The sequence below is a fragment of the Staphylococcus sp. MZ3 genome (assembly GCF_018622755.1).
In the GTDB taxonomy this organism is placed as follows: domain Bacteria; phylum Bacillota; class Bacilli; order Staphylococcales; family Staphylococcaceae; genus Staphylococcus; species Staphylococcus aureus.
The window spans coordinates 2,306,035-2,421,377 of the sequence record NZ_CP076026.1 but is presented as its reverse complement, the minus strand read 5'-3'; the positions used below and the strand labels follow the sequence as shown (position 1 = coordinate 2,421,377).

118 protein-coding genes, 3 pseudogenes and 1 riboswitch (1 of these 122 running past the window's edge) are annotated in these 115,343 nt (G+C 32.4%); of the genes and pseudogenes, 75 read left to right on the top strand and 46 right to left on the bottom strand.

Going from position 1 to position 115,343, the window contains the following annotated elements; translation table 11 throughout:
• Positions 1-955, top strand: partial view of a sucrose-specific PTS transporter subunit IIBC gene (locus KI230_RS11965; protein WP_214958276.1) — the 3' portion only. 488 nt of this gene lie to the left of the window's left edge; only the last 955 of its 1,443 coding nucleotides appear in the window; its start codon lies off the left edge, out of view; its stop codon occupies positions 953-955.
• Positions 956-1,039: 84 nt separating this feature from the next.
• Here KI230_RS11965 and KI230_RS11960 read toward each other — a convergent pair whose 3' ends face one another.
• The gene (locus KI230_RS11960) at positions 1,040-1,984 is read right to left on the bottom strand and encodes a magnesium transporter CorA family protein (RefSeq protein ID WP_000633068.1); all 945 of its coding nucleotides are present in this window, start codon (positions 1,982-1,984) and stop codon (positions 1,040-1,042) included.
• 45 nt (positions 1,985-2,029) lie between these two features.
• Positions 2,030-2,653, bottom strand: coding sequence for a TetR/AcrR family transcriptional regulator (locus KI230_RS11955; protein WP_000656771.1), 624 nt, complete (start codon positions 2,651-2,653; stop codon positions 2,030-2,032).
• A gap of 160 nt (positions 2,654-2,813) precedes the next feature.
• On the opposite strand from KI230_RS11955, the gene KI230_RS11950 reads away from it, so the two are divergent.
• The 5 genes from KI230_RS11950 (at position 2,814) to KI230_RS11930 (ending at position 6,432) form a co-directional block, all read left to right on the top strand.
• On the top strand, positions 2,814-4,091 hold the full coding sequence (locus KI230_RS11950) for a YhgE/Pip domain-containing protein (protein ID WP_001020016.1): 1,278 nt from the start codon (positions 2,814-2,816) through the stop codon (positions 4,089-4,091).
• A gap of 206 nt (positions 4,092-4,297) precedes the next feature.
• Positions 4,298-4,729 (top strand): DUF2871 domain-containing protein, encoded by a 432-nt coding sequence (locus tag KI230_RS11945; protein ID WP_001253464.1) that lies wholly within the window; start codon positions 4,298-4,300, stop codon positions 4,727-4,729.
• A 104-nt stretch (positions 4,730-4,833) separates the two neighbouring features.
• Entirely contained in the window at positions 4,834-4,950 is a 117-nt protein-coding gene (locus KI230_RS11940) for a hypothetical protein (RefSeq protein WP_001806771.1), read from the top strand.
• Positions 4,951-4,960: 10 nt separating this feature from the next.
• Positions 4,961-5,995, top strand: coding sequence for an NAD(P)/FAD-dependent oxidoreductase (locus KI230_RS11935; protein ID WP_000655972.1), 1,035 nt, complete (start codon positions 4,961-4,963; stop codon positions 5,993-5,995).
• 35 nt (positions 5,996-6,030) lie between these two features.
• A complete protein-coding gene (locus tag KI230_RS11930; RefSeq protein ID WP_000241596.1) occupies positions 6,031-6,432 on the top strand; it encodes a GNAT family N-acetyltransferase in 402 nt (133 codons plus the stop codon).
• 45 nt (positions 6,433-6,477) lie between these two features.
• On the opposite strand, the gene KI230_RS11925 is transcribed toward KI230_RS11930, so the two are convergent.
• Entirely contained in the window at positions 6,478-7,482 is a 1,005-nt protein-coding gene (locus KI230_RS11925; RefSeq protein ID WP_000573242.1) for an oxidoreductase, read from the bottom strand.
• A gap of 190 nt (positions 7,483-7,672) precedes the next feature.
• On the opposite strand from KI230_RS11925, the gene KI230_RS11920 reads away from it, so the two are divergent.
• Positions 7,673-8,188 carry a GNAT family N-acetyltransferase gene (locus KI230_RS11920; RefSeq protein WP_000907311.1) on the top strand — a complete coding sequence of 172 codons (516 nt, stop codon included), beginning with the start codon at positions 7,673-7,675 and terminating at the stop codon, positions 8,186-8,188.
• A gap of 313 nt (positions 8,189-8,501) precedes the next feature.
• A complete protein-coding gene (locus tag KI230_RS11915) occupies positions 8,502-9,131 on the top strand; it encodes a hypothetical protein (protein ID WP_000827001.1) in 630 nt (209 codons plus the stop codon).
• Between the two features lie 153 nt (positions 9,132-9,284).
• Here the strand turns inward: KI230_RS11915 and KI230_RS11910 are convergent, their stop codons facing one another.
• On the bottom strand, positions 9,285-10,958 hold the full coding sequence (locus KI230_RS11910) for a CDP-glycerol glycerophosphotransferase family protein (RefSeq protein ID WP_025175031.1): 1,674 nt from the start codon (positions 10,956-10,958) through the stop codon (positions 9,285-9,287).
• Between the two features lie 316 nt (positions 10,959-11,274).
• Here KI230_RS11910 and KI230_RS11905 point away from each other — a divergent pair, with 316 nt between their 5' ends.
• Together KI230_RS11905 and mqo are read left to right on the top strand one after the other, a co-directional pair.
• Positions 11,275-12,873 carry an L-lactate permease gene (locus tag KI230_RS11905; protein WP_000960854.1) on the top strand — a complete coding sequence of 533 codons (1,599 nt, stop codon included), beginning with the start codon at positions 11,275-11,277 and terminating at the stop codon, positions 12,871-12,873.
• A gap of 380 nt (positions 12,874-13,253) precedes the next feature.
• The gene (gene mqo / locus KI230_RS11900; protein WP_000211373.1) at positions 13,254-14,732 is read left to right on the top strand and encodes a malate dehydrogenase (quinone); all 1,479 of its coding nucleotides are present in this window, start codon (positions 13,254-13,256) and stop codon (positions 14,730-14,732) included.
• Between the two features lie 65 nt (positions 14,733-14,797).
• On the opposite strand, the gene KI230_RS11895 is transcribed toward mqo, so the two are convergent.
• From KI230_RS11895 to hssR, 4 genes are all read right to left on the bottom strand, one after another.
• On the bottom strand, positions 14,798-15,253 hold the full coding sequence (locus KI230_RS11895) for a DUF3021 domain-containing protein (protein ID WP_000793169.1): 456 nt from the start codon (positions 15,251-15,253) through the stop codon (positions 14,798-14,800).
• On the bottom strand, positions 15,250-15,693 hold the full coding sequence (locus KI230_RS11890) for a LytTR family DNA-binding domain-containing protein (protein ID WP_000977032.1): 444 nt from the start codon (positions 15,691-15,693) through the stop codon (positions 15,250-15,252). The genes KI230_RS11895 and KI230_RS11890 overlap by 4 nt, the downstream gene beginning before the upstream one ends.
• 162 nt (positions 15,694-15,855) lie before the next feature.
• Positions 15,856-17,229 carry a heme sensor histidine kinase HssS gene (gene hssS / locus KI230_RS11885; RefSeq protein ID WP_214958275.1) on the bottom strand — a complete coding sequence of 458 codons (1,374 nt, stop codon included), beginning with the start codon at positions 17,227-17,229 and terminating at the stop codon, positions 15,856-15,858.
• Positions 17,222-17,896, bottom strand: coding sequence for a DNA-binding heme response regulator HssR (hssR, locus tag KI230_RS11880; RefSeq protein WP_000249497.1), 675 nt, complete (start codon positions 17,894-17,896; stop codon positions 17,222-17,224). Before hssR ends, hssS begins: the two co-directional genes overlap by 8 nt.
• 135 nt (positions 17,897-18,031) lie before the next feature.
• On the opposite strand from hssR, the gene KI230_RS11875 reads away from it, so the two are divergent.
• Together KI230_RS11875 and KI230_RS11870 are read left to right on the top strand one after the other, a co-directional pair.
• A complete protein-coding gene (locus KI230_RS11875) occupies positions 18,032-19,087 on the top strand; it encodes an ABC transporter permease (protein WP_045176554.1) in 1,056 nt (351 codons plus the stop codon).
• Positions 19,087-19,752, top strand: a complete 666-nt coding sequence (locus tag KI230_RS11870; RefSeq protein ID WP_001229920.1) for an ABC transporter ATP-binding protein — start codon at positions 19,087-19,089, stop codon at positions 19,750-19,752. Before KI230_RS11875 ends, KI230_RS11870 begins: the two co-directional genes overlap by 1 nt.
• Before the next feature lie 186 nt (positions 19,753-19,938).
• Here KI230_RS11870 and KI230_RS11865 read toward each other — a convergent pair.
• The 3 genes and pseudogenes from KI230_RS11865 to KI230_RS11855 all read right to left on the bottom strand — a co-directional run.
• Positions 19,939-20,361: pseudogene (locus KI230_RS11865) on the bottom strand (transposase); the annotation flags it as partial.
• 458 nt (positions 20,362-20,819) lie between these two features.
• Positions 20,820-22,019, bottom strand: coding sequence for an IS110 family RNA-guided transposase (locus KI230_RS11860; RefSeq protein WP_276392259.1), 1,200 nt, complete (start codon positions 22,017-22,019; stop codon positions 20,820-20,822).
• Between the two features lie 361 nt (positions 22,020-22,380).
• Entirely contained in the window at positions 22,381-23,349 is a 969-nt protein-coding gene (locus tag KI230_RS11855) for a YdcF family protein (RefSeq protein WP_001549718.1), read from the bottom strand.
• Between the two features lie 194 nt (positions 23,350-23,543).
• Between KI230_RS11855 and tcaR the strand changes: the two genes are divergently transcribed.
• The 4 genes from tcaR (at position 23,544) to tcaB (ending at position 27,098) form a co-directional block, all read left to right on the top strand.
• Positions 23,544-23,999, top strand: coding sequence for a MarR family transcriptional regulator TcaR (gene tcaR / locus KI230_RS11850; RefSeq protein ID WP_000238542.1), 456 nt, complete (start codon positions 23,544-23,546; stop codon positions 23,997-23,999).
• 239 nt (positions 24,000-24,238) lie between these two features.
• Positions 24,239-25,621 carry a glycopeptide resistance protein TcaA gene (tcaA, locus tag KI230_RS11845; RefSeq protein WP_031585657.1) on the top strand — a complete coding sequence of 461 codons (1,383 nt, stop codon included), beginning with the start codon at positions 24,239-24,241 and terminating at the stop codon, positions 25,619-25,621.
• A gap of 30 nt (positions 25,622-25,651) precedes the next feature.
• Positions 25,652-25,780 carry a hypothetical protein gene (locus KI230_RS11840; RefSeq protein ID WP_031774919.1) on the top strand — a complete coding sequence of 43 codons (129 nt, stop codon included), beginning with the start codon at positions 25,652-25,654 and terminating at the stop codon, positions 25,778-25,780.
• Positions 25,781-25,889: 109 nt separating this feature from the next.
• Complete coding sequence (tcaB, locus tag KI230_RS11835) at positions 25,890-27,098, top strand: putative multidrug effflux MFS transporter TcaB (protein ID WP_031775239.1); 1,209 nt, start codon at positions 25,890-25,892, stop codon at positions 27,096-27,098.
• Positions 27,099-27,327: 229 nt separating this feature from the next.
• Here tcaB and KI230_RS11830 read toward each other — a convergent pair whose 3' ends face one another.
• Complete coding sequence (locus tag KI230_RS11830; protein ID WP_000828570.1) at positions 27,328-27,879, bottom strand: TetR/AcrR family transcriptional regulator; 552 nt, start codon at positions 27,877-27,879, stop codon at positions 27,328-27,330.
• 120 nt (positions 27,880-27,999) lie between these two features.
• On the opposite strand from KI230_RS11830, the gene KI230_RS11825 reads away from it, so the two are divergent.
• Both KI230_RS11825 and KI230_RS11820 read left to right on the top strand, forming a co-directional pair.
• Complete coding sequence (locus KI230_RS11825) at positions 28,000-28,647, top strand: HlyD family secretion protein (RefSeq protein ID WP_000738250.1); 648 nt, start codon at positions 28,000-28,002, stop codon at positions 28,645-28,647.
• Positions 28,648-28,659: 12 nt separating this feature from the next.
• Positions 28,660-30,591 (top strand): DHA2 family efflux MFS transporter permease subunit, encoded by a 1,932-nt coding sequence (locus KI230_RS11820; RefSeq protein ID WP_000213880.1) that lies wholly within the window; start codon positions 28,660-28,662, stop codon positions 30,589-30,591.
• A gap of 245 nt (positions 30,592-30,836) precedes the next feature.
• Here the strand turns inward: KI230_RS11820 and KI230_RS11815 are convergent, their stop codons facing one another.
• Positions 30,837-31,475, bottom strand: a complete 639-nt coding sequence (locus KI230_RS11815) for a hypothetical protein (RefSeq protein ID WP_000184229.1) — start codon at positions 31,473-31,475, stop codon at positions 30,837-30,839.
• Positions 31,476-31,682: 207 nt separating this feature from the next.
• Here KI230_RS11815 and KI230_RS11810 point away from each other — a divergent pair, with 207 nt between their 5' ends.
• Positions 31,683-32,603, top strand: coding sequence for an alpha/beta hydrolase fold domain-containing protein (locus KI230_RS11810; RefSeq protein ID WP_000620864.1), 921 nt, complete (start codon positions 31,683-31,685; stop codon positions 32,601-32,603).
• Between the two features lie 107 nt (positions 32,604-32,710).
• Here KI230_RS11810 and KI230_RS11805 read toward each other — a convergent pair whose 3' ends face one another.
• Positions 32,711-33,130 carry a hypothetical protein gene (locus KI230_RS11805; RefSeq protein WP_000128655.1) on the bottom strand — a complete coding sequence of 140 codons (420 nt, stop codon included), beginning with the start codon at positions 33,128-33,130 and terminating at the stop codon, positions 32,711-32,713.
• Positions 33,127-33,618, bottom strand: a complete 492-nt coding sequence (locus KI230_RS11800; RefSeq protein WP_000234727.1) for a thioesterase family protein — start codon at positions 33,616-33,618, stop codon at positions 33,127-33,129. Before KI230_RS11800 ends, KI230_RS11805 begins: the two co-directional genes overlap by 4 nt.
• A 96-nt stretch (positions 33,619-33,714) precedes the next feature.
• Between KI230_RS11800 and corA the strand changes: the two genes are divergently transcribed.
• On the top strand, positions 33,715-34,662 hold the full coding sequence (gene corA / locus KI230_RS11795; RefSeq protein WP_214958274.1) for a magnesium/cobalt transporter CorA: 948 nt from the start codon (positions 33,715-33,717) through the stop codon (positions 34,660-34,662).
• 30 nt (positions 34,663-34,692) lie between these two features.
• On the top strand, positions 34,693-35,742 hold the full coding sequence (fni, locus tag KI230_RS11790; protein ID WP_001279381.1) for a type 2 isopentenyl-diphosphate Delta-isomerase: 1,050 nt from the start codon (positions 34,693-34,695) through the stop codon (positions 35,740-35,742).
• 47 nt (positions 35,743-35,789) lie between these two features.
• Here the strand turns inward: fni and gltS are convergent, their stop codons facing one another.
• Both gltS and KI230_RS11780 read right to left on the bottom strand, forming a co-directional pair.
• The gene (gene gltS, locus KI230_RS11785; RefSeq protein WP_000571584.1) at positions 35,790-36,998 is read right to left on the bottom strand and encodes a sodium/glutamate symporter; all 1,209 of its coding nucleotides are present in this window, start codon (positions 36,996-36,998) and stop codon (positions 35,790-35,792) included.
• Between the two features lie 336 nt (positions 36,999-37,334).
• Entirely contained in the window at positions 37,335-37,943 is a 609-nt protein-coding gene (locus KI230_RS11780; protein WP_000348303.1) for a DNA-3-methyladenine glycosylase, read from the bottom strand.
• A gap of 398 nt (positions 37,944-38,341) precedes the next feature.
• Here KI230_RS11780 and KI230_RS11775 point away from each other — a divergent pair, with 398 nt between their 5' ends.
• From KI230_RS11775 to KI230_RS11750, 6 genes are all read left to right on the top strand, one after another.
• Positions 38,342-38,962: a DUF805 domain-containing protein gene (locus tag KI230_RS11775; RefSeq protein WP_000436820.1), complete on the top strand. Its 621-nt coding sequence runs from the start codon at positions 38,342-38,344 to the stop codon at positions 38,960-38,962.
• Between the two features lie 230 nt (positions 38,963-39,192).
• The gene (locus KI230_RS11770) at positions 39,193-40,092 is read left to right on the top strand and encodes an ABC transporter ATP-binding protein (RefSeq protein WP_000524829.1); all 900 of its coding nucleotides are present in this window, start codon (positions 39,193-39,195) and stop codon (positions 40,090-40,092) included.
• Entirely contained in the window at positions 40,085-41,317 is a 1,233-nt protein-coding gene (locus tag KI230_RS11765; protein ID WP_000548704.1) for an ABC transporter permease, read from the top strand. Before KI230_RS11770 ends, KI230_RS11765 begins: the two co-directional genes overlap by 8 nt.
• A complete protein-coding gene (locus KI230_RS11760; RefSeq protein ID WP_001789152.1) occupies positions 41,301-41,486 on the top strand; it encodes a hypothetical protein in 186 nt (61 codons plus the stop codon). The genes KI230_RS11765 and KI230_RS11760 overlap by 17 nt, the downstream gene beginning before the upstream one ends.
• A 48-nt stretch (positions 41,487-41,534) precedes the next feature.
• The gene (locus KI230_RS11755) at positions 41,535-41,861 is read left to right on the top strand and encodes a YnfA family protein (RefSeq protein WP_000966695.1); all 327 of its coding nucleotides are present in this window, start codon (positions 41,535-41,537) and stop codon (positions 41,859-41,861) included.
• A 29-nt stretch (positions 41,862-41,890) separates the two neighbouring features.
• The gene (locus KI230_RS11750) at positions 41,891-42,910 is read left to right on the top strand and encodes an aldose epimerase family protein (RefSeq protein WP_000634684.1); all 1,020 of its coding nucleotides are present in this window, start codon (positions 41,891-41,893) and stop codon (positions 42,908-42,910) included.
• Positions 42,911-43,143: 233 nt separating this feature from the next.
• Here KI230_RS11750 and KI230_RS11745 read toward each other — a convergent pair whose 3' ends face one another.
• A complete protein-coding gene (locus tag KI230_RS11745) occupies positions 43,144-43,797 on the bottom strand; it encodes an MOSC domain-containing protein (RefSeq protein WP_045178356.1) in 654 nt (217 codons plus the stop codon).
• Positions 43,798-43,970: 173 nt separating this feature from the next.
• Here KI230_RS11745 and KI230_RS11740 point away from each other — a divergent pair, with 173 nt between their 5' ends.
• On the top strand, positions 43,971-44,657 hold the full coding sequence (locus tag KI230_RS11740; protein WP_000655864.1) for a ribose 5-phosphate isomerase A: 687 nt from the start codon (positions 43,971-43,973) through the stop codon (positions 44,655-44,657).
• A gap of 65 nt (positions 44,658-44,722) precedes the next feature.
• Here the strand turns inward: KI230_RS11740 and lyrA are convergent, their stop codons facing one another.
• Positions 44,723-45,979 (bottom strand): lysostaphin resistance protein LyrA, encoded by a 1,257-nt coding sequence (gene lyrA / locus KI230_RS11735; protein WP_000794455.1) that lies wholly within the window; start codon positions 45,977-45,979, stop codon positions 44,723-44,725.
• Positions 45,980-46,268: 289 nt separating this feature from the next.
• Between lyrA and hutG the strand changes: the two genes are divergently transcribed.
• Positions 46,269-47,204, top strand: a complete 936-nt coding sequence (hutG, locus tag KI230_RS11730; RefSeq protein WP_000277964.1) for a formimidoylglutamase — start codon at positions 46,269-46,271, stop codon at positions 47,202-47,204.
• A 255-nt stretch (positions 47,205-47,459) separates the two neighbouring features.
• Here hutG and fosB read toward each other — a convergent pair.
• Together fosB and KI230_RS11720 are read right to left on the bottom strand one after the other, a co-directional pair.
• A pseudogene (fosB, locus tag KI230_RS11725) lies at positions 47,460-47,878 on the bottom strand (FosB/FosD family fosfomycin resistance bacillithiol transferase).
• A gap of 481 nt (positions 47,879-48,359) precedes the next feature.
• The gene (locus KI230_RS11720) at positions 48,360-49,244 is read right to left on the bottom strand and encodes a LysR substrate-binding domain-containing protein (RefSeq protein WP_000691833.1); all 885 of its coding nucleotides are present in this window, start codon (positions 49,242-49,244) and stop codon (positions 48,360-48,362) included.
• 159 nt (positions 49,245-49,403) lie between these two features.
• Between KI230_RS11720 and hutU the strand changes: the two genes are divergently transcribed.
• From hutU to KI230_RS11685, 7 genes are all read left to right on the top strand, one after another.
• Positions 49,404-51,065, top strand: coding sequence for a urocanate hydratase (gene hutU / locus KI230_RS11715; RefSeq protein ID WP_001226823.1), 1,662 nt, complete (start codon positions 49,404-49,406; stop codon positions 51,063-51,065).
• On the top strand, positions 51,065-52,303 hold the full coding sequence (hutI, locus tag KI230_RS11710; RefSeq protein WP_045178358.1) for an imidazolonepropionase: 1,239 nt from the start codon (positions 51,065-51,067) through the stop codon (positions 52,301-52,303). Before hutU ends, hutI begins: the two co-directional genes overlap by 1 nt.
• Positions 52,304-52,578: 275 nt before the next feature.
• Positions 52,579-53,700, top strand: a complete 1,122-nt coding sequence (locus KI230_RS11705) for a M20 peptidase aminoacylase family protein (protein WP_045178360.1) — start codon at positions 52,579-52,581, stop codon at positions 53,698-53,700.
• Between the two features lie 110 nt (positions 53,701-53,810).
• Positions 53,811-54,692 (top strand): SDR family oxidoreductase, encoded by an 882-nt coding sequence (locus tag KI230_RS11700; protein WP_000730034.1) that lies wholly within the window; start codon positions 53,811-53,813, stop codon positions 54,690-54,692.
• A gap of 486 nt (positions 54,693-55,178) precedes the next feature.
• Positions 55,179-55,748: a hypothetical protein gene (locus KI230_RS11695; protein ID WP_045178362.1), complete on the top strand. Its 570-nt coding sequence runs from the start codon at positions 55,179-55,181 to the stop codon at positions 55,746-55,748.
• A 52-nt stretch (positions 55,749-55,800) separates the two neighbouring features.
• Positions 55,801-55,896, top strand: a riboswitch (SAM riboswitch).
• 76 nt (positions 55,897-55,972) lie between these two features.
• A complete protein-coding gene (locus tag KI230_RS11690) occupies positions 55,973-57,286 on the top strand; it encodes a Na+/H+ antiporter NhaC family protein (RefSeq protein ID WP_000451834.1) in 1,314 nt (437 codons plus the stop codon).
• 166 nt (positions 57,287-57,452) lie between these two features.
• Positions 57,453-57,959 carry an SRPBCC family protein gene (locus tag KI230_RS11685; RefSeq protein ID WP_001051556.1) on the top strand — a complete coding sequence of 169 codons (507 nt, stop codon included), beginning with the start codon at positions 57,453-57,455 and terminating at the stop codon, positions 57,957-57,959.
• Between the two features lie 57 nt (positions 57,960-58,016).
• Here KI230_RS11685 and KI230_RS11680 read toward each other — a convergent pair whose 3' ends face one another.
• Positions 58,017-58,781, bottom strand: a complete 765-nt coding sequence (locus tag KI230_RS11680; protein ID WP_000477989.1) for a MurR/RpiR family transcriptional regulator — start codon at positions 58,779-58,781, stop codon at positions 58,017-58,019.
• A gap of 329 nt (positions 58,782-59,110) precedes the next feature.
• Here KI230_RS11680 and KI230_RS11675 point away from each other — a divergent pair, with 329 nt between their 5' ends.
• The gene (locus KI230_RS11675; RefSeq protein WP_000991504.1) at positions 59,111-60,715 is read left to right on the top strand and encodes an alpha-glucoside-specific PTS transporter subunit IIBC; all 1,605 of its coding nucleotides are present in this window, start codon (positions 59,111-59,113) and stop codon (positions 60,713-60,715) included.
• A 65-nt stretch (positions 60,716-60,780) separates the two neighbouring features.
• Here the strand turns inward: KI230_RS11675 and KI230_RS11670 are convergent, their stop codons facing one another.
• The gene (locus KI230_RS11670) at positions 60,781-61,311 is read right to left on the bottom strand and encodes a hypothetical protein (RefSeq protein ID WP_000904065.1); all 531 of its coding nucleotides are present in this window, start codon (positions 61,309-61,311) and stop codon (positions 60,781-60,783) included.
• A 267-nt stretch (positions 61,312-61,578) separates the two neighbouring features.
• On the opposite strand from KI230_RS11670, the gene KI230_RS11665 reads away from it, so the two are divergent.
• The 3 genes from KI230_RS11665 (at position 61,579) to KI230_RS11655 (ending at position 63,408) form a co-directional block, all read left to right on the top strand.
• Positions 61,579-62,496, top strand: a complete 918-nt coding sequence (locus tag KI230_RS11665; protein ID WP_000486816.1) for a bile acid:sodium symporter family protein — start codon at positions 61,579-61,581, stop codon at positions 62,494-62,496.
• A 74-nt stretch (positions 62,497-62,570) separates the two neighbouring features.
• Complete coding sequence (locus KI230_RS11660) at positions 62,571-63,206, top strand: HAD family hydrolase (RefSeq protein ID WP_000285450.1); 636 nt, start codon at positions 62,571-62,573, stop codon at positions 63,204-63,206.
• Between the two features lie 10 nt (positions 63,207-63,216).
• The gene (locus tag KI230_RS11655; protein ID WP_000971980.1) at positions 63,217-63,408 is read left to right on the top strand and encodes a hypothetical protein; all 192 of its coding nucleotides are present in this window, start codon (positions 63,217-63,219) and stop codon (positions 63,406-63,408) included.
• A 95-nt stretch (positions 63,409-63,503) separates the two neighbouring features.
• Here KI230_RS11655 and KI230_RS11650 read toward each other — a convergent pair whose 3' ends face one another.
• Positions 63,504-63,689: a hypothetical protein gene (locus KI230_RS11650; protein WP_000205307.1), complete on the bottom strand. Its 186-nt coding sequence runs from the start codon at positions 63,687-63,689 to the stop codon at positions 63,504-63,506.
• Complete coding sequence (locus KI230_RS11645; protein ID WP_045178365.1) at positions 63,686-64,042, bottom strand: hypothetical protein; 357 nt, start codon at positions 64,040-64,042, stop codon at positions 63,686-63,688. Before KI230_RS11645 ends, KI230_RS11650 begins: the two co-directional genes overlap by 4 nt.
• A 279-nt stretch (positions 64,043-64,321) precedes the next feature.
• On the opposite strand from KI230_RS11645, the gene KI230_RS11640 reads away from it, so the two are divergent.
• The gene (locus KI230_RS11640) at positions 64,322-65,701 is read left to right on the top strand and encodes an amino acid permease (RefSeq protein WP_000429674.1); all 1,380 of its coding nucleotides are present in this window, start codon (positions 64,322-64,324) and stop codon (positions 65,699-65,701) included.
• Between the two features lie 386 nt (positions 65,702-66,087).
• On the opposite strand, the gene rpiRc is transcribed toward KI230_RS11640, so the two are convergent.
• Together rpiRc and KI230_RS11630 are read right to left on the bottom strand one after the other, a co-directional pair.
• On the bottom strand, positions 66,088-66,960 hold the full coding sequence (gene rpiRc / locus KI230_RS11635) for a pentose phosphate pathway transcriptional regulator RpiRC (RefSeq protein ID WP_000073195.1): 873 nt from the start codon (positions 66,958-66,960) through the stop codon (positions 66,088-66,090).
• A 444-nt stretch (positions 66,961-67,404) separates the two neighbouring features.
• A complete protein-coding gene (locus KI230_RS11630; protein WP_000606726.1) occupies positions 67,405-67,734 on the bottom strand; it encodes a hypothetical protein in 330 nt (109 codons plus the stop codon).
• A gap of 48 nt (positions 67,735-67,782) precedes the next feature.
• On the opposite strand from KI230_RS11630, the gene sdpB reads away from it, so the two are divergent.
• On the top strand, positions 67,783-68,520 hold the full coding sequence (sdpB, locus tag KI230_RS11625; RefSeq protein WP_000426696.1) for a CPBP family intramembrane glutamic endopeptidase SdpB: 738 nt from the start codon (positions 67,783-67,785) through the stop codon (positions 68,518-68,520).
• A 90-nt stretch (positions 68,521-68,610) separates the two neighbouring features.
• Here the strand turns inward: sdpB and KI230_RS11620 are convergent.
• Together KI230_RS11620 and KI230_RS11615 are read right to left on the bottom strand one after the other, a co-directional pair.
• A pseudogene (locus KI230_RS11620) lies at positions 68,611-68,970 on the bottom strand (transposase); the annotation flags it as partial.
• A 196-nt stretch (positions 68,971-69,166) separates the two neighbouring features.
• Positions 69,167-69,859, bottom strand: a complete 693-nt coding sequence (locus KI230_RS11615; RefSeq protein WP_001030125.1) for a helix-turn-helix transcriptional regulator — start codon at positions 69,857-69,859, stop codon at positions 69,167-69,169.
• A 384-nt stretch (positions 69,860-70,243) separates the two neighbouring features.
• Here KI230_RS11615 and KI230_RS11610 point away from each other — a divergent pair, with 384 nt between their 5' ends.
• The 7 genes from KI230_RS11610 to KI230_RS11580 all read left to right on the top strand — a co-directional run bounded on the left by KI230_RS11610 (position 70,244) and on the right by KI230_RS11580 (position 78,847).
• Positions 70,244-71,041 (top strand): inositol monophosphatase family protein, encoded by a 798-nt coding sequence (locus KI230_RS11610; RefSeq protein ID WP_000130461.1) that lies wholly within the window; start codon positions 70,244-70,246, stop codon positions 71,039-71,041.
• A 132-nt stretch (positions 71,042-71,173) separates the two neighbouring features.
• A complete protein-coding gene (locus KI230_RS11605; RefSeq protein WP_000831055.1) occupies positions 71,174-72,121 on the top strand; it encodes an LCP family glycopolymer transferase in 948 nt (315 codons plus the stop codon).
• A 605-nt stretch (positions 72,122-72,726) separates the two neighbouring features.
• Complete coding sequence (fdhF, locus tag KI230_RS11600; RefSeq protein ID WP_001155278.1) at positions 72,727-75,681, top strand: formate dehydrogenase subunit alpha; 2,955 nt, start codon at positions 72,727-72,729, stop codon at positions 75,679-75,681.
• Positions 75,681-76,154, top strand: coding sequence for a helical membrane plugin domain-containing protein (locus tag KI230_RS11595; protein WP_000840811.1), 474 nt, complete (start codon positions 75,681-75,683; stop codon positions 76,152-76,154). The genes fdhF and KI230_RS11595 overlap by 1 nt, the downstream gene beginning before the upstream one ends.
• A gap of 226 nt (positions 76,155-76,380) precedes the next feature.
• On the top strand, positions 76,381-76,614 hold the full coding sequence (locus tag KI230_RS11590) for a hypothetical protein (RefSeq protein WP_000921246.1): 234 nt from the start codon (positions 76,381-76,383) through the stop codon (positions 76,612-76,614).
• Positions 76,615-76,635: 21 nt separating this feature from the next.
• On the top strand, positions 76,636-77,412 hold the full coding sequence (locus KI230_RS11585) for an N-acetylglucosaminidase (protein ID WP_000739224.1): 777 nt from the start codon (positions 76,636-76,638) through the stop codon (positions 77,410-77,412).
• 310 nt (positions 77,413-77,722) lie between these two features.
• Positions 77,723-78,847 carry an FAD-dependent monooxygenase gene (locus tag KI230_RS11580; RefSeq protein ID WP_214958273.1) on the top strand — a complete coding sequence of 375 codons (1,125 nt, stop codon included), beginning with the start codon at positions 77,723-77,725 and terminating at the stop codon, positions 78,845-78,847.
• Positions 78,848-78,938: 91 nt separating this feature from the next.
• On the opposite strand, the gene KI230_RS11575 is transcribed toward KI230_RS11580, so the two are convergent.
• The 3 genes from KI230_RS11575 to KI230_RS11565 all read right to left on the bottom strand — a co-directional run bounded on the left by KI230_RS11575 (position 78,939) and on the right by KI230_RS11565 (position 81,413).
• Positions 78,939-79,892, bottom strand: a complete 954-nt coding sequence (locus tag KI230_RS11575) for a 2-hydroxyacid dehydrogenase family protein (RefSeq protein WP_000417016.1) — start codon at positions 79,890-79,892, stop codon at positions 78,939-78,941.
• Positions 79,893-80,253: 361 nt separating this feature from the next.
• Positions 80,254-80,754, bottom strand: coding sequence for a CHAP domain-containing protein (locus KI230_RS11570; RefSeq protein ID WP_000737705.1), 501 nt, complete (start codon positions 80,752-80,754; stop codon positions 80,254-80,256).
• A gap of 236 nt (positions 80,755-80,990) precedes the next feature.
• Entirely contained in the window at positions 80,991-81,413 is a 423-nt protein-coding gene (locus KI230_RS11565; protein ID WP_000206109.1) for a DUF4870 domain-containing protein, read from the bottom strand.
• Between the two features lie 247 nt (positions 81,414-81,660).
• On the opposite strand from KI230_RS11565, the gene KI230_RS11560 reads away from it, so the two are divergent.
• The 3 genes from KI230_RS11560 (at position 81,661) to KI230_RS11550 (ending at position 84,654) form a co-directional block, all read left to right on the top strand.
• Positions 81,661-82,743 (top strand): NAD/NADP-dependent octopine/nopaline dehydrogenase family protein, encoded by a 1,083-nt coding sequence (locus KI230_RS11560; protein ID WP_000684567.1) that lies wholly within the window; start codon positions 81,661-81,663, stop codon positions 82,741-82,743.
• 94 nt (positions 82,744-82,837) lie between these two features.
• On the top strand, positions 82,838-84,238 hold the full coding sequence (gene nhaC, locus KI230_RS11555; RefSeq protein WP_072384909.1) for a Na+/H+ antiporter NhaC: 1,401 nt from the start codon (positions 82,838-82,840) through the stop codon (positions 84,236-84,238).
• Between the two features lie 173 nt (positions 84,239-84,411).
• Entirely contained in the window at positions 84,412-84,654 is a 243-nt protein-coding gene (locus KI230_RS11550) for a hypothetical protein (RefSeq protein WP_214958272.1), read from the top strand.
• 17 nt (positions 84,655-84,671) lie between these two features.
• Here the strand turns inward: KI230_RS11550 and KI230_RS11545 are convergent, their stop codons facing one another.
• Positions 84,672-85,475, bottom strand: a complete 804-nt coding sequence (locus tag KI230_RS11545; RefSeq protein ID WP_000717381.1) for a CHAP domain-containing protein — start codon at positions 85,473-85,475, stop codon at positions 84,672-84,674.
• A gap of 609 nt (positions 85,476-86,084) precedes the next feature.
• Here KI230_RS11545 and KI230_RS11540 point away from each other — a divergent pair.
• The 4 genes from KI230_RS11540 (at position 86,085) to sarR (ending at position 89,975) form a co-directional block, all read left to right on the top strand.
• Positions 86,085-88,040 (top strand): helix-turn-helix transcriptional regulator, encoded by a 1,956-nt coding sequence (locus tag KI230_RS11540; RefSeq protein ID WP_000131844.1) that lies wholly within the window; start codon positions 86,085-86,087, stop codon positions 88,038-88,040.
• 26 nt (positions 88,041-88,066) lie between these two features.
• On the top strand, positions 88,067-88,810 hold the full coding sequence (locus KI230_RS11535; RefSeq protein WP_000032848.1) for a SarA family transcriptional regulator: 744 nt from the start codon (positions 88,067-88,069) through the stop codon (positions 88,808-88,810).
• 63 nt (positions 88,811-88,873) lie between these two features.
• Positions 88,874-89,200, top strand: coding sequence for a PH domain-containing protein (locus KI230_RS11530; RefSeq protein ID WP_000599589.1), 327 nt, complete (start codon positions 88,874-88,876; stop codon positions 89,198-89,200).
• A gap of 427 nt (positions 89,201-89,627) precedes the next feature.
• Positions 89,628-89,975, top strand: a complete 348-nt coding sequence (gene sarR / locus KI230_RS11525; protein ID WP_000036076.1) for an HTH-type transcriptional regulator SarR — start codon at positions 89,628-89,630, stop codon at positions 89,973-89,975.
• A 188-nt stretch (positions 89,976-90,163) separates the two neighbouring features.
• On the opposite strand, the gene KI230_RS11520 is transcribed toward sarR, so the two are convergent.
• The 7 genes from KI230_RS11520 to KI230_RS11490 are packed head-to-tail and all read right to left on the bottom strand — an operon-like array spanning position 90,164 to position 95,212.
• Positions 90,164-91,000: an urease accessory protein UreD gene (locus KI230_RS11520; protein ID WP_045178371.1), complete on the bottom strand. Its 837-nt coding sequence runs from the start codon at positions 90,998-91,000 to the stop codon at positions 90,164-90,166.
• Positions 91,000-91,614 carry an urease accessory protein UreG gene (gene ureG, locus KI230_RS11515; RefSeq protein WP_000002969.1) on the bottom strand — a complete coding sequence of 205 codons (615 nt, stop codon included), beginning with the start codon at positions 91,612-91,614 and terminating at the stop codon, positions 91,000-91,002. The genes KI230_RS11520 and ureG overlap by 1 nt, the downstream gene beginning before the upstream one ends.
• Before the next feature lie 12 nt (positions 91,615-91,626).
• Positions 91,627-92,316, bottom strand: coding sequence for an urease accessory protein UreF (locus KI230_RS11510; RefSeq protein WP_045178372.1), 690 nt, complete (start codon positions 92,314-92,316; stop codon positions 91,627-91,629).
• Positions 92,309-92,761: an urease accessory protein UreE gene (gene ureE, locus KI230_RS11505; RefSeq protein ID WP_000634589.1), complete on the bottom strand. Its 453-nt coding sequence runs from the start codon at positions 92,759-92,761 to the stop codon at positions 92,309-92,311. Before ureE ends, KI230_RS11510 begins: the two co-directional genes overlap by 8 nt.
• 12 nt (positions 92,762-92,773) lie before the next feature.
• The gene (gene ureC, locus KI230_RS11500; protein ID WP_000008673.1) at positions 92,774-94,489 is read right to left on the bottom strand and encodes an urease subunit alpha; all 1,716 of its coding nucleotides are present in this window, start codon (positions 94,487-94,489) and stop codon (positions 92,774-92,776) included.
• Positions 94,486-94,896 carry an urease subunit beta gene (locus KI230_RS11495; RefSeq protein ID WP_000612128.1) on the bottom strand — a complete coding sequence of 137 codons (411 nt, stop codon included), beginning with the start codon at positions 94,894-94,896 and terminating at the stop codon, positions 94,486-94,488. The genes ureC and KI230_RS11495 overlap by 4 nt, the downstream gene beginning before the upstream one ends.
• A gap of 13 nt (positions 94,897-94,909) precedes the next feature.
• The gene (locus KI230_RS11490; RefSeq protein ID WP_000545928.1) at positions 94,910-95,212 is read right to left on the bottom strand and encodes an urease subunit gamma; all 303 of its coding nucleotides are present in this window, start codon (positions 95,210-95,212) and stop codon (positions 94,910-94,912) included.
• Positions 95,213-95,471: 259 nt separating this feature from the next.
• On the opposite strand from KI230_RS11490, the gene yut reads away from it, so the two are divergent.
• The 6 genes from yut (at position 95,472) to KI230_RS11460 (ending at position 101,723) form a co-directional block, all read left to right on the top strand.
• Positions 95,472-96,377: an urea transporter gene (gene yut, locus KI230_RS11485; RefSeq protein WP_000691099.1), complete on the top strand. Its 906-nt coding sequence runs from the start codon at positions 95,472-95,474 to the stop codon at positions 96,375-96,377.
• Between the two features lie 212 nt (positions 96,378-96,589).
• On the top strand, positions 96,590-97,744 hold the full coding sequence (locus tag KI230_RS11480) for an acyl-CoA dehydrogenase family protein (protein ID WP_045178375.1): 1,155 nt from the start codon (positions 96,590-96,592) through the stop codon (positions 97,742-97,744).
• Between the two features lie 213 nt (positions 97,745-97,957).
• Complete coding sequence (locus tag KI230_RS11475) at positions 97,958-98,866, top strand: ABC transporter substrate-binding protein (RefSeq protein ID WP_000735038.1); 909 nt, start codon at positions 97,958-97,960, stop codon at positions 98,864-98,866.
• Positions 98,867-99,264: 398 nt separating this feature from the next.
• The gene (locus KI230_RS11470; protein WP_000163416.1) at positions 99,265-100,206 is read left to right on the top strand and encodes a nucleoside hydrolase; all 942 of its coding nucleotides are present in this window, start codon (positions 99,265-99,267) and stop codon (positions 100,204-100,206) included.
• Between the two features lie 120 nt (positions 100,207-100,326).
• The gene (locus tag KI230_RS11465) at positions 100,327-100,881 is read left to right on the top strand and encodes a biotin transporter BioY (RefSeq protein ID WP_000208736.1); all 555 of its coding nucleotides are present in this window, start codon (positions 100,327-100,329) and stop codon (positions 100,879-100,881) included.
• A 71-nt stretch (positions 100,882-100,952) separates the two neighbouring features.
• The gene (locus tag KI230_RS11460; protein ID WP_000146741.1) at positions 100,953-101,723 is read left to right on the top strand and encodes a GNAT family N-acetyltransferase; all 771 of its coding nucleotides are present in this window, start codon (positions 100,953-100,955) and stop codon (positions 101,721-101,723) included.
• 171 nt (positions 101,724-101,894) lie between these two features.
• Here KI230_RS11460 and fdhD read toward each other — a convergent pair whose 3' ends face one another.
• A complete protein-coding gene (gene fdhD, locus KI230_RS11455) occupies positions 101,895-102,692 on the bottom strand; it encodes a formate dehydrogenase accessory sulfurtransferase FdhD (RefSeq protein ID WP_001030825.1) in 798 nt (265 codons plus the stop codon).
• A 289-nt stretch (positions 102,693-102,981) separates the two neighbouring features.
• Here fdhD and modA point away from each other — a divergent pair, with 289 nt between their 5' ends.
• From modA to KI230_RS11430, 5 genes are all read left to right on the top strand, one after another.
• Entirely contained in the window at positions 102,982-103,764 is a 783-nt protein-coding gene (gene modA / locus KI230_RS11450; RefSeq protein WP_000782736.1) for a molybdate ABC transporter substrate-binding protein, read from the top strand.
• A 13-nt stretch (positions 103,765-103,777) separates the two neighbouring features.
• Positions 103,778-104,449 carry a molybdate ABC transporter permease subunit gene (gene modB / locus KI230_RS11445; protein WP_001113093.1) on the top strand — a complete coding sequence of 224 codons (672 nt, stop codon included), beginning with the start codon at positions 103,778-103,780 and terminating at the stop codon, positions 104,447-104,449.
• Positions 104,450-105,055, top strand: a complete 606-nt coding sequence (locus KI230_RS11440; RefSeq protein WP_000913019.1) for an ATP-binding cassette domain-containing protein — start codon at positions 104,450-104,452, stop codon at positions 105,053-105,055.
• A gap of 169 nt (positions 105,056-105,224) precedes the next feature.
• Positions 105,225-106,229: a ThiF family adenylyltransferase gene (locus KI230_RS11435; RefSeq protein WP_000076927.1), complete on the top strand. Its 1,005-nt coding sequence runs from the start codon at positions 105,225-105,227 to the stop codon at positions 106,227-106,229.
• A 30-nt stretch (positions 106,230-106,259) separates the two neighbouring features.
• A complete protein-coding gene (locus tag KI230_RS11430) occupies positions 106,260-106,766 on the top strand; it encodes a MogA/MoaB family molybdenum cofactor biosynthesis protein (protein WP_000503820.1) in 507 nt (168 codons plus the stop codon).
• A gap of 1 nt (position 106,767) precedes the next feature.
• Here KI230_RS11430 and moaC read toward each other — a convergent pair whose 3' ends face one another.
• Positions 106,768-107,262, bottom strand: a complete 495-nt coding sequence (gene moaC / locus KI230_RS11425; protein WP_000134527.1) for a cyclic pyranopterin monophosphate synthase MoaC — start codon at positions 107,260-107,262, stop codon at positions 106,768-106,770.
• Between the two features lie 62 nt (positions 107,263-107,324).
• Here moaC and KI230_RS11420 point away from each other — a divergent pair, with 62 nt between their 5' ends.
• Genes KI230_RS11420 through moaA form a run of 6 tightly spaced genes read left to right on the top strand, consistent with a single transcriptional unit; the run spans position 107,325 to position 111,413 of the window.
• Complete coding sequence (locus tag KI230_RS11420) at positions 107,325-108,584, top strand: molybdopterin molybdotransferase MoeA (RefSeq protein ID WP_000259732.1); 1,260 nt, start codon at positions 107,325-107,327, stop codon at positions 108,582-108,584.
• Positions 108,581-109,066, top strand: coding sequence for a molybdopterin-guanine dinucleotide biosynthesis protein B (mobB, locus tag KI230_RS11415; RefSeq protein ID WP_000602945.1), 486 nt, complete (start codon positions 108,581-108,583; stop codon positions 109,064-109,066). Before KI230_RS11420 ends, mobB begins: the two co-directional genes overlap by 4 nt.
• Before the next feature lie 13 nt (positions 109,067-109,079).
• Positions 109,080-109,526, top strand: a complete 447-nt coding sequence (locus KI230_RS11410; RefSeq protein ID WP_000808500.1) for a molybdenum cofactor biosynthesis protein MoaE — start codon at positions 109,080-109,082, stop codon at positions 109,524-109,526.
• 5 nt (positions 109,527-109,531) lie between these two features.
• Complete coding sequence (gene moaD / locus KI230_RS11405) at positions 109,532-109,765, top strand: molybdopterin converting factor subunit 1 (RefSeq protein WP_000866971.1); 234 nt, start codon at positions 109,532-109,534, stop codon at positions 109,763-109,765.
• A gap of 6 nt (positions 109,766-109,771) precedes the next feature.
• The gene (gene mobA, locus KI230_RS11400) at positions 109,772-110,371 is read left to right on the top strand and encodes a molybdenum cofactor guanylyltransferase MobA (protein ID WP_000643988.1); all 600 of its coding nucleotides are present in this window, start codon (positions 109,772-109,774) and stop codon (positions 110,369-110,371) included.
• A gap of 19 nt (positions 110,372-110,390) precedes the next feature.
• The gene (gene moaA / locus KI230_RS11395) at positions 110,391-111,413 is read left to right on the top strand and encodes a GTP 3',8-cyclase MoaA (RefSeq protein WP_000230173.1); all 1,023 of its coding nucleotides are present in this window, start codon (positions 110,391-110,393) and stop codon (positions 111,411-111,413) included.
• A gap of 208 nt (positions 111,414-111,621) precedes the next feature.
• On the opposite strand, the gene KI230_RS11390 is transcribed toward moaA, so the two are convergent.
• Positions 111,622-111,807 (bottom strand): hypothetical protein, encoded by a 186-nt coding sequence (locus KI230_RS11390; RefSeq protein ID WP_001789125.1) that lies wholly within the window; start codon positions 111,805-111,807, stop codon positions 111,622-111,624.
• A 125-nt stretch (positions 111,808-111,932) separates the two neighbouring features.
• Between KI230_RS11390 and sarV the strand changes: the two genes are divergently transcribed.
• Positions 111,933-112,283 carry an HTH-type transcriptional regulator SarV gene (gene sarV / locus KI230_RS11385; RefSeq protein ID WP_000066900.1) on the top strand — a complete coding sequence of 117 codons (351 nt, stop codon included), beginning with the start codon at positions 111,933-111,935 and terminating at the stop codon, positions 112,281-112,283.
• 101 nt (positions 112,284-112,384) lie between these two features.
• On the opposite strand, the gene KI230_RS11380 is transcribed toward sarV, so the two are convergent.
• Both KI230_RS11380 and KI230_RS11375 read right to left on the bottom strand, forming a co-directional pair.
• Positions 112,385-113,596, bottom strand: a complete 1,212-nt coding sequence (locus KI230_RS11380; protein WP_000184404.1) for an MFS transporter — start codon at positions 113,594-113,596, stop codon at positions 112,385-112,387.
• Positions 113,589-114,029: a MarR family winged helix-turn-helix transcriptional regulator gene (locus tag KI230_RS11375; protein WP_000951058.1), complete on the bottom strand. Its 441-nt coding sequence runs from the start codon at positions 114,027-114,029 to the stop codon at positions 113,589-113,591. The genes KI230_RS11380 and KI230_RS11375 overlap by 8 nt, the downstream gene beginning before the upstream one ends.
• A gap of 161 nt (positions 114,030-114,190) precedes the next feature.
• Here KI230_RS11375 and KI230_RS11370 point away from each other — a divergent pair, with 161 nt between their 5' ends.
• The gene (locus tag KI230_RS11370; RefSeq protein WP_000600967.1) at positions 114,191-114,955 is read left to right on the top strand and encodes a VOC family protein; all 765 of its coding nucleotides are present in this window, start codon (positions 114,191-114,193) and stop codon (positions 114,953-114,955) included.
• Here the strand turns inward: KI230_RS11370 and KI230_RS11365 are convergent.
• Complete coding sequence (locus KI230_RS11365; protein WP_031873237.1) at positions 114,947-115,198, bottom strand: hypothetical protein; 252 nt, start codon at positions 115,196-115,198, stop codon at positions 114,947-114,949. The two genes, KI230_RS11370 and KI230_RS11365, sit on opposite strands and share 9 nt — an antisense overlap.
• Between the last annotated feature and the right edge of the window lie 145 nt (positions 115,199-115,343).

Sequence of the window (115,343 nt, the reverse complement as noted above, 5' to 3'; positions counted from 1 at the left end):
GAATGCACCATTTACATTATTACCAATTTTAATTGGATTTAGTGCAGCAAAACGCTTTGGTGGCAATCCATTTTTAGGTGCTGCATTAGGTATGATACTAGTTCATCCATCGCTAATGAGCGCATACGATTTCCCAAAAGCAGTTGAAGCAGGTAAGGCTATTCCATATTGGGATGTTTTTGGTTTGCATATTAATCAAGTAGGTTATCAAGGACAAGTGTTACCTATGCTTGTAGCAGCTTATATCTTAGCCTCAATTGAAAAAGGGTTACGCAAAGTTATTCCAACGGTGTTAGATAATTTGTTAACACCATTGTTATCTATTTTTATAACAGCATTTCTAACATTTTCATTTGTAGGTCCAATCACTCGACAATTAGGTTACTGGTTATCAGATGGTTTAACATGGCTTTATGAATTTGGTGGTGCAATTGGTGGATTAATATTCGGATTATTGTATGCTCCGATTGTTATTACAGGTATGCATCATAGCTTTATAGCTGTAGAAATGACATTAATTGCAGATGCCACTAAAACGGGTGGATCATTTATATTCCCGATTGCGACAATGTCTAATGTTGCACAAGGTGGTGCAGCAATTGCAGCGTTCTTTATTATTAAACAAAATAAGAAGTTAAAAGGTGTGGCATCTGCCGCAGGTATTTCAGCATTACTTGGTATTACAGAACCGGCTATGTTTGGTGTTAACTTAAAACTAAGATATCCATTTATTGGCGCTATCGTTGGATCAGGTATTGGTTCAGCATATATTGCTTTCTTCAAGGTTAAAGCAATCGCATTAGGAACTGCTGGATTGCCAGGATTTATTTCAATCAATCCAGTACATGCAGGATGGTTACACTACTTTGTTGGTATGACAATATCATTCATCATTGCTATAACAGTTACTTTAATTTTATCTAAAAGAAAAGCAAATAAAGAAGTTGTAGAATAAAAAAGAGGTATGACAGTAATCAAAGTATCAGTCATTGCAAATGCAATAGGATGAAACTTTAAGCTGTCATACCTTTTAATTTAGTTATAATTTCTGTTTACGCCATAAGAAAATACTAACAATTACGACAAGAATTAATGAAATACCTACCACAATAATCCAAGATATATAACTATGGTCATCAATTGGCAACGGCACATTCATACCGAAGAAACTAAATACGAGTGTTGGTAACGTTAATAGTACCGTGAAAAGTGTTAATGTCTTCATAATCGTATTCATATCATTAGATAATAAGGAAGCGTATGATGTTGTGATACTTTCTAAGATACGTTGATGTAATTCTGTTGTTTCGATGGCTTGGTTATTTTCAATGATTAAATCTTCTAGTAATTCTTCATCTTCTTCAAAACGTTTAATTGCAGGTAAACGGAATAACTTTTTAATAATTGTATCGTTACCTTTTAAGGCAGCTAAAAAGTATACTAAACTTTTTTCAACTTCCATTAATTTGAAAAGTTGTTTGTTAGTAATGTTATTTTTTAGTTCTTTCTCAATACGAATTCTACTTTTATTAAGTAATCGTAAGTTACGATTATAATGGTCGGCAATAGTAGTTAAAATTTCTAATGCAAATCTGCTGTGAAATTTTAAATTAATATCACGCTTAGGTAAATTTTCTAAAAATTCATTTTCAGCGTCACAAACTGTTACGATAATACCGTTGCCAATAATAATGCCTAATGGAATCGTTACAAAAGATAGAACGCTACGATTAGTTGAATTGACGATAGGTAAATCAATAATGATTAATGAGTAACCAGTATCTTCGTCATATTCAATACGGGAACTTTCTTCTGAGTCCAAAGGGTCACGTATAAAGTCTTCAGGTATATTATATTGTTCCATAAGATTTTCAATTTCTTCTCGGTCTGGTTCTACTACATTAATCCATGACGCTGTATGATCTAATGGTGTTTTTATAATATGTTTATCTATATCTTCAGAATGTCTGAATGAAGTAATCATGATATATAGTTCCTTTCTAAAGGATTTAGGAAAAGCGAGTATTACTTAAGTTAGTGAATCAAGGTTTGATTTATGCAAACGGTTTTCTGCCATTATTCTTAATGGACCATTAAAAATAATATTATGCACATGTTTAGCTAATTCATCAACTGAAATGGGCTGTTTGTCCATTACCCAGTATTTAATAATTGAAATTGTTGCTCCGGAAACGTAACTGTAAAAATACATCTCTGGAACGCCTCCGATGGAATGATTGATACTAATATAACGTTGCATATTATTTTTAATATGTTCGTTGATTTTCAATTCTAATTGACTCGTGCGTTCCAATTGTAAAATAGTATGATAAAACTCTAAATTATCATGAATATGTTGGAAAATATTTTTGAGTATATTATTTACAAAAGTATTCGCAATGTCTTCAATTGAAGAACCGCGTAACAAATCAAATTGAGTATATGTCGTTAGTTCTGAAATATACTCATCTTCCATATCTGCGAGTAACATATATTTATCCTCGTAATGTAAGTAAAATGTCCCTCTATTGATATCAGCGCGTGTTGTTATGTCGCGAATGGTAATCTTTTCTAAATCTTTTTCTTGTAGTAATTTAGTGAACGCTTGTTTAATGGAGGACTTTGTCTTTCTAATTCGCCTATCTTCTTTCAAAAATAAATCAACCTCCTCGTGTTATTGAACAATGCGGGTGTATTTGTCTATTAATAAACGTATTGATGAACATTGTGTATTGTTTATTCCCACTTACATATTATAATAGACAACATGCGAAATATTCAACACATTGTCTAATAAGGAGGTAATTAATAAAATGAATATATTTAAAAATAAATTATTATGGATTGCACCAATAGCAACTATGATTATCTTGGTAATCTTTTCTTTAGCTTTTTATCCTGCATATAATCCTAAACCAAAAGATTTACCAATTGGTATATTAAACGAGGATAAAGGTACAACGATTCAAGATAAAAATGTTAACATTGGTAAAAAATTAGAGGATAAATTATTAGATAGTGATTCTAATAAAATTAAATGGGTTAAGGTTGATAGTGAAAAAGACCTTGAAAAAGATTTGAAAGATCAAAAAATCTTTGGAGTAGCTATTATTGATAAAGACTTTTCAAAAGATGCTATGAGTAAAACACAAAAAGTAGTTATGGATAGTAAAAAAGAAGAAATGCAACAAAAAGTTGCTTCAGGTGAAATTCCGCCACAAGTGGTTCAACAAATGAAACAAAAAATGGGGAATCAACAAGTAGAGGTTAAGCAGGCTAAATTTAAAACGATTGTAAGTGAAGGATCAAGCTTACAAGGTTCACAAATTGCATCAGCTGTATTAACTGGTATGGGTGATAATATTAATGCTCAAATTACGAAGCAAAGTTTGGAAACATTAACGAGTCAAAATGTTAAAGTCAATGCCGCGGACATCAATGGTTTGACGAATCCAGTAAAAGTGGATAATGAAAAACTTAATAAAGTTAAAGATCACCAAGCAGGTGGTAATGCACCATTCCTAATGTTTATGCCAATTTGGATAGGTTCAATCGTAACGTCTATCTTATTGTTCTTTGCATTTAGAACTAGTAACAATATCGTCGTGCAACATCGTATCATTGCTTCAATTGGACAGATGATATTTGCAGTTGTTGCAGCATTTGCAGGTAGCTTTGTTTATATTTATTTCATGCAAGGCGTTCAAGGATTTGATTTTGACCATCCAAATCGTATCGCAATTTTTGTAGCATTTGCGATTCTTGGTTTCGTGGGCCTTATTTTAGGTGTTATGGTATGGCTAGGTATGAAGTCAGTTCCAATTTTCTTCATTTTAATGTTCTTTAGTATGCAACTTGTAACGTTACCTAAACAAATGTTGCCTGAAAGTTATCAAAAATATGTATATGATTGGAATCCATTCACACACTATGCAACAAGTGTAAGAGAACTATTATACTTGAATCATCATATTGAATTAAATAGTACAATGTGGATGTTTATAGGGTTTATGATTTTTGGCGCTGTATCAAGTTTAGTTTCAGCTATTGTTAGAAAACATAGCACAAAACGTACTGAAGTGCCGTCATAATTTAATAAATAGAAATAATAGCTATACAAGACGTTTGTAGCGAGCGTCATGGTATAGCTATTTTATTTGTATAGCGCTTGATGTAAAGTTATTTTAGCTGTCATACTATGTGCTAAACCAAATTCAGTTGTGTCATATCTTCGCTTTTTTGTCACTGTTATAATAGGTATAATCGGATATAATGAAAAGGTGAGGGAGGATTCAAAATGCGTAGGTTATTATATTCATTTCTTTTTTATATGATCATAGGTTTATTTAGTGGCTTTTTCTATAGAGAGCTAACAAAAGCATATGATTTTACTGGTACAACACAATTATCACTTGTACACACACATACACTTATTTTAGGTATGTTTATGTTTTTAATATTATTACCATTGGAGAAGTTATTTAAATTATCAAGTTACTACTTATTTAACTGGTTCTTCTATGTATATAACATAGGTGTTATCGTTACTATAGGTATGATGGTGACAAAAGGATTCTTCCAAGTCACTGGTAAATCATACTCTCCAGAAGCATTTGCAGGCTTTGCAGGTATTGGGCACACAGGTATGCTTGCAGGTTTATTGTTGCTATTTTTCCTTTTAAGACAAGCAATTCTTAAAGAACCACGTGATGAGTCTTTTAAAAAATAATATAACTAGAACTAAAAAATATACACATCTTTCAAAGGAACATTGTTGTTTCTTACTTTGAAAGGTGTGTTTTTATATTGTGATGGGATAGTTATTGATAATTCATGGCTAACTATGCGATTTATTTTAACAATATAAATATTAATAGTATAATGGCTTTAAATGATAATAATTATCAATTTGAGCGCGTTAATGAAAGAAATGAATATAGAGAGTCATAGGAGGCACATAATGAAAGACGTTACAATCATTGGTGGCGGTCCGTCTGGTTTGTATGCAAGCTTTTATGCTGGATTGCGAGATATGTCTGTAAGATTGATAGATGTTCAATCTGAATTAGGGGGTAAGATGAGAATTTACCCTGAAAAAATTATTTGGGATATTGGCGGCATTGCGCCAAAACCTTGTCATGAAATTTTAAAAGATACAATTAAGCAAGGATTATATTTTAAACCGGAAGTTCATTTGAATGAACGTGTGGTAGATATTAGGAAAAAGGCAGAACGTCATTTCGAAGTTGAAACAGAAGCGGGAGAAATATATACATCGAAAGCAGTTATCATTGCAATTGGTGCGGGTATTATTAATCCAAAACAATTAGATGTTAAAGGTGTAGAGAGATATCAATTAACTAATTTACATTATGTTGTACAAAGTTACAGACGTTTCAAAGATAAAGATGTATTAATATCAGGTGGAGGAAATACAGCATTGGATTGGGCGCATGATATTGCCAAGATTGCTAAAAGCGTGACAGTTGTTTATCGAAAAGAAGATGTAAGTGGTCATGAAGCGATGAAAACGTTGGTGACAGATTTAAATGTGAAACTATGCCCAAAAACACGTATTAAATACTTGGTCGGCAATGATGATGAAACGCATATAAGTGAAGTTGTTTTGGAACATGTTGAAAGTGGCGATACGCATACAGTTAAATTTGACGATGTCATTATTAGTCATGGGTTTGATCGTTGTAATACATTATTGAGTGAAACATCTTCAAAGCTAGATATGCATGATGATTGTCGTGTTAAAGGATTTGGTAATACGACAACTAGTATACCTGGTATCTATGCGTGTGGAGATATTGTTTATCATGATGCAAAATCACATCTAATTGCAAGTGCATTTAGTGATGGTGCAAATGCAGCGAACCTTGCTAAAACATATATCCAACCAGATGCGAATGCAGAGGGTTATGTTTCAAGTCATCATGAAGTGTTTAAAGAAGCGAATAAGACTATTGTAAATAAACATTTATACTAGGTTGATATATTGTGTGATGAAAAGTGGGGTAAATAATGGTTAAAGTGACATATGATATTCCGACTTGCGAGGATTATTGCGCATTAAGGATTAACGCAGGTATGAGTCCAAAGACGCACGAAGCAGCTGAAAAAGGATTACCTAATGCCTTATTTACAGTAACCTTGTATGATAAAGATCGGTTAATTGGTATGGGTAGAGTAATTGGCGATGGCGGAACTGTTTTTCAAATTGTTGATATTGCAGTTTTGAAAAGTTACCAAGGTCAAGGTTACGGCAGTCTAATTATGGAGCATATTATGCAATATATTAAAGGTGTGGCTGTTGAGAGTACATACGTTAGTCTGATTGCAGACTACCCAGCGGATAAATTATATACAAAATTTGGATTTATACCTACCGAACCAGATTCAGGCGGTATGTATATCAAATACTAAATTAAAAAAGACATCTCGCATAACGGGATGTCTTTTTCATGAATACTATTTATCTACACCGAAATCGATAACAATGCGCCCTTTATTTTCATGTTTAATTACTTTGTTAAGTTGTTCTGGAAGTTCATCAAATGTAATAACTTGCTTGATCTCATGTAAATTTTCAGGCATTAAATCTTTTGCGAGACGACGCCAAACGCGCTGTCTTAATTTCATAGCAGTAAATACCGAGTCAATTCCTAAAATGTTTACACCTCTTAAAATGTGAGGGAATACAGAATTAGTATAAGTATTACCGGCAGTCATACCAATAACTGCAATTGACCCACTATGATTTAAACGCTTTGTAACATAATTAATACCTTCGCCACCAACAGGGTCTACACAAGCTTGCCAAGTTGATGATGCGAGTGGCTTTTTATGATCATCTTCAACAGGAAGTCGATCGATAACTTCTTTGGCACCAAGTTCAAGTAATTGATCGCTAACATCTTGTTTACCTGTACTTGCGATAACTTTATAACCAAGTTCATTAAGCATGAGTACTGCTAAAGTACCGACACCACCTGAAGCACCGCGAACGAGTACAGGACCATCTTCAATATTCATTCCAACTTTTTCAAGTCTTTCAATTGCTAAACCGGCAGTATAACCAGCTGTGCCATATATCATTGATTCTTCTAATGTTAAAGTATCAGGAAGCTTGATAATCCATTCTGATTTTACACGCGCATATTCACTAAAACCGCCATAATGGCTAACACCTAGGTCATAACTCGTTACAATTACTTGTTCTCCTTTTTCAAAGCCTGGTGCTTCGGATTCAACAATTGTTCCAGCTAAATCTATTCCTGGAATCATAGGATACGATTTTACGACTGCATTATGATCTTGAGTCGCTAAAGCATCTTTATAATTTATACCAGAGTAATGTACTTTAATCAGCACATCTCCTTTAGGTAAATCAGTAGGCGATAATTGTTTGAAAGTTGGTGTCACTTTACCGCTCTCATCTTTATCAATTACAAACGCTTTAAATGTTTCTATCACAACGATACATCCTCTCTTTTTCTCTTTTGAAAATACGGCCATTTTACTGGAATAAATGTATCATTTATTGATGTTACACACAATCAATACAATTTGTAATTGATTTGTGTTAATGTATTTTTAAATAGTTTTGGCTGAAAAATAACATAAGTAATATTTTGATTCGATCACTGTTTATTGGAGGATTTATATGGCTGGGATAATCAAAGAAATTTCAGAACAAAATGCTAGTGAATTAGTTGAATTAGCAACTAGAACATTTTATGACACGTTTGGTTCTTACTATGATGACAAAGATTTTGATCAATTTTTTAAAGACAATTATACTGTAGAAAAATTTACACAAGAGATTAACCATGTAGATTCATTTCATTATTTTTATCAAGAAGATGGTGCGAATGTTGGTTATATAAAAATGAATATTAATAGTGCTCAAACTGAAGAAATGGGGGAGACCTATTTAGAAGTGCAGCGCATATATTTTTTGAAAGACTTTCAAGGTGGCGGAAGAGGTTCACAATTGATAGAATTGGCCGAAAAAATTGCACAAGAACATAATAAACATAAAATTTGGCTAGGAGTTTGGGAGCATAATCCTCGTGCTCAAGCATTTTATAAACGTCATGGATTTAAAGTGGTTGGTGAACATCATTTTCAAACAGGTGATGTAACGGATACAGATTTAATTATGGAAAAAGAGTTATAATGATTGTTTTTGCAGCAGATAAAATGAAATCATAGTAATAAATATTGTGTATACCTTGAAATGCTAAATGCGTAATGAATTGTTAAAGTAAAATAATTAAATTTATAGAAAACATAAAATTCACAAAAATTAAATAATAATGAACAAAAATTAGGGTATAATAAAAAGAACCTTAGATTGTAGTTATGGATATTGTGATAATTCAGATCATATTAATGTTGACGTCTTTGGTAACAAGCCATGAAAAGATACACATGGTAGATATGTATTTCAAGATTATTCAATGAATATCGAATTATAGGAGGAGATATGTATGAAAAGATTAGTTACAGGGTTACTAGCATTATCATTATTTTTAGCTGCATGTGGTCAAGATAGTGACCAACAAAAAGACGGTAATAAAGAAAAAGATGATAAAGCGAAAACTGAACAACAAGATAAAAAAACAAATGATTCATCTAAAGATAAGAAAGATAATAAAGATGATAGTAAAGACGTAAACAAAGATAATAAAGATAATAGTGCAAACGATAACCAGCAACAATCTAATTCAAATGCAACAAACAATGACCAAAACCAAACAAATAATAACCAATCAAGTAATAATCAAGCGAATAATAATCAAAAATCAAGTTACGTTGCACCATATTATGGACAAAATGCCGCGCCGGTTGCACGTCAAATTTATCCGTTTAATGGAAATAAAACTCAAGCTTTACAGCAATTGCCAAATTTCCAAACAGCTTTAAATGCGGCTAATAATGAAGCAAATAAATTTGGTAGTAATAATAAAGTGTATAATGATTATTCTATTGAAGAACATAATGGCAACTATAAGTATGTGTTTAGTTTTAAAGACCCAAATGCAAATGGAAAATATTCAATTGTAACGGTTGATTATACTGGACAAGCAATGGTTACTGATCCAAACTACCAACAATAATGTTAATATAACTATGATGCAAGTTAAAAAAATAAAACGGTAAACTCTATAATATGAATTAGGGTTTACCGTTTTTTGCGTATTTTAAAGTGTAAAAGTTTACGTTTTATAGCACTTTTAAACCTCATTCACAGCCACTGAGAAATTTAAACACTATTGATTAGATGTCATCTTAGACAATATAAGTTGTGAAATAGATTCTAATGGTTGTTCTTTATGTTGTATTTGTGGATATTTAATCACTGGTATTGCCTGGGAAATTAAATTATTAATTAATAATTGTCGGTCTGTATACCAAATTTTTGATAGATGACGCCAAATATCTTCGTTAACACCTTGAGACTCAATGTATTGACTGTGATTTGGAGTGTATAATGCTACTGTTTTGTCTATAGCCATCGCATCAAATATTATATTTGAGTAATCAGTGATAACGACATCAGACATTAGAATTAAGTCTTGAGCACTAAGATACTTTGGTGCAACAAGCGCCTCTTCTGGTAACATCGCTTCATCAACACCCTGAACCACAACATGATAGGCTTTGAATAAAGCATCTGATAGTGGTAATTGTTGCGCACTCACTAATCCAATAGGTGCGTATAATAAAACTGGTTTTTGATCATTTATTTTAAACGATTTCTTATACTGTTGTTGAGTAGTACTTTCGTTACGCTTTTGTAGTAAATATTGGTGTTTAGGATTACCATAAGCCAATACATTTGCTTGGTGACTAGGAAAAGCCGTTTGATAAAAGTGGCTAATATCATCAGCAGAATGTATAACATAATCGAATTGCAACCAGCGATTATACCTTTTAGCACGATAAAAAGGTGTTTCTATATTTTTAATAGGCTCTTTACTATCTAAAAATAATTGCATTATTGGTGTGCCTTGATGTAATTGAATTAAAGTACCGTTTGGTTGTAACGTTTCAGGTATATCATTTTCAACTATAACTACGCGTGCGCTGTTAATCAATTCGTCAGCTTTTTCAGACTTAGGTGATATGAAATGTGGTCCGCGACGATCGTCAGTAACAAAATAACAGGCAGTCATTGGATTATGTTTAACGAAGTAAGTAAATAAATATTTTGAATTACCTATATATTGATGATGATCACCGATAAAAACGATGTGATCTTTTAAAACGTTTGGTTGCTTCGTATACAGGCCGAAGTTTTGTAATTGTTTGTTATCAGCACGTTGCTTTGCTATTTTATATAACCATTTAGGTAGCATAAACTTGGTAGAATACAACCAATTATCTGGCGAATTAAGTTGTTCTGAATCCTCGATAAAAAGGTTGCGAAAAGGTATAGGATGATGATCAATATAAGCCATTTTATTCAAATAAAACTGAGACATCATATCAAAATCTTCAATAGTTTTAATAGTTTCCCATATTGAAGCACTTGTTGCTATAGGGGCTTTAAAATCAAAAACGACATGACCATCGATTGATAAATCACCTTTCAGAAGTGTCAATAAAGCTAAATCGAAAATCGTTTCTACAGAGTAATAATGTATTAAATCAAGAGTCTGTTGAATCGCATATATCAGGTTAGGATAATAATTATTGTTTTGAGCCCAATCGGCAATGTTGATCGATGATTGACCGAAATAGTGACAATCATTTTTGTATTGTCCATCCACAGTATAATCAACCACGATAGACTTAGGATATAATTGAACCGCATCTAACATCGATTGATAAATCATTATCTCATTTGCATATGGAACGACATGTGTATAACCTTCAGACTGAGCTTTCATTAATTGAGATTCAAACTTTTGCATATTAGAAACATTTATCTGTTTAATCATTGCTATAACTTCCATTTCTCATCGTAGTATCTTCCTTATTTTAGCACGGTCTTATGTAAAATTCATGAATAGTATAAGTTACTTCATTACATTAAGTACAATTCATTTTGATGAACAGATTTAAAATGAAAAATAAAACAATTAAATAGGAAAGTGATATTGTTAATAGTCTGAAAAAATGGTATATTTTAATTGTGAAAAAAATCACATTAATCTCACTGTTCTGTAAAATGTTATCGATAACAAAATGCTATAGCCAGAGCATGATTTTAATGAAGCAATTACACTACTACTTTATGGAAAGAAGAGTCAGCCTATGTTAGTAAATACGTTTAACCCATTTGATAATTTATTATTATCGTCTTTAATTGCAGCAATACCGATTGTACTGTTTTTACTATGTTTAACTGTTTTTAAAATGAAAGGTATTTATGCAGCTATTACAACACTTGTTGTAACATTACTAATTGCAATACCATTTTTCAAATTGCCAGTTGGTATCGCTTCTGGTGCAGTAGTCGAAGGTTTCTTCCAAGGTATCATTCCGATTGGCTATATCGTTATGATGGCAGTATTGTTATACAAAATTACTGTTGAATCTGGACAATTTTTAACAATTCAAGATAGTATTACAAATATTTCACAAGACCAACGTATTCAAGTTTTACTTATTGGATTTGCATTCAACGCATTTTTAGAAGGTGCAGCAGGATTTGGTGTACCAATTGCAATTTGTGCACTTTTATTAACACAATTAGGATTTAATCCATTAAAAGCTGCGATGTTATGTTTAGTCGCAAATGCAGCGTCTGGTGCTTTTGGTGCGATTGGTATCCCTGTAGGTGTTGTAGAAACGTTGAAATTACCTGGAGATGTTTCAGTATTAGGTGTTTCTCAATCAGCAACTTTAACATTGGCAATCATAAATTTCATTATTCCATTCTTACTTATCTTTATTATTGATGGTTTTAGAGGTGTTAAAGAAACATTACCAGCAATTTTAGTAGTTTCAATCACATATACACTTACTCAAGGATTATTAACTGTATTCAGTGGACCTGAATTGGCAGATATTATTCCACCGTTATTAACAATGTTAGCATTAGCAGTATTTTCTAAAAAATTCCAACCAAAACACATTTATCGTGTTAATAAAGATGAAGAAATTGAACCTGCAAAAGCACATTCTGCAAAAGCAGTATTACATGCATGGAGTCCATTCATTGTATTAACAGTCATTGTAATGATTTGGAGTGCGCCATTCTTTAAAAACTTATTCTTACCAAATGGTGCTTTATCATCATTAGTATTTAAATTCAACTTACCTGGAACAATCAGCGAAGTTACACATAAACCATTAGTATTGACTTTAAATATTATTGGACAAACAGGTACAGCTATTTTATTAACTATTATTATTACAATTTTAATGTCTAAAAAGGTTAACTTTAAAGATGCTGGTAGATTATTCGGCGTTACATTTAAAGAGTTGTGGTTACCAGTTCTTACAATTTGTTTCATCTTAGCAATTTCTAAAATCACAACTTATGGTGGTTTAAGTGCAGCAATGGGTCAAGGTATTGCGAAAGCAGGTAATGTCTTCCCAGTTCTATCACCAATCTTAGGTTGGATAGGTGTGTTTATGACAGGATCAGTTGTAAATAACAACTCATTATTTGCACCAATTCAAGCTTCTGTTGCACAACAAATTGGAACAAGTGGTTCACTTCTTGTATCTGCTAATACAGTTGGTGGTGTAGCGGCAAAATTGATTTCACCACAATCAATTGCAATTGCAACTGCAGCAGTAAAACAAGTTGGTAAGGAATCAGAATTATTAAAAATGACATTGAAATACAGTGTATGTTTACTAATATTCATCTGTATTTGGACTTTCATCTTGTCATTATTATAAAAAAACGTATTTCAAAATATAAATATACAGAGGGTGAGATGTTTTCTAACATCTCATCTTTTTTTAATGGATCATTAATGAAAGAAGTTTGACATTATAATAATGGTAGCGCTTTATGTTAAAATAAATAGTGAGTAATCAGCAATCAAATTAAATTGGTTGATAGCTGTTAAGGTTTGTGGTTTTGTCTTTGTGCTATCGCACATAAAGTATATAATTAAAGTAGTTTCGTTATTATAAAATATTAATATACATAGTAGATAGTAATAGAGCATCACCATGGGAACCTATTGAGACACTTATTGATTCAAAGTGGTATTAATATGTCGTATTTCTCGAACGTTCCATTATTCATTTTAAAAAGGGGGACTGTATTTGTTATGACAACACAACATAGCAAAACAGATGTCATCTTAATTGGTGGCGGTATTATGAGTGCAACATTAGGAACATTACTTAAAGAATTATCACCTGAGAAAAATATTAAAGTGTTTGAAAAATTAGCACAACCTGGCGAAGAGAGTTCAAATGTATGGAATAATGCCGGTACAGGGCATTCAGCACTTTGCGAGTTGAACTATACAAAAGAAGGTAAGGATGGCACAGTTGATTGTAGTAAAGCAATTAAGATAAATGAGCAGTACCAAATTTCAAAACAGTTTTGGGCATATTTAGTTAAAACAGGACAATTAGATAACCCAGATCGCTTTATTCAAGCGGTGCCACACATGAGTTTTGTCATTGGCGAAGATAATGTAGCTTTTATAAAAAGTCGTGTTGCAACGTTAAAGAAAAGTGTTTTATTCGAAAAAATGAAATTATCGCAAGATGAAGAAGAAATGAAATCTTGGGTACCGTTAATGATTGAAGGTCGTAAGTCTGATGAACCAATTGCTTTAACTTATGATGAAACTGGTACAGATGTTAACTTTGGTGCGTTAACTGTAAAGTTATTTGAAAATTTAGAGCAACGTGGTGTGGGAATTCAATATAAGCAGAATGTATTAGACATCAAGAAACAGAAATCTGGGGCATGGCTAGTTAAAGTTAAAGATTTAGAAACTAATGAAACGACAACATATGAATCTGATTTTGTATTTATTGGTGCTGGCGGTGCGAGTTTACCATTACTCCAAAAGACTGGGATTAAACAATCAAAACATATTGGTGGTTTCCCGGTAAGTGGATTATTCCTGCGCTGTACAAATCAAGAAGTGATTGATCGTCATCATGCTAAAGTGTACGGAAAAGCAGCAGTAGGTGCGCCACCAATGTCAGTGCCGCACTTAGATACACGTTTTGTAGACGGCAAGCGTTCATTGTTATTTGGTCCATTTGCAGGTTTCTCACCTAAATTTTTAAAAACAGGTTCACATATGGATTTAATTAAATCGGTTAAACCAAATAATATCGTGACGATGTTATCTGCAGGTATCAAAGAAATGAGTCTTACGAAGTATTTAGTGTCACAATTGATGTTATCTAATGATGAGCGAATGGATGATTTAAGAGTCTTTTTCCCAAATGCTAAAAATGAAGATTGGGAAGTGATTACAGCAGGGCAACGTGTCCAAGTAATCAAGGATACTGAGGATTCTAAAGGTAACTTACAATTTGGTACTGAAGTCATTACGTCAGATGATGGCACATTAGCTGCATTACTTGGTGCATCACCTGGTGCGTCAACAGCTGTAGATATTATGTTTGATGTTTTACAGCGATGCTATCGTGATGAATTCAAAGGATGGGAACCAAAGATTAAAGAAATGGTGCCGTCATTTGGTTATCGCTTAACAGATCATGAGGATTTATATCACAAAATTAATGAAGAAGTAACTAAGTATTTACAAGTTAAATAATAAACGAAACGGTAATGTCTTTTTTAATGTGATAGACATTACCGTTTTTTAGTTGTTAATAAAAATCATTTTAATTGTTTCAGTTGCTTGTTAATAGTGTCTACGTAGTTCTTATTTTTAAAGAATTGAATTATCCAAATTAATACATAAACCACAATGAAGATAATTGTGAATATGATTAGATAATGCACTGTTAGTGGAAACCAACCGGCAAGCATTGCTAAAGGCAAGAATCCGACATACGTTGTTATGAAATGCATTATAGTTGCTTTAGTAATGCTCCAATCTGTGTATTTAAAGATAAAATCTCCAAGGAAAAAGACGACGCCTATGAGTAACCATAAAATGATAGAAATCAACATTACGGTAGTTTCTGTGAAATGCGTATAATACAATATGCCAATAGTTGATTGTGGGTTCAGTGGATAATATTTGCCGTCTGCAAATAACATACTAAAGAACAGTGAAAGGGACAAACCAATGATTAAGCTAATAAATAATGAGTTTTTCAAATTTTTCATATTGATAAGCGCTCCTTTATAGATTTTAAATAACGTCTAGAAGAATAGGTGTAGTGTGCATCTTTAAGATACATACGTATAAGTCCATTTGGCTCTAATAATAATTTTTCAATGTAATACTTGTTGACGATTTCTGATTTGGAAATGCGAATGAAATGTTGTGGTAACTGTTTTTCTAGTTCATAAAGTCGTAATTTTAGTTTGAATTTTTGATTGCTTGTAATGGCTGTTACATTTTTATTAATAACTTGGAATGTTATAACATCTGATACATTAATGATATGGATTTCTTTGTCTATGTATCCGACTAATGTATGTGATTTGTCTAAATCATTGACTGCATTAATAATACTTTGAACGTGATCATTCATTTTAGGTGCATGTATATCAATATAAGATTCCGTCTCATTTGCATTGATAAATAAATTGAGTTTCATCATAGGTTAATGCCTCCTTCAAAATTATTAAACCATAAATGACCATCGATATATTTAAATTTTGTTGAATGGTAGAAATTAAATGTTAAGTGGCTAGAAAGCGCTAATCAATATAAAAGATACCTCCTGAAATAAAAACAGAAATGTTTTTTCAGGAGGTAGAGATTAAAGTGAATTATTTGGCAGTGTAATAGTAAAGGTGGTTACATACTCGTTACTTTGTGTGAATTGGATTGTACCATGATGCAATTCAATGATGGATTTTGTAATTGCAAGACCTAAACCATTGCTATTATCATGTTTGCTCACTTTATAAAAACGTTCAAATAAACGTGCTTCAGCTTGTGGACTAATTGGTGAACCATCATTACTTATTGTGAAAATGATATTGTTGTGACTATGTTGCAAAGCGATGTCAATGGCACCACCAACATCTGTATACTTAATAGCATTTATTAATAAATTACTCAATGCTTGATGTAACAAACGTTGATTTCCTAGGAAATTGATTGATTCTAGGTCAGCTAAAATGATTAACGACTTTTCATCAGCAGCAAATTGTTCATGTCGAATGATATCTTTAATGAGTTGATTGACTTGAATCTTATCATCGAATAATAAATGTTGGTGATTATCTAATTCGGATAAGAGTAACAATTCAGTTGTTAATCCGCTCAGCTGCGTTGTAATGGTATAAATATCATTTATATATTGTTGTCTTAATGTTTTATCAGAAGTTTGTTGTAACTCGCTTAATAAATGATGAATATGTGTTAATGGTGTTTTGATTTCATGAGATACATTTTGTACAAAATGCTGCCTCATTTGATCAACTTGTCCCAATGACTCTCTTATCTTATTAAAGTGATACTGTAATGTTCCAATTTCATCTTTGCGTGTTTGTTTGATAGGTGTTTCAAAATCACCATCAATTAAGCGTTCGGTCGCTAGCTTTAACTTTTTTACTGGACGAATGATTGAATAGGTTGATGCGATAACTAATGAAATCGAGATAAATAATAACAACATTAACAAGACGGCTAAGAATGTTCTAAACTCGCTAAATGTTTCTCCAATATCTGGACGCATGAATACTGCTATTGAACCGTCTTTTGTCTTAAAGTTAATACCAACAGTATTATCTGTTACATTGTCGAAAAATCCAGTTACGAATAATGCGAATGATTTATCTTTAATACCATGGTAATCTTTATTATTTAATACGTTGTTAATAGCATTTTGTGATAAAGTATCTTCTCTAAATGGCTCCCCATAAAATGTCTTATGACCTTTTTGATCAACGGTCATTATTTGGTAATTCATTTGCCCTAAATGTTTGAAATATTGTTGAATGTGCGTTGGTTTAGCTGATTGTTCATATTGTCTTGCTTCTTTAAGCGTCTTCATGATTTTCGCGTCATTAGATGCTTTTAAATTATAATGATAGTAAACATTTGTTAATACAAAACTTATTAATGCACTAAATAAAATAACCGTAATGGAATAAATCGCAATTCTAGCATAGAGTGTTTTAAACATGATTCTCCACCTTATAGCCTTGTCCTCTTACTGTTTCAATTGTAAGTGTGGCATTTAATTTTTTTAATCTTTGGCGTAGTCGCTTAATATGAACGTCAACTGTTCGCTCATCTCCTTCATAATCATAGCCCCAAATTTTTTCTATTATTTGTTCACGAGTAAAGATTTGCTTAGGACGTGCTGCAAGCATAAATAATAATTGAAATTCCTTGTTCGGTAACGTCATCGTTTTATTAGATACTTGGAGTTCCAAATAGGATTGGTTTAGCGTTAAGTTGCCAATAGTCATTTCTGAATTTGAATTGATATTATATCGACGTAATACCGCACGAATTCTAAAAATAAGTTCCTTAACCTCAAAGGGTTTGGTTACATAATCGTCAGTACCGCTTATAAACGCACGCTCTTTGTCACTAAGTGCATCCCGCGCTGTTAACATAATAACTGGTATATCATAATCATTTTTTAATGTATTACATAATTGAAAGCCGTCCATACCATCCATCATAATATCTACCACTGCAATATCGACACGCTGTTTTTCTAAAAGTTTTAATGCAGCTTCACCACTTGGTTGTGTATATGCATCAATGTGCTCTGTTTGTAAATGGCTAGCTATATAATTTAGGATTCGAGGATCGTCATCGACAACAAGACATTGCACCATAGCTATAAACTCCCTTATCTTTTTCATTTATTATACATGTAAAATATTTTTGCGTAAAAAAACAATTGTTCATATTGAGTTCATATTTCAACCTTATACTGACGCTAAAGAAGAAATAGGGAGAAGTGAATCGATATGAAATTAGCGATAAAAGAGATTATGTTTTACAAATTTCGTTATATTTTAATCACATTAATCATTCTTTTATTAAGTATTATGGTGTTATTTATTAGTGGTTTAGCTCAAGGGCTTGGTAGGGAGAATATTTCGTTATTTGAACACTTTGATAATGATGAATATGTTGTTCAAAAAATGAAAGAGCCGCAAATTGAGAAATCGCAACTTAGTGATACGCAACAGAATCAAATTAAAAAGGTAATTCATCAAGAACCATATAAAATGAATATTCAAACATTGAAATTATCTAATAAAGAACAAGATGTGATTACAATGAATGACGTTAAACAACAACGCATACAACTTAAAAAAGGTGATTATCCTAAAAATGCTCATGAGGTCGCTATTAATGGTAAGTTAGCTGCAGACAACATTAGGGTCGGGGATAGATTACATTTTAAAAATAATTCAACTAGTTATAGAGTTTCTGGTATTTTAAACGACACAATGTATGCGCATAGTTCCATTGTGCTATTGAACGATAACGGATTTAATGCATTGAATAAGGTTAATACGGCATTTTATCCAGTGAAAAATTTAACACAACAACAACGTGATGAGCTTAATAAAATAAATGACGTTCAAGTTGTGAGTGAAAAAGATTTAACAGGTAATATTGCGAGTTATCAAGCAGAGCAAACACCGTTAAATATGATGATTGTTAGTTTGTTTGCTATTACAGCAATCGTTCTAAGTGCATTTTTCTATGTTATGACGATTCAAAAAATATCACAAATTGGCATTTTGAAAGCAATTGGTATTAAGACAAGACATTTATTGAGTGCGTTAGTTTTACAAATTTTAACACTAACAATAATTGGGGTAGGTATTGCTGTGATCATCATAGTAGGACTATCATTTATGATGCCGGTAACGATGCCTTTTTACTTAACAACGCAAAATATTTTATTAATGGTGGGGATATTTATATTAGTAGCGATTTTAGGTGCCTCACTATCATTTATCAAATTATTTAAAGTGGATCCTATCGAAGCAATTGGAGGTGCAGAATAATGGCATTAGTCGTTAAAGATATCGTCAAAAATTTCGGAGAAGGTTTGTCTGAAACAAAAGTTTTAAAAGGTATTAATTTTGAAGTGGAACAAGGGGAATTTGTCATTTTAAATGGTGCCTCTGGTTCTGGGAAAACAACATTGCTAACGATATTAGGCGGATTGTTAAGTCAAACGAGTGGTACAGTGCTTTACAATGATGCACCATTGTTTGATAAACAGCATCGTCCTAGTGATTTGCGATTGGAAGATATTGGTTTTATTTTTCAATCTTCACATTTAGTTCCTTATTTAAAAGTGATAGAGCAATTGACACTCGTAGGCCAAGAAGCGGGAATGACCAAACAACAAAGTTCAACAAGAGCAATACAACTTTTGAAAAATATTGGTTTAGAAGATCGCTTGAATGTATATCCGCATCAGTTATCTGGCGGTGAAAAGCAACGTGTTGCGATTATGAGAGCATTTATGAATAATCCGAAAATCATTTTAGCAGATGAGCCCACAGCAAGTTTAGATGCCGATAGAGCAACAAAAGTTGTTGAGATGATACGTCAACAAATTAAAGAACAACAAATGATTGGTATTATGATTACACACGATCGAAGATTATTTGAATATGCAGATCGAGTGATTGAATTAGAAGATGGCAAAATAACTGATTAGTGGCTTGTAAAGACGCTAAATGTTAATGATTTAAGACATAGTAGTATAAAAGTTAGATAACAGAATACGATTTGGGTTTACAAAAAACAGGCTGGGACATTAAGTTCTTAGGCAATGTAAAAAGCTGATTTCTATTAATTATTTGATAGAAATCAGCTTTTTTGATATGTATTTTATAATGTACAGCTCGTTGCATTCATATAGCTTGAAGTCACGTTTAAAACCATATCTATCATTACGGTATGCATATCTTTTAAAACCTATTCTTTTGTTATTAGGACATATAAATTCATCATTAAGTTCGTCATATTTCCAATTTTGAGTGTTAAAAATGTCACTTTTAAACTTTCTAGTTTTATCTTTAATAAACATGACATACGTAATAAGTGGCGTTTTATTAAAATCATCTATAATAGCCATATAGTTTTGCTCACTATCATAACATGCATCAGCTACAATATACTCCGGTAAATAACCGAAGGTATTTTGAATCATTGTTAAAAATGGAATTAAAGTTCTAGTATCTGTTGGGTTTTGAAATAGGTCATAGGATAAAACAAATTGAGAATTTGTCGCTATTTGTAAATTGTATCCTGGCTTAAGTTGGCCAAAGTGTCTTATTTTTTTAAAGTATTTAAAAGTAAAATTACATGTTAATACGTAGTATTAATGGCGAGACTCCTGAGGGAGCAGTGCCAGTCGAAGACAGGGCCCCAACACAGAAGCTGACATATAGTCAGCTTACAACAATGTGCCGGTTGGGGTGGCTGAGACGGCACCCTAGGAAGGGACCCGTCATCAAAAATTCTATTTATAGAATTTTACAGTAATGTGCCAGACGGGCAAAGCGAAGCCATTCAATACGAAGTATTGTATAAATAGAGAACAGCAGTAAGATATTTTCTAATTGAAAATTATCTTACTGCTGTTTTTTTTAGGGATTAATGTCCCAGACTCTTTCCTACGATTAGTCAAGTCTTAATGTTTAAAATAAGCATTACTAAATTAGCCCGTTCAATTTAATTTTTTTGAATAAGGTGTTACACTGTATTTGATTGTACGGTTGGCTAATGTGGGGACATTTGATAATCGTACAATTTTTGATTCATTACTAAATAATGAATCGTTTTTAAGAGACGATTAATACAAGCGATGACGGCAGTCTTGTGAGCTTTCTCATGAGGCTGTTTTCTTAGCTTATAGTAATAATCGACTACATGATTGTCATAATGATGCTGCCCTCTTATTATATTCATAACCACCCAAAACAGTAATCTTCTTGCTTTTTTATTGCCACGCTTATTAATTGTGTCTCTACTTTGCGTACTACCTGATTGATATCGTTTGATATCGATGCCTACAAATGCATTTAATTGTTTATTAGATTTAAATCGCGTAATATTTCCAAGTTCCCCAATAATCATAGCTGCAGATAGTTTTCCAATGCCTGGTATTGAATGAATATGTTCAAAACAATCAAGTTGTTGCGCCAATTGAATCATGTCTTCATCTAATTGTTTAAGATGTTGTATAGATTGTTTTAAATGTCTAATTAACAACCGTGCTTTTTCTACAAGAAATGAATGTCTATCGACATTCGGATAGCTTTCCCGAGCAATGTTAACCAATTGGTGTGCGTGATTTTCAGCTTTATTCATAGATAGACCTTTATCAGTCGAATTGAATATATAAGAAATAAGAGTATCAATATCCATATTTCTCACCATATCTGGATGAGTAAATCGTTCTGCGATGTTAAGTGCAATGATAGAATATCGACTACTAAATAATTTTTCTAAACCAGGAAAAGTTTGATGAAGCTGTTCAACAATTTCAAATTTAAGCCGATTTTGTTCATTTTCAATTTCTAGATGAAAACGTGCACGCTCTCGCAACTCAAAGAAGATAGATTCATACATAGGTAAGGTTTCCATTGCTTTTAAAGTAGGTGCTAATTGCGCAAGTTTATGTGCATCAGCTTGATCGGTTTTCCATGATCTTAAAGAACTTGTTCTGAATTTAGCTTCTAACGGGTTCATCTCAATATAATTAATTTGATTTATGCGACAAAATCGAGTCATACCTCTTGAATAAATACCAGTAGATTCAAAAATGATTTGTAGGTGGTCTAAATCATTCAAATACTTTAATAAATAATTATAACCATTTTTATTATTTTGAATGGTAAATTCTCTTTGAAATTGATCGTTATGATAATGAGCTACGACACTACTTCTTTTACTAATATCAACACCTAAGTAATTGATAAATATAGCCTCCTTTAAAAAATTGAGAAGTGAGAACTTTACTTAACCTTTCTCATTTCATTTTCCTCTACACGGTTTCAAGAACCCAACATACTTCAAACGAATTTCAAAAGGCGAGAGTAAAGCTGACTTGTTTTTTATACGGGTTTAAGACCCAAGAGAACGCACAGTCTACTCCTCTCTATAACTATAAAAAATAGCTATGAAAAAATCTATCGTCATAGATTTCTTCATAGCTAATCTTAGTATGTTTAGTTTATTTATTTTCAATATAACAATTGTCTAATCAAGGATTAACGAATATTTAAAGATAGTTTGACGCAATATTAGAAACAACCTATAATAATAGTTTGTTTGTGGATTAACTATTATAAATAAAAGCGGCGTAAAGACATATAAACCAACTACTTGAACAATATAACGTTAATAACAATCTATACTGATACATTACGCCTAGATAATCTTTGATGAGCACATGTAAGAAAAAGTGATATGGTGTATGACTTCCGACACCATCGATAGATAAACCTAATTTTTGGGCTAGTCGTAAGGCGCGCAATACATGAAACTGACTTGTTACACAAACAATTTTAACTGCTTCATGATACAAATTGTTGATGATTTGTTTAGAATATAAAAAGTTTGTGTATGTATTTATAGAGTGAGATTCCATTAGTATATCTGTTTTATCAACACCATGTGCAATCAAATAACGTTGCATAGCTAAAGCTTCAGAAATTGGTTCGTCTGGTCCTTGTCCGCCAGATACAATGATCTTTGTTGCTGATGCTTGTTGTTGATAGATATCAAGTGCACGGTCTAAACGCGCTGCAAGCATTGGTGTGACAAATTCGGTAAAAATACCAGCACCTAACACAATTATGATATCGACTTCTTTGTTGTATGATCTATGTCTATATGATACTGTCCAAACGAGATAACAAATAAAGGTTAGTAACAGGGAAAGGCATAATATAGCTAACCACATAGACAAACCTTTCACAATAGGTGACTGAATCGTACTTATAAATAGAAGTGCTGATGTGTAGAGTACAAATTTATATGAAAAAGATAATAATTTTTTAATAAATAAGCGACTAGAAGTATGAGAAAATAAATATCTATGTTTGAATAGCATGATAATACTGATTATTATAAATGTTACAAACATAGACCAAGGGAAAGTATAGGTCATGATGCTATAGATGAGTGACAAAAATATCGATATGACAACTAAGATGTAGCATGTTAAATTTAACGTCAGAGTATAGTTGAAAATTAACGGACAAATAACGATAAGTATAAATATTAATAATAAATTCAATAACATACTGACACCTCGCTTATAATAAATATTAAATATAAATGTAGATGATTTAATTTATTAAAGCAAGGAGAACGCAGCAACATGTAAGTCTTAATTTGTTATATTATATATGGGTCAATATTTTTGTGTTTTTTAGATGTGCGATACAATGATTGCTGAGGATACTTTATAAAAATAGTAATTAGGGAGAAATAATTATGGTAAAACATTTACAAGACCATATTCAATTTTTAGAGCAGTTTATAAATAACGTTAACGCATTAACTGCAAAAATGTTGAAAGATTTACAAAATGAATATGAAATTTCATTAGAGCAGTCTAACGTATTAGGTATGTTAAATAAAGAACCTTTGACAATTAGTGAAATCACGCAAAGACAAGGTGTAAATAAGGCCGCAGTAAGCCGACGAATTAAAAAGTTAATCGATGCTAAATTAGTTAAGTTAGATAAACCAAATTTAAATATTGATCAACGTTTGAAATTCATAACCTTAACTGACAAAGGTAGAGCATATTTGAAAGAACGTAATGCGATTATGACAGATATTGCGCAAGATATTACTAATGATTTAAATTCTGAAGATATTGAAAATGTAAGGCAAGTATTAGAAGTCATCAATCATCGCATTAAAACATATAGCAATCATAAATAGGTTTTTGAAGGTGTTCAAATATAAGACTAAATATGTATGTATTGAACACCTTCTTTTTAGTTATAATTGAGAGAGTACTTTCATAAATAATGTAATAAGGTACAATTCTAAAGTAAAGTTAATCATTTCTTGAATTGTATTCTTGGGATAATATTTGTAAAATAATAATGGTAAAATAATGAAATAATTTTTGTGATATACATATAACAATTGAAGAGGAACAGAATTGAGGTGAAAGTATGAAATCTTGCCCGAAGTGCGGACAACAAGCACAAGATGATGTACAGATATGTACACAATGTGGACATAAATTTGATAGTCGTCAAGCATTATATAGAAAGTCAACCGATGAAGATATACAAACTAATAACATCAAGATGAGAAAAATGGTGCCTTGGGCAATTGGTTTTTTCATTTTAATCTTAATTATTATATTGTTCTTTTTACTAAGAAACTTCAATTCACCTGAAGCGCAAACTAAAATATTAGTGAATGCGATTGAGAATAATGATAAACAAAAAGTAGCAACATTATTAAGTACTAAAGATAATAAAGTAGATTCTGAAGAAGCGAAAGTATACATTAACTATATCAAAGATGAAGTTGGACTTAAGCAATTTGTCAGCGACCTTAAAAATACGGTACATAAATTGAATAAGAGTAAGACCAGCGTAGCTTCTTATATTCAAACCAGATCTGGTCAAAATATATTACGTGTAAGTAAAAATGGCACGCGTTATATCTTTTTCGATAATATGAGCTTTACTGCACCTACCAAGCAACCAATTGTTAAGCCGAAAGAAAAAACAAAATATGAGTTTAAATCTGGTGGTAAGAAAAAGATGGTTATAGCTGAAGCAAATAAAGTGACGCCAATAGGTAATTTTATACCGGGGACATATAGAATTCCAGCTATGAAATCAACTGAGAACGGTGATTTTGCAGGCTATTTAAAATTTGATTTTAGACAAAGTAATTCTGAAACGGTAGATGTTACTGAAGATTTTGAAGAAGCAAATATAACTGTAACTTTAAAAGGCGATACAAAATTAAATGATAGTTCTAAAAAAGTAACTATAAATGACCGTGAAATGGCATTTTCAAGTTCCAAAACGTATGGTCCATATCCACAAAATAAAGATATTACCATTTCAGCTTCAGGTAAAGCGAAAGATAAAACATTTACAACACAGACGAAGACGATTAAAGCTAGCGATTTAAAATACAATACAGAAATAACTTTGAATTTTGACAGTGAAGATATCGAAGACTATGTTGAAAAGAAAGAAAAAGAAGAAAACAGCTTGAAGAACAAATTGATAGAATTCTTTGCTGGATATTCTTTAGCGAATAATGCTGCGTTTAATCAGTCGGATTTTGATTTTGTATCGTCATATATAAAAAAAGGATCATCTTTTTATGATGATGTAAAGAAGCGTGTATCTAAAGGAAGTTTAATGATGATTAGTTCACCACAAATTATAGATGCTGAAAAACATGGTGATAAGATTACCGCAACCGTAAGATTAATAAATGAAAACGGTAAGCAAGTAGATAAAGAATATGAGCTTGAACAAGGCTCGCAAGACCGCTTGCAATTAATCAAGACATCAGAAAAATAGAGTATAAAACTTAAATAAGATGCATGTGTCATGGAATACAAACAACATCCTTTCAAAGTATTTACAATTAATGTGAATTACTTTGAAGGGATTGTTTTTTGTGAAAAAATTTATGGAGTGCTGAGGTTTATATCATTTTATACCTTTTATAAGTTGTAATGATGTTCATGAAACTTGTGAGTAATGCTAATATATAAAAGAGCATATTTAAATTTAGTTTCTGTTCGTGATAGTTATAAACTAATCATTATATAAAGGAGATAGTCATATGAATGATTTAACGTATTTTAACAAGCGTTCACCGATATTTATTATTATTTTAGGATCTTTGACTGCCATTGGAGCATTATCAATAGATATGTTTTTGCCTGGATTACCAGATATTAGACATGATTTTCAAACAACGACGTCTAACGCACAATTAACATTATCGATGTTTATGATTGGTTTAGCGTTTGGTAATTTGTTTGCTGGTCCAATTTCAGATTCAACTGGGCGCAGAAAGCCGCTTATTATAGCTATGATTATTTTTACATTAGCAAGTTTAGGTATTGTTTTTGTACATAATATTTGGCTGATGGTTGCATTAAGATTTCTTCAAGGAGTGACAGGTGGCGCAGCAGCAGTTATTTCAAGAGCTATAGCAAGTGATATGTATAGTGGTAATGAACTAACTAAGTTTATGGCATTATTGATGCTTGTTAATGGTATTGCACCAGTTGTTGCGCCAACAATAGGGGGCATAATTTTAAATTATTCTGTCTGGCGTATGGTCTTTGTCATTCTGACTATCTTTGGTTTCGTCATGGTCATAGGTTCTTTATTAAAAGTACCTGAATCATTAACAGTGACAAATCGTGAGTCAAGTAGTGGATTAAAGACAATGTTTAAAAACTTCAAAATATTATTGAAGACGCCACGTTTTGTATTACCAATGCTCATTCAAGGTATGACATTTGTAATATTATTTACTTATATTTCTGCGTCTCCGTTTATTATTCAAAAAATTTATGGCATGACTGCAATACAATTTAGTTGGATGTTTGCAGGAATTGGTATTACGCTCATTATATCAAGTCAACTTACTGGGTACCTTGTTGATTTTATAGACTCACAAAAATTGATGAGAGGCATGACGATGATTCAGATTATCGGTGTAATTTTAGTGACGATTGTATTGCTTAATCATTGGAACTTTTGGATTTTAGCGATAGGATTTATCATTTTAATAGCACCAGTGACAGGTGTTGCGACACTTGGTTTTACTATAGCTATGGATGAAAGTAGCAGTGGTAGAGGGAGTTCATCAAGTTTATTAGGTTTAGTGCAGTTTTTATTTGGTGGTGTTGCATCGCCATTAGTGGGGGTAAAAGGTGAAGATAATCCTATACCTTACATAATTATTATTATAGCTACAGCAGTTATATTAATTATTTTACAGATTTATAATATGAGGGTATTTAAAACAAATCGATGATAAACATAGTTTCTTCTATTATATTGAATTGAAAAATTAAAAAACAAAACTTGAGCTATTCATAGACCTATGAATTTAGCATCAAAAATAAAAATGCCGAGATTATTATGTGGAAATCTCGGCATTTTTATATTGATAGCACCGTAACATATGTACTATTATCTATCCATTTGGTTTAACTTTATCTAGTTGTTTTATAGCATTTCTTTATTAGAATGAAACCGTATTATTAGTTTTGAAGTTTAATCGTATTAGCCAATAAAATGTCAGCAACTTCTTCAGGTGATTCATTACAACCATTCGAAAGCCAATTAATAAACACCCCAGCTTGACCGCCTATGATATATGTAACATAAAGCTGTTTATTGGTTACTGTAGTACTATAGTCATTCATAATTTGTTGATAGTAATCTCTCGCTAAATTTATATAGTCTATGAATAATGTTTTCATTGGATAGGTAACTAAAATGTCTTTGAAAAATTGCTCATTGTGCTTGATATACTTAGCAATAATAATGAAGAATTTATAAAGTTTAAGCTTATCCTGTTTAATATTTTCGAAATTATGATGTAGCGCGCTTAGAAGAAATTGGAATTTTTCTTTATGCTTTGAGTTGATGGTATCCAATAAATCAAATTTATCTTTGTAATAATCATAAAAAGTAGAACGATTAATATTACAATACGCGCAAATCATTTTAGTGGATATTTCTTGAAAAGGATATTCAGCCATCAAATCAACAAGTGCGTTTTGAATTTCTATTTTGGCTTGTCGTTTCATATTGTTACACCTTTGTGAATTTTAACCAACACTCTTATAAAAATTGTTGGTGTTTTTTTAGTTATCATGTATCTATAATAAATAAAGTGAATTTTAAAAGCAAATAGGAGGAAATGTTTCATGAAAAAGATGATATTAATTAATGTCATTACGGTTGTTGTACTGTTAGCAATTGGGATTGCTGGCTTTTATTTCTGGAATAAAACAACAAGCTATGTAACAACTGATAATGCAAAAGTAAATGGCGATCAAATTAAAATAGCAAGTCCTGCATCTGGACAAATTAAATCACTTAATGTTAAACAAGGTGATAAACTTGATAAAGGTGACAAAGTAGCAACTGTTACTGTACAAGGTCAAGATGGCGAAACGAAAGATATGGATCTTAAAATGCCTCAAAAAGGTACAATTGCCAAATTAGATGGTATGGAAGGTTCAATGGTGCAAGCTGGTAACCCAATCGCTTATGCATACAATTTAGATGATTTATATGTAACAGCAAATATTGACGAAAAAGATATTAAAGATGTTGAAGTAGGTAAAGATGTTGATGTGACTATTGACGGTCAAAAAGCTTCTATTAAAGGTAAAGTTGATAGTATTGGAAAAGCAACTGCTGCAAGCTTTTCATTAATGCCATCATCAAATAGTGATGGTAACTACACTAAAGTTTCTCAAGTAATACCTGTTAAAATCACTCTAGAATCAGAACCGTCTAAACAAGTTGTTCCTGGAATGAACGCTGAAGTAAAAATCCATAAAAATTAAGGGGATCATTAAATGACTACGACCTTCATTATTAGCTACATTATTTTAGCGCTCATTATTGTTGGGGTTATCAATTTATTTTTAATAAGATCAAGAAAAAAAGGCAAACGCCAACAAAAGGAACAACAATTTACGACACGTCAATCAAATCAATCTAAATTTAAAGCTAGTGATTTAGACAAAACAACTGATCAATCGACACAACGTATGACGCATGAAGAATTGCGTGTTGACAATCAAGATGATCATAGCCAAGTTAGTCTAAATGGTTACACAAAGGGGTCTGAGAAAGATCAAGAAGCATTCACTAATAATAATGATGAGGAAGCAGTTGCTGCTAAAAATCCTGAATCAGAAGAATATAAAGTGAATGAAAAAATAAAAAAAGAACATAAAAACTTTATTTTTGGTGAAGGTGTTTCACGCGGTAAAATATTAGCGGCATTATTATTCGGTATGTTTATTGCGATTTTAAACCAAACATTATTAAATGTTGCTTTGCCAAAGATTAATACAGAGTTTAATATTTCCGCTTCAACAGGGCAATGGTTGATGACAGGATTTATGTTAGTAAACGGTATTTTAATACCAATTACGGCGTATCTATTTAATAAATATTCATATCGAAAATTATTTTTAGTTGCGTTAGTACTCTTTACAATTGGTTCATTAATCTGTGCGATTTCAATGAATTTCCCAATCATGATGGTTGGACGTGTATTACAAGCCATTGGTGCAGGTGTACTAATGCCATTAGGTTCAATTGTTATTATTACAATTTATCCACCTGAAAAACGTGGTGCTGCCATGGGTACAATGGGTATCGCAATGATTTTAGCACCTGCAATTGGTCCAACATTATCAGGTTATATTGTACAAAATTACCATTGGAATGTGATGTTTTACGGTATGTTCATTATCGGTATTATTGCAATCTTAGTTGGTTTTGTATGGTTTAAGTTATATCAATATACAACAAACCCTAAAGCTGATATCCCAGGTATCATTTTTAGTACGATTGGTTTTGGTGCTTTGTTATACGGCTTTTCAGAAGCGGGGAACAAAGGATGGGGTTCTGTTGAGATAGAAACAATGTTTGCGATTGGTATTATCTTTATTATTCTATTTGTAATAAGAGAATTAAGAATGAAATCACCAATGTTGAATTTAGAAGTATTAAAATTCCCAACATTTACATTAACAACAATTATTAATATGGTTGTAATGTTAAGTTTATATGGTGGTATGATTTTATTACCGATTTATTTACAAAATTTACGCGGATTCTCAGCATTAGATTCCGGATTGTTATTATTACCTGGTTCTCTAATTATGGGTCTACTTGGACCATTTGCAGGTAAATTGTTAGATACTATTGGTTTAAAACCATTAGCTATCTTTGGTATTGCTGTCATGACTTATGCAACATGGGAATTAACTAAATTAAATATGGATACACCATATATGACAATCATGGGTATCTATGTACTTCGTTCATTTGGTATGGCATTTATAATGATGCCAATGGTAACTGCAGCTATTAATGCGTTACCGGGACGACTTGCCTCTCATGGTAATGCTTTCTTAAATACGATGCGTCAATTAGCAGGCTCTATAGGTACAGCAATCTTAGTTACTGTTATGACAACACAAACAACACAACATTTATCAGCTTTTGGGGAAGAGTTAGATAAAACGAATCCTGTTGTACAAGATCATATGCGTGAATTAGCATCGCAATATGGTGGTCAAGAAGGCGCAATGAAAGTGTTATTACAATTTGTAAATAAACTAGCAACAGTTGAAGGTATTAATGATGCATTTATAGTTGCAACGATATTTAGCATCATCGCTTTAATTTTATGTTTATTTTTACAAAGTAATAAAAAAGCAAAAGCTACAGCTCAAAAGTTAGAAGCAAGCTCAAATAACAATCATGAATAAATAAAATAAATTAATTGAAGTGTGACTAATCAAAAATTATGTTGTGGGGACATGATTTTTAAAGTATCGGTGCCAAATATGGTTATCGATACTTTTTTTATTTGTTGATTTATAAAATAAAAGAGGAATTATATTAAAATTTGGCATTGACGTAGTAGGTCATTAATAAAGAAAAAGCAGGAAGTGGGTCAACGAAATGAATTTTGTGAAAATAACATTTCTGTCCCAATCCCTACTATATAACATTATTTTAAACGAGGCATGCGATTACGGAAGAATAAGCTTATAACAAGTAAACCGATGCTACAGCCCAGTAAAATGATGCCGTTATGAATAGCGTCAGCTTCTGTAATCACTTGATCTGGTGGTACATTTAAATAATATTTTTTTAAAGCATCTGCAATTTCTTGTGCGAGTGTTTTAATAATATAACTGAAATACAAAGTAATGACTAACATAATTGTTAACACTAAAATATTTACTACTTTTAGAACTGTGCGATTAAATACAATTGTCAGTATTGTTATGACTAGGCTAACGATACATAAAATAAAGAAACCGTTAAAGACTAAAATTAAGCGATCGATTCCTTGTTGTAAATCATTGATATTACCCAAATTAATATTTAATTGATGCATTTTTCCAATTGTCTCGTTAAAATTTTTAATGCCATCAAAATCTACAGATTCTTTGGTGAAGACAATATTAAAAATGGGTTGTTTCCACATGCTGTATCCAGCGATTGCGGTTAATATAACAACAATGATTTGAATAATCATGCTTACCAATGAACGTTTTTTCTTACCATATCGCTTACCACGATGAATATTCGGTTGTTGAAATGTCTCATCAAATGGTTCTAATCGTTGATTTGGATTTGTCATGCAAGGCACCTCCGTATAAAGTTCTTTTCTTTACTTATCAATATGTCTAGTTGTCTGTTATAATGATGAAAAATCACTGTTCAATTGTAGTCTTAAATTTGAAAGTGAAAAAGAAAATATCTTCTACATTATATACTTTTTTTGGCAAAGAATGTAGGGGATAGACAATCATTGGATACATAAAATATATAAAGGTAGGTTAAGACATTGATTAGAAACCGTGTTATGAATAGCGTTGTCAATAAATATTTGCTTCACAATCGCTCGATTATGTTTAAAAATGATCAAGATGTTGAAAGATTTTTTTATAAAAGAGAAATTGAAAATAGAAAAAAACATAAGCAGCCTTCAACATTAAATGTTAAAGCAAATTTAGAAAAATTATCATTAGATGATATGCAAGTCTTTCGCTTTAATTTCAGACATCAAATTGATAAGAAAATTTTATATATTCACGGTGGATTCAATGCACTACAACCATCACCGTTCCATTGGAGATTGTTGGATAAAATCACTTTAAGTACATTATATGAGGTTGTACTGCCTATCTATCCAAAGACACCAGAGTTTCATATTGACGATACTTTCCAAGCGATACAACGTGTTTATGATCAATTAGTATCTGAAGTAGGACATCAAAATGTCGTAGTCATGGGTGATGGTTCAGGTGGTGCACTGGCATTATCCTTTGTACAATCTCTTTTAGATAATCAACAGCCATTACCGAATAAATTGTATTTAATCTCACCAATTTTAGATGCAACACTATCTAATAAAGATATTTCGGACGCCTTAATCGAACAAGATGCGGTTCTAAGTCAGTTTGGTGTCAATGAGATTATGAAAAAATGGGCGAATGGCCTACCATTAACAGATAAGCGCATATCGCCAATTAATGGCACAATAGAAGGATTGCCACCAGTTTATATGTTTGGTGGTGGACGTGAAATGACACATCCTGATATGAAGCTATTCGAACAAATGATGTTGCAACATCATCAATACATTGAGTTTTATGATTATCCTAAGATGGTACATGATTTTCCAATTTATCCAATTAGACAATCACATAAAGCTATTAAACAAATTGCCAAATCGATAGATGAGGATGTAACACAAAATAACTAATAACATACAATTGACCCAGTTACGATTTCATGCAAGATGATATTTGACATGAAAACATAATTGGGTTTTGTTTTTGAAAATATAGCAAGGGTTATATAGACTAATTGTTAATGAGCTTCTGAGTGAAAATCACCAATAAGTGTATTGATATGTGTGATGATAAAGTATTGCCCTTTAATTTGATAAAATTGATCTAAAAAATTATCGAATTGACGTGGAATATCACTAAGTTCTGCAAAGTTAGCTGTTTTATCATAATTGCGATGAGTAACCTCATTTTGAAATTTATCATAATCTTCTAGGAAATGTTGATCTTCAAGCTGCTGTTCCACAATAGTCATAATATTATCGATGGCTTGCTTTTGTCCTTGAACATAAGCCATATGAACGCCACGCTTAAGTAGCTGATTTGCTGGTCCGTTAATGTATAACCCTTTTTGTGCATTTAATTCTGTTAATTCAAACTTAACATCATCTAATAAATCTAGTAATTCAATATGAATCTTTTGTTGTAATGCATCTGTCATTTTAATGCTCCTTTGTGTGGAATTGCTATTTTATGTCCTAATTGTTCAGGCCAAGTGATAGTTGGTTGATTTTTATAATAGTGTGCTATTTGTGTTGAGAATGATTCAGGAAAAGCATCAGAACGACGTGTGTGCTGATTAATTCCCATCATCATTACTTCATTTGTTGATGCTAGTGTACCATCTTCTTTAGTTAATGTTAAAAATAAATGCAACCGCTTATAATCGTAATCATAAATATATAAAGTAACAGTAAATACATCGCCAAGAGACAATTCTGAGAGGTATGTCGTATGTTCTTCTAGTGTAAATAGTGTATATGCTAAATTTTCGCGTTCTTTTAAAGAAAGACCGTGGCTGTAATTAAAACGATTCACGACGTCACTAAAAATGATATTATAATTTGCATCATGCATATGATTGTTATGGTCAATGAATTCAGATGTTACGGTTTGAGTATGTGTAAAAAGTTGTTTGATAATAACCATCTCCTTAGTGACTATCATACTAAAATAAATTAAGACATACACGTTATTTAATTCATGATAAAATAATAGAGAATTCGTTATTTAGGGGGAGTATCGATGGCTTTAAAGATACGGTATCAAACTACATATGAACCGTTTAAAGTAGTTGATGATATCAAAGAGATACCAAAAGATGCGACTATTGTTTGGTATGATTTTGATGAACCGAATGAACAAGAAAATGAATGGTTTAAAGCACATTTTAATTTTAATGATTTAGAAGTGGATGATGCAATTAACGGTATGCCACGAGTTAAATATAAATCTTATAAAGATTATCAATACTTAGTATTTCATAGTATTATGGGGTCAAACTATTCACCAATAGCACTAAATATTTTTATACAAGACAATGTATTAGTAACATATCATCATCAAACGTTGGAATCATTAAATAAAGTAGTCTATAAGTATATGAATACATTAGATGCAGAATTAGATTGTGCAGATGTCGTCATATTAATTTTAGATATGATGGTTGATAAATATTTCAACTTTGTATATGCACTTGAAGATAGTGTTTATCATTTTGAAGACCGCCATGTAGATGATCGCTTTAATAAAATGGTCATGGATAGTGTCTTTAAGTTACGTTCGGATTTGATTAAAGTAAAACGTGTACTGTTTCCTATGCAAGAGCTAATTGATACAATGAAACAAAATGGTGATTTGATTATAGATAATAAACATTCGCTATACATTCAACATATCGATGACCACTTGATTAAGCAACGTAATATCATTCGTACTGCTCAAGAAATGACAAACGAAATACGAGAAAATTTTGAGTCATACACGTCATTTAGAATGAATAGTATTATGCAAGTATTAACGTTAGTATCAGTTATATTTTCACCGTTAACATTCATAGCTGGGATTTATGGTATGAACTTTGTAAATATGCCGGCATTACATTTACATTATGGATATTATATTTGCTTAGCTGTAATGTTTGTTATAGCTGTCGTATTAATCATCTTTTTCAGACGTAAAAAATGGTTTTAAATTAGAAATGACGAAAAGGTAGGTTTAATCATGAGTGATTTTCAAAGAGAACAGAGAAAAAATGAACATGTTGAAATAGCAATGGCTCAATCTGACGCAATGCATTCAGATTTTGATAAGATGCGTTTTGTGCATCATTCTATCCCATCAATTAATGTAAATGATATCGATTTGACATCACAGACGCCTGACTTAACGATGGCATATCCGGTTTATATTAATGCAATGACGGGTGGTAGCGAGTGGACGAAAAACATCAATGAAAAGCTAGCTGTAGTTGCAAGAGAAACTGGCTTAGCGATGGCAGTTGGATCAACACATGCGGCATTGAGAAATCCACGCATGGCTGAGACGTTTACGATTGCGCGAAAAATGAATCCTGAAGGCATGATTTTTAGCAATGTTGGTGCGGACGTACCAGTAGAAAAGGCTTTGGAAGCAGTTGAATTACTTGAGGCACAAGCGTTACAAATCCATGTTAATTCTCCTCAAGAATTAGTTATGCCTGAAGGGAATCGTGAATTTGTGACTTGGTTAGATAATATAGCGTCGATTGTATCACGAGTGTCTGTTCCAGTCATTATAAAAGAAGTTGGATTTGGTATGAGCAAAGAATTAATGCATGACTTACAACAAATAGGCGTCAAGTATGTCGATGTTAGTGGCAAAGGTGGTACTAACTTTGTAGATATTGAAAATGAACGTCGTGCAAATAAAGATATGGATTACTTATCATCATGGGGACAGTCTACAGTTGAGTCATTACTTGAAACAACGGCTTATCAAAGCGAAATTTCAGTTTTCGCGAGTGGTGGTTTACGTACACCACTCGATGCAATTAAAAGTTTAGCACTTGGTGCAAAGGCAACTGGTATGTCACGTCCGTTTTTAAATCAAGTTGAAAATAATGGCATTGCACATACAGTAGCTTATGTAGAATCATTTATTGAACACATGAAATCAATAATGACGATGTTAGATGCTAAAAATATTGACGACTTAACACAAAAACAAATCGTATTTAGTCCGGAAATATTGTCATGGATAGAACAACGTAACTTGAATATACATCGAGGATAAATAAAAGAGGAGGCGAAGGCCTCCTCTTTTATTTATGAGTTTGGTGTTTAACTAAACCATTGTATGAATCCCATAATGACTATAACACCAATTAAATCGATTAAGAATGCACCAACAATAGGTACAACTAAATATGCTTTAGGTGAGTTTCCATATTTTTTAGTAATAACATCTAAATTTGCCATGGCATTTGGCGTTGCACCAAGCCCATGACCGATAAAACCACCTACCATTACTGCAGCATCATAATCTTTTCCTAAACCTCTAAATAAAATTAAAACAGCAAATAAAATCATAACGACAACTTGAACTAAAACGATAATAATAAGAGGTATAGCAAGTTTATAAATTTCGATTAATTGAATGCTCATTAGCGCAAGAGATAAGAAAATACCTAATGCGACATCGCCAATTTGATTAGTAATTTTTAAATCTACAATATTAAAATTAAAACTTTCAGAGATATTTCGGACAATAACAGCTACAAATAATGAGCCAACGTAAATTGGAACATTAATCCCTGTTTGAGCTGTAAACAAATGACTGAAATAACTTCCAACTGCCATACAGAATACAACGATTGTAAATTGAATGAAGAATACTTCAGTGGCATTAAATTTACTATGTAAATGTTCGTTATATGCTACTTGGCTATAATCTTTAAATGTATCGTCACTATGTTGAGGCTTTAAGTTATAACGTTTGATTAAAAATTTTACAACTGGACCACCGATAAGCCCTCCAAATACAAGACCTAAAGTTGCAGCTGCAAGAGCCGCTGTCAGTGCCGAATCAATACCTAAATCTTGAATTGTCTTACCATAAGCAGCAGCATTACCATGACCGCCTTCCATAGACATGGAACCTGCTGTTAATCCTAACAAAGGTTTAATATTTAATACTTTTGCTAGTGATACACCAACTATGTTTTGAATGACTGAAATGATAGCACAAAACATAAAGTATAATAGCAAGACTTTGCCACCTAATTTAAATAATTTCAATGATGCACCAAGACCGATTGTCGTAAAGAATGCTAACATGAAGAAATCTTGAATGAATGAAGCATCTAATTTAATCTTAACCATGCCAAATGAATCCAAAGCCGCAACTAAAATAGCAAAGATTAAGCCGCCAATCACTGGTGCTGGTATACAAATACGTTTTAAAAAATTAACGTGATTAACGATAGCCTTACCAAGTAAATAAAGGATACAAGCTAAACATAATGTTGTAATTGCATTAAGTTCTATCATTTTCAAATCCCCCTTGTTGAATATCCCTCTCCCTAAATAAGCTTTTATATGTAAGCGTTATAAAAGGGCACTTTTAACATTATACATGCAACAAATCAATATTTCTAGTTTTTGAAAATAATATCAATAATATTAATGCATCTAAATTTAATAATTATAAATAATTCTATTGTTATATTTTATAATTAAGAACAAGTTCAATAAGAGGAGATGAATCAAAAAATATGATGGATACAAAGAAAAACAATCAACCCATCCGCATGTTGACGGCACGATTGATTGACTTATAAGGAGATAGATTTCATTTTCATGATAGTAATCAATGAAAGATGGCATTTATTTCCAAGTATCTTCGGGAAACATACAATCTGATTTACGCATGCGAGACACAAATGGATTACCTTTCACTGTGTAACGTAAAGATTTATGTGTCCAATCACCTTTATTTGGAATACCGATTCGTGGACTAGCAATAATATCTTTAGGATATTTACGATTCTTAGTATCAATAGACAATCTACAGTCATTTAACGTAGCGCCATCGATAGCCCGTGGAATGTTAAATGCCTTAGTCCATTTTCCTGGGCCATTCGTTACCTCGTAGCCTTTCTTACCTCTGTTACGGAACATAGCGGATAAACCTTCTTCTGGTTCAATTGCGCGGATAAGTACGCCTTCAGGTATACCTTCAGATCTTGTTACAAAATTAATGAGTAAATGCGTATGCATGACATGTGCATAAATTGTACCACCACGTTTATATAATGACGTAACTTTAGGTGTTATTTTACCGCCATAGCCATGAGCCGCACGATCATTCAAACCTAAGTATGCTTCCGTTTCCACGATGTAGCCTGTATACGTTTGAGTGGTATCCTGATAAATCACTTTGACACCTAATAAGTTTTTAGCAATTTGTCTTGTATCATTATTAACGAAATCCATAATATTCTCCTCGCAATTATATGATTAAATTAAATAAAAATGAAAAAGATATTTTTATTGTGGTAAATGTTTGATAAAATAGTATTGTTAAGAATTATAAAAATGTAAAGTATATACTTTGTTATGGAATATTTTATTTGCAGAGATTGAGACTCTTTTAAACGTGAACATTGCAGTGTGACATATTTTTAGTATAGTTAACGAAGCGTTGACTTTCAAATGAGTCTCCATATAGATGTGTACTTGTAGCGGGTTTTCATTTTACTAGTGATGAAATATAAAGTCCATTTTCCAAAGTGAATGACGATTGAAATGAAGTGGCTTGATAATGAATCTTGTAAATTATAACGGTAACAATAATTAAAAATATAAATATGATTAACGAAAGGGAGATTACAATGGAACAATTACCTCAAGTAGGTTTTATGAAATCATTCGTATTATTTTGGAAAAATTATGTAAATTTTAAGGGGAGATCAAGACGTAGTGAATATTGGTATATGGCACTATGGCATTTGATACTTATGGTTCCAGCTGTGTGTGTGCTAATAATAAACCTATTTCTATTCTTTATTTCTATAGCGGCAGATAACGAAACATTAATAGTTATGAGTATATTGATGATTATCCTTACATCTGTGTATACTTTTGTCTATAGTTTGGCAACGTTTATTCCAAATTTAGCGTTGTGCGTTCGAAGATTTCACGATATATCAAGAACAATGTTATTTCCAATGATTATGACAGTATTCAGTATTATATTTTATATAGTATTACAGATTATCGATAGTTATTATGACAGTGATTTTACATTAATGCCGATGGGTCTTAATATTTTGTTAGTACTTCTTTATTTTGTTTATTTAGGCCTAACAATTGTTATGATAGTATTCCTATGCTTTGACAGTAAGCCGGCAAATAAATATGGCGAAAGCCCAAAATACCCGTCTACAATTAAAAATCAACCAGTGACATCTGAAACACCGAAAACACCGGAAGAAACAGATAATCAATTGTAATGATATAAATATCTCGGCACAATGATGCTGGGATATTTTTTTACCAATAAGGCAATAAAGGTATGGGAAATGCGTATCTAGCGCTAATGATACTTAACATGCAAAGAAGATACTATTTAAATATTTCAATTTCAGAAATTTTAAAAATAAATTCACTTTAAAAATATTGCATTTATAGAGAATAGAAATGTTATATTAAGATAAATACATATTTTTTTAGGAGGCAAAGTATGGGACTTGTAATTGAACATGTTACGAAACGTTTTGGCAAGATGACGGCAGTAAATGATATTTCATTAGAGTTAGAATCAGGCAAAATGTTAGGTTTTCTAGGCAGAAATGGTGCAGGTAAAACAACGACATTTCGTATGATTTTAGGCTTAAGTGAACCAACTGAAGGACACATTACGTATAACGGTAAAAAACTAGATAAAACAATGTACAATCGTATTGGTTATTTACCGGAAGAACGCGGTTTACATGGGAAATTGACAGTTGAAGAAGAATTGAAATATTTGGCAACTTTAAAGGGAATGTCAAAAACAGAAATACAACAGCAAATATCGTATTGGCTTGAGCGTTTTGATATTACTGAAAACCGCAAAAAACGAATTGATAGTCTATCAAAAGGGAATCAACAAAAAATTCAGCTGTTAGCAAGTATGTTACATAAACCAGAATTACTAATATTAGATGAGCCTTTCAGTGGTCTAGACCCAGTTAATGTTGAGTTATTAAAAGAAGCTGTTAAAGACTTAAATGATTGGGGCAGTACAATCGTTTATAGTTCTCACCGTATGGAGCATGTTGAAGAATTATGTGATGATGTTTGTATTTTAGATAAAGGTCAACTTGTTGTTTCTGGTGATATCAATCATGTACGTGCATCTAATGGTAACAAGAAAGTTGTCATTGAGTCAGAAACAACACTACCAGATTTAACACACATTAGAGGTATCATTCATAGTGAAAACATGAAGCAAGGTCTTCAGTTGACGATTGAGAATGAAGGCGTAGCCAAAGATATTTATCAAGTTGTGGCACATCAAGGTTATGTTAAACGATTCCAAGTTGTAGAACCATCATTACAAGATATATTCATTGAGAAGGTTGGTGGCAAGGATGCATAAGTTTTGGGCGACATTTACTTTGACATATATCAAAAAAATTAAAGCTAAATCATTTGTAATTTTTATGATTATTATTGCTGCCTTAATGATTGGCCTATCAAACATTGATAAGATTATTAACATGTTTGATGATGGTCCAGATAAAATTGGTGTAGCAGCACCGAATGAACAAATCTATAAGGTTTTCAAGCAACAGGCGAATACATTTCATAGTGATGCTAAGTTTACTAAAGTTTCTATAGAAGATGCTGAAAAAGAAGTAAAAAAACATAAACTTGATAAAGCTTATATTATCAAGGTGAATCAAAATCGCACGTTACAAGGGACAATCATTAGTGAGAAGCGAGTAAGTCATGAAGATTCACAAAAAGTACAAGCACTGCTTACAGCTATTCAAACAAATATGGTAGCCGGAGAATTAAATATCAACAAAGAAGACTTACAAAAATTACAAGCACAAAGTAAAGTTGATAATAAGGTGATTTCTAATGATGAAGTCGATAAAGTATCAGAAGGACAAAAGATTTTCAACTATGCTTTAGCTTATGGCATTATCTTTCTAATGTTCTTTATTGTTTTAAATTATGCATCTCAAATAGCTATGGAAATTGCTAGTGAGAAAACATCGCGTGTCATTGAAATGATTATTACAAGTATTTCACCAATCCAACATATTTTTGCTAAAATTTTAGGCGTTATAGCAGTTGCCGTGACTCAGATTATTTTAATTGTATTGATGGCAGTTATATGCATTTTTGCCTTTGACTTAAAAGACTTGCTACAAGGTTTTAACGTGGAAATGAATCAATTGTCTTGGCAAATTATTATTGTCGGAATTATAAGTAGTATTGTTGGAATTATGGCGTATGTATTACTTGCAGCCATCCTCGGATCATTAACATCTAGAATAGAAGATTTAAATCAATCTTTGATGCCGCTGACATTACTTGGTATGATTGCATTTTATATCGCGATATTCACGATAAATAATCCTGATGGGCGACTTGCTTTAATCACAAGTTATATTCCGTTTTTAGCGCCATTTCAATTAGTTGTACGCGCTCAAACTTCAGGGCTTCAAATACATGAAGTCATCTTAAGTTCATTAATCTCAATTGTAATGGTAGCTGTCTTGATATGGATTGCAATTAAAACATATAAAGATTCAGTACTTACATTTGAACGTGGCTTATTTAATTCAATGAAACGTGTATTTAAAAAATAAAATTGATGAGAGTGACACACATTTATCATATAAAATGATGATGAAAGCGTGTTACTCTTATTTTTTTATATTTAGCTATAGAATAATGTCTAAAAAAGTGTACAATATGAATGTGAAAACGAACTTTTTAAAATGGGAATGTGAAGTAAGAAGAAATGTAAACAAATGATATGTAGCCGATAGATTATTGGTAGCAAATGTGTGATGGAGTGATTTCATGTTATATCCGATTTTTATATTTATATTAGCTGGCTTATGTGAAATAGGTGGGGGATACCTGATTTGGCTGTGGCTTAGGGAAGGACAGTCTTCACTTGTTGGGCTAATAGGCGGTGCGATACTCATGTTATATGGTGTCATTGCGACATTTCAATCATTTCCATCATTCGGAAGAGTATATGCAGCATATGGTGGCGTATTTATCATCATGAGTTTGATTTTTGCGATGGTCGTAGATAAACAAATGCCAGATAAATATGATGTTATCGGTGCAATCATTTGTATTGTAGGTGTTTTAGTAATGTTGCTACCCAGCAGAGCTTGAACACTTGTGGTTAGAAGGGAGAAGTAAAAATGATAGTTGAAGTTGAGCACCAAAGACAAGGTGTAGATTTAATCAAAATTGATAATGATGAAACTAAAATTATTTTTACGAATTATGGAGCAAGAGTAGTGTCTTGGAAATATCATGATAATAATATTGTTCTTGGAAATGTTGTTGAAGCGGATGAATTTTATCATAGTAATCCTTTTAAATTTGGTGCTTCTATAGGAAGATATAGCGGTAGAATTGATAATGCTAAATTTAAGTTGAAAGGTAAAGAATATCAGTTAGAAAAAAACAACGGTGAACATCATTTACATGGTGGATGTCATGGTTTGGACAATAAGTTATTTGATTATGAAATTAGAAATGAAATTGCTCAAATTAAAGTGATATTTAAGACGGTGTTGAAATCAGCTGATGATCATTTCCCGGGTGATATCGATGTGACGATTACACATATTTATGATGCTGATCACCAATGGTCGATTGAATACGAAGCAGTTGCATCAGAAGACACATTGTTTAGTCCTACGAATCATGTGTACTTCAATTTGAATCGAGATAATAATGTCGTTGATAATCATCGCATTTCAAGTAATCAATTAGATATGTATGTATTAGATGAGCGAAATATTGTTACAGGTGATATTCTAGATTTACATGAAGTGTTTGAAGATAACAAGATAAAATTGAGTGATATTTTTACATCACAACATGCGCAATTAAGCCAACAAATGACACGTTTTGGTGGTCTCGATCACCCATTTACAGTTGGTGAACATAAAATGTATGTTGAAAATCATGAATTTATGTTAGAGGTCGATACAGATATGCCTCATGTTGTGTTCTTTACTTTTAACCAGCCTGATGAGTGGGATAGTCCATTTAATATTTATAAACCACATTCTGGCTTTACATTAGAAACACAATTTTTACCAAATGATATTAATTTATATGGTGAAAAAGCACCGTCAATTTTAAAAGCTGGTGAAGCGTTCAATTCGAAAACAAGTTTCCGTATCGAAGAAAAAGTAGAAAATGATTAAAAGTATCGGCATTTATATAATATTTATGTTATTTGGCGGAATTTTGAATAGGTTATCAAGAATCGAATCAAATGAAGTGACATCATTAATATACAGTTTGAAATAAAAAAATATATAACATAAAAAAGGAATCAATAGCATCAGTAGTTATAGGTAAGACTATTATACAAACGATGTGTAAGTTGATTCCTTTTGTTTTGAAAAGTTCATTTAACACTTATAATGAAAGGTAATTATTTCAATGTTCTGTTATACATTTTTTGAAGTTTATCGCGTCTTGTTGGTGACAGAAATGGATTGTTTAGTGCATATCGTAACAGATCTTGATTTTGTCTATCATTATAATAAAGGTCATTAAGCTGTTGTACAGATAAACGATGTTCGATTGGTGGTTCTTGTATTAAGTAAAGCTGGTCATTTGGAGATACATAGCCTTGCTTTAATACCCGGAAATAGAAACCTGTTTTACCAGATGTAGACATGCGCTTCACTAAATCAGGAATATTATATTTTGCTTGAATTTTCCAGCATGGTTCTCTAATTTCAGAAACCTCAATTAACGCATCACCTAAACGATATTGATTACCAAAGTAAACATCAGATTCGTCTAAATAATCAAATGTTAAATTCTCTCCAAACATCGCATGAGTAGGTAGTGAGGGTAAATCATCTTGATACAGTGCATAGTTGTGTTTACTAAACCCACAAACTGCTTTATGTGGTCCACCATGATCTTTATAAGCCTGTTCATCACCAGTGAAACCAGTTGAAGATAACCATGTTGTTTGTGAAATCTTAGTTTTATCTAAAGCAGAGCGCATCGGTCTTTTCGAGCTATAAGGCAAATCTTGGATTTTTCCTGTCGAAATTGCGTGAATTGATATCATATCATTCTCCTTAACGAGTATTATTTAAAATATATTGTACTATAAAACATTTTTAGAATTGTAAATTCTGATTGATATGTTTAAAAAAATGTTAGAAATAAGGGTATGTTAATTTATACGAGTCATGTAAAATATGAATTGAATAGATTACATAAATATGGGAGGCTACCTTCATGAAAGATGTCAAAGCACTCAAGTTAATGACATTAAATGATGTTTTAAGTCAAATCAATGGTGACATGACGCTGGGAATTGGTACAGGAAGTACAATGGAATTACTCTTACCTCAAATGGCGCAACTAATTAAAGAACGTGGTTACAATATTACAGGTGTATGCACTTCTAATAAAATTGCATTTTTAGCAAAAGAATTAGGTATTAAAATATGTGAAATCAATGATGTTGATCATATCGACTTAGCAATTGATGGTGCTGATGAAGTAGATCCATCTTTAAATATAATTAAAGGTGGCGGTGGTGCGCTGTTCAGAGAGAAAGTTATAGATGAAATGGCATCGCGTTTTGTTGTGGTTGTCGATGAAACGAAAATAGTTCAATACTTAGGTGAGACGTTTAAGTTACCAGTAGAGGTGGATAAATTTAACTGGTATCACATATTACGTAAAATTGAATCATACGCTGATATAAAAGTAGAACGTCGTGTAAACGAAGATGTCGCATTTATAACTGATAATGGCAATTATATTTTAGATTGTAAGTTACCAAAAGGAATTGACCCATATAAGTTCCATGAGTATTTAATTCATCTGACAGGTGTGTTTGAGACAGGATACTTCTTAGATATGGCAGATCAAGTTATTGTAGGCACTCAAGAGGGTGTTAAAATTTTAGAAAAATAATATATAGTATAGAAAAGCGCTTGCTAGCATCATCTTTTTAAGAGGTACTAGCAAGCGCTTTGTTATTATTTGTTTTTATCTGAAGATTGTTCTTCAGTTTTTTCGATATGTTTTTCTGCATCAATTACAACTGATGAACGTCTGTCTTCTTTATAAGTCGCAGGTTCTTTTAATGATTGTTTTTCATCTTCATTTGAATCGTTTGTTAAATCGTCACTTTGTGGTGCTTGTTTAACTGATTCTGCTGATTCTACTGACTCCGAAGTGATGTCATGATCTTCATCATGATTAGATTCAGTTTGATTATCTATGTGATGTTGAGGTTCTGTTTTTTCAGTACCTTCATGAATGCTTGGTTCGTCAGCCACTGTATTTTCAGTATCATTTTTAGCAATACCGACCGTTGATGCAGTAGCTACACCTGTTTTTTCAGCATTTTTAATATTTGAAGAAGATTTTTCAGCCTTAGTATGATTAGTTTCTTCATCGTCATTGACATGGTCTAAATAATTATTAGGCTCAAGTTCTTCAAGATTTCGTCTTGTTGTTAAATATGCAATACCTCGGATAATTAAGCTTAAACCAATGTATCCTACTGCAACGATTGCTGTTGAAATGGCGATGACTTTGATTGAAAATAGATCGCCGATTTCTTCGCTAAACAAGAAAATAAGTCCGAATGTCATTGAAGCATGGAATGTCGTTGCAATATAAATTGTACGTCCTTTAGTCGCTCTAATTAATTCACCAAGAATCATAGAGAATGAGAATGTATAAAGGAAGTTATAAGCAGCAAATTCTGTACCATAAGTTGTATTTGCTGAGAAAACTGAATACATCAAACCAACAACAATACTTGCAAAGAACGTGTTCATTTTCGTTTCAACAATATTTTGTAAGTATGAACGGAATCCGAATTCTACTACGAACGCCATCAGAATATGTCCAATCAGAATGTGTGTAATAGGTACTGATAAGCCTGTTGATTGTAATAAAATAAAGCTATCTGCAAATGTATTAAAGCTGTACATACCAATAATTAGAATAACTAAAGGTAAAATTAAAGCTAGCAATAGACGTTCAATTACTTTCAGGCTGATTGAGAATTTTAAACCTGCAAGTTGGACCTTTTTATATTTGAAAACGAGTATACAAATGATTGCAGCAATTAATGGTGCTAGATCTGTAACTTCAAATATAAAGTGTTTGACACCAATTATAGACTGGAAATCTCTGAGCATAATGGATAACGCCATTGTAATGACAAAGAAGACGAAAATCGTCATTGCCCATTGAAAACCAGAAATTTTATTGTTCTTCATTATATGTAACCTCCATTAGGTAACAAGCAAAATATCTTTTAGTAACAATTATACATATTACAAGCCGAGAGATAAATTGTCTATGTCAATATTAATGAAAATGTAATAGTCTTGACGTATTTTATTAACATAAATCAGCTAAGTATTCGTTATTACATAGAAAATAGGGGTAAAAGTAATGTAGATAAGTATTTTTAAGATACGGATTTAACTATGAATTGAATTCAAAATTTCCTATACGTTATACTTTAATTGTTAATAAGCCACATAAATAAGAGGGGGAAATGCTGTGTACAAGCAAGGTGAACCAAATTTATGGACTGGAAGGTTAGATAGTGAAACAGACCCGAAAAAATTTAGACATTTTCAAACAGTAACATTTGAAGATTTGTCTAAGCTGGAAAAGAGTAGTATGCCATCAGGGGTCGGTATATTAGGCTATGCTGTTGACAAAGGTGTTGCTTTAAACAAGGGGCGCATTGGTGCAAAAGAAGGACCAGATGCGATTAAACAAGCATTTGCAGGTTTGCCGGATTTGAATCAATGTGAAACTTTAGTCGATTACGGAAATGTTTATCATGATCATGAGGAATTAATTGATACTCAAAAAGAATTTGCTATGCTTGCAGCGAAGTCAATTGCTAATCATAGACAAACATTTTTATTAGGTGGTGGACATGATATTGCGTATGCTCAATATTTGGCAACACGTAAAGTCTATCCAACACAATCTATTGGTGTGATAAATATTGATGCGCATTTTGATACACGTGCTGAACAACAATCTACATCTGGAACGAGCTTTAGACAAATTTTAGAAGAAGATGAAAACACAGATTATTTAGTGCTTGGTATTGCTCAAGGTGGTAATACGCAAAGTTTATTTGATTATGCTAAAGAGAAAAAGATTGCTTATGTCTTTGCAGATGAATTGTTGAGTCACGTATCACCAACAATTAAAGATATGATTGAACGTTTTGTACATGAACATGATGTCATTATGTTTACGATTTGTATGGATGTCATTGATAGTGCGTTTGCGCCTGGGGTAAGTGCGCCGGCAGTGTTAGGTTTGTATCCACATACTGTTCTTGAATTAGCAAAACGTATTATTCCAAGTGATAAGGTGTCTTCAGTTAGTATTGCTGAGATGAATCCAACATATGACGCTGACAATAGAACTGCGAAGCTCGTTGCTAATTTAGTGCATCATTTTTTAAAATAATTAAAAATATTTATATGTGACGAGATTTGCATTGCAGGGCAGAATGTGAGTATTTCTTAATAGAAGTTATATTAACGTTGATATATTTGAAAAATAATTGCAGTAAGAAGACTCTTAAGTTGTAGTCATCTTACTGCTTATTTATGTTTGTTGAAATAGCAAAAATAACAACTGTATTGTTTGAAAAGTTCTCTTATTATATAATCATTAATTAAAATTTTAACGGAGTTCAAGAGGCCTTTTTATAATGACGCCTTATTTGTAAAATGTCATATGTGGTTTAGCCTCTTTATAATAATTTAATCTGTCCTCAAGTGTGCCAGTATGTAATTCTAGCTTATGACCATCAGGGTCGGTAAAGTAAATTGATTGTCTATCTCTAATATCTCTAACTCTTCCTTCTAAAATATTCACGTTATTATCTTTTAATCTCTGATGCCAATATTTAAATTCGCTGTCATCTATAGTGAAAGCTATATGTGTATATGAAAAGTGAATTTCATTACGTGGTATATCTTTTTCTTCATTTAAAGCAATCCATAGGCCTGCAAGCTCAAAATAAGCAGTTTTTTACCAGTCAACAGCAATTTCCCAAGTAAAATATCTCTATAAAAATGTATTGAATCGTTTAAATTTCTGACTGAAAAGCATATATGATTAATAGATTTTAACATCTGCTTCACTTCTTTCTTAGAATTTTTATAATAAATTATTTTTGTATCGATTTTTGAAATGACGTCATTAATTTTTATACGATGATCTGCGCAACTGCATAAGAGGCTCTAATAACTTAAGTTAAAGGCAAATGATATACAGTTGACTGAGCAACTGCATAAGAGGCTCTAATAACTTAAGTTAAAGGCGAAAGGTATACAGTTGACTACGCAACTGCATAAGAGGCTCTAATAACTTAAGTTAAAGGCAAACGGTATACAGTTGACTACGCAACTACATAAGAGGCTCTAATAACTTAAGTTAAAGGCGAAAGGTATACAGTTGACTGAAGAACTGTATAAGAGGCTCTAATAACTTAAGTTAAAGGCAAAAGGTATACAGTTGACTGAGCAACTGCATAAGAGGCTCTAATAACTTAAGTTAAAGGCGAAAGGTATACAGTTGACTACGCAACTGCATAAGAGGCTCTAATAACTTAAGTTAAAGAGCCTCTAAAAGTCCATATAAATAATCTTGGCATTGTTGTACGAATGTATGTACTTGTTCGGAGTGTTTGCGTTTTTTATGGTAATTGATATAAATTTTTCGGCCTAAGTTTGGACGAATTTTTTTATATTCTAAATTAGACGTGTGAAATGATTGGTAATAAAATCTCGGAATGATAGCGTAACCTAAGCCGAGATGAACAAATCCAACTGCTGATTCGAATCGATCTGTTTCTACAACGACATTTGGACGAATATTTCTTCTATTAAAATAGTCATCTAAGTGTTTGCGCACTTGAGAATTTTTGTTTGGTAATATGAGTGGCAAATTTTCAACATCTACCCAATTTTGATTTTTAAATGTTTCCTTGGGTGCTAATAAAATGTAAGATTCCTCATATAATGGAATAGATTTTATATCTTCGTGGGTTATTTTTTCATTTGTTATAGCTAAATGAATATTAAAATTCAGTAATTGCTCTATAGATTGATGTTTATCATGTATTTCATATAAACGATATTGCTGTTCAGGGTAGTCGGAATGGTGCTTTCGAATTAAATTCGCAATCCATTGATTCGTAGATTCAAGAGTCCCAATTTTTATCCTTGGTTCTGATGTAACGCTTAAATCATACATTTTTTCCATCGTGGATCGATATTGTTGAACTAATTCGCTCGCATAACGATAAAACTGTATTCCTTTTTCGGTAATCTTGATGTCTTTTGTTGAACGTGTAAATAAGTCATAACCTAAATCTGCTTCCATTTTTTTAATCGTAGCAGTTAAAGATGGCTGGCTAATATGTAAAAATTGTGCAGCTTTAGTAAAACTATTATATTTCACGATAGCCAAGAAGTATTCTAACTGAATAATTTTCATGTGTTTTGCTCCTTTTATTTATAGATTCAAGCTATGGATAATTAGTTTATTTATATTTGTTGGCTATATTTTAACATACTATAATGAATATTGAAGATAATAATGTAAGCGTTTTAAATTTAGTGGAATTAACTTCTAAAAAGAACAGGAGCGAATTTTATGAGAAAAATTCAAGCAAAAAAAGGTTTGAGTATTGAGTGTAAAGGTTGGGAACAAGAAGCAGTACTTAGAATGTTATACAACAATTTAGACCCAGAAGTTGCTGAAAGACCAGAAGATTTAGTTGTTTATGGTGGTATTGGAAAAGCAGCACGTAATTGGGAAGCTTTTGAAGCAATAGAGAAAACGTTACGAGAATTAGAATCAGATGAGACAATGTTAGTACAATCAGGAAAGCCAGTTGCTGTATTTAAAACACATGAAGAAGCGCCACGTGTATTAATTTCAAATTCAGTATTAGTACCTGAATGGGCAAACTGGGATCATTTTAATGAATTAGATAAAAAAGGACTCATCATGTATGGACAGATGACAGCCGGTAGTTGGATATATATTGGTTCTCAAGGTATTGTGCAAGGTACTTATGAGACATTTGCCGAGCTAGGTAATCAACACTTTAATGGAGATTTAGCAGGCACTGTTACACTGACAGCAGGTTTAGGTGGTATGGGTGGTGCGCAACCGTTAGCAATTACTATGAATCATGGGGTAGCAATTTGCGTGGATGTTGATGAAACACGTGTTGATAAGCGAATTGATACGAAATACTGTGATGTTAAAACAGCTGATTTAGATGAAGCATTAAAATTAGCAGAAGAGGCGAAAGAACGTGGAGAAGGATTATCAATCGGGTTAGTTGGAAATGCTGTAGACATCCATCAAGCGATTCTAGAAAAAGGATTTAAAATTGACATTATTACTGACCAAACAAGTGCACATGATCCGCTAAATGGATATGTGCCACAAGGATACTCTGTAGAAGAAGCGAAAGTATTGCGTGAAAAAGATCCGAAAAAATATGTTGAACTGTCACAAGCTTCAATGGCAAAGCATGTTGAATTAATGCTTGAATTCCAAAAACGTGGAGCTGTAGCATTTGATTATGGTAACAATATTCGTCAAGTAGCCTTCAATAACGGAGTGAAAAATGCTTTTGACTTCCCAGGCTTTGTACCAGCTTACATTAGACCATTATTCTGTGAAGGTAAAGGGCCATTCCGCTTTGCTGCGTTGAGTGGTGATCCAAAAGATATCGAGCGTGCGGATGAAGAAATGCGCAAACTTTTCCCAGAAAATGAAAAGTTATTAAGATGGCTTGATTTAGCTGAAGAAAAAATTTCATATCAAGGACTACCATCACGTATTGCTTGGTTAGGCTATGGAGAAAGAGCGAAAATGGGCTTAGCTTTAAATCGTCTTGTACGTGACGGTGAAATTTCAGCACCAATTGTTATTGGACGAGACCATTTAGATGCTGGTTCAGTTGCTAGTCCTAACCGTGAAACAGAAAGTATGAAAGATGGTAGTGACGCGGTTGGTGATTGGGCTGTATTGAATGCACTCATTAACACAGCTGCAGGTGGTTCATGGATTTCATTCCATCACGGTGGCGGTGTTGGCATGGGATATTCACTTCATGCGGGTATGGTTGTTGTAGCAGATGGATCAGAGCGTGCTGAAAGAAGATTGGAACGTGTATTGACGACTGACCCAGGTATGGGTGTTGCCCGACATGTTGATGCTGGCTATGACATCGCTATTCAAACAGCTAAAGAAAAAGGTATTCATATTCCAATGATTGATAAAGCAGGTGATAAGTAATGAATGATTTAATAATTAATCATATAGCAGAATTAATTTTACCGAGATCAACAGATAAACCTTTGAAGGGTAAGGAATTAGATGAATTAAATGTTGTGAAAAATGGTACAGTTGTCATTAAAGATGGCAAAATTGTATATGCTGGAACACATACAGATGACTACGATGCGACTGAGACGATTGATGCTAGTGGGAAGGTAGTGTCCCCAGCATTAGTAGATGCACATACCCATTTAACATTTGGTGGATCTCGAGAACATGAGATGTCATTAAAACGTCAAGGTAAGTCTTACCTTGAAATATTAGAAATGGGTGGTGGCATATTATCTACCGTTAATGCTACTAGAGAAACATCCGAAGATGACTTGTTTAAAAAAGCAGAGCATGATTTGCTTACTATGATTAAACACGGCGTGCTTGCAGTTGAAAGTAAGAGTGGTTATGGATTAGATAGAGAAAATGAACTGAAGCAATTGAAAGTGTCTAATCGTTTAGCTGAGAAATATGATTTAGACATAAAACATACTTTCCTAGGGCCTCATGCTGTACCTAAAGAGGCAAGTTCAAATGAGGCATTTTTAGAAGAAATGATTGCGTTACTTCCGGAAGTAAAACAATATGCAGACTTTGCGGATATTTTCTGTGAAACAGGTGTATTTACAATAGAACAATCGCAACATTATATGCAAAAAGCCAAAGAAGCAGGTTTTAAAGTGAAAATACATGCGGATGAAATTGATCCGTTAGGCGGACTGGAATTAGCAATTGATGAACAAGCAATATCAGCAGACCACTTAGTAGCTTCTAGTGATAAAGGAAAAGAAAAGTTGCGAAATAGTGATACTGTAGCTGTCCTCTTACCTGCAACGACGTTCTATTTAGGTAAAGAAGATTATGCAGATGCAAGAGGCATGCTAGACAATAACGGTGCGATTGCATTAGCAACTGATTATAACCCTGGTAGTAGTGTCACAAACAACTTACAACTTGTTATGGCGATTGCAGCCTTGAAATTAAAGCTATCACCTAATGAAGTTTGGAATGCTGTTACGGTCAATGCTGCTAAAGCAATAGACATTAACGCGGGTACAATTAACACAGGTGATAAGGCTAATTTAGTAATTTGGGATGCACCAAATCATGAATATATTCCATATCATTTTGGTATCAATCACGCAGAAAAAGTTATTAAAGACGGTAAGGTCATCGTAGATAACACATTATCTTTTAAAGCATAAAATAATTAGAAAGCTCTAAGCATTGGTTTACACTAATGTTTAGAGCTTTTATGGTTTGTAAAAACAAGTTTATCCGAGAACACGTTTTTGTATAGATTCTTAATTATAAAAGTTAGAATAGTTTGACAACAGTGTTACGATATTATTAAACAACTGTCTATCATTAGCGAAAGTAATTAACAAGAGTACATTGTTGTGAAATCATCGTTTAATAGTCAAAGATGATCATCGTAGGGTAGACAACATATCATTGACTTAAGGAAGGGGAATGACCGATGGGATTAAAAGATCAAGCTGTTACCTGGAGAAGGTATTTTCATCAATTTCCAGAACTATCCGATAAAGAATTTAAGACTACACAAAAAATTAAAGATATTTTAACAGAACATCATATTAGAATATTAGACTTACCGCTTATGACTGGGCTGGTTGCTGAAGTGGGACAAGGTCTGAGTGGTATAGCTGTTCGGGCTGACATTGATGCTTTACCGATTCAAGAGCTTGTTGAACAGGATTTTAAATCTGAAAATGAAGGTGTTATGCATGCGTGCGGTCATGATATTCACATGGCTAGTATTTTGGCTACGGCTGTAAAATTAAAAGAAATTGAGGGCACTCTTACTGGGCGTGTTAAATTCATTTTTCAACCAGCAGAAGAACTAGGACATGGCGCTTTTAAAATTATTGAAACAGATGCATTAAAAGATGTACAAGCAGTATTGGGTTTTCATAATGACCCATCGCGTTCGGTAGGTACATTTGCAATCAAAACAGGGGCAATTACATCAGCAGTAGATCGCTTTGAGTTTCATATTAAAGGCGTGGGTGGTCATGCTGCAAAGCCAGAACAATGCAACGATCCAGTTATTGTGTTGGCGCAATTGATTAATAGTATTCAATCCATAGTTAGTAGAAATCTATCTGCGTTTGATGAAGCGGTAGTAACAATTGGACAAATATCATGTGGTAATACTTGGAATGTCATTGCTGATCATGCGTATGTACAAGGCACAGTGCGTAGTTTTGATCCTGTGGTACGAAAGCTTGTAGAAACACGATTACAAGATATTGCGGACGGATTGGCTCAAGCATATAATATGAAAATTAATTTAAATTATACACATTTACCTGGCGCTGTGATGAATGATGAGGCATTGACGCATAAAGCAATTGCAGTAGCTCAACATGTTGGATATAAGGTGGAAATGATGGAACAGCCGCTTACGATTGGAGAAGATTTTTCAGGTTATAGTCAACATTTTCCAAGTGTATTTGCGTTAATTGGTTCTCATAGTGAATATGATTTACATCACCCTCAATATAAACCGGATGAAAGGATTCTGGAAAAAGTACCTGAGTATTTTGTTGAATTTGTAAAGAGACTATTGCATGAGTAATTCGAGCTTGTTTTTATAAAGAAGAAAGTAATTTTTAGTGTAATCATGATTAAGTTCCTAGGAAGATTGGGTAAATAATAACCATTAAGCGAATAAGGAGATGTTAAAAAATGGCAGCTCAAGATCCTAGAACAAAATTTAAAACAACGGATTATGAAAAACAAGAACAAGAGGTACCGGGTATACAATCTGAAATGACGCCAGCACCTGATTGTGGCGAAACGTCTTACCAAGGTCATCAACGCTTACAAGGCTATAAAATGTTAGTTACAGGTGGTGACTCAGCAATAGGGCGTGCAGCAGCAATTGCGTATGCTAAAGAAGGTGCAGATGTAGCGATTAACTATCTTCCGAGTGAAGAACAAGATGCACAAGAAGTACGCCAAGTGATTGAAGAAAGTGGTCAAAAGGCAGTGTTAATTCCTGGTGATATAAGAGATGAGCAGTTCAACTATGACCTTGTTGAACAAGCATATCAACAATTAGGTGGCTTAGATAATGTTACTTTAGTTGCTGGACATCAACAGTATCATGATGATATTCATGGATTTACAACTGAGGCATTTACAGAAACATTTGAAACGAATGTCTATCCGCTATTTTGGACAGTTCAAAAAGCATTGGAATATTTAAAACCGGGTGCGTCAATTACAACGACATCATCTGTACAAGGTTATAATCCTAGTCCTATTCTTCATGATTATGCCGCTTCAAAAGCAGCAATTATTTCATTAACTAAAAGTTTTTCAGAAGAATTAGGACCAAAAGGAATTAGAGTGAACTGTGTAGCGCCTGGTCCATTCTGGTCACCATTACAAATTTCTGGTGGACAACCTCAAAGTAAAATCCCAACATTTGGTCAAAAAACACCTTTAGGTCGTGCAGGTCAACCTGTTGAGTTATGTGGAACTTATGTGCTATTAGCGTCAGAAGAATCAAGTTATACAACTGGACAAGTGTTCGGTGTTAGCGGTGGAGTGCAAATAGATTAGGGTTGTATGAAGCTTTTAATTGAACAACATAATATTAATTTAGTTACTTCAATCCATTAAATTAAAATGAATTGGTGAAGTGTATTTTAAATAGTCGGTAAAGGTGTGTATCTTTATCGGCTTATTTTAATACTCTGTCATAAGGAGCGTTTGCTCAGGGTGTGGATTATAAGGTTTAAGCAGAATAAACTTTCTTAATGAGGATGTCAGGACAACAACGAAAAAATTAAAAAATGTTGCGGGATTGGGTTTAGGGACGGTTAGTGGAAGAAAGTTAAATTCATTAACAAGTGAAATGCCTAAGGCTAGATATTAAACGTCAGAACGGACAAAGAATAATAGGATATGTTTTCAATTAAATAGCGAAGTATTTATATGTTAAGATGATGTAAATTACATAGAAACGCTACCCGTAGAAGTACTGATCATAGAAACGCTGATAAACGTAAATTTGCAAACTCGATATTAAACAAAGGGGTTGTTATTATGGCATTAATAGTATCTAGAGCTATATTATTTTTGATTTTAGCATTAGCTTTTGGAATAGCGACTGTTTTTCCTGAACAAAAATTACCATTATATATAGTATTCACATTATTTGTAGCAGTTGCGATCGTTTCGAATGTATGGTTTACACATCAAAACGTTAAAAAGCATATCATTAAGTTTAACAAATACGTCGCATACTTTTTATCCTTTGTCTCAGGGTTACTTTACATTGGATTTGTAATTTATACATTAACTATAGGGAGCTATGATGTTTTACCAATTATTATATTTGCAATAATTATCGTATTGGTTCAAATATTAGAAAATATACTGGGAATCAGTATAAAAAATACGCGTCTATCAAACAAACAGTTGAAAGTCATCTCCAAGCAACGTGTTCAGCAATTTAAAGTCATATCATTAATATTAGTAAGTGTGTCTATCGTGTTCATTTTTATTGCATTAATGCTTAAATGGTGGCTTTTACTTGTTATTAGCATTATTGTTTTGATTATTATTACAGTAGCAATGATTGTTTATGAAAAATATTATACGACTCCTGATTAATTTATGATTGACGTACTAAGGATTATCTTGTAACGTAAACGTAAATAAGCATCACTTATCTAGAGAGGTGGAGGGACTGGCCCTATGAAGCCTCGGCAACATCTCGAATGTGCCAATTCCAGTAACCGTAATGGTTTGAAGATAAGCAGGTAAAGCACATGAAAACCTCTTTCTTCATCGTTTGTGAGAAAGAGGTATTTTTAATTGGAAAGCAGGTAAAAAGGATGGAAGTACATAAAAAGAGCAATGCTTGGGCATTATTCCCCTTGTTATTATTTGTGGCGTTGTTTTTAGGCGTAGGTATTATCACAGGTGATTTTACTTCAATGCCATTAAATGTTGCAATTACGATAACGGTAATTGTGGCGTTATTAATGAATCGAAAAGAATCATTTGCTAAAAAAGTTGAGGTCTTCACGAAAGGTGCAGGCCATTCAAACATTATTTTAATGATGTTGATTTTTATTTTAGCAGGTGCATTTTCAAATACAGCTGAAAAAATGGGTGGCGTAAAGTCGACAGTTAATTTAGGACTATCATTAATCCCAGAAAATTTAATTATTGTAGGATTGTTTGTGATTTGTATGTTTGTTTCTATATCTATGGGGACGTCAGTAGGGACTGTTGCTGCAATAGCACCTGTTGGTTACGGATTTGCACAAGCGACAGATGTACCAACTGCGCTAGCAATGGCTACAGTTGTTGGAGGTGCAATGTTCGGCGATAATCTATCAATGATTTCAGATACAACAATTGCTGCGGTTAGAACACAACATACGAAAATGAAAGATAAATTCAGAGTAAACTTTAAAATTGTATTGCCAGGTGCTATTTTAACGATTATTATTCTGTATTTCTTAACGAATGGCATTTCTTTAAATCATGCTAAAAGCTATGATTATAATCTAATTAAAGTTGTACCGTATATTTTAGTATTGGTATTAGCATTATTAGGTGTAAATGTCATTATCGTATTGATTGGCGGAACATTATTAGCCGGAATCATTGGTCTCATAGATGGTTCATTCGGTTGGATGGGGCTACTAGATGCAGTGTCCAAAGGTATTATAAGCATGGAAGATATTGCTATGATTGCGTTGCTAATTGGTGGTTTAGTCGGTATTATTCAACACAATGGTGGTATTGAATGGTTGTTGCAATTTGTTCGCTCTAAAGTGAAATCAAAGCGTGGCGCAGAATTAGGAATTGCGAGTTTGGTAAGTGTCGCAGATATTGCCACGGCAAACAACACCATCTCTATTATTATGTCAGGTCCTTTAGCTAAAAATATTGCAGATGAATATGATGTAGATTCAAGGAAATCAGCAAGTATTCTTGATATATTTGGAGGCTGCTTCCAAGGTTTATTACCATATAGCCCGCAAGTCATTTCAGCGGCTGGTGTAGCTGGTATTTCACCGTTAATGTTATTCCCATACAGCATTTATCCTATATTATTAGGTGTATGCGGACTTATTGCGATTTTATTTAATTTTCCAAAGCTAAAAAAGAACACTAGTCAAGAAATGAAACATTAATGCTTAACAATATATCGATGTAGCCAAGTAAGGTGGCTTGTTATATTAACAGATCATGTTGTACTCACCGTATAACGCTAATCTTTTAAAAATGATGATCATCTATGTTTGGAACTGAGCAAAAATACGTTAAAATAAAAGTAAGAGCGAAAGTGGGTGGACAACAGTGGCAAAATTTAATGTAGAGAATGAACATGTCGAAGTTGAAATTGAAAAGCTTTATAAATTTTCTCCAGAGTTAGTATACGAAGCTTGGACAAAGAAAGATTTGTTGAAACAATGGTTTATGACATCAGCCAGAACGAATAAAGAGATTGAAGCGGACGTTAAAGAAGGCGGTAAATATCGTATTGTAGATCAACAACGTAATGGCAAAGTAAATGTGATTGAAGGCATTTATGAATCTTTAGTTATGGATGAATACGTTAAGATGACTATCGGTATGCCTGGACTAAGTGAAACACAAGATGTCATTGAGGTAGAATTTTTTGAACGTGAAACAGGTGGCACCCAAATGCTATTTTATTATCGTTCATTAGTTGAAAAAGAAAGACGATTTACTAATTTAGAATACAAGCAAAAGAAAAAAGAATATCATGATGCCATGGTGCATGGTTTCGAATTGATGTTTGATAAGATGTACCACGTTATCGAAACATCAACACAACAATAAAATGATAAAAGGAAGTTATGATAGGCTCAAGGCCATTAAATCATAACTTCCTTTTTTCTAATTTGAGATATCATTATGTAGTAAATACTCATTATATTTTCTTACAAGTGTTTCAAAGAATATATGATAACTGATGAAGCTAGAATAGTCTGTACCATCAGTTAAGTAGAATGTGTTACTGGATACATAGACGTTGTAATTTGCTTTTTGAGCAAGGGTATTATCTTTCATTGTAGTAACAGAAATAAAGTATTTTTGTCTAAGTTGAAGCAAGTTTGTTACTTCTAATAATTCATGTGTTTCACCTGATAATGAAATAATAAAGAATAAATCATTAGGTTCACTCTTGTTCAAAATCATTTTAAGTTCATGTTCATCATGAAGTACAATGACATGATTATGTAACGTTAACAATATACGCTGTGCCTCTGAAGCAACGTTTAACTGTGCACGCCCTGTACCATACAAATATATTGTTGAAGCTGTATGCATTTTTTCAGTAAGAAGCTGGTAATCAACGCGTTCTAAATAACTGAATGTACTATCGATTTCTTGTTTGAAACTATCGATAGAGTTAGAAGGTAATTGGTGTGTCTTATTACTTTCAAATTTAAGGTACGATTTAAAATCACTATAACCGTCAAAACCTAATTTGCGTGTAAATCTGTGAATGGTTGCATTCGAGGCATGTGTGAATTGCGCTAAATCTTGTATTTTCATATTTTTACATTCATCTATATGTGTATTGATAAAGTGAGCGATATGTAAATCATTATCATTAAGTTTATCAAAGTTTCGATTAATGTGTTCATCTAAAAACATATTCAACCTCCTTGAAAATAAATGTGTGATAGATCGTTATTACATTAAAATCTTGTATGTCATTATATATATTTGTGTATTGATATAGGTTTGATTATGCGTTTAAAACGAATGTATTACAAATACAACGATGTCATATATAAGGTCGTGAAAAAATTTTCACTATATGAAAAGATAATCTGATTATACAAAATACTTTCAAAATACGTCAATGTCGTTGTAGGTGTGTAAGCGTTTACTATATATTATATTTAAATAGTAAGACATCTATTTATAAATGAATCTAATTAGATGTATTGTTAGGAAAGATGATATGGAGGGAATAGAAGATGAATGCGATAAAGCGTTTCGGTAGTGCAATGATTGTACCGGTATTAATGTTCGCTTTCTTTGGGATAGTGCTTGGCTTTGCGACATTATTTAAAAATCCTACAATCATGGGGAGTTTAGCAGATCAACATACGTTTTGGTTTAAATTTTGGTCAGTGATAGAATCTGGTGGCTGGGTTATTTTTACGCATATGGAAGTTGTATTTGTTGTAGGTTTACCACTTTCTTTAGCTAAAAAAGCACCAGGTCATGCAGCACTTGCAGCATTGATGGGTTACTTAATGTTTAATACATTTATAAATGCCATTTTAACGCAATGGCCACATACGTTTGGCGCTAATTTAGAAAAAGGCGTTGAAAATGTACCTGGTTTAAAATCAATTGCAGGTATTGCCACATTGGATACGAATATTCTAGGTGGTATTATTATTTCAGCTATTATTACTTGGATTCACAATAGATACTATAGTAAACGATTACCAGAAATGGTTGGTGTATTCCAAGGTTTAACATTTGTGGTTACAATTTCATTTTTTGTGATGTTACCATTAGCAGCAATTACTTGTGTTATTTGGCCAACTGTTCAGCACGGTATTGGTTCAATGCAACACTTTATCATCGCTTCAGGCTATATCGGTGTTTGGCTGTACCACTTCTTAGAACGTGTATTAATACCAACAGGATTACATCACTTTATTTATGCACCAATTGAAGTTGGACCAGTAGTAGTCAATCACGGCTTGAAAGCTGAATGGTTACAACATTTAAATGAGTTTGCTAAGAGTACTAAGCCATTAAAAGAGCAATTCCCTTATGGCTTTATGCTTCAAGGAAATGGGAAAGTATTTGGATGTTTAGGTATTGCTTTAGCAATGTATGCTACGACACCTAAAGAAAATCGTAAAAAAGTAGCAGCATTACTTATTCCTGCAACATTAACAGCAGTCGTTGTAGGTATTACTGAGCCATTAGAATTTACATTCTTATTCATCGCACCATACTTATTTGTTTTACACGCAGTTTTAGCAGCATCAATGGATACTTTAATGTACGCATTTGGTGTTGTAGGTAACATGGGTGGTGGCTTGTTAGACTTTATTTCAACAAACTGGTTGCCATTAGGTAAAGAACATTGGGGTACTTATGTTGCACAAGTTATTATCGGTCTGATATTTGTAGCGATTTACTTCTTCTTATTCAGATTCTTAATTTTGAAATTTGATATTCCATTACCTGGACGTAAGAAAACAGAAGAGGAAGTTAAATTATTTTCTAAGCAAGATTACAAAAATAAAAAAGGTGATAGCGTAGATTCTAAACGTGCTTCAACAGGTAATGAATACGAAGACAAAGCTGCGTATTACCTCGACGGTTTAGGCGGCAAAGAAAATATCAAAGATGTTACTAACTGTACAACAAGATTACGCTTAACTGTTTATGATGAAAGTAAAGTTGCGGATACGGAATATTTCACGCATCAACAAATGGCACACGGATTAGTAAAGAGTGGTAAGAGTATCCAAGTTGTAGTAGGTATGACAGTACCACAAGTTCGTGAAGCATTTGAACAAATGGTTGAGGATCAATCGTCCGAAGATAAATAATACAAAAAAAGACACATCACTATACGCAATCATTGTAAATGATCATCGTATAGATGTGTCTTTTATTATGATATACGAGCTTTGCTCATAGATGACGATCTATAATTGGCAGATAGAATGTCGATATTTCTAGTTGCAATCGTATGTAACAATTTAGCAAATATTTCTGGCGTACATATAATATGTGCATGAGACTTATTCAACGTATAAGTGATATCAGTGTGATTTTGGAACATATTCATAATATCGATGACTTTGTCTTTAATGAAAGCATCTTGCAAGCCATCAATATTGATATCGAAACGCTTTGCAGATTGATATAAATTATCAGAATCAAGTAATTCATTTATTTTCTTTGGTGAAAGTACTTGGAAAATACTATACTGATGAAAACTTAAAAATGAAATGAAGTATGGAAGTTGTTGCTTTGGTAAGCTAATTTCTAATACATACTGATTAAACTGTTTGTTTATTGAGAATTGCAACGCATCACAAAATTGTACACTTTTGCATAACTTACTTAATTTTTTTCTAGTAGTACGGTCATTTAAACCGGCGATGTTGATGATGTATGTTTCGAATTTATCAATTAACATGTGAGGACCTCCCGAGGAATACATGGCATTAAATACACGTTTAATATTTATAAAGGTGACTTAATTTTGTTCAAGTTGATTTTACCACGCTTTTTTTCTTTATTCACTAAGACTTTTGAATGAAGTTTAAAATAATTGTTTATCAGTGATAAAATATTTGCAATAAGAAGAGAATGACTAAATAATCTTAATTTTCAGAAAAGTAATTGTAACCTTACTGGTCTTATGGTAATATTTTTCAATATTATCGACGAGGATGTGTTAACAATGTTTCAAAAATTGAGTATATTTGCCACGAAGAGTTTTTTGGTATGGATGTTAGTAGCAGCTGTTATTGGATTTATTTTCCCACAACATGTTGCGACATTAGGTAAATGGGTACCTTATTTACTTGGTATTGTTATGTTAGGTATGGGATTAACAATTACACCTAATGATTTCAAAATGGTCTTTAAAGCACCTAGAGCAGTAATTATTGGTGTCTGTCTACAATTCAGTATTATGCCCACATTAGCATTTATAATTGCAAAGTCTTTTCATTTACCACCTGATATTGCTGTTGGCGTAATATTAGTTGGATGTTGTCCGGGTGGGACATCAAGTAATGTAATGAGTTATTTAGCCAAAGCTAACGTAGCACTTTCTGTTTCTATTACGACGGTCTCTACGTTGCTAGCGCCATTCGTTACACCTGCGTTAATATATCTATTTGCAAATGAATGGTTGGAAGTATCTTTCGTGAGTATGTTGTGGTCAGTTGTTCAAGTTGTATTAATTCCAATTGCTTTAGGTATTGTTTTGCAAATTATTAATCGTAAAATTGCTGAAAAAGCTTCTACAGCTTTGCCAATTATATCAGTTGTTGCTATTTCATTAATTTTAGCAATAGTTGTAGGTGGCAGTAAGCACCAAATCTTAACTACAGGATTATTAATATTTTTAGTAGTTATTTTACATAACGTATTAGGGTATACGATTGGATATTGGTTAGCTCGTCTTTTAAAATTAGATCGACAAGATCAAAAAGCAGTCAGTATTGAAGTTGGAATGCAGAACTCTGGTTTAGCTGTGTCATTAGCAGCATTGCATTTTAATCCAATTGCAGCAGTACCAGGCGCAGTGTTTAGTTTCATTCATAATATAACAGGGCCTATTTTAGCAAAGTATTGGTCAAAAAAGTTATAATTGCACTAATAGAATGAAGTGGTCATCGGACTATGTTAAGCTTTGATAAAGAGAAAAAATAGAGGAGTAAATATATGTATAGAGCAGTTATATTTGATTTCGATGGAACAATAATAGATACGGAACAACATTTATTTAATGTTATTAATAAACATTTAGAGATGCATAATGCCGATCCTATAAGCATTGATTTTTATCGTTCTTCTATTGGAGGAGCAGCTACAGATTTGCATGACCATTTAATTAAAGCGATTGGTTCGGAAAATAAAGATAAACTTTATGAAGAACATCATCTTACTAGTACAACATTACCGATGATTGATACGATTAAATCATTGATGGCATTTTTAAAGCAACGTCACATTCCTATGGCAATTGCCACAAGTAGTGTGAAAGCGGAAATAATGCCCACCTTTAAAGCATTAGGTCTAGACGATTATATAGAGGTAGTTGTTGGTAGAGAAGATGTTGAACAAGTTAAACCTGACCCTGAATTATATTTATCTGCAGTACAACAATTAAATTATATGCCGACACAATGTTTGGCTATTGAAGATTCTGTAAATGGTGCAACAGCCGCGATTGCAGCTGGATTAGATGTTATTGTTAATACGAATAAAATGACAAGCGCACAGGACTTTTCTAATGTAGATTATGTAGCAAAAGATATTGATTACGATCAAATTGTAGCGCGTTTCTTTACGAAATAGGAGGCGTATCATGATGGGTTACATTATATTGTTTTTTCTAGCTGGTCCAGTAATTTTAGGCGTTGGAAATTTGGTGATTGGTCCTATATTTAACAAACAGACACCATTTCGCGTGCAAGTAAGATCTTTTGTTGTTGGTTCAATGATTTACTTAATACTCGCAACAATTGGCTATTTTTTACTATTACAAGGTAAACTTTAACGAGAAAACCACCTTACCTCATTAAATGGACGACCATATGTATGTGAAATGGTAGAACGTTCATGTTTATGTATGAGATAGGGTGGTTTAAATAGTTACATATATTTTAATAATAACGTCACGATGATAAGTACAATTAAGATAATATCTATGCCTACCATAATTGTAGCTCTTGTTGCATTACTTCCTTGTTCTTTTGCTGATTTCATAGCACGGTAGTTTGGCACAAAGCTAATAATTAGTAAGATTAATACAATTACACCAATTAATGCTGTTGTCATGATGAACGACCTCCTTTATTTTTTTCAATCAATTCCCAAATAAACGTAGCAATCACACCGATGATTAACCCAGTGATGACACCGATTTGTACCGTTAAAAATATGGCGCCGAAAATGATACCAATAATTAATGCAATCGGTAAAGTCGTACCGAGTTTAATCTTGCGCTCTGGAGAATTAATAATAGTAAATACTGTAAGACAAATGAGTATGAAAGCAAGTGTTGCAATAATAGTTCTTCCAACTAAATATAGGAGGTCAGGTTTTTCCATACCGATATAATTTATGATGAAAAATGCTACAGCAAAGAGTACCGATATTTTTGTAGCACGTAGCAGTATTTGTTTTAACATTGATATACTCCTTTTTAATATTATTAAAATTATATCATAATTACCAAGAATAGCTGAAGTTGTATGTGACTCAACGGTACTTGAGCAACTTTTTTAATTTTTTAGAAAAATCACAAAATAATTGTTTGCAAAGTTGCAAAAGCCTGCTATAGTAGTTCTGTAAACGATTGCATGGTATGCAAATATTAATGTACCAAAATCGATAATTTATAGTATAATTACGGCAATAAGTTTTTTTATGGATTTATTTAGTATCAATCAGAGATGGGGTAAGAAGTTATGGAGAACAATGAACTACAAAGGGGATTGAGTGCCCGTCAAATTCAAATGATTGCACTTGGTGGTACGATTGGCGTGGGGCTTTTCATGGGTGCGACAAGTACAATTAAATGGACAGGCCCATCAGTTATCCTTGCATATTTAATTGCGGGTATCTTTTTATTTTTAATCATGAGAGCAATGGGGGAAATGATTTATTTAAACCCTACAACAGGATCATTTGCAACATTTGCAAGTGATTATATACATCCTGCAGCAGGTTATATGACAGCATGGAGTAATATATTCCAATGGATTGTAGTTGGTATGAGTGAGGTCATCGCAGTAGGAGAATATATGAAGTTTTGGTTCCCGGAATTGCCAACTTGGATTCCTGGTGTTATTGCTATTTTATTATTAATGGCAGCGAATTTATTCTCGGTAAAAGCGTTTGGAGAATTTGAATTTTGGTTTGCTTTAATTAAAGTTGTAACAATTATTTTAATGATTATTGCTGGTTTTGGTCTTATTTTCTTTGGTTTTGGAAATGGTGGCCATGCGGTAGGTATTTCTAATCTATGGACAAATGGCGGATTTATGCCAAATGGTATTGTTGGTTTCTTCTTTGCATTATCAATTGTAATTGGTTCATACCAAGGTGTGGAACTGATAGGTATTACGGCAGGTGAAACTAAAGATCCTCAGAAAAATATCGTTAAAGCAGTGAATGGTGTTATCTGGAGAATTTTAATTTTCTATTTAGGCGCTATTTTTGTTATTGTTTCAGTGTATCCTTGGAATCAATTAGGAGACATTGGAAGTCCGTTTGTTGCAACATTTGCTAAAATCGGTATTACATTTGCAGCTGGATTAATTAACTTTGTTGTATTAACTGCAGCAATGTCAGGATGTAACTCAGGTATTTTCAGTGCGAGTCGTATGATTTATACACTTGCTCATAAAGGTGAAATGCCGAAAATATTTACTAAAATCATGAGAAATGGTGTACCATTGTACACTGTTGTAGCAGTATCTCTTGGTATTTTAATTGGTGCTTTATTAAACGTAATTTTACCTTTATATATCGATGGAGCGAAGAGTATTTTCGTATACGTTTATAGTGCGTCTATTTTACCAGGTATGATTCCTTGGTTTATGATTTTATTCAGTCATTTACGTTTTAGAAAATTACACCCTGAAGAATTGGAAGGTCACCCATTCAAAATGCCTGGTGGCGCAGTAACTAACTATTTAACAATCTTATTCTTAATATTAGTATTGGTTGGTATGGTATTTAATGTTGAAACTAGAATATCAGTGCTTATTGGTGTCATCTTCTTAACGATTGTAACGATTTATTATTTTATTAGATATAATAAAAATAATGTAAAAGCAAAATAGTATGATTATAATGTGCGCTTATCTTATGACAAACTTGGCCCTAGCTTATTAAAGTTAAATAGCCAAAGAATGTTATGAGTAGGCGCATTTTTTTATAAATATAGCTTAAATCGAAGTTGTAGTGTGAAAAACTTATAAGTGGCAATATTATCGTTAGTTTTTACTGTGGGCTTTAAAATAAAAAATAGCATTATTAAAATAACAAACGCAATTGATATATGGAATGAATCCGTTAATCAACTGCGTTTGTTTTTAATATAAGAAATTGAATGGCCTTATCAAATCATTGGTCATATGCGTATGTTATACAAGATAAAAGACATGTAAGCTTTGAAAATGATGCATAAATTATTATATGACATGATTAAAGAATTTATATAAGACTGTTAATGTTTAAAGTTAATATTTGATAAATGTTTACGATAGTTATCTAAAGCCATTTTAGATTGTGTTATGAAATCTAATGATGCGTGATAATTTAATGCAACATAACGATAATATAAAATATCAATAGTGAACATTTGAGCAAATAATGAAGTTGTTGCTCCCATATGCATCTCATTTTCATCAGTTTTCCCATAAGTTAAAACAATATTTGATGCCTGTGCTACGGGATTATCCCTTGTACTAGTAATTGTAATTATAGGTATATGGTAGTCATCAATAACTTTAACCATTGATTGCATTTCACTTTGCGTACCATTGTTAGTAATAAGAATAACACTGTCGTTCGAATTGTGAGTTGCTAATAATGTAGCAAAAATATGTGTTTCTTGAACAAGTTGAATATTAAGACCTATTCTTGATAACTTTTGGTATAAGTCGGTAGCAACTACAAAAGATGCGCCAAAACCATATATAAAAATCGTCTCAGAACGTTTTAAACAATGACATATTTGATCAATAGTTTTATCATTTAATTCGTTATTTGCATGATTAAGTGCGCGTGTAGTACGTGTATGGAGTTTAGTTCTTAAAGATTCTGTGCTTTCGTTATTCATTAATTCAACATTGTAAATTGATGATGCTTTAGGAACATATTTAGATATATTTATTTTCAAGTCGTGAAAACCGCCATCAGTAATTTTCTTGCTGAATCGAATGACTGATGATGTACTAATATCTAATAAGCTTGCTAAGTCTTGAGACCTCATTTTAATCACCTTTTGAGGTGAATTTAGTATAAATTTAGCTATCTTTTTTTCATTTTTAGTCATATATGGATATTGACTATCTATTTCTGTTAGTACGTTTGACATATTAATCACTCCACTTTAACGCAATATATTTTATTAGCGTTGGCTATTGTTGTTTAACGCGATGGTATTTACAACTTGTAACGTAAGAGAATGAAAAATAAGCTGAATATGTTGTTTGTTTAATGATATTGAATTGTAAAACTGTAAATTTTTTTAAGATGTATAGATAAAAAATAGCATACTCCCATGTGCAAATAATATATCAATATATTGATATATTACCGTAAGTCATACTGTATATTCCCAATTTATACATTATGTACTCATCTATTTAAATCTTAGTAAATGTAGTTATATAAGACTAAATCTACCATCTTAATCATTATGATTATAACTCGATTAATGCATCTTTACAATTTGAAGAAACTTTTTAATTGTATAATTTATGTAATAAAGTGAATTTTAATAAATAACTTGTTTAAATGACATTTTATGAAAAATAGGTTAATGGGCAAATTTAATTGCAAATAATGCGTTAGATAGTTCTGTATGATAAAAATTAAGATATTGAATTTTGTTACCATAGTCGACTTGTCGGAGGGGACGTTTATTAAGTAGTGTTATAATTTCATAATAGGAAACTTGATTTTCGTTTATTATATATGATGTTTCAAAGCCTTTGAACTTATTCAATTCATTAGTGACTATTTGGTTAAATTTATAAATATGCGTTTGAATGTTCCAATCTGTCATTAAAGTATTATATTTAATCGTATCAATGATTTGAATCAAATTAGTAATTTGTTGTCTCATATACTTAGTTTCGTTTATCATGTAGAAGTACCTCCAAAAATCAATTATTAAACAGGAAAGGATATAACAGTGGAAAATGAAAAAAAGAAATACACGTTTAAAGATATAGCATGGAGAGATTTGCTTATAATTCCAATTATAGGTGTTATATTTTATGCACTCACAATTGCAGCTTACATAGGACCAATTTTGTTTGGTTATTATGAAATCGATAGTAATCTGATATTTGTAGCGACTATCACACAAGCTTTAGCATATACGATTGGGATTGGCGCATTTTATTTATTTCATTTAAAAGTGATGCCATCAAGGCTTCGAGCTGGTTTTGCGTATATCAAAAAATATTGGCTTAGATTGTCAATAACGTATATTATTGCTCTCATCTTAATTTATACATATGAATATATGACACAGTTTCTACCTAAACATTTGCAATATAGTGAAACAGCCAATGAACTTGAGCTAAATAAAATGTTTGAAGTGCCTGCATTTTTACCTGTAGCATTCTTATTAATTGTGATTGTAGGTCCAATAGTTGAAGAAATCGTATTTAGACATATTTTAATTGGAGAATTAGGTAAGAAGTTTAATTTTATAGCTATGAGTATTGTTTCGGTGTTCTTATTTGCATTTATTCATGTGACTGATGCAAAGTCGCCGTTTGAGTTTGGTCCATATCTCATACTATCCATCATATTAGTTTTCACTTATTTAAAATCTGGAAGAAACCTAGGTTCAACAATTGCATTACATATAGCAAATAATTTTGTTTCTTTCGTTATATCAGTAATAAGTATTTATGCGTAGATAAAGAGGTCGGGACATTAAGTTTTTAGGCAATGAAAAAAGCTGATTTCTATTAATTATTTGATAGAAATCAGCTTTTTTGATATGCATTTTATTATGAAACTGAATAAATAAAGATTCAATTAGCGCATCAGTATTAGGATTCACTCTAAAAAGATTAATAGTTTTATAAGAAGGTGTTTGATCTTGAGCTAACCACATCATTCGAATACTGTTATGAAGTAATTTTTCTATTCTACGGCCAGAAAATTCAGATTGAGTATATGAATATGAGGTGATTTTTAACATCATTTTTAGATGATAGGATGTTGCGCCACGATGATGTCTGAATTCATCGAATTCGCTATCAGCTATCTTTTTAACAATTTCATTAACATATCGCGAAATATCATTTTGAGGAATTCTAACAGCAGTTTCTATTGGTAGTGTAAGTTGGGCAAAGTGTTTTATTTTTTTAAGTATTTCAAAGTAAAATTACATGTTAATACGTAGTATTAATGGCGAGACTCCTGAGGGAGCAGTGCCAGTCGAAGACCAAGGCTGAGACGGCACCCTAGGAAAGCGAAGCCATTCAATACGAAGTATTGTATAAATAGAGAACAGCAGCAAGATATTTTCTAATTGAAAATCATCTTACTGCTGTTTTTTAGGAATCGATGGGGTTTAAAAATTGATGATAGTTATCAATGGATATGTCTCTGGTTTGAATCGTCTTACCGAATGAATACGAAATATCTATAATATTTTCAATTTCGAGTTCGGCAGTTTTGTCTTGAGCAATGTCATAAATGACTGCATGCCAATGTCCATGTTTACACAAAAGGCCAATAAATATAACGTTTTCAGCTTTAATATTATCATCAACCCTATGATCTACTAACATCACATTTCGTTCTGTACAATAAATTAAAATGTCGGAAAACAGCATTGGGAGTGTCATATGTTGTGTGTCATCAAATTTAATATAAAAGTCCATGCGTTTAAGCAATTTTCTTAAGCGTGTTTGTGGAAGACTTAAACATTGTTTTATAATTGCGTTGATTTCGCTTTTATATGGTAATGTCGAGTACGACTGACTTTCATTAAGCACTAAAAATAAGGCCGATAATTGTGTTTCAGATAAGTTTAATGCAATTTTAGATTGTGCTTGTTGTATTTGGTAACCACCATTTTTCCCATAATGTGCATAAATTTTAACACCTTGATTTTCTAAATCATCAATATCTCTTAAAATTGTGCGTTTGGATACGTTGCAATATTTAGCTAATTCTAAAGCGGTCATTTTTTTATTTTGTTGAATTGCAGTAATTATTAAATTTTGCCTTTCAGCTTTATTCATGACAGCCACCTCCTAAAAGATGATATATTACACAAAGTATAACATAAGAGTGACAATGAGGACATTTTCAATATCTTTTTAAAAAAATCGGAAAAATTTTGTGGAAAACGCTTACATTTTAAAAAAGATTGTGCTATGATATTACTTGTAACAGGGGGAGCGATTAAACAAAGGGGTAGAGCTATATAACAGATAGCTTTTAATCGTTCAAGTTACATCACAACATCTTCAATATTTATTACTTACTTTCCTTTCTATTTGTCGGCTAGCACGTGACTAGCCGATTTTTTTATGCATAAAATGAAGAAGTCTTCAGTTGTATTGTTGATTCTTTTAATATAGGGTAATAATAAAATGATAATGATATGAGAAGTGGTGGACGAAATGACAGATAAAACATTACAGCAAATAGATAAGTTAATATGTTCGTGGTTGAAACAAATAGACAATGTTATTCCGCAATTAATTATGGAAATGACTACAGAAACTAAGCGTCATCGATTTGATTTAGTTACAAATGTAGATAAACAGATTCAACAACAATTTCAACAATTTTTAGCAACATATTTTCCGGAACACCAACTATTAGCGGAAGAAAAAAGTAATGCAATGATTACGAATGAAATTAATCATTTATGGATTATGGATCCCATTGATGGAACTGCCAATTTAGTAAAACAGCAAGAAGATTATTGTATTATATTGGCGTATTTTTATGAAGGTAAACCAATGTTATCGTACGTATATGATTATCCGCATAAAAAGCTTTATAAAGCAATACGAGGAGAAGGTGCTTTTTGTAATGGAATTAAGATGGAAGAACCACCATCGTTAAAATTGGAAGACGCTATTATATCGTTTAATGCACAAGTGATGAATCTAGATACGGTGCAAGATTTATTTGACGCCTCATTTAGTTATCGTTTAGTTGGTGCTTGCGGATTAGATTCTATGCGAGTGGCAAAAGGTCAATTTGGGGCACATATTAATACAAATCCTAAACCTTGGGACATTGCTGCACAGTTTTTATTTGCAGAACTATTGAATCTAAAAATGACGACTTTAGATGGTAAGGCAATTGATCATTTAAAGGGTGCACCTTTTATTATAAGTAATAAAGCATGTCATGAAACGGTACTTAAAATTTTAAATGCAAATGGTGGTTATCAAAAATACAGATAGATATTCTCTAGAGATAAAAAATGATAAAAAATAGTTATACGTCTACAGAAGTATAGTAAAAAAATTATTTTACTATATAATAAATAGAGAAAACAGACAAAGTATGTAAGGAATAGTAAAGGAGTGGTGGGATTGAAACGTTCGTCTAAAAGTAAAATGAGCCTACCGAAAAAAATATTTTTATGGGTATTCGGTATTTTAGTAATCTTAGCGATTGTAGCTGTTGTGTATGTAGCTGCTAAAATTTTTATTACTGGTAATAAGATACACAATCCGTTAGATCGCAATCATTCAGAATTAAGAGATAAAAAAGTGAGTTTAAACGATGGTGATCCATTCACAATCGCTTTATTTGGTGTCGATTCAGATGCTGATCGTAAGAAAAAGGGTGGCGGAGAGCGTAGTGATAGTATTATGATTTTATCTATCAACCCTAAAACGAAGAAAACTGAAATAGTAAGTATACCGCGTGATACAAGAGCGGAAATTGTTGGCCGTGGTACTACTGAAAAAATTGCACATGCCTATGCATATGGTGGACCAAATATGGCTGTTAAATCACTTGAAAAATTAATGAATGTGCCAATTGATCATTATGCGACAATCGATATGGATGGTTTGCATAATATGATAGATAGCATCGGCGGTGTTGATGTAGTAAGTAATGATACATTCACTGTTGATGGTGTTCGTTTTACAAAAGGACAGCAGACACATGTAAATGGTGATCAAGCATTGAAGTTTATTAGAAGTCGTAAAGAAGAAGGTGCTGGTGGTGACTTTGGTCGACAACAACGTCAGCAAATTGTACTTGAAGCGATGGCTAATAAGATTGCAAGTCCATCATCGATTACACATTTTAATAGTCTAATGAATGAAATTCAAAATAATGTTAAAACAGATTTAACATTAGGTGATTTGAATACGATTAGAAGCAATTATAAAGATGCTAATGACACGATTAATAAACATCAATTGAGTGGTCAAGGCGGCATTCAAAGTGACGGATTGTACTACTTCATTCCTAGTGAGCAGTCAAAAGCTGAAAGTACTAAGTTATTAAAAGATAATCTAGAGTAGTAAACTAAGGGAAAATAAGTTATCAAAATTGTACACAAATTAATTAGATAGAATGATCTGTAAATAGAATAACGAATAGAACTAATAGCCCGTAAATAGAAGGTGATAACACTTTGTATTTATGGGCTATTTTATTTAATGCCTGATTTGATTTTTATAAATTAATCCATTACAAATTTAATTTAAAGATAAATATTACCTTCTAAATGATAGTAGATATTTATCAAACTTGGGTTATTAATTTTCAGGAAAAGGGTATTTATAAATAGTATAACGATTTTTAGGTGAGGTGATTATTAAGTATTGTCATTAATAAGGTTGTGAAAGATATGACTGAAAAGCGTGAAACAGATAATTGGAAAACTAATAATGATAATTATTTTCAATTAAACAAAAAGATGATTTAATTTCGCGCAAAATATTTCAAATAAAAATGATTGTAAAAAGGCAAAATACAAAATTTTACTTAACAACTAGTACATAAAGTAATACAATTAAATTAATTCTATCTGAAAGATGTGTGGGGCATCGTTATTTTAGGTGGAAATTAGGCAATTTATTAAAAGTCATTTACGGAAAATATATATATAGACGGGGTGAGTAATATGCAAGAACATTTGGTGGTTACACTTGATGGAAAAGATTATCTTGTAGAACCTGGTACGAATTTACTTGAATTTATTAAATCACAAGATACTTTTGTACCTTCAATTTGTTATAACGAGTCGATGGGACCAATTCAAACATGTGATACATGTACTGTTGAAATTGACGGTAAAATTGAACGTTCATGTAGTACGGTGATTGATCGTCCAATGACTGTAAATACTGTGAACAATGATGTGAAAGATGCTCAAAAAGAAGCGCTTGATCGAATTTTAGAAAAGCATATGCTGTATTGTACAGTATGTGATTATAATAATGGTGATTGTGAAATTCATAATACGATGGATGCATGGGGGCTTCAGCATCAAACGTATGAATATAAAGAGAAGCCATATGAAAAGGATTATGGTCCATTTTATCGTTATGATCCAAATCAATGTATCTTATGTGGGCGTTGTGTAGAAGCATGTCAAGATATCGAAGTGAATGAAACTATTAGAATTGATTGGGATCGTGAACATCCACGTGTTATTTGGGATAATGATGTACCGATTAATGAGTCTTCATGCGTATCTTGTGGTCAATGTGCGACGGTATGTCCATGTAATGCCATGATGGAAGTGAATATGGAAGGTAATGCGGGTTATATGACTGATACGGAACCTGGTTCATTAGCAGCAATGATTGATTTAACTAAAAAAGCAGAACCTGGTTATGGTCCACTATTTGCAATCTCAGATTCAGAAGCAGAAATGCGTAAAGAGCGTATTAAGAAAACTAAAACAGTGTGTACTTATTGTGGTGTGGGTTGTTCATTTGAAGTTTGGACTAAAGATAGAGAAATTTTAAAAGTACAACCATCACATGATTCTCCAGCAAATAAAATTGCGACTTGTGTTAAAGGTAAGTTTTCATGGGGACATATTAATTCAGATCAACGATTAACTAAACCACTAGTAAGGAAAAATGGTGAGTTCCATGAAGTAGAATGGGATGAAGCTTTAAATGTCATTGCAGATAATTTTACATCTATTAAAGAAAAGTATGGCCCAGATGCACTATCATTCATTTCTTCTTCTAAAGCGACGAATGAAGAATCGTATTTAATGCAAAAATTAGCAAGACAAGTTATTGGCACAAATAACGTTGATAACTGTTCAAGATATTGCCAAGCACCTGCAACAAAAGGCTTATTTAGAACGGTTGGACACGGCGGTGACTCAGGTAGTATTGAAGATTTAGAAAAAGCGGCAATGTCTGTATTGATAGGTACCAATACAGCCGAAGCACACCCAGTTATTGCATCACGCATGAAACGTGCTCAAAAATTATTTGGACAAAAAATACATGTGTTTGATATTAGAAAACATGAAATGGCTGAACGTGCGGATCGTTTTTATCAACCGAAACCAGGTACGGATTTAGCGTGGTTAAGCGCAGTGACTAAGTATATTATTGATCATGATTTACACGATAAAGCATTTATCGATGAGTGGGTAGATGATTTTGATGAATATTACAAATCATTAGAAACATTTACAATGGCTTTTGCTGAAGAAGCAACAGGTATTCCTGAATCAGAATTGATTAAATTTGCTGAAGAATGTGCTAAAGCTGAATCTGTTGTAATTTGTTGGGCAATGGGTATTACACAACAAGACATTGGTAGTGACTCAAGTACAGCGATTTCAAACTTATTATTAGTAACAGGTAATTATCGTCGTCCTGGTACTGGTGCGTATCCATTACGTGGACATAATAATGTTCAAGGATGTAGTGATATGGGAAGTATGCCTGATAAGATTACTGGTTATCAAAGTATTGAAGCGGATGATATTCGCGCTAAATTTGAAAAAGAATATGGCGTTAAATTGAATCCAAAAGCTGGTAAAGATAATCATGAAATGGTAGAAGGTATACATGACGGAGAAGTACACTCATTGTACTTATATGGTGAAGATACGGGTATTGTGGATTCAAATATTAATTTTGTACAAGCTGCGTTTGAAAAATTAGATTTCATGGTAGTCCAAGATGAATTTTTAACATTCACAGCAACATACGCAGATGTTGTATTGCCAGCAAGTCCTTCACTTGAAAAAGACGGTACTTTTACAAATACCGAACGTCGTATTCAACGTTTATACCAAGCATTAGAACCTCTTGGTGATTCAAAACCTGACTGGAAAATTTTCCAAGCAATTGCTAATAGATTAGGATTTGATTGGAATTACAAGCATCCTAGTGAAATTATGGATGAAGTAGCACGCTTAACACCTCTATATGCTGGGGTAAGTTATGATCGTTTAGAAGGATTCAATAGTTTACAATGGCCAGTACAACCTGATGGTACTGATGAGCCTATTCTATACTTAGAAGGATTCAATTTTGATAATGGTAAAGCAAAATTATTCCCATTATCATTTGATAATTACTTTAAGCAAGATGAAATTTATGATATTCATGTAAACAATGGTCGATTGTTAGAGCACTTCCATGAAGGTAATATGACTTATCAAACACCAATGATTAAATACAAAGTGCCACGTGCATTTGTTGAAATTTCTCCAGAGCTTGCTGAAGATAGAGGCATTCATGAAGGTGCAGAAGTTAAGCTGATTTCTGAAACAGGAGAAGCGGTATTACAAGTTCACGTGACAGATCGTGTTAAAGGTAAAGAAATCTATATTCCATTAAATAATGATGCGATGGAAAATGGAGATCTAGGTGCAATTAACTTATTAACTAATAGTGATGTTGATCAATACACGGATACACCATCTTATAAACGTACTAGCTGTCGTTTGGAGGTAATTACGAAACGTGGTAAGTCACCGTTGAATCCTAATAATTTCCGTGTCAATAAAAAACGTCATCCGCAGTACAGTGTTCAAGTACAGAAAAAATGGGAACGTTCAGATTATGTTTTCCCGGGAAATCAGGTGGATAAATAATGGCTGAGAGAATATCTTCTAAAATTAGACGCTTAGAAAAATCAGAAGAACAAATTAAGTTAGAAAGTTTAAATGAAGTTACAGAGGCAATTGCAGCGAATAAAGATAGTATATTAAAAGCAATCAAGCTTATTAAAACATTAGATGATGCAAAACTATTAGATGCTTTAAATGGTGCAATTCGAGGACGTCAAGTCATCATAAATAAATTTGCAGTTGAACTTAATAAAGATATTTATACAGGGCTATTATCTAATATGGCTTCAATGGTATTTTTATTAGGTGAACTCAATGTATCAGATTTAAGCGACTTCCTAAATAAAGTTAATAAAGGATTACACGTTGCCAATCAAGCGAGTCCAAATGCTAAGACAACTATAAGAAGTCTATTGGGCGTATTGAAAGATGACGACATGAACCGTAGTTTAACATACATGCTTAATATGCTAAAAGGTATGTCTCGAGAAGAATAACATTACAATGAAAAAGTGTTTCTACATGCAAGCAGTGTAGGAGCACTTTTTTAATTTTTGTAAAAATTAAAAAGGGTGTTTTTGATGGAATAAATGAATAATATTGAAAAACAAAAAAATCACGTGCTATTGTGAATCAATCATCGACAGGCCTATGAAACATCATGTATTATTATGATTATGTAAGTTATTTAAATAAAAAGGGTGAGTGCATATTAATTCGAGAATGTTAAAAACGTCAGCTGTAATTTCTAATACATTATTAGTCATAGGTTTAGTCTGTCTATTTATGATGAAATTAGTGTTAGCTATTACTTTTTTTGCTGTTTCATTATCAATTAGTCTAGTTGTCTTTAATATGATGTTCAGAGATAGAACAACGATGAAAGTAATCGTTAACGCTTCTTTTTTAATCGTAATATTAGCGATTGTAGTGGCATATTTTTTATTGTCTAAGTAAGAAAAATGAGGTTTTGTCTATATGAAGAAGAATTTCAAGTTACGCATTTCAACGCTACTATTGATAGTTATTTTAGTTGTTTTTGCTGTATTACTCATCGTGAATGAAACTAAATTGTTTAAAAATGATGTGAATTACTCTTTTGATGAGGCTGTTTCAATGCAACAAGGGAAAGGTATTGTACAGACAAAAGAAGAGGATGGTAAATTTGTTGAAGCAAATAATAATGAAATTGCTAAAGCAATGACTATTTCACATAAAGACAATGATATGAAGTATATGGATATCACAGAAAAAGTGCCAATGTCGGAATCTGAAGTTAACCAATTGCTAAAAGGTAAGGGGATTTTAGAAAATCGAGGGAAAGTTTTTCTAGAAGCTCAAGAAAAATATGAGGTTAATGTCATTTATCTTGTTAGCCATGCATTAGTAGAAACAGGTAACGGCAAATCAGAATTAGCAAAAGGCATTAAAGATGGAAAAAAACGCTATTACAACTTTTTTGGTATAGGAGCATTCGATAGTAGTGCTGTTCGTAGTGGGAAAAGTTATGCTGAAAAGGAACAATGGACATCACCAGATAAGGCGATTATTGGTGGTGCAAAGTTCATTCGTAATGAATATTTTGAAAACAATCAACTGAATTTATATCAAATGCGATGGAATCCAGAAAATCCTGCGCAACATCAATATGCGAGTGACATTCGCTGGGCAGATAAAATTGCCAAATTAATGGATAAATCCTATAAGCAGTTTGGTATAAAGAAAGATGATATTAGACAAACATATTATAAATAAGACATCGGTGCTTAAAGGAGCTGGAACAATTTATTGTTTCGAGCTCCTTTAGCGCATTCTGAGTGTGTTAGTTAAATGGATTTTAACCTAACAAAAAACGCTATATAGCATCAAATATGCTATATCCCACATCATTGTTACAAATGTACATGATGTAAATGAATATTGCTGTCTAAATGTGCAGGTAATTTACGATGATGCAGATAATACACTTAAGTCTTTAAAAATGAAACGTTAGTTCCAAGAGTCATTTTTAAACAATAGTGCATGTGATAAAATAGAAAAGAATGAAAAATATAGAGGTGACAATATGAAGATAGCAATTATAGGTGCAGGCATCGGTGGATTAACAGCTGCTGCATTATTACAAGAACAAGGTCATACTATTAAAGTCTTTGAAAAAAATGAGTCAGTTAAAGAAATTGGCGCTGGGATTGGTATCGGAGATAATGTGCTTAAAAAACTAGGTAATCATGACTTAGCTAAAGGTATTAAAAATGCTGGGCAAATCTTATCTACAATGACAGTGTTAGATGACAAAGATCGCCTGTTAACTACTGTTAAATTAAAAAGTAATACATTGAATGTGACGTTACCACGCCAAACATTAATTGACATTATTAAATCTTATGTAAAAGATGACGCAATATTTACAAATCATGAAGTCACGCATATAGATAATGAGACAGATAAAGTTACCATACATTTCGCGGAACAAGAAAGTGAAGCATTTGATTTATGTATTGGTGCTGATGGAATTCATTCTAAAGTGAGACAATCTGTAAATGCTGACAGTAAAGTATTATATCAAGGGTATACATGCTTTAGAGGTTTAATTGATGATATTGATTTAAAGCATCCGGATTGTGCAAAAGAATACTGGGGAAGAAAAGGAAGAGTAGGTATTGTTCCGTTATTAAATAATCAAGCATATTGGTTCATTACAATTAACTCGAAGGAAAACAATCATAAATATAGTTCGTTTGGTAAACCTCATTTGCAAGCATACTTTAATCACTATCCAAATGCAGTTAGAGAGATCTTAGACAAACAAAGTGAAACAGGTATCTTATTGCATAATATTTATGATTTGAAACCACTCAAATCTTTTGTTTATGGTCGTACTATTTTAATAGGAGATGCAGCACATGCGACAACGCCTAATATGGGGCAAGGTGCTGGACAAGCAATGGAAGATGCTATCGTATTAGTAAATTGTTTTAACACATACGACTTTGAAAAAGCATTACAGCGTTATGATAAAATACGTGTCAAACATACTGCAAAAGTAATTAAGCGTTCTAGAAAAATCGGTAAAATTGCCCAATATCGTAGTCGTTTAGTTGTTGCAGTTAGAAATCGTATTATGAAAATGATGCCAAATGCATTAGCAGCTGGACAAACTAAATTCTTATATAAATCGAAAGAGAAATAATACAACAATATGAAAACCCCCGTATGTTGAAACGAGAGCTCAACATATGGGGGTTCTTGTTTTTATAATGTTATTATAATAAATTCAATTATTAGTTAACGACAAATTGTGGTTTCTCACCTTGAACGGCACTAATTGCAGCATTAGCAACAATTTTAGACATCATGTCACGTGCTTCAAATGTAGCATTACCAATATGCGGTGTTAATACTACATTATTAAGTGATTTTAAGTCATCGGTAATATCTGGTTCAAATTCATATACATCAAGTGCAGCACCTTCAATTTCATTATCTTTCAATGCTTGCACTAGTGCTTGTTCGTGCACGATTGGACCACGAGAGGCATTGATTAAATACGCCGTAGATTTCATCATTTTAAATTGTTCTGTATCAATTAAATGATGCATTTTAGGATTATAAGCAGCGTTGATAGTGATAAAATCTGCATTCTTTAATAGTGTATCTAAATCTACATATTTTGCACCGATTTCTCGTTCTTTTTCTTCTTTGCGATTAGGTCCAGTGTATAGCACATCCATGTCAAATGCTCTTGCACGACGAGCTACTGCACTACCAATTTCACCTAAACCGATAATGCCGATTGTTTTCCCAGATACTTCTCTACCTCTGAAAAATAAAGGTGCCCATCCATCAAATCCAGTTGTACGTGATAATTGGTCCCCTTCAACAATACGACGCGCTACTGCAAGTACTAATCCAATTGTTAAATCAGCAGTCGCGTTTGTTGATGCTTTAGGTGTGTTTGTAACATCTATACTTTTTTCTCGGGCATACTCGATATCAATATTATTAAAACCAGCGCCATAGTTGGCAATGATTTTTAAGTCTTTACCAGCATCGATAACATCTTTATCAACGTTTGTAGATAATAAACTAATTAAGGCAGTCGCGTTTTTAACACCTTTAATTAAAGTGTCTTTATCGACTAATCCTTTACCTTCATACATTTCAACTTCAAAATGTTCTTGTAAAAGTTTTAAACCTACTTCTGGTATTGCACCAGCAACATAAACTTTTTCCATAAAAGATCACTCCTTTTATCTTAGTATAGTAGAAGATTAGACAGTATACAACTATGTCATGATGTCTTGTGTATCAATGATGTAAGCGCGTACTTTTGATGGAGGTGATATAACTTAGGCACTGTAGAACTATGAATATTGTAATGTGGAAAAACTGGATCAATTAAATTAGATAACGTAGTTTTAAAGTTAATAGTATTAGAAAAAATTAATATTATGAATATGGGAGGAAATATAAATAAGTAGGTGGCAACGAAAAATAGCAAAAAAAGAGCTTCTCCTATAAAGGAAAGCTCAAAGTTTGTTGATGACATATGTACTAGAATTAAGTTTCAAGACAATATGTATCATCGTGTTTATATTAAATATGGATGTAGTTGTAGTTACCTGCTTCACTTGCAGAAATAGTTCTAGAACTTACTGAGAAAGGTCCGCCACTATAATTCATTTCTGAAATTGTAACTGAACCATCACTGTTTACACTTTCTACATATGCAACGTGACCAAATGGTCCTTCAGAAGATTGTAGGATAGCGCCTTTAGAAGGTGTATGATTTACTGTGAATCCAGCACCTTGTGCAGCAGCAGCCCAATTATTAGCATTTCCCCAAGTAGAACCGATTTCTCCGCCTACTTTATCATATACATACCAAGTACATTGTCCTGCAGTGTATAAGTTACCAGAATGTGAAATTGATGATGTAGTTGTCGTAGTTGTTGTAGTCGTTGTAGTTTGAGTCGTGTTGTAGTTATAGTTGTTGTAATTTGTATAATTTTCAGCAGCATCTGCATGATGTGCTTGACCTACTAATGCTGTACCGATTCCTGCTGTTAACGTAGTTGCTGTTACTAATTTTTTCATGAATAAAGTCCTCCAAAGTTCTATATCTTTTTTTATAAATAAAACGTAGCGACTGTTTTATTCTCACATCTCGAATTGATGACAATAGTTACTTTAACAAAATTAATGCTTCTTGTGGGGAATGTTATTGATTTGTAAAAGAATAAAAAAACTTTGACTAATTTTGTAATAAAAATTAGTCAAAGTTACAATGAGATTAACAGATAATTAATAGGAAATATTTATTTGTAATATGTTTAAATAAATCGAATTGTTAAAGGTATTACATATTCTTGACCATTATAATATTTGACACACGCAATAATTGTGAATACAAAAGATAATATTGAGAAAGCGAATATGGATAAAATACCGATAAACGTAATGATGAAACCTATAATAATAATGAAATCAATATCTGTAGCAATTAGGAAAACGCCTATTAAAGTGATAACGACTAAAACGATAGACCAAATAATATAAGAAATCGTATAGTTAAGATAATTTTTTCCAGCACGATCAACTAGTTTCGATTCATCTTTTTTCAATAACCATATTATCAGTGGACCAATAATAGATGTGAATAAACTTAATAAATAGATAAGCATCGCCATAATGTTCTCATCATTGGATTTGCGATTCGGTTGATGATTTGTTACGTCGTTCATTTCAGTTGTCATATTAGACACTCCTTTGAAAATTGTAATATTATCTTTAACTATAACAAAATATAATCAAAAATAAACATGTTTATTAAACAATTATTAAAAATAAAAATAATTGGTGGACGTCGGCGTTTAAATAGGTTAATTTAAGGTTATATATACTTAACATTTATAATGATGCGTAATGAATTCGCATCATTTTTATATTGTCTTACGTATAATTTGTTTTTAATTTTAACCAAAGATAGAAAGAGGGTTGTTTATGAAAATAGCAATTGTAGGATCAGGAAATGGCGCAGTTACGGCAGCAGTAGATATGGTGAGCAAAGGCCACGATGTTAAATTATATTGTCGTAATCAATCTATAAGTAAGTTTCAAAACGCAATCGAAAAGGGCGGATTTGATTTTAATAATGAAGGTGATGAACGTTTCGTAAAATTCACTGATATTAGTGATGATATGGAATATGTTTTAAAAGATGCTGAAATTGTTCAAGTGATTATTCCATCTTCATACATAGAGTATTATGCTGATGTAATGGCAGAGCATGTAACTGATAATCAGTTGATATTCTTCAACATGGCTGCAGCAATGGGGTCAATTCGTTTTATGAATGTTTTAGAAGATAGACATATTGAAACAAAACCACAACTAGCGGAAGCTAATACGTTGACGTATGGTACGCGTGTCGATTTTGAAAATGCAGCAGTTGATTTATCTCTAAATGTACGTCGTATCTTCTTTTCAACATATGATAGAAGCTGTCTAAATGATTGTTATGACAAAGTTTCAAGTATTTATGATCATTTAGTAAAAGAGGAAAGCTTAATTAAAACAAATCTTGAAAATGGTAATCCTGAAGTGCATCCAGGACCAACATTATTGAATGTCGGTCGCATTGATTATGCTGGCGAGTTCGCTTTATATAAAGAAGGAATTACTAAACATACAGTTAGATTACTTCATGCAATCGAATTAGAACGTTTGAATTTAGGCCGTAGATTAGGTTTTGAATTATCAACAGCTAAAGAATCACGTATTGAACGTGGTTATTTAGAACGTGATAAAGAAGATGAACCATTAAATCGTTTATTTAATACAAGCCCAGTATTTTCACAAATTCCAGGACCAAATCATGTAGAAAGCAGATATTTAACTGAAGATATTGCATATGGTTTAGTACTATGGTCAAGCTTAGGTCGTGTTATTGATGTACCGACACCAAATATAGATGCAGTAATTGTAATTGCATCAACCATTTTAGAGAGAGACTTCTTTGAGGAAGGCTTAACAGTTGAAGAAATTGGTTTAGATAAGCTTGATTTAGAAAAATATTTAAAATAAATGATGGCTTGAAGATAGAAAAGGATATAGCATTATGCAAAAGCAATAAATTGAAGAAAAGAGGTTTCTCATCAATAAGCGAAGGGGACGATAGATGATGAAAAGAAAACCAACCTTTTTAGAATCAATTTCGACAATGATTGTAATGGTTATTGTTGTTGTAACAGGCTTTGTGTTTTTTGATATTCCAATTCAAGTATTATTAATTATTGCCTCAGCATATGCCACATGGATTGCAAAACGTGTAGGCTTAACATGGCAAGATTTAGAAAAAGGCATTGCAGAACGTTTAAATACTGCAATGCCTGCAATTTTAATTATACTAGCGGTAGGAATTATAGTAGGCAGTTGGATGTTTTCTGGCACAGTGCCAGCCTTGATTTATTATGGCTTAGATTTATTGAATCCAAGCTATTTTTTAATATCAGCCTTTTTTATAAGTGCTGTTACATCTGTAGCAACTGGTACAGCATGGGGCTCTGCATCAACTGCAGGGATTGCACTTATTTCTATTGGTAATCAATTGGGGATTCCTCCAGGGATGGCAGCGGGTGCTATTATAGCAGGGGCTGTGTTTGGCGATAAAATGTCACCATTATCAGATACAACTAATTTAGCGGCACTTGTTACTAAAGTTAATATATTTAAACATATACATTCGATGATGTGGACGACGATACCTGCATCAATCATAGGTTTATTAGTATGGTTTATTGCTGGATTTCAATTTAAAGGGCATTCAAATGATAAACAGATTCAAACTTTGTTATCAGAGCTTGCACAGATTTATCAAATTAACATATGGGTCTGGGTTCCCTTAATTGTGATCATTGTTTGTTTGCTATTTAAAATGGCTACAGTGCCAGCTATGGTAATATCAAGCTTTTCTGCCATTATAGTGGGGACTTTTAATCATCATTTCAAAATGACAGATGGTTTCAAAGCAACATTTAGTGGTTTTAACGACTCAATGATACATCAGTCTCATATTTCATCCAGTGTGAAAAGCTTGTTAGAACAGGGTGGTATGATGAGTATGACCCAAATATTAGTAACGATATTTTGCGGATATGCATTTGCAGGTATTGTAGAAAAAGCAGGATGTTTAGAAGTCTTATTAACTACTATTTCTAAAGGCATCCATTCTGTAGGAAGTTTAATATGTATTACTGTTATTTGTTGTATTGCGCTTGTATTCGCTGCAGGTGTTGCTTCGATTGTAATTATTATGGTCGGTGTGTTAATGAAAGATTTGTTCGAAAAATACCAAGTCTCTCGTTCCGTTTTATCAAGAACACTTGAAGACTCAAGTACGATGGTCTTACCTTTAATACCATGGGGAACATCAGGTATTTACTATACGAATCAACTTCATGTCTCTGTTGGAGAATTTTTCATGTGGACAGTACCATGTTATTTATGCGCAATTATAGCAATTATCCATGGTTTTACAGGGATAGGTATTAAAAAGTCATCGAATTCACGTTTAACTTAATGTGAGCGTGGAATATATATAATATGTTGAAACACTTTAATCATTTATAATTGTAGCGGTTATAATTTGAAAAGGTTTTAACTTAGAATAAATATCCTCTATACATATACTGAATATGTTTTGTAGCGGAACATGTTGATATATGTAATGTAAGTTTTATGTCATGATTTGTAATGACTAAATTAATTGAGAATTTGAAGGCAAGTATATTTGTAAGTACTTTAACTAAAAATTTATCAATGTATAGCCGATTTGACATGCCTAAATTTGGGTGTGTCAATGGCTGTATGTTGTTTATTCTTTATTACAGAGTGAATCGGATTGGTGAAAATCGAAATTTTGATATTTTTACCAATTCGATTTTTTTCATAGAAATTAAAAAAGCCAACAAGGCTCTTGAAACCTTGTTGGCGTAAAACATAGCCATCACTAATTAGTGAATGAAGTTATAACCAGCAGCTTGGCTAGCTGAGATTGTACGTGAAGTTACAACACCTGGGCCATAACCATAGTTCATTTCTGAAACTCTTACTGAACCATTGCTGTTAACACTTTCAACGTATGCAACGTGACCGTATGCACCTTGAGTTGTTTGCATAATTGCACCAGCTTTTGGTGTATTGTTCACTGTGTAACCAGCTCTTGCAGCTGCGTTAGCCCAGTTACTTGCATTGCCCCAAGTTGAACCGATTTTACCACCTACACGATCAAATACGTAGTATGTACATTGACCAGAAGTGTATAAGTTACGTCCTGAAGTATAACCACTTGAGATTGAACGGCCATTTGATGATGGAGCCATAGTTGTAGTTACTTGAACATTGTTGCTTGAAGTGCTGTAGCTTGCACCTAAACCACCAGTACGGTAGCTGTTTGTGTTGTAACTATTATAGTTATTGTAGTTATATGATTGATTATTATTTGAGTAGTTGTTGTAACGGCTGTAATTATTGTAGCTATAACCATTGTTGTAATTGTTGTAGTTATTGTAGCCATTGTAGTAGTAATAGCTGTAGTAGCCATTATCTTGGTTTAATTGACTTGGATGCCAGTTACCTTTCCATGTGTAATGGTAGTTACCTTGTGCATCAATAGTGTAAGTATAGCTATATGATGTTGGGTCGTTTGGATTATAACCGTAGTTATCTTGCTCAGAAGCATGAGCTTGATTTCCTGATGCAATTGCGATTGTAGCGAATCCTGCAGTTGCGATAGTAGCTGTAGCGATTTTCTTCATTTTAAAAATATCCTCCTAAAAATTTTAAATCTAAAATATTTTCGTAATGTCCGTGTGACAAAATTAATGTTATAAGTTATCTCTCGTAATTAAACGACAAGAAAGACTATAACAGAAATTAGCGTCCTTGTGTGCTTTGTTAACGTTTTGTAATTTTTTGCTAATATCTTGACACAATAGAATTTTAAAAGTATAGAAATTTGCATTTTGCAAAACTTATAACTACGGCATTCTTTGTGAAAACTGAATGTTTCGAAAATAAGTCTGTTACAAATTTGTAATATTACTGAAAATTCTAAATGTATATTTTGTGCATAATATAGGACTTTTAATCAAAAAATGCATAAAAATTCGACACGAACGATCAAGTTTCTATGATTATGAAAGCTTTGGTATTTGGATGAAAATGTATATTTAATGGATAAAATATCCTAATTTAGCATAAAAAAATGTTTTAATAAAAGTATTATTTGATATAATCGATTTATGTTTTGTTACTGCTAAAAAACATGTGGCGATATAATTGGTAGTGAATATTAGATGTTGACAATTGATTTGAGAAAGACAAACAGGAGTAAATCAATATATTTGTATATGTGAGGATGTAAGATGACAGATAATTATTCACTACATATTTATAAAAGTATGAAAATGAGTAGTGTGAAGGAAGCGAACTTAAAAATTATATATTGGCTACAAGGTACAGGTGTAGTTTCAATCAATCTACAACAATATGATGTAAAAAGAAATGATGTCACCGTTATTATGTTGAATGATTTGTATCAAATTGATGGTCATGATGATAGTGTATGTTGTGTTGTTGAAGTAAGTGCAAAGACATTTTTGAAGTTTATGAATGCAAACTATATGATGCGTGGCAAGATATTAACAAATGAGGTTGCTAGCACTTTTAGAATCTTGATTAAGTATTTAATCTACAGCAAAATTAAACAACAGTCTTATAATGCTAATGATAAGATTATTAATTACATGTGTGTTGAATTAATGTCATTAAATACATACGATGGTAGTCGTCATTTAGTAGCCGAAGAAGTGCACGATTATTTAACAAACAACCACCATAAAAAGATAAATAGGAAAGATGTCATTAATCAAGTTAGTATTACAAACAAAGCTTTAAGTGACATGTTTAAAGCGACACCTTATAGTAATTTTATTCAATATTTAAATCATATTAGACTGGAGCATTGCTTAATTGATATTTTAACTTCTAAGAAGCCTATTGAAGAAATCGCAAGTAGTCATGGTTTTAATCATTATTCTCGTTTTATACACCTCTTTAAAGAAACGTATGGTAACACTCCTAAATTAATTAGAAAAAGATATAGTCCAACATCTCATTCAATTAACCATTCCCAATTAGTTGAAATTGATAAAAATATAATTGAATTATTTGATAATACTAATCAAAGTTCTTCAAGTATGCGCGAGATTGATATACCTTTTGAACCTACAAAAAGGAGTCAAATGTATCAACCTAAAAACATTTATATTAAAGGAAGTAATTTTTATTGGATGGATTATTATACTATTAAACAAATCATTCAAAGATTAGGTGTTAATCCTGAAAACTTGCATATAATTGTTACAATCGACACAAGCAATGAGCTATCGATTGAACAAATCACTTTATTACTTCAAAAGATAGTGAATTACAATGTAAATGTAGTATTTCGTATTAAACATGAATATAAGGAATTGTTAACGAGTACTGAAAGAGGCAAGATAGAAAAGCTAGTAGCCACAATTTTTAATATGACATTTGAGAGTAATAGATGTAAGATTGCATTTTTAATTAACGACTTAAATACTACTGCAATTCAAAAACTGAAACGCTTAATAGATAATTATATAGGAGTATTTGAATTAATATATCATCTGGAACCAAAAGAGTTGAATACGCACTATGATAAAGAAATTGATCATCTAATAGACTATTTTATCTTACCGCTAAGACAAATAGAACAGGTGTCTATTGCATGTTCTAAAATTATATGTGATGTAGATTTGATTAATGAGAATAATGACTTAAAAGAAAAAATCACAATGTCTGATTTTAATAAGGTTACTGAACTTTTGACAAATTATACAAAATTTCGAGGACTTATTATGCACATGTCAATTATAAGTGAAGCTAGCAAAGAAATAAATTTGACTAGATTATCAATATTCATTTTTATCATAAATATACTTAATCAATTACGAGGGATTGTTATTTATCAAAATGACACGATGATTGTAACGAAGTTCAAACATGAAGTACAATGTGTCATTTGTTTGCCAGCCGCATTGTTAAATGAGAATTCAGACGCTATACGTTTATCGTGTAAGGGTCTTCAACAATTTAGCCATGCTAAAACTAAACAAATTGTTTTAAGTATAGATAAAGATAATCATACTTCCGAAAATGGTGTACTTGTGAATGATATTATGCAACAACACAGTTATTGGAAAGCTAATTTTATAGAAAGAAATATTTATGATCATTCATTAATGGTCTCAAGCAATAGTATTGTTCATTTGAAATATCATCTTGAGATATAGGCATGGTTTAAGAGAGGTTTTTAAAGATGTCTAAATTTAAAGTTAAGCGTTTAACTGCACACATACTAATGTTGAAAGTCATTAATGATATGTTGAAATATTCATTTCATCTCACTTTGACTCAAGTGAAACTATTAAATCTATTAGTTAAATATGATAATTCTGATTCCAATAGCGCTTCAATAGATAGGTTATTAAAAATGAAAGAAATCCAATCTAAGATGGCACTTCTTCAAATGTTAAGTTATTTAAACAATCATCAATGGCTATTGAAAGGAAGAGATCAAAGGGATCAACGTAAATTGACTATTTCGATTAATAAAATGCATATAGATAAAATAGAATATATGAATAATGAGCTTAGTGACTATATTGAACGTTATTTTGGTCAATATACATTTGATTTTAGTTGTGACTATGTATCGTATTTATTGTCGTCACAAGAACTATTTCGAAATCTAAAGTGTTATTTAAATATGTGTCAATTAACATTAGAAGAGTTATACGTTTTAGGAATATTAAATCTGCATAAAGGTCAATTGACGGTTAAAGAATTACAGGGTGAATTCCATCACCCGATATTTGCGGTTAGCCCGATTTTAAAGTGTTTAATTTTGAAGGGATTAGTTAAAAAAGAGAGATGTGAATTAGATGAAAGGCGTGTTATTGTAACAATCAAGCGAGAAAAGTTTTCTAAAGTCACTATGCTTATTCAAGCATGTTATAATTATCTTGAAAAGGGAATACAAGTTAAGCTTAATAATAAATAGTTAATCACTTGTATTTCATATACCTATGAAGAATAGTTTATAGTTTTAAGTGGGAGGGATATTATGATTTTAGATAATGTGAATCCGAATGATTTATTTCCAACTGAAAAAAAGGGTCCGTCAGTGCTAGGAATAATTGAGTATCAAGTTCAAGGTGAGAATGAATTTGAAGGGGCATTTATAGCAACAAATGAAAGATTAATTATGAATGTAGATATGAATGGCCAATTTTATTATAGAAGTATTAGTTATAATGAAATAGAGAAGATAGATTATGATGGTCAAACTATAATGTTCAAATTTAATATTGGTAATGTCCCAATGCATGATATTAAAAGTGATAACGTTGAAATGTTTGTTGAATATGTAAAACAACATATGATAGTATAATGTCAATGTATGTAGGTTGATAAGAAGAGTTTGAATGATAACTCATTGCATTTAAAGATAAATGGCATGCGTTATGATTTAAAGCTCTTCTTTTTTTATATTTTATAAATTTTGTGAGCAAGCCATCCAATTAATATAAAAAATATCAAATCAAACACGTTGATATAGATTAAAATTTTAAAAGTTTACATATCAGTTAAGATACAAAATATTCAGACTAATAATTTTCAATTTGGCAAAATATCTTAAACATCAAATTATTATAAGAAATAAATGTATTTAACCATATTCTAGTAATAAAAATATTGAATTTTTATACTTATTTGTTTAGAATGAACTTTATAACATAGTTGGATAGAGTTTCGATTTAATAAATTACATGTGAACCTTGCTACAACAAGATGTGCATCAGAGGAGTGGTTTAATAATGAGTAAAATTAATGACATTAATGATTTAGTCAACGCAACATTTCAAGTTAAGAAGTTTTTCAGAGATACAAAAAAGAAGTTCAATTTGAACTATGAAGAAATTTATATTTTAAATCATATTTTAAGAAGTGAGTCTAACGAAATCTCATCTAAAGAGATTGCTAAGTGCTCAGAGTTCAAACCTTACTATTTAACTAAAGCTTTACAAAAGCTAAAAGATTTAAAATTGTTATCAAAGAAAAGAAGTTTACAAGACGAAAGAACAGTTATTGTTTATGTTACAGATACACAAAAAGCAAATATTCAAAAACTGATTTCAGAATTAGAAGAATACATTAAAAATTAAATCAAGGTTAATTGCGTTTAATAACATTGAACGATAACAATTTATTAAAACGAAGTTATTTATTCAGCATTGGGACATAAAATTAACTTAAAATTTAAATATTGAAGATGCTTTAATTAAAGTTAAAGACTAGCCATACCTTATTTCAGCTTATTAAGCTTGAAACAAGGTACACTAGTCTTTTTATTTTAATATTTTCTTAGAAAATCAAGTTTACGATCATAAATGTTTTCTGCGATATAGCTTTGGATGGTTCCAAGTATTTTCTCTATAATTTGTGTGCGATAAGCAAAAATTCTAACTGCAAAGCCATGTGTAGGCAATTGAGAAATAGCAACACGACAATCGAATGTATTGCTATAAGAACTAATGGTTTCATAAACTGAATCGATTAGTTTTTGGTTAACATCTTCATGTATGAAGTAAGCAGAGCCATAATGAGAGTAATGTTCCATATAACCTATTTCATTGATCGATTGTTTATTAGGATTCAATAATAAATTATCATATGTGACTAACTCATCTTCAATATAAATTTCATTTATTAAATGCATATATTGATACTTGAAGGTTTCGCCAGTTTTTGAATAACCAGGAGTTAAAATATCAGTATAAAATAATGAACTAGAATTATTGAGATTGAACGTATTGTGTTGATAAAATTTAGCATTTTCATATGCGATGATTGGATCAGCGACATATTCTAAATATGCGTTATCTTTTAAATTAAAAGTTTGATACTGCTCAACATGATTGGAAGGTGTCTTGTATATTTTTGTTGCACCTTGAGATGTCAATGTCACTTTAGCGTTATCTTCGACATTCACATTCATACGGTAACGATCTCCATCTAAATAGCCACCACCTACATTTACTATATAAAATGTAGGAATGGTAGATTGATTTAGATAAACTGGACGTATCACTTTAAGTGCTTTTTCAAAGAAAATATCTCTTGATACTGATCGATTGCCATCGAAAAACACTGTTAAATCAAGTTGCCCAGTCCATTGTTGTTCATCCATTATGATAATCCTTTGAGTAAAGTGTCGCGTTCAATCCAATCGATAACTTCATCCAAACCTTCGTCAGTTTTTAAGTTAGTAAAAGTAAATGGACGTTTACCACGAAATACTTTAGTATCTTCAGCCATTTGTTCTAATGATGCACCTACATAGGGAGCTAAATCAGTTTTGTTAATTATAAAGAAATCTGACTTAATCATACCTTGACCACCTTTACGTGGAATCTTTTCACCTTGAGCAACATCGATAATATAAATTGAAAAGTCAACAAGTTCTGGACTAAATGTTGCTGCTAAGTTATCGCCACCAGATTCTATGAAAATTAGTTCTATATCGTCATGACGTTCTAATAATTCGTCTATTGCTGCAAAGTTCATAGATGCATCTTCACGAATCGCAGTATGAGGACATCCACCAGTTTCAACACCAATGATACGACTTTCAGGTAGAACTCCTGAATTTACTAATATCTTTTCGTCTTCTTTTGTATATATATCATTTGTAATAACGCCGATACTCATTTCTTTTGAAAGACGTTTTACAACTTTTTCAATTAATTGTGTTTTACCTGCACCTACAGGACCACCAATACCAATTTTAATCGGATTTGCCACAATTATAACCTCCTATGATATGAAAATTCTAACATTGACGTTCTCATGCGCCATTTGATTTAGTTCTAAACCAGGCGCTGTCATGCCAAAATCTGCTTCTTTTAATTCGAAAATCTGCTTTCTTGTTCCTTCTATATAAGGAATCATGTGAGTAACTATCTTTTGACCAGCAGTTTGTCCAAGTGGAATAGCACGAACAGCATTTTGAGTTAAACTTGAAACATTTTGATATAAATAGTAATCAATAATCGTTTCAATATCTACACTTAAATGATGGCCTAGCATAGTAAAACAAATAGCTGGATTTAACTTTGCTTTCTTATCTTGCATTTGTTGATGATACCAAGCAATCCATGGGCTATTATAAAGTTCTAAAGCCAATTTAACCATGCGAGTCCCCATTTGTTTTGCACCAACACGTGTTTCTTTAGGTAAGTTTTGAACAAACATCAGTTTATCTATGTGTAATACTTTTTGTGTATCATCATTTTCCAATGCATCATAAACTAAACGCATGGCTAAACCATCAGAATAGGTAAGTTGCTCTTGTAAAAACATTTTTAACCAAGCAATAAAAGTATGATCGTCATGAATTATATTTCGTTGAATATATGTTTCAAGACCAAATGAATGACTGAAAGCACCTGTTGGAAACTGTGAATCACAGAACTGAAATAATCTTAAGTGTGTATGATCAATCATGAGAATGCCCTATATGTCTGAAAGCCTTATTAACTTTACGGTCTTCTCGAACATATGGGATGCCTAAACTTTTTAATAAATCTTCAACTAAATAATCATATTGTACTAGCATTTCAGTCTCTGTAAATTGTGCTGGCAAATGACGATTTCCTAATTGATGGGCTATATCTCCCATTTCTTGCAATGTTCTTGGTTGAATCACTAAAAGATCTTCTGAATTAACATCCACAATAATCATATTATGGTCATCTGCGTATAAAATATCTCCATATTGTAAGTCAATAGGTTGTTTTAAACGAATGCCTATTTCAGTGCCATGGTCTGTAACGACTCTTTGAATACGTTTAACAAGATCTGAATTTTCAAGGTATACTTTTTCGACGTGCTTTTGTTTTTCTGAATTTGACAAATTGGCAATATTGCCTTGGATTTCTTCAACAATCATTCTATGTTCCTCCTAGAATAAGAAGTATCTTTGAGTTAATGGTAACTCAGTTGCTGCATTACTTGTAATTTTTTCTCCATCTACATATACTTCATATGTTTGTGGATCAACGTCTAATTTAGGTGTTGCACTGTTATTTTTCATATCTGCTTTAGATAATTGTCTAATATTTTTAACTGGACGCACCATGCGTTTTAAATTTAATGCACGATTGATACCATTTTCATAAGCAGTTTTAGACACGAATGTCATTGACGTACTTGTAAGGTTTCCGCCGTATTGACCATACATTTTACGGTACTTCATCGGTTCAGATGTAGGTATAGAACCATTTGCATCGCCATTTACGGCAGAGTTAATTAATCCGCCCTTTACAACTAATTCAGGTTTAACCCCAAAGAAAATTGGGTCCCATAAGACAATGTCAGCTAGTTTGCCCGGCTCGATAGATCCTACATATTCAGAAATACCATGTGTAATTGCTGGGTTAATTGTATATTTAGCGATATAACGTTTGATGCGATTATTATCATTATGTTCAAAATCACCATCTAAAGGACCACGTTGTTCTTTCATGCGATGTGCTACTTGCCATGTTCGTGTAATTACTTCACCTACACGGCCCATTGCTTGTGAATCGGAACTAATCATACTGAATACACCCATATCTTGCAGAACATCTTCTGCTGCAATCGTTTCTTTACGAATACGTGAATCTGCGAATGCGATATCTTCAGGAATAGCCGCATTTAAATGGTGAGTAATCATTACCATATCTAAATGTTCATCTACAGTATTATGTGTATAAGGCAAAGTTGGATTTGTAGATGAAGGTAAAATATTTGAAAATGCAGCGGATTTAATTAAATCAGGCGCATGACCGCCACCAGCACCTTCAGTATGGTACATATGAAGTACACGGTCTTTAACAGCAGCCATTGTGTCTTCCATAAATCCTGCTTCATTTAAAGTATCTGCATGTAATGCAATTTGAACATCAAATTCATCAGCAACATCTAATGCATGACTCAAAGCAGATGGTGTTGCACCCCAGTCTTCATGTACTTTTAATCCAATTGCTCCGGCATTGATTTGTTCAATGAGTGCAGTTGGATTTGTTGCTTGTCCTTTACCTGTAAAACCGACATTAATAGGTAAACCTTCGGCAGCTTCTAACATTCTATGAATATGCCATGGACCTGGAGTTACAGTTGTTGCTTTAGAACCTTCTGAAGCACCAGTACCACCACCAATATGAGTCGTAATACCACTTTCTAATGCGACCTCTGCTTGTTCAGGATTAATAAAATGAACATGAGTATCAATACCACCAGCAGTGACGATTTTACCTTCAGCGGCAATGATATCTGTTGTTGAACCTATAATAATGTCGACATTATCCATTATATCTGGGTTGCCGGCATTACCTATGGCGAAAATATAACCATTTTTAATGCCTATATCAGCTTTAACCACTTTATCGTAATCGATAATAACGGCATTAGAAATGACAAGGTCTGCAACGTTCACGTCATCACGTGTTACACGAGGATTTTGCGCCATACCGTCTCTAATAGATTTACCACCACCAAAAGTAGCTTCTTCACCATAAACCGCATAGTCTTTTTCTATTTGAGCAAATAGATTCGTATCACCTAAACGAATGGAATCTCCAACAGTTGGACCGTATAAGCTCGTATATTGATTTTGCGTCATTTTAAAGCTCATGATCTTTTTCCTCCTTTTTTATTCACGTTTTCAGCACCGTTATCTCCGAATACACCTGCATATTCATCATTTTCATCAGTTGGGCGATAGACACGTGACTCATCGATAGGACCATTGACCATACCACGAAAACCAAAAATTTTACGTTTGCCAGCATATTCAACTAATTGAACTTCTTTTTTATCCCCAGGTTCAAATCGAACAGCTGCTCCAGCTGGAATATCTAAATGTTTTCCATATGCCATTTCACGTTCGAAATCTAATGCTGCATTTGCTTCATAAAAATGAAAATGTGAGCCCACTTGAATTGGTCGATCTCCTGTATTTTCAACTTCGATAACTGTTTCAGGATGATGGTTATTAATTTCAACCTCTGTACTTTTTGTAATAATTTCTCCTGGTATCATTTGACTGCCTCCTTTAAACAATAGGGTGATGTACTGTGATTAACTTAGTACCATCGGGGAACGTAGCCTCGATTTCGATATCTGTAATCATGTGTTCGACACCATCCATGACATCTTCTTTGTTTAGAATTTGTCTACCATAACTCATTAACTCTGCAACGGTCTTACCATCGCGTGCACCTTCTAATAATTCATCGCTGATTAAAGCTAATGCCTCAGGATGATTTAGTTTCAAACCACGTGCTTTACGACGACGCGCAACTTCCGCCGCCACTACAATCATTAATTTGTCTTGCTCTCGTTGTGTAAAATGCAAATTAAAACCTCCAATTTCATATTAGATACAATTTACAAAATTTATATTAATCCTAATTGTTGTGATAAACAAGTAATATACAAAGTTCAATGTGTAATTAGAAAATTATATTTTTAGCATATCCGCTATTGAATCAAACAATCTAATCATAAACAAATAGTGGAATATATTTATGTAAAAACCAAAATAGTTTTTAATATAACTTTTCGTAGAATAGTAGTATATTAATGAGTAATGATTCAAAGGAAAGGTGAAAGATTTGAAGATAATAGATGTACTTTTGAAAAATATTTCTCAGGTTGTGTTAATTAGTAATAAATGGACAGGATTATTTATCTTAATAGGATTATTTGTTGCCGATTGGACAATTGGATTAGCGGCTATTGTAGGTAGCATCATCGCCTATACTTTTGCGCGTTTTATAAATTATAGTGAGGCAGAGGTTAATGATGGGTTAGCCGGATTTAATCCAGTGTTAACTGCCATTGCGTTAACAATCTTTTTAGATAAGTCAGGATTAGATATTGTTATAACAATGATAGCAACTTTATTAACGTTACCAGTTGCTGCTGCAGTGAGAGAAGTTTTAAGACCATATAAAGTTCCGATGCTGACGATGCCTTTTGTCATTGTGACTTGGTTTACAATTTTACTTTCAGGACAGGTTAAATTTGTAGATACATCGTTAAAGTTAATGCCTCAAAACATTGAAACGGTTAATTTTAGCAACAATGATAGAATACATTTCATTCAGTCATTATTTGAAGGATTCAGTCAAGTATTTATCGAAGCGAGTGTAATTGGTGGCGTATGTATTTTAATCGGTATATTGATAGCATCAAGAAAAGCAGCACTCTTAGCTGTTATAGCTAGTTTGTTAAGCTTTATCATTGTAGCTCTATTAGGTGGTAATTATGATGATATTAATCAGGGATTATTCGGTTATAACTTTGTATTAATGGCAATCGCACTAGGATATACATTTAAAACAGCGATTAACCCTTATATTTCGACTTTTTTAGGTGTGTTATTAACAGTAGTGGTGCAACTAGGTACAACAACATTGCTTGAACCGTTTGGCTTACCTGCATTAACATTGCCATTTATTATTGTGACATGGATTTTATTATTTGCTGGTATTAAACATGACAAAGTAGATGCTTGATAGTTAAATCAAACCTAATATTGTTTGAATATCACCTTAAACTATACAGCGAATTGTATAGTTTTTGGTGTATTTTTATGGAATTAAGTGCATACTTAATCGAATTATCAGTTTTCTTTTAATTGTTCACAGCACGTTCCTTTTTATTTTTAAAGTCGAGTGTTAAACTAGGAATAAATAATTTATATTGTGTGTTGTGTGGGGTGACTAATATGAATGATATGGATAATTCCTTTTTAATAACAACGGAAATTCAAAGAAAATGGATTGAAAAATTCAAAGTAATTAGAGATACATTTAAGGCTAAAGCTGAATATAATGATCAACATAGCCAATTTCCATATAAAAATATTGAATGGTTAATTAAAGAAGGTTATGGAAAATTAACGTTACCAAAAGCATATGGTGGTGAAGGTGCGACCATAGAAGACATGGTTATTTTGCAATCATTTTTAGGCGAAATTGATGGTGCCACAGCATTATCTATTGGTTGGCATGTGAGTGTCGTAGGACAAATTTATGAACAGAAATTATGGTCTCAAGATATGTTGGAGCAATTTGCTGTTGAAATTAATAATGGTGCATTAGTTAATAGAGCAGTTAGTGAAGCTGAAATGGGTAGTCCAACAAGAGGGGGAAGACCAAGTACACATGCTGTTAAAGCTGATGATGGGTATATTTTAAATGGTGTGAAGACATATACATCAATGAGTAAAGCACTAACACATATTATTGTTGCTGCTTATATAGAAGAATTAGAAAGTGTTGGTTTTTTCTTAGTAGACAGGAATTTGCCTGGTGTTGAAATTGCCGATAATTGGGACGTATTAGGTATGCGAGCGACAGAAAGTCATGATTTAATATTAAATGATGTAAAAGTACCATTAAAACATTTAGTGGAAACAGAGAAAAGTAAAGCGCCAAATGGTTGGATATTGCATATACCAAGCTGTTATTTAGGTATAGCACAAGCTGCTAGAAATTATGCTGTAGACTTTGCAATCCAACATAGCCCTAATAGTATTGAAGGAACGATTGCAACATTGCCAACTGTGCAACAAAATTTAGGGAAAATGGAAACGCTATTGTTATGTGCGAGACAATTTTTATGGAGTACAGCAAAAGGCTATCAACAATATAAAGATGACAGTCAGATAAGAAATTCAACAAGTGCGAGTAAAGTGATGGTAATGAATCAAGGGCTTGAAGTGATTGATTTAGCGATGAGAATAGTTGGTGCTAAAAGCTTAGAAATGAATCGACCATTACAACGTTACTATCGTGACATGCGTGCAGGATTACACAATCCACCTATGGAAGATGCAGCATATACAAATATTGCTAAGAGTATTACAGATACATTTTAAATTTTAAAAGGTAAATCGATCGTTGATTGGCATAAAGAGATGAAATTTGACGTTCGGATTTACCCTTTTTTTGTGGGGATTTATAGGGATGTTAAGATATTTTGTTAAATTTTTTGCGAAAATAAAAAATAAATAACACTAGCTATTGTAAATGTATATGCAATCTTGTATAATTTTTGAATGATTGATAATCATTTTCAATAGGAGGAAATTATGAAAAAACTATTATTACCATTAATAATTATGTTATTAGTGTTAGCTGCGTGTGGGAACCAAGGTGAAAAAAATAACAAAGCTGAAACTAAATCTTATAAAATGGACGATGGCAAAACGGTAGATATTCCGAAAGACCCTAAACGCATTGCAGTAGTTGCGCCAACATATGCTGGTGGACTTAAAAAATTAGGTGCAAACATTGTAGCTGTAAATCAACAAGTCGATCAAAGCAAAGTATTAAAAGATAAATTTAAAGGTGTTACAAAAATTGGTGATGGCGATGTAGAAAAAGTTGCTAAAGAAAAGCCAGATTTAATTATTGTATACTCTACTGACAAAGATATTAAAAAATATCAAAAAGTAGCACCAACAGTAGTTGTTGACTATAATAAGCATAAATATTTAGAACAACAAGAAATGTTAGGGAAAATTGTTGGTAAAGAAGATAAAGTAAAAGCTTGGAAGAAAGATTGGGAAGAAACAACTGCTAAAGACGGTAAAGAAATTAAAAAAGCAATTGGACAAGATGCAACAGTGTCATTGTTTGATGAATTTGATAAAAAATTATACACTTACGGCGATAACTGGGGTCGTGGTGGAGAAGTATTATATCAAGCATTTGGTTTAAAAATGCAACCAGAACAACAAAAGTTAACTGCAAAAGCAGGTTGGGCTGAAGTGAAACAAGAAGAAATTGAAAAATATGCTGGTGATTACATTGTGAGTACAAGTGAAGGTAAACCTACACCAGGATACGAATCAACAAACATGTGGAAGAATTTGAAAGCTACTAAAGAAGGACATATTGTTAAAGTTGATGCTGGTACATACTGGTACAACGATCCTTATACATTAGATTTCATGCGTAAAGATTTAAAAGAAAAATTAATTAAAGCTGCAAAATAATTCAGCTATATAAGTTAGTGAAATGAGAGTCTGAAACATATCAATCTTTTGATATTGTATTAGGCTCTTATTTTTATAGCTAGAAAGTTAGATATTTGTATTTTTTTAAATAATAAGTGCCGTTGTTATCGTTCAATTTAATTAATGATAGATTAGTATTATTATAGCTAAAGTAGTATACCTGAGAAAATAGCTCAATGTATCTCTTTATTAATAAGTTATATCATAATTATTTTAGTGCATACTTTATGGAAGGGATATCAGGGAATGGCTTTCAATTAAAGAAGAGGTTTAAAAGGATTACAACAGAATGTTATGATTTTGTAGAAAGATATATAACAACGTTTTATAAAAACATAATATTGTTAATGGAAAATGAAATGTAAGGGGGATTTCGAGTGACTAAGAAAGTTTATTTTAACCACGATGGTGGTGTAGATGATTTAGTATCTCTATTTTTATTATTACAAATGGAAAACGTTCAATTGATAGGGGTCAGTACAATTGGTGCTGATTGTTATTTAGAGCCATCTTTGAGCGCATCAGTAAAAATTATTAATCGTTTTTCAAATGAAGATATTCAAGTTGCGCCATCATATGAACGAGGAAAAAATCCATTTCCTAAAGAATGGCGTATGCATGCCTTTTTTATGGACGCATTGCCAATTTTAAATGAGCCAGTCAAACATGTTGCTTCAAATGTGAGCGACAAAGAAGCCTTTGAAGACATTATTCAAACTTTAAAGAGACAATCAGAAAAAGTAACATTATTATTTACAGGCCCGCTTACAGATTTAGCAAAAGCACTACAAAAAGATTCATCTATCGTTCAGTATATAGAAAAATTAGTTTGGATGGGTGGCACCTTTTTACCAAAAGGAAATGTTGAAGAACCTGAGCATGATGGTTCTGCAGAATGGAATGCATATTGGGATCCAGAAGCGGTTAAAATTGTTTTTGATAGCGATATAGAGATTGATATGGTTGCTTTAGAAAGTACGAATCAAGTACCGCTAACGTTAGATGTTAGACAAAGATGGGCGAATGAACGCCAATATACGGGCATTGATTTTTTAGGAGTAAGTTATGCAGCGGTACCACCATTAACACACTTTATAACAAATTCTACTTACTTTTTATGGGATGTTTTAACGACTGCTTATATTGGTAACAAGGACTTGGTTCATTCAATTGAGAAAAAAGTCGATGTAATAAGTTATGGACCAAGTCAAGGTAAGACATTTGAGTGTAAAGATGGGCGCAAAATTAATGTCATAAATCATGTAGATAACAACGCATTTTTTGATTATATAACTGCACTTGCTAAAAAAGTAAATTAACAGCTGTGTAGAATAATTAAGGTTTTAATTTATATAGAACAACTTATTGTAAACTTTTCGTTTCTTAAAGTTTACAATGGTGCTATAATAATGGTCATGAAATACGAAAGGAAGTAAAAAATGACAACAAAACAGTTAGTATATACAGCTTTAATGACAGCGATTATCGCTATTTTAGGATTGGTACCGGTAATTCCACTACCATTTTCTTCAGTACCAATTGTACTTCAAAACATTGGTATTTTCTTAGCAGGTGTGATTTTAGGACGTAAATATGGCACATTAAGTGTTATCGTCTTTTTATTATTAGTAGTTGCTGGCTTGCCATTGTTATCAGGTGGTCGCGGTGGCATCGGTGTATTCGCAGGTCCTTCAGCAGGGTTTTTACTATTATATCCAGTTGTAGCATTCATGATTGGTGCGATTCGAGATAGATTCATCAATGAAATTAATTTCTGGATTTTATTCGTTGGTATTTTAGTTTTTGGTGTTATAGCATTAGATGTTATTGGTACATTGATTATGGGCATGATTATTAACATACCATTTACGAAAGCTATTTCAATTTCATTAGCTTATTTGCCTGGTGATATATTAAAAGCAATTGTAGCAAGTTTGATTGGTACAGCTTTACTTAATCACTCGCAGTTTCGTCAAATTATGGGAATAAAATAATCATATTTAAGATAGTAAAGTAATTGAATAAGTTGCTTTGAAATTTATAAAAGTGAAAGGAGTAGGTGTCAATGGCTAGTATAAGTATGTCAGATATATATTGTAACGGCACTATATTTGAAAATGACGACGAGCAGTTGATTTATTTAACGCCTTCTTTTCCACAACGATACACAAGTAACACATGGATATATAAAAAGACGCCTACCGAAGAGCGATGGCTGAAAGACTTAGAGCGTCAACATCAATTACATACAAATCAAGGTTCAAATCATTATGCGTTTAGTTTCCCGGAAAATGAACAACTTGATAATCATTGGATGGCTATGTTTAAAGATATGAATTTTGAACTAGGTATTATGGAATTGTATGCCATAGAAAGTGATGCGCTTGCCAATTTGCCGCGTAACTCTGACGTTGAAATTGCCATCGTTGACGAGTCGCATATAGATGCCTATTTAAAAGTTGCATATCAGTTTAGTCTGCCATTTGGAAAAGACTATGCAGATGCACATGAAGAAATGGTAAGGGAACATTATCAAAAAGATGTGATTAAACGCTTAGTAGCTTATTTAAATAATGAACCTATTGGCGTTGTAGATGTCATTGAAAGTGAAAATTACATTGAATTAGATGGATTTGGTGTATTAGAACAATTTCGGCACCAAGGAATTGGATCTACAATTCAATCGTTGATAGGTGAATACGCCATATCAAAAAATCACAAACCAATCATATTAGTTGCAGATGGTGAAGATACAGCAAAAGATATGTATGCAAAGCAAGGTTATGTTTACCAATCATTTTGTTATCAAATATTAAAAGAAGATATTGGCAATTAACGATTGATGATAGGTTTGTATTAGAATAAAAAAGCAGTAAGCTGGTTTCGAGTAGAAATCAACTTACTGCTTTTTAAATTGTTTTGAGCTACTTATACTTATAAAAATAGTGCGTTTAAATTGTTGATTCATGTAGAATATCGTTCATTATGACACACTATAATGAATATGTTATTGTTCAGAATCAATGATACGTTCTGGATGACTGTATATATTAAAGCCACCATTTCGAATAAATCCAACTGCCGTAATATTTAGGTCATTAGCTAAGGTTACAGCAAGCGTTGTCGGAGCTGATTTAGATAAAATGACGCCAACACCAATTTTTGCGGCTTTAATTAAAATTTCTGATGAAATACGTCCACTAAAAATTAATACTTTATCTCGGACAGTAATATGTCGCTGAATACAAAATCCATATAATTTATCTAGAGCGTTATGTCTACCAATGTCTTGTCGATGTACAAAAAATGTCAAACCATCGCTTATAGCAGCATTATGTAAGCCACCTGTTTCTTGGTAAATATGACTTGCACTTTGTAATCGAGTCATCATGTTAATAATTTGCATTGGAGTTAAAGTGATTTTAGACATAGATGTTTTAGCGATAGCAGCATCATTTTGAAAATAAAACTCACGACTCTTTCCACAACAAGATGCAATCATTCGTTTTGTGGAATATTGAAAGCGATCGCCTAAATCTTTATTAAGTTCAACATGGGCAAAACCTTTACTATCATCAATCAGCACAGATTTTAATTCATCTCGCTTTAAAATGGCACCTTCCGAAGCCAGAAATCCAATGACTAACTCCTCAAGGTTTGTTGGACTGCATATAACAGTCGCAAATTCTTCACCATTCACCATAATTGTAAGTGGAAATTCTGTCACATATTGATCTGTTGTATTGAATAATTTTCCATCTTCATATCTAACAATTGGTTGACCTAAAGATACATCTTTGTTCATTATCTAACCCCTTTAATTAGCTTAAACTTTATTTTAAAGCAATTTGCTTAAAATTTTAACATATTTGCTTAAGTTTGAAATTTGATTTATAAAAATTAATAGCGAGCAATCTGTTTGATTTAAATTGAATTCGAGAGTATACATACTAGGGGATCAATTAATAAATATCAATCTTATGCAAATTTGACAATTGTTTGAATCAATATATAAACAGGCAACGGTTCTTTTCAAATATAATAGTAAGTGTATAATGAAAATGTAAATATTATTAAAAATGGGGGTTCACTCAATGAAAATGAAACGTTTTATAGCTATTGTAATGGCATTATTTTTAGTATTAGCTGGTTGCTCTAATTCTAACGATAATAATGAAAGTAAAAAAGATGACGCAGACAATGGTAAGAAACAAGAGATTCAAGTTGCAGCGGCAGCAAGTTTAACAGATGTAACCAAGAAATTAGCTTCAGAATTTAAAAAAGAGCATAAAAATGCTGATATTAAATTTAACTATGGTGGATCAGGGGCATTAAGAAAACAAATTGAATCAGGCGCACCTGTTGACGTATTTATGTCTGCAAATACTAAAGATGTAGATGCATTAAAAGACAAGAATAAAGCGCATGATACATATAAATATGCGAAAAATAGTCTAGTATTAATTGGTGATAAAGATTCAAATTACACTTCAGTAAAAGACTTAAAAGACAATGATAAATTAGCATTAGGTGAAGTGAAAACTGTACCAGCAGGAAAATATGCGAAACAGTATTTAGATAACAATAACTTATTTAAAGAAGTCGAAAGTAAAATCGTTTATGCTAAAGATGTAAAACAAGTATTAAATTATGTTGAAAAGGGTAATGCGAAACAAGGTTTTGTGTATAAAACTGACTTATATAAACAAAACAAAAAAATTGATACTGTAAAAGTAATTAAAGAAGTAGAACTTAAGAAGCCAATCACATACGAAGCTGGTGCTACATCAGATAGTAAATTAGCAAAAGAGTGGATGGAATTCTTAAAATCAGATAAAGCTAAAGAAATATTAAAAGAATACCACTTTGCAGCATAAGGAGTTGTAATCCATGCCTGACTTAACACCTTTTTGGATATCAATACGAGTTGCTGTAATCAGTACGATTATTGTAACGGTTTTAGGTATTTTTATATCTAAATGGTTGTATCGTCGTAAGGGTTCGTGGGTTAAAGTATTGGAAAGTTTATTGATATTACCTATTGTTTTGCCGCCAACGGTATTAGGTTTTATTCTATTAATCATCTTCTCGCCAAGAGGACCAATCGGTCAATTCTTTGCGAATGTACTACATTTACCTGTAGTGTTCACTTTGACAGGTGCTGTGATAGCATCTGTCATTGTTAGTTTTCCACTAATGTATCAACATACTGTGCAAGGCTTCAGAGGTATAGACACGAAAATGATTAATACAGCTAGAACAATGGGAGCAAGTGAAACGAAAATTTTCCTCAAATTAATTTTACCATTAGCTAAACGCTCTATTTTAGCAGGTATAATGATGAGTTTTGCTCGTGCATTAGGTGAGTTTGGTGCTACATTAATGGTTGCAGGATATATTCCAAATAAAACGAATACACTACCTTTAGAAATATACTTCTTAGTGGAACAAGGTAGAGAAAATGAAGCGTGGTTATGGGTATTAGTGCTAGTCGCATTCTCTATTGTGGTTATATCTACAATTAATTTATTGAATAAAGATAAATATAAGGAGGTCGACTAGATGCTTAAAATCAATGTGAAATATCAATTAAAGAACACTTTAATTCGCATCAATATAGATGATACTGAACCAAAAATTTATGCAGTTCGTGGTCCATCTGGCATTGGTAAAACTACTGTTTTAAATATGATTGCCGGATTACGTAAAGCAGATGAAGCTATTATCGAAGTGAATGGGCAATTACTTACTGATACGGCAAAAAACGTGAATGTTAAAATTCAACAACGACGTATTGGATATCTGTTTCAAGACTACCAATTGTTTCCTAATATGACGGTCTATAAAAATATTACTTTTATGGCTGAACCATCTGAACACATCGATCAATTAATTCAAACTTTAAACATTGATCATTTGATGAAACAATATCCTATGACATTGTCAGGTGGAGAGGCGCAACGTGTAGCACTTGCACGTGCACTTAGCACGAAACCAGATTTAATTTTATTAGATGAACCTTTTTCTAGTTTGGATGATACTACAAAAGATGAGAGTATTACATTAGTTAAACGTATTTTCAACGAATGGCAAATACCAATCATATTTGTGACACATTCAAACTATGAAGCAGAACAAATGGCTCATGAAATTATTACAATTGGGTAATCATTTATTTGCCATTAAAGAGTTTAGAACGTATTTAAAATTGTAGAAGTGAATGCTTCTATCAGCATTTTAATGATGTTTTAAACTCTTTTTTAGGGGCAGTTTTTTTGAGAGACATTGACGCGCGTCATATAATGAAAGTAATGATAAAAAGAAAGGATAACTTAATGTGAGTCAAGAACGTTATTCAAGGCAAATTTTATTTAAACAAATAGGTGAAATAGGTCAAAGCAAAATAAATCAAAAATGTGCGTTGATTATTGGTATGGGCGCATTAGGTACACATGTGGCTGAAGGACTTGTTAGAGCAGGCATTGCTAAACTAATCATTGTTGATAGAGATTATATTGAATTTAGTAATTTACAAAGACAAACATTGTTTACTGAAGAAGATGCTTTGAAAATGATGCCTAAGGTGGTTGCAGCTAAAAAGCATTTGCTAGCGTTACGTAGTGATGTTGATATTGATGATTATATTGCCCATGTGGATTATTATTTTTTGGAAACACATGGACAGGACGTTGACGTTATTATTGATGCAACCGATAACTTTGAAACACGACAACTGATTAATGATTTTGCATATAAACATCGTATACCTTGGATTTATGGTGGTGTTGTACAGAGTACATATACAGAAGCTGCATTTATACCTGGTAAAACACCTTGCTTTAACTGTTTGGTACCACAATTGCCAGCATTAAATTTAACATGTGATACAGTAGGGGTCATTCAACCTGCCGTGACGATGGCAACAAGTTTACAATTAAGAGATGCGATGAAAGTATTAACGGAACAACCAATTGACACAAAAATAACTTATGGCGATATTTGGGAAGGTAGTCATTATTCATTTGGTTTCAGTAAAATGCAACGTTCAGACTGTACAACTTGTGGAGATGTACCAAGTTATCCGTATTTAAACAAGAATGAACAACGTTATGCAACATTGTGTGGTAGAGACACTGTACAGTATGAAAATGCATCAATTACACACGACATTCTTGTTCAATTTTTAAAACAACATCAACTAAATTATCGCAGTAATTCGTATATGGTTATGTTTGAATTTAAAGGACACCGCATTGTTGCTTTTAAAGGTGGAAGGTTTTTAATACATGGCATGACACGCACATCAGATGCCACACATCTAATGAATTTATTGTTTGGATAAAAAAAGATAAGACAAAAGGAGTGTAATATTATGGGCGAACATCAAAACGTTAAATTGAATCGTACAGTTAAAGCAGCCGTACTAACGGTATCAGATACTAGAGACTTTGATACAGATAAAGGTGGTCAATGCGTGCGCCAACTATTACAAGCAGATGACGTTGAAGTGAGTGACGCACATTATACAATTGTGAAAGATGAAAAAGTAGCCATCACGACGCAGGTGAAGAAGTGGTTAGAAGAAGATATTGATGTCATCATTACGACTGGTGGAACAGGTATTGCACAACGTGATGTGACGATTGAAGCAGTAAAACCACTTTTAACTAAAGAGATAGAAGGCTTTGGGGAATTGTTTAGATATTTGAGTTATGTTGAAGATGTTGGCACGCGTGCATTATTGTCTCGTGCTGTAGCAGGTACAGTTAATAATAAATTGATATTTTCGATTCCAGGATCAACAGGCGCAGTTAAATTAGCATTAGAAAAGCTCATTAAACCAGAATTGAATCATCTGATTCATGAGCTTACAAAATAATTTATTGATTTGATTGGCGTTGAAAATCTCCAGATTTACCGCCAGACTTGCTTTCAAGGTAGGTTTCGCCAATAATCATACCTTTATCAACTGCTTTCGTCATGTCGTAAATGGTTAAAGCCGTTGCTGATGCAGCGGTTAAAGCTTCCATTTCAACACCGGTTTTGCCAGTTGTAGAGACAGTTGTTTGAATGTTTAAAGTATAAAGGGGTGCATTTGTTTCATCCCAGCTGAAGTGAACATCTATGCCAGTCAATGGTAATGGATGGCACATCGGAATAATTGTTGATGTATTTTTGGCAGCCATAATACCAGCGATTTGAGCAGTGTTCAATACATTGCCTTTGGTATTGGTGTTATTAGAAATCTGCTTAAAAATAGTTTCATTTACAGTAATGCTTGAATGAGCGACAGCAGTTCTTTTTGTAATTTGTTTGTCTGATACATCGACCATTTTGGCGTGGCCTTGTTGATTAATATGAGTAAACTCAGTCATTTTACCCCTCCTAGTGCATCTAGTATATCATGAAAAAATAAAAGTTTTGGAGATGATTTTTAATGGTAGTAGAAAAAAGAAACCCAATCCCAGTTAAAGAAGCAATTCAACGTATCGTTAATCAGCAGAGTTCAATGCCGGCAATTACGGTAGCACTTGAAAAAAGTCTAAATCATATCTTAGCAGAAGATATTGTAGCTACTTATGATATACCAAGGTTTGATAAATCACCTTATGATGGTTTTGCAATTCGCAGTGTTGATTCACAAGGGGCAAGTGGTCAGAATCGCATTGAGTTTAAAGTGATTGATCAAATTGGTGCAGGTTCAGTTTCTGATAAATTAGTTGGGGATCACGAAGCGGTGCGTATTATGACTGGAGCACAAATACCTAATGGCGCAGATGCTGTTGTTATGTTTGAACAAACGATTGAACTAGAAGATACATTTACAATTCGTAAACCATTTTCAAAAAATGAAAATATATCTTTAAAAGGTGAAGAAACAACGACAGGCGATGTTGTTCTAAAAAAAGGACAAGTAATTAATCCAGGGGCTATAGCGGTCCTTGCAACATATGGCTATGCAGAGGTTAAAGTTATTAAGCAACCGAGTGTCGCTGTTATTGCAACAGGAAGCGAATTATTAGATGTTAATGATGTATTAGAAGATGGAAAAATTCGTAACTCTAATGGCCCAATGATTCGTGCCTTAGCAGAAAAATTAGGTCTTGAAGTTGGTATTTACAAAACACAACAAGATGATTTAGATAGTGGCATACAAGTCGTTAAAGAAGCTATGGAAAAACATGATATCGTTATTACAACGGGAGGAGTTTCTGTTGGAGATTTTGACTATTTACCTGAGATTTATAAGGCTGTAAAGGCGGAAGTGTTATTTAATAAAGTAGCAATGCGTCCTGGTAGCGTAACAACGGTTGCATTTGCAGATGGAAAGTATTTGTTTGGATTATCTGGAAATCCATCAGCTTGTTTTACAGGATTTGAACTATTTGTGAAACCAGCTGTTAAACATATGTGTGGCGCACTAGAAGTCTTCCCGCAAATAATTAAAGCAACATTAATGGAAGATTTTACCAAGGCAAACCCATTCACACGATTTATACGTGCTAAAGCAACGTTAACAAGTGCTGGAGCTACTGTAGTACCTTCAGGATTCAATAAATCAGGTGCGGTTGTAGCGATTGCACATGCTAACTGTATGGTCATGTTACCAGGAGGGTCACGTGGTTTTAAAGCGGGGCATACAGTAGATATTATATTGACTGAATCTGACGCTGCTGAAGAGGAACTTCTTTTATGATTTTACAAATTGTAGGTTACAAAAAGTCTGGTAAGACAACATTGATGAGGCATATTGTCTCTTTCTTAAAGTCACATGGTTATACAGTTGCTACTATTAAACATCATGGGCATGGTAAGGAAGATGTTCAATTACAGGATTCAGACGTCGATCACATGAAGCATTTTGAAGCGGGGGCAGATCAAAGTATTGTACAAGGTTTTCAATATCAGCAAACTGTAACACGTGTAGATAATCAAAATCTTACTCAAATTATTGAAAAATCTGTTACAATTGACACCAATATCGTATTAGTTGAAGGCTTTAAAAATGCTGATTTTGAAAAAGTCGTAGTCTATCGAAATGAAGAAGAGTTGCAAGTATTACAACAATTGTCGAATGTTTGTTATAGCATTAATGTAAGGGAGCATGAAGATTTTACAGCATTTGAGCAATGGTTATTAAATAAAATTAAAAATGATTGTGATACACAATTAACATAGAGGATTGAAATGAATGAAACAATTTGAAATCGTGACAGAACCGATACAAACAGAACAATATCGTGAATTCACTATAAATGAATATCAAGGTGCAGTAGTTGTTTTTACCGGTCATGTTCGCGAATGGACTAAAGGCGTCAAAACGGAATATTTAGAATATGAAGCGTATATTCCAATGGCTGAAAAGAAATTGGCACAAATTGGAGATGAAATAAATGAAAAATGGCCTGGAACGATAACGAGTATTGTTCATAGAATAGGGCCATTACAAATTTCAGATATCGCTGTATTAATTGCAGTTTCTTCACCGCATCGTAAAGATGCCTATCGAGCAAATGAATATGCAATTGAGCGTATAAAAGAAATTGTTCCGATTTGGAAAAAAGAAATTTGGGAAGATGGTTCAAAATGGCAAGGGCATCAAAAAGGGAATTATGAAGAAGCGAAGAGGGAGGAATAAGAGAGATGAAGGTACTTTACTTCGCAGAAATTAAAGATATATTACAAAAAGCACAGGAAGATATTGTGCTTGAACAAGCATTGACTGTACAACAATTTGAAGATTTATTGTTTGAACGTTATCCGCAAATCAATAATAAAAAGTTTCAAGTTGCTGTAAATGAGGAATTTGTACAAAAATCAGATTTCATTCAACCTAATGATACTGTTGCATTAATTCCACCGGTTAGTGGAGGTTAAGGGAGCATGAAAGCAATAATTCTTGCAGGTGGTCATTCAGTGCGATTTGGTAAGCCCAAAGCTTTTGCGGAAGTGAACGGTGAGACCTTTTATAGTAGAGTAATTAAGACATTAGAATCAACAAATATGTTCAATGAAATTATTATTAGTACAAATGCGCAATTGGCAACGCAATTTAAATATCCAAATGTTGTTATAGATGATGAGAATCATAATGATAAAGGTCCATTAGCAGGAATTTATACAATCATGAAGCAACATCCTGAAGAAGAATTGTTTTTTGTCGTTTCTGTTGATACACCAATGATTACTGGTAAAGCTGTAAGCACGTTGTATCAGTTTTTAGTTTCTCATCTTATTGAAAATCATTTAGATGTCGCAGCTTTTAAAGAAGATGGACGTTTTATTCCAACAATTGCATTTTATAGTCCGAATGCATTAGGCGCTATAACTAAAGCACTACATTCTGATAATTACAGTTTTAAAAATGTATATCATGAATTATCAACGGATTATTTGGATGTCAGGGATGTAGATGCGCCCTCATATTGGTACAAAAATATAAATTATCAGCATGATTTGGACGCTTTAATTCAAAAATTGTAAGCTGTTAGGAGGTCCACAAATGGTAGAACAAATAAAAGATAAACTAGGACGTCCCATCCGTGACTTACGGTTATCTGTGACAGATCGGTGTAACTTTAGGTGTGATTATTGCATGCCTAAAGAGGTATTTGGAGATGATTTCGTATTTTTACCTAAAAATGAACTGTTAACGTTTGATGAAATGGCTAGAATCGCTAAGGTATATGCAGAATTAGGTGTAAAAAAAATACGCATTACAGGTGGAGAACCATTGATGCGACGCGATTTAGATGTACTTATAGCTAAATTAAATCAAATCGATGGTATTGAAGATATTGGTTTGACTACAAATGGTTTGTTATTAAAAAAGCATGGACAAAAGTTATATGATGCTGGGCTACGCAGAATTAATGTCAGTTTGGATGCTATTGATGATACGCTATTTCAATCAATCAATAATCGTAATATTAAAGCGACTACGATTTTAGAACAAATTGATTACGCGACGTCTATTGGTTTGAATGTAAAAGTAAATGTTGTTATACAAAAAGGTATTAACGATGATCAAATCATACCAATGCTTGAATATTTTAAAGATAAACATATAGAGATTCGATTTATAGAATTTATGGATGTTGGTAATGATAATGGATGGGATTTCAGTAAAGTTGTAACTAAAGATGAAATGCTTACAATGATAGAGCAGCACTTTGAAATCGATCCTGTAGAACCAAAATATTTTGGGGAAGTAGCAAAATATTATCGCCATAAGGATAATGGTGTTCAATTTGGTTTGATTACAAGTGTTTCACAATCATTTTGTTCTACATGTACACGCGCAAGGCTGTCATCAGATGGGAAGTTTTACGGATGTTTATTTGCAACTGTCGATGGATTTAACGTTAAAGCGTTTATTCGTTCTGGCGTGACCGACGAAGAATTAAAAGAACAATTTAAAGCTTTATGGCAAATAAGAGATGATCGATATTCAGATGAGAGAACTGCTCAAACAGTTGCCAATCGTCAACGTAAAAAGATAAACATGAATTATATTGGTGGTTAATGTGTAGGGACCACTACATATTAAATCATTAGAGATGTTTTAATATTTCTGTCTTACTCCCTAAAATACAATATTATTTATTAAAGTAAAAACGGTCATATCTATGCCAGATTTAATAGAAATGATCGTTTTTAAAGTTTTTACAAGTTGGCGGGGCCCCAACATAGAGAATTTCAAAAGAAATTCTACAGACAATGCAAGTTGGGGATCAACGAAATAAATTTTGTGAAAAGGTTATTTCTGTCCCACTCCCAAAAATCACTACATAATAAATCTTTAAGGGCTCTTTAACATTGTTGTCACACTCCAAGTCATTGAGTTGTAATATATCTTTTTTAGGTATAAATGTTGTCGAATAAACAACAAGTTGTCCAAAAGATATAAATCTAAACAAGATATAGCCAGCAATTTAATATTTGTAATAGATAAAATGCTAAGTTTGATATATAATAAATTTAAGTAATTGTATAATAATATGAATTACAAACATCTAAGAAGAAACATAGGAGGCATCATATTATGAGTAATAAAGTTCAACGTTTTATAGAAGCAGAAAGGGAGTTAAGTCAGTTAAAGCACTGGTTAAAAACAACACATAAGATTTCAATTGAAGAATTTGTAGTACTTTTTAAAGTGTATGAAGCTGAAAAGATTAGCGGTAAAGAATTGAGGGATACATTACATTTTGAAATGCTATGGGATACAAGTAAAATCGATGTGATTATCCGTAAAATCTATAAAAAAGAGCTTATTTCTAAATTGCGTTCTGAAACGGATGAAAGACAAGTATTCTATTTCTATAGTACTTCTCAAAAGAAATTGTTAGATAAAATTACTAAAGAAATAGAAGTGTTAAGCGTTACAAACTAAAAACTTAAAAAGCATGCCAATCAGTACATCATAATTGCGTCTTGGGGACAGACAAATGATGAATAGAGATTGGCATGCTTTTTATTTTTGAATATAAATATTTAGTTCATGGCATTTCTAGTTACATGACGTCCATGAATTAAGAAGTAAACAAGCATAGTAATGATTGCTAAAGCGGCCATAAAGCCGAAGATTTCACTATATGAAAACATATGAGTAAATAACCCAAGGAATGATGGACCGAAGCCGACACCTGCATCTAGACCAACGTAAAAAGTAGATGTCGCGATACCATATTTAATCGGAGGTGAGACTTTTATCGCAATAGATTGCATTGCAGATGATAAATTTCCATACCCTAAACCTAGGCAAGCACCAGCAAGTAATATTAACCAGCTTTGATAGCTTGAAATTAAGCACACAAATGAAAGGAAAAGCATGATAAATGCTGGGTAGACAATAATATTTTCATTTTTATCATCCATCAATCTACCAGCAATAGGTCTAGTAATTAAAGATGCTATAGCATAGCAAATAAAGAAATAGCTTGCTGCAGTTACTAGGTGTCGCTCTAAAGCAAATGCTTGTAAATAAGTTAGGATGGACGCATAGGTCACGCCAATTAAAAGCATAATTACAGCAACAGGAATGGCCTCTTTTGCAATAAATTGATGAATACTAAATCTTGGTTTATTAATGACATCAGTTTCAGTTTTATTATTTGTTACTTCGAAATCAACTTTTATAAATAATGAGATAATGAGTCCGAGTATGCCTAATATGACACAAATAATAAACAGTAAATCAATTGCGTATTTTGTAATAAGTAACATGCCTAGAAATGGGCCAATCGCTGTACCTAATACTAAACTTAAGGAAAATAAACTGATGCCTTCACTTTTTCTATTAACAGGGGTAACGTATGCCGCAATAGTACCTGTTGCAGTTGTCACAACTGCAGTTGCGATACCGTTTATGAGACGTACAAAGATTAAAAAAGCTAAAGATCCATCAATAAAATAAAGTAATTGCGTGATAATTAAAGCAATTAAACCAATAAATAATAATCGTTTAGGTCCGATTTGATTTACAAATTTACCTGTAGCAAATCGACCAATTAAAGACCCGACAATAAATAGTCCTACAACTAATCCGGCTAATGAATCGGAAGCGTCGAAAGCTTGCTTACTATAGCCAGCAATAACTACAAGTAACAAATACATGCATAGGTATACGATAAAGTTGACAAAAAAGTTGATTGTAAAACTTTTGGTGAAAATAGGTGATTTATTTAATGAGCCTTGATTAGTCATTGTGTGCCTCCTTTAATAATATTTCATGAATTTGATTCATCACATTTATGGTTTCTTGCATTTGATCTTGCGAAATGTTTGTTTTGGCAACTACTGCTTGTTGGAGCTTTTGTACATCAAGACAAACAATCTCATATAATTCATGCCCTTTAGGTGTTAAAGTTAAAAACTTTTGTCGTTTATCCTCTAAACTGTTTTCTACTGTTATAAGGTCATTTTCTATTAGAGCTTTTAAAGTTTTTCTTGCAGTAGGCTTTTCAATTGCACGTCTATGTGAAATTTCAATGAGAGTAGTGGGCTGATGTTTAGCGATATCGCGTAAGATTAACCATTGGCCATAATATATATTGTGTTTTTCTAAAATCGGCTCGGCTAATTTTAAATAGGGGCGATATATTGTTATAAAACTATTGAAAAATTCTTGTGATAGCATAGTGACATCTCCTAAGACAAAATAGTTAGCTTAGCTAACCTTTTTACAACAATAGTAATTATAAAACGGGAGCAATTAGAAATCAATATATAATTATTAAGAGCAAAAATAATTATACTTTGTTAAAATAAGCGTAATTACATGTAAATAGGGGGATACTAATGATATTGAAATTTGATCACATCATTCATTATATAGATCAGTTAGATCGGTTTAGTTTTCCAGGAGATGTTATAAAATTACATTCAGGTGGGTATCATCATAAATATGGAACATTCAATAAATTAGGTTATATCAATGAAAATTATATTGAGCTACTAGATGTAGAAAATAATGAAAAGTTGAAAAAGATGGCAAAAACGATAGAAGGCGGAGTCGCTTTTGCTACTCAAATTGTTCAAGAGAAGTATGAGCAAGGCTTTAAAAATATTTGTTTGCGTACAAATGATATAGAGGCAGTTAAAAATAAACTACAAAGTGAGCAGGTTGAAGTAGTAGGGCCGATTCAAATGGAAAGAGATACACATAAAGATGGTAAGGTAAAGTGGCAATTGCTTTATATAATGAATCAGGATGATGATGAAATTAAGCCACCATTTTTTATTCAATGGGAAGAAAGTGATTCCATGCGTACTAAAAAATTGCAAAAATATTTTCAAAAACAATTTTCAATTGAAACTGTTATTGTGAAAAGTAAAAACCGATCACAAACAGTATCGAATTGGTTGAAATGGTTTGATATGGACATTGTAGAAGAGAATGACCATTACACAGATTTGATTTTAAAAAATGATGATATTTATTTTAGAATTGAAGATGGTAAAGTTTCAAAATATCATTCGGTTATCATAAAAGACGCACAAGCAACTTCACCATATTCAATTTTTATCAGAGGTGCTATTTATCGCTTTGAACCATTAGTATAAATATACGTAAGTGCTATGAGCGAGAATGCCCATATGAATAATGGCAAGCACAATGGAAAGAATTGTTAATATTTTATTTAATCGTGATGACTTAATTAAAATGAAAAAGATTGATAATATAAATGTGAAAAAGATAAGTATAACCCGTAAACTAAAGTAATTCACGGTGAGAGGTTGACTCAATGTCATAATGATTGCAACGATGTTCATAATTATAAATAGACTTAAAATAATTGTTCTCATATCAAACACCTCATTGTTAGATTATTGACATTATAACAGGGGTAATTGTATATGAACATTAATGTGGTTGCTTGAGGAAAAATTTATTCATTGAAGTCAAGTTGGTTCATTTTAGAAATGAATATCGTGTTAGATGATGAAAGTA

Excerpts from the sequence above, each read along its gene's own strand:
- KI230_RS11440 (WP_000913019.1), top strand. The coding sequence starts at position 104,450 with ATGCTTAAAATCAATGTGAAATATCAATTAAAGAACACTTTAATTCGC.
- KI230_RS11825 (WP_000738250.1), top strand. The coding sequence starts at position 28,000 with ATGAAAAAGATGATATTAATTAATGTCATTACGGTTGTTGTACTGTTA.
- corA (WP_214958274.1), top strand. The coding sequence starts at position 33,715 with ATGGCTTTAAAGATACGGTATCAAACTACATATGAACCGTTTAAAGTA.
- KI230_RS11780 (WP_000348303.1), bottom strand. The coding sequence starts at position 37,943 with ATGGATTTCGTTAATAATGATACAAGACAAATTGCTAAAAACTTATTA.
- KI230_RS11815 (WP_000184229.1), bottom strand. The coding sequence starts at position 31,475 with ATGACAAATCCAAATCAACGATTAGAACCATTTGATGAGACATTTCAA.
- KI230_RS11510 (WP_045178372.1), bottom strand. The coding sequence starts at position 92,316 with ATGATTGATCATACACACTTAAGATTATTTCAGTTCTGTGATTCACAG.
- nhaC (WP_072384909.1), top strand. The coding sequence starts at position 82,838 with ATGATGAAAAGAAAACCAACCTTTTTAGAATCAATTTCGACAATGATT.
- KI230_RS11890 (WP_000977032.1), bottom strand. The coding sequence starts at position 15,693 with ATGATGAAACTCAATTTATTTATCAATGCAAATGAGACGGAATCTTAT.
- tcaR (WP_000238542.1), top strand. The coding sequence starts at position 23,544 with ATGGTAAAACATTTACAAGACCATATTCAATTTTTAGAGCAGTTTATA.
- KI230_RS11765 (WP_000548704.1), top strand. The coding sequence starts at position 40,085 with ATGCATAAGTTTTGGGCGACATTTACTTTGACATATATCAAAAAAATT.
- hssS (WP_214958275.1), bottom strand. The coding sequence starts at position 17,229 with ATGTTTAAAACACTCTATGCTAGAATTGCGATTTATTCCATTACGGTT.
- KI230_RS11610 (WP_000130461.1), top strand. The coding sequence starts at position 70,244 with ATGACAGATAAAACATTACAGCAAATAGATAAGTTAATATGTTCGTGG.
- KI230_RS11950 (WP_001020016.1), top strand. The coding sequence starts at position 2,814 with ATGAATATATTTAAAAATAAATTATTATGGATTGCACCAATAGCAACT.
- KI230_RS11520 (WP_045178371.1), bottom strand. The coding sequence starts at position 91,000 with ATGGATGAACAACAATGGACTGGGCAACTTGATTTAACAGTGTTTTTC.
- KI230_RS11530 (WP_000599589.1), top strand. The coding sequence starts at position 88,874 with ATGATTTTAGATAATGTGAATCCGAATGATTTATTTCCAACTGAAAAA.
- KI230_RS11920 (WP_000907311.1), top strand. The coding sequence starts at position 7,673 with ATGGCTGGGATAATCAAAGAAATTTCAGAACAAAATGCTAGTGAATTA.
- fni (WP_001279381.1), top strand. The coding sequence starts at position 34,693 with ATGAGTGATTTTCAAAGAGAACAGAGAAAAAATGAACATGTTGAAATA.
- KI230_RS11640 (WP_000429674.1), top strand. The coding sequence starts at position 64,322 with ATGGAGAACAATGAACTACAAAGGGGATTGAGTGCCCGTCAAATTCAA.
- KI230_RS11680 (WP_000477989.1), bottom strand. The coding sequence starts at position 58,781 with ATGTTTTTAGATGAACACATTAATCGAAACTTTGATAAACTTAATGAT.
- KI230_RS11945 (WP_001253464.1), top strand. The coding sequence starts at position 4,298 with ATGCGTAGGTTATTATATTCATTTCTTTTTTATATGATCATAGGTTTA.
- KI230_RS11650 (WP_000205307.1), bottom strand. The coding sequence starts at position 63,689 with ATGACAACAGCATTAATTGGTGTAATTGTATTAATCTTACTAATTATT.
- KI230_RS11770 (WP_000524829.1), top strand. The coding sequence starts at position 39,193 with ATGGGACTTGTAATTGAACATGTTACGAAACGTTTTGGCAAGATGACG.
- KI230_RS11575 (WP_000417016.1), bottom strand. The coding sequence starts at position 79,892 with ATGGAAAAAGTTTATGTTGCTGGTGCAATACCAGAAGTAGGTTTAAAA.
- moaA (WP_000230173.1), top strand. The coding sequence starts at position 110,391 with ATGGTAGAACAAATAAAAGATAAACTAGGACGTCCCATCCGTGACTTA.
- KI230_RS11495 (WP_000612128.1), bottom strand. The coding sequence starts at position 94,896 with ATGATACCAGGAGAAATTATTACAAAAAGTACAGAGGTTGAAATTAAT.
- hutU (WP_001226823.1), top strand. The coding sequence starts at position 49,404 with ATGAGAAAAATTCAAGCAAAAAAAGGTTTGAGTATTGAGTGTAAAGGT.
- mobA (WP_000643988.1), top strand. The coding sequence starts at position 109,772 with ATGAAAGCAATAATTCTTGCAGGTGGTCATTCAGTGCGATTTGGTAAG.
- KI230_RS11365 (WP_031873237.1), bottom strand. The coding sequence starts at position 115,198 with ATGAGAACAATTATTTTAAGTCTATTTATAATTATGAACATCGTTGCA.
- KI230_RS11570 (WP_000737705.1), bottom strand. The coding sequence starts at position 80,754 with ATGAAAAAATTAGTAACAGCAACTACGTTAACAGCAGGAATCGGTACA.
- KI230_RS11705 (WP_045178360.1), top strand. The coding sequence starts at position 52,579 with ATGGGATTAAAAGATCAAGCTGTTACCTGGAGAAGGTATTTTCATCAA.
- fdhD (WP_001030825.1), bottom strand. The coding sequence starts at position 102,692 with ATGAACAAAGATGTATCTTTAGGTCAACCAATTGTTAGATATGAAGAT.
- KI230_RS11675 (WP_000991504.1), top strand. The coding sequence starts at position 59,111 with ATGAATGCGATAAAGCGTTTCGGTAGTGCAATGATTGTACCGGTATTA.
- KI230_RS11475 (WP_000735038.1), top strand. The coding sequence starts at position 97,958 with ATGAAAAAACTATTATTACCATTAATAATTATGTTATTAGTGTTAGCT.
- KI230_RS11910 (WP_025175031.1), bottom strand. The coding sequence starts at position 10,958 with ATGATTAAACAGATAAATGTTTCTAATATGCAAAAGTTTGAATCTCAA.
- KI230_RS11410 (WP_000808500.1), top strand. The coding sequence starts at position 109,080 with ATGAAACAATTTGAAATCGTGACAGAACCGATACAAACAGAACAATAT.
- KI230_RS11660 (WP_000285450.1), top strand. The coding sequence starts at position 62,571 with ATGTATAGAGCAGTTATATTTGATTTCGATGGAACAATAATAGATACG.
- KI230_RS11565 (WP_000206109.1), bottom strand. The coding sequence starts at position 81,413 with ATGACAACTGAAATGAACGACGTAACAAATCATCAACCGAATCGCAAA.
- KI230_RS11800 (WP_000234727.1), bottom strand. The coding sequence starts at position 33,618 with ATGGTTATTATCAAACAACTTTTTACACATACTCAAACCGTAACATCT.
- KI230_RS11545 (WP_000717381.1), bottom strand. The coding sequence starts at position 85,475 with ATGAAGAAAATCGCTACAGCTACTATCGCAACTGCAGGATTCGCTACA.
- KI230_RS11690 (WP_000451834.1), top strand. The coding sequence starts at position 55,973 with ATGGAAGTACATAAAAAGAGCAATGCTTGGGCATTATTCCCCTTGTTA.
- tcaB (WP_031775239.1), top strand. The coding sequence starts at position 25,890 with ATGAATGATTTAACGTATTTTAACAAGCGTTCACCGATATTTATTATT.
- tcaA (WP_031585657.1), top strand. The coding sequence starts at position 24,239 with ATGAAATCTTGCCCGAAGTGCGGACAACAAGCACAAGATGATGTACAG.
- KI230_RS11940 (WP_001806771.1), top strand. The coding sequence starts at position 4,834 with ATGGCTAACTATGCGATTTATTTTAACAATATAAATATTAATAGTATA.
- KI230_RS11535 (WP_000032848.1), top strand. The coding sequence starts at position 88,067 with ATGTCTAAATTTAAAGTTAAGCGTTTAACTGCACACATACTAATGTTG.
- KI230_RS11615 (WP_001030125.1), bottom strand. The coding sequence starts at position 69,859 with ATGAATAAAGCTGAAAGGCAAAATTTAATAATTACTGCAATTCAACAA.
- KI230_RS11930 (WP_000241596.1), top strand. The coding sequence starts at position 6,031 with ATGGTTAAAGTGACATATGATATTCCGACTTGCGAGGATTATTGCGCA.
- KI230_RS11460 (WP_000146741.1), top strand. The coding sequence starts at position 100,953 with ATGGCTAGTATAAGTATGTCAGATATATATTGTAACGGCACTATATTT.
- KI230_RS11465 (WP_000208736.1), top strand. The coding sequence starts at position 100,327 with ATGACAACAAAACAGTTAGTATATACAGCTTTAATGACAGCGATTATC.
- KI230_RS11655 (WP_000971980.1), top strand. The coding sequence starts at position 63,217 with ATGATGGGTTACATTATATTGTTTTTTCTAGCTGGTCCAGTAATTTTA.
- mobB (WP_000602945.1), top strand. The coding sequence starts at position 108,581 with ATGATTTTACAAATTGTAGGTTACAAAAAGTCTGGTAAGACAACATTG.
- KI230_RS11375 (WP_000951058.1), bottom strand. The coding sequence starts at position 114,029 with ATGCTATCACAAGAATTTTTCAATAGTTTTATAACAATATATCGCCCC.
- KI230_RS11895 (WP_000793169.1), bottom strand. The coding sequence starts at position 15,253 with ATGAAAAATTTGAAAAACTCATTATTTATTAGCTTAATCATTGGTTTG.
- KI230_RS11645 (WP_045178365.1), bottom strand. The coding sequence starts at position 64,042 with ATGTTAAAACAAATACTGCTACGTGCTACAAAAATATCGGTACTCTTT.
- sarR (WP_000036076.1), top strand. The coding sequence starts at position 89,628 with ATGAGTAAAATTAATGACATTAATGATTTAGTCAACGCAACATTTCAA.
- KI230_RS11740 (WP_000655864.1), top strand. The coding sequence starts at position 43,971 with ATGAAAGATGTCAAAGCACTCAAGTTAATGACATTAAATGATGTTTTA.
- KI230_RS11430 (WP_000503820.1), top strand. The coding sequence starts at position 106,260 with ATGGGCGAACATCAAAACGTTAAATTGAATCGTACAGTTAAAGCAGCC.
- KI230_RS11700 (WP_000730034.1), top strand. The coding sequence starts at position 53,811 with ATGGCAGCTCAAGATCCTAGAACAAAATTTAAAACAACGGATTATGAA.
- KI230_RS11670 (WP_000904065.1), bottom strand. The coding sequence starts at position 61,311 with ATGTTAATTGATAAATTCGAAACATACATCATCAACATCGCCGGTTTA.
- moaC (WP_000134527.1), bottom strand. The coding sequence starts at position 107,262 with ATGACTGAGTTTACTCATATTAATCAACAAGGCCACGCCAAAATGGTC.
- KI230_RS11550 (WP_214958272.1), top strand. The coding sequence starts at position 84,412 with ATGACTAAATTAATTGAGAATTTGAAGGCAAGTATATTTGTAAGTACT.
- KI230_RS11585 (WP_000739224.1), top strand. The coding sequence starts at position 76,636 with ATGAAGAAGAATTTCAAGTTACGCATTTCAACGCTACTATTGATAGTT.
- ureE (WP_000634589.1), bottom strand. The coding sequence starts at position 92,761 with ATGATTGTTGAAGAAATCCAAGGCAATATTGCCAATTTGTCAAATTCA.
- KI230_RS11875 (WP_045176554.1), top strand. The coding sequence starts at position 18,032 with ATGAAATTAGCGATAAAAGAGATTATGTTTTACAAATTTCGTTATATT.
- KI230_RS11480 (WP_045178375.1), top strand. The coding sequence starts at position 96,590 with ATGAATGATATGGATAATTCCTTTTTAATAACAACGGAAATTCAAAGA.
- KI230_RS11595 (WP_000840811.1), top strand. The coding sequence starts at position 75,681 with ATGGCTGAGAGAATATCTTCTAAAATTAGACGCTTAGAAAAATCAGAA.
- KI230_RS11720 (WP_000691833.1), bottom strand. The coding sequence starts at position 49,244 with ATGAAAATTATTCAGTTAGAATACTTCTTGGCTATCGTGAAATATAAT.
- hssR (WP_000249497.1), bottom strand. The coding sequence starts at position 17,896 with ATGGTGCAATGTCTTGTTGTCGATGACGATCCTCGAATCCTAAATTAT.
- KI230_RS11540 (WP_000131844.1), top strand. The coding sequence starts at position 86,085 with ATGACAGATAATTATTCACTACATATTTATAAAAGTATGAAAATGAGT.
- KI230_RS11905 (WP_000960854.1), top strand. The coding sequence starts at position 11,275 with ATGTTAGTAAATACGTTTAACCCATTTGATAATTTATTATTATCGTCT.
- KI230_RS11420 (WP_000259732.1), top strand. The coding sequence starts at position 107,325 with ATGGTAGTAGAAAAAAGAAACCCAATCCCAGTTAAAGAAGCAATTCAA.
- KI230_RS11870 (WP_001229920.1), top strand. The coding sequence starts at position 19,087 with ATGGCATTAGTCGTTAAAGATATCGTCAAAAATTTCGGAGAAGGTTTG.
- hutI (WP_045178358.1), top strand. The coding sequence starts at position 51,065 with ATGAATGATTTAATAATTAATCATATAGCAGAATTAATTTTACCGAGA.
- KI230_RS11665 (WP_000486816.1), top strand. The coding sequence starts at position 61,579 with ATGTTTCAAAAATTGAGTATATTTGCCACGAAGAGTTTTTTGGTATGG.
- rpiRc (WP_000073195.1), bottom strand. The coding sequence starts at position 66,960 with ATGTCAAACGTACTAACAGAAATAGATAGTCAATATCCATATATGACT.
- KI230_RS11590 (WP_000921246.1), top strand. The coding sequence starts at position 76,381 with ATGTTAAAAACGTCAGCTGTAATTTCTAATACATTATTAGTCATAGGT.
- sarV (WP_000066900.1), top strand. The coding sequence starts at position 111,933 with ATGAGTAATAAAGTTCAACGTTTTATAGAAGCAGAAAGGGAGTTAAGT.
- moaD (WP_000866971.1), top strand. The coding sequence starts at position 109,532 with ATGAAGGTACTTTACTTCGCAGAAATTAAAGATATATTACAAAAAGCA.
- lyrA (WP_000794455.1), bottom strand. The coding sequence starts at position 45,979 with ATGAAGAACAATAAAATTTCTGGTTTTCAATGGGCAATGACGATTTTC.
- KI230_RS11830 (WP_000828570.1), bottom strand. The coding sequence starts at position 27,879 with ATGAAACGACAAGCCAAAATAGAAATTCAAAACGCACTTGTTGATTTG.
- KI230_RS11820 (WP_000213880.1), top strand. The coding sequence starts at position 28,660 with ATGACTACGACCTTCATTATTAGCTACATTATTTTAGCGCTCATTATT.
- KI230_RS11560 (WP_000684567.1), top strand. The coding sequence starts at position 81,661 with ATGAAAATAGCAATTGTAGGATCAGGAAATGGCGCAGTTACGGCAGCA.
- KI230_RS11695 (WP_045178362.1), top strand. The coding sequence starts at position 55,179 with ATGGCATTAATAGTATCTAGAGCTATATTATTTTTGATTTTAGCATTA.
- KI230_RS11755 (WP_000966695.1), top strand. The coding sequence starts at position 41,535 with ATGTTATATCCGATTTTTATATTTATATTAGCTGGCTTATGTGAAATA.
- mqo (WP_000211373.1), top strand. The coding sequence starts at position 13,254 with ATGACAACACAACATAGCAAAACAGATGTCATCTTAATTGGTGGCGGT.
- KI230_RS11775 (WP_000436820.1), top strand. The coding sequence starts at position 38,342 with ATGGAACAATTACCTCAAGTAGGTTTTATGAAATCATTCGTATTATTT.
- KI230_RS11805 (WP_000128655.1), bottom strand. The coding sequence starts at position 33,130 with ATGACAGATGCATTACAACAAAAGATTCATATTGAATTACTAGATTTA.
- ureC (WP_000008673.1), bottom strand. The coding sequence starts at position 94,489 with ATGAGCTTTAAAATGACGCAAAATCAATATACGAGCTTATACGGTCCA.
- KI230_RS11745 (WP_045178356.1), bottom strand. The coding sequence starts at position 43,797 with ATGATATCAATTCACGCAATTTCGACAGGAAAAATCCAAGATTTGCCT.
- KI230_RS11750 (WP_000634684.1), top strand. The coding sequence starts at position 41,891 with ATGATAGTTGAAGTTGAGCACCAAAGACAAGGTGTAGATTTAATCAAA.
- fdhF (WP_001155278.1), top strand. The coding sequence starts at position 72,727 with ATGCAAGAACATTTGGTGGTTACACTTGATGGAAAAGATTATCTTGTA.
- gltS (WP_000571584.1), bottom strand. The coding sequence starts at position 36,998 with ATGATAGAACTTAATGCAATTACAACATTATGTTTAGCTTGTATCCTT.
- modB (WP_001113093.1), top strand. The coding sequence starts at position 103,778 with ATGCCTGACTTAACACCTTTTTGGATATCAATACGAGTTGCTGTAATC.
- KI230_RS11935 (WP_000655972.1), top strand. The coding sequence starts at position 4,961 with ATGAAAGACGTTACAATCATTGGTGGCGGTCCGTCTGGTTTGTATGCA.
- KI230_RS11370 (WP_000600967.1), top strand. The coding sequence starts at position 114,191 with ATGATATTGAAATTTGATCACATCATTCATTATATAGATCAGTTAGAT.
- KI230_RS11840 (WP_031774919.1), top strand. The coding sequence starts at position 25,652 with ATGGAATACAAACAACATCCTTTCAAAGTATTTACAATTAATGTGAAT.
- KI230_RS11580 (WP_214958273.1), top strand. The coding sequence starts at position 77,723 with ATGAAGATAGCAATTATAGGTGCAGGCATCGGTGGATTAACAGCTGCT.
- KI230_RS11960 (WP_000633068.1), bottom strand. The coding sequence starts at position 1,984 with ATGATTACTTCATTCAGACATTCTGAAGATATAGATAAACATATTATA.
- KI230_RS11855 (WP_001549718.1), bottom strand. The coding sequence starts at position 23,349 with ATGTTATTGAATTTATTATTAATATTTATACTTATCGTTATTTGTCCG.
- KI230_RS11630 (WP_000606726.1), bottom strand. The coding sequence starts at position 67,734 with ATGATAAACGAAACTAAGTATATGAGACAACAAATTACTAATTTGATT.
- modA (WP_000782736.1), top strand. The coding sequence starts at position 102,982 with ATGAAAATGAAACGTTTTATAGCTATTGTAATGGCATTATTTTTAGTA.
- KI230_RS11380 (WP_000184404.1), bottom strand. The coding sequence starts at position 113,596 with ATGACTAATCAAGGCTCATTAAATAAATCACCTATTTTCACCAAAAGT.
- KI230_RS11915 (WP_000827001.1), top strand. The coding sequence starts at position 8,502 with ATGAAAAGATTAGTTACAGGGTTACTAGCATTATCATTATTTTTAGCT.